The organism is Streptomyces sp. NPDC017676 (assembly GCF_044329325.1).
Lineage (GTDB): Bacteria > Actinomycetota > Actinomycetes > Streptomycetales > Streptomycetaceae > Streptomyces.
The window spans coordinates 1-114500 of sequence record NZ_JBIRJA010000003.1; the positions used below are offsets into that span (position 1 = coordinate 1).

The 114500-nt window shown below is 72.2% G+C and carries 96 protein-coding genes, 1 tRNA gene and 1 riboswitch; of the genes, 38 read left to right on the forward strand and 59 right to left on the reverse strand.

What is annotated here, in order from left to right; all coding sequences use genetic code 11:
• Positions 1–623: 623 nt before the first annotated feature.
• Entirely contained in the window at positions 624–1631 is a 1008-nt protein-coding gene (locus ACH4LD_RS07665) for a stage II sporulation protein M (RefSeq protein ID WP_398055358.1), read from the reverse strand.
• Positions 1632–1774: 143 nt separating this feature from the next.
• Between ACH4LD_RS07665 and ACH4LD_RS07670 the strand changes: the two genes are divergently transcribed.
• Positions 1775–2770, forward strand: coding sequence for an RDD family protein (locus tag ACH4LD_RS07670; protein ID WP_398055359.1), 996 nt, complete (start codon positions 1775–1777; stop codon positions 2768–2770).
• 70 nt (positions 2771–2840) lie between these two features.
• On the opposite strand, the gene ACH4LD_RS07675 is transcribed toward ACH4LD_RS07670, so the two are convergent.
• The gene (locus ACH4LD_RS07675) at positions 2841–3455 is read right to left on the reverse strand and encodes a hypothetical protein (RefSeq protein ID WP_398055360.1); all 615 of its coding nucleotides are present in this window, start codon (positions 3453–3455) and stop codon (positions 2841–2843) included.
• Between the two features lie 268 nt (positions 3456–3723).
• Positions 3724–5181 carry an adenosylhomocysteinase gene (gene ahcY, locus ACH4LD_RS07680; protein ID WP_398055361.1) on the reverse strand — a complete coding sequence of 486 codons (1458 nt, stop codon included), beginning with the start codon at positions 5179–5181 and terminating at the stop codon, positions 3724–3726.
• A 482-nt stretch (positions 5182–5663) separates the two neighbouring features.
• Between ahcY and lepB the strand changes: the two genes are divergently transcribed.
• Positions 5664–6221, forward strand: coding sequence for a signal peptidase I (gene lepB / locus ACH4LD_RS07685; protein WP_398055653.1), 558 nt, complete (start codon positions 5664–5666; stop codon positions 6219–6221).
• Positions 6222–6242: 21 nt separating this feature from the next.
• On the opposite strand, the gene ACH4LD_RS07690 is transcribed toward lepB, so the two are convergent.
• From ACH4LD_RS07690 to ACH4LD_RS07715, 6 genes are all read right to left on the reverse strand, one after another.
• Complete coding sequence (locus tag ACH4LD_RS07690; RefSeq protein WP_398055362.1) at positions 6243–7223, reverse strand: cation diffusion facilitator family transporter; 981 nt, start codon at positions 7221–7223, stop codon at positions 6243–6245.
• A gap of 168 nt (positions 7224–7391) precedes the next feature.
• On the reverse strand, positions 7392–8543 hold the full coding sequence (gene manA, locus ACH4LD_RS07695; protein ID WP_398055363.1) for a mannose-6-phosphate isomerase, class I: 1152 nt from the start codon (positions 8541–8543) through the stop codon (positions 7392–7394).
• A 103-nt stretch (positions 8544–8646) separates the two neighbouring features.
• On the reverse strand, positions 8647–9774 hold the full coding sequence (locus ACH4LD_RS07700) for an SIS domain-containing protein (RefSeq protein ID WP_398055364.1): 1128 nt from the start codon (positions 9772–9774) through the stop codon (positions 8647–8649).
• A gap of 55 nt (positions 9775–9829) precedes the next feature.
• Positions 9830–10000 (reverse strand): Trm112 family protein, encoded by a 171-nt coding sequence (locus tag ACH4LD_RS07705; protein ID WP_014673093.1) that lies wholly within the window; start codon positions 9998–10000, stop codon positions 9830–9832.
• 73 nt (positions 10001–10073) lie between these two features.
• Positions 10074–11438 carry a phosphomannomutase/phosphoglucomutase gene (locus ACH4LD_RS07710; protein ID WP_398055365.1) on the reverse strand — a complete coding sequence of 455 codons (1365 nt, stop codon included), beginning with the start codon at positions 11436–11438 and terminating at the stop codon, positions 10074–10076.
• A gap of 207 nt (positions 11439–11645) precedes the next feature.
• Positions 11646–12068 carry a DUF3499 domain-containing protein gene (locus ACH4LD_RS07715; RefSeq protein WP_398055366.1) on the reverse strand — a complete coding sequence of 141 codons (423 nt, stop codon included), beginning with the start codon at positions 12066–12068 and terminating at the stop codon, positions 11646–11648.
• A gap of 351 nt (positions 12069–12419) precedes the next feature.
• Between ACH4LD_RS07715 and ACH4LD_RS07720 the strand changes: the two genes are divergently transcribed.
• A complete protein-coding gene (locus tag ACH4LD_RS07720; RefSeq protein WP_103810002.1) occupies positions 12420–12806 on the forward strand; it encodes a metallopeptidase family protein in 387 nt (128 codons plus the stop codon).
• 78 nt (positions 12807–12884) lie between these two features.
• Here the strand turns inward: ACH4LD_RS07720 and ACH4LD_RS07725 are convergent, their stop codons facing one another.
• From ACH4LD_RS07725 to ACH4LD_RS07735, 3 genes are all read right to left on the reverse strand, one after another.
• Positions 12885–14402, reverse strand: a complete 1518-nt coding sequence (locus tag ACH4LD_RS07725; protein WP_398055367.1) for a DUF5719 family protein — start codon at positions 14400–14402, stop codon at positions 12885–12887.
• A complete protein-coding gene (locus ACH4LD_RS07730; protein ID WP_398055368.1) occupies positions 14399–18187 on the reverse strand; it encodes a glycosyltransferase in 3789 nt (1262 codons plus the stop codon). The genes ACH4LD_RS07725 and ACH4LD_RS07730 overlap by 4 nt, the downstream gene beginning before the upstream one ends.
• Before the next feature lie 201 nt (positions 18188–18388).
• Positions 18389–18652 (reverse strand): WhiB family transcriptional regulator, encoded by a 264-nt coding sequence (locus tag ACH4LD_RS07735; protein ID WP_003975777.1) that lies wholly within the window; start codon positions 18650–18652, stop codon positions 18389–18391.
• Between the two features lie 688 nt (positions 18653–19340).
• On the opposite strand from ACH4LD_RS07735, the gene ACH4LD_RS07740 reads away from it, so the two are divergent.
• From ACH4LD_RS07740 to ACH4LD_RS07755, 4 genes are all read left to right on the forward strand, one after another.
• Complete coding sequence (locus ACH4LD_RS07740) at positions 19341–19859, forward strand: cysteine dioxygenase (protein WP_398055369.1); 519 nt, start codon at positions 19341–19343, stop codon at positions 19857–19859.
• Between the two features lie 33 nt (positions 19860–19892).
• Complete coding sequence (cofD, locus tag ACH4LD_RS07745) at positions 19893–20852, forward strand: 2-phospho-L-lactate transferase (RefSeq protein WP_398055370.1); 960 nt, start codon at positions 19893–19895, stop codon at positions 20850–20852.
• Positions 20849–22174, forward strand: a complete 1326-nt coding sequence (locus ACH4LD_RS07750; RefSeq protein ID WP_398055371.1) for a coenzyme F420-0:L-glutamate ligase — start codon at positions 20849–20851, stop codon at positions 22172–22174. Before cofD ends, ACH4LD_RS07750 begins: the two co-directional genes overlap by 4 nt.
• 111 nt (positions 22175–22285) lie before the next feature.
• Complete coding sequence (locus ACH4LD_RS07755; protein ID WP_398055372.1) at positions 22286–23317, forward strand: DNA-3-methyladenine glycosylase family protein; 1032 nt, start codon at positions 22286–22288, stop codon at positions 23315–23317.
• Positions 23318–23958: 641 nt separating this feature from the next.
• On the opposite strand, the gene ACH4LD_RS07760 is transcribed toward ACH4LD_RS07755, so the two are convergent.
• Together ACH4LD_RS07760 and ACH4LD_RS07765 are read right to left on the reverse strand one after the other, a co-directional pair.
• On the reverse strand, positions 23959–25041 hold the full coding sequence (locus ACH4LD_RS07760; protein ID WP_132785136.1) for an NDP-sugar synthase: 1083 nt from the start codon (positions 25039–25041) through the stop codon (positions 23959–23961).
• A gap of 155 nt (positions 25042–25196) precedes the next feature.
• Complete coding sequence (locus ACH4LD_RS07765) at positions 25197–26660, reverse strand: peptidoglycan recognition protein (RefSeq protein ID WP_398055654.1); 1464 nt, start codon at positions 26658–26660, stop codon at positions 25197–25199.
• Between the two features lie 111 nt (positions 26661–26771).
• On the opposite strand from ACH4LD_RS07765, the gene ACH4LD_RS07770 reads away from it, so the two are divergent.
• From ACH4LD_RS07770 to ACH4LD_RS07785, 4 genes are all read left to right on the forward strand, one after another.
• Complete coding sequence (locus ACH4LD_RS07770) at positions 26772–27527, forward strand: TIGR03089 family protein (RefSeq protein ID WP_398055373.1); 756 nt, start codon at positions 26772–26774, stop codon at positions 27525–27527.
• Positions 27528–27667: 140 nt separating this feature from the next.
• The gene (locus ACH4LD_RS07775; protein WP_398055374.1) at positions 27668–28855 is read left to right on the forward strand and encodes an LCP family protein; all 1188 of its coding nucleotides are present in this window, start codon (positions 27668–27670) and stop codon (positions 28853–28855) included.
• A gap of 252 nt (positions 28856–29107) precedes the next feature.
• Positions 29108–30868 (forward strand): LCP family protein, encoded by a 1761-nt coding sequence (locus tag ACH4LD_RS07780; protein ID WP_398055375.1) that lies wholly within the window; start codon positions 29108–29110, stop codon positions 30866–30868.
• An 82-nt stretch (positions 30869–30950) separates the two neighbouring features.
• Positions 30951–32612, forward strand: coding sequence for an LCP family protein (locus tag ACH4LD_RS07785; RefSeq protein WP_398055376.1), 1662 nt, complete (start codon positions 30951–30953; stop codon positions 32610–32612).
• A 61-nt stretch (positions 32613–32673) separates the two neighbouring features.
• Here ACH4LD_RS07785 and ACH4LD_RS07790 read toward each other — a convergent pair whose 3' ends face one another.
• Entirely contained in the window at positions 32674–33705 is a 1032-nt protein-coding gene (locus ACH4LD_RS07790) for a glycosyltransferase family 2 protein (RefSeq protein WP_398055377.1), read from the reverse strand.
• Between the two features lie 281 nt (positions 33706–33986).
• Between ACH4LD_RS07790 and ACH4LD_RS07795 the strand changes: the two genes are divergently transcribed.
• Complete coding sequence (locus ACH4LD_RS07795; RefSeq protein WP_132785146.1) at positions 33987–35354, forward strand: LCP family protein; 1368 nt, start codon at positions 33987–33989, stop codon at positions 35352–35354.
• Between the two features lie 58 nt (positions 35355–35412).
• Here ACH4LD_RS07795 and ACH4LD_RS07800 read toward each other — a convergent pair whose 3' ends face one another.
• Positions 35413–35973: an acyl-CoA thioesterase gene (locus tag ACH4LD_RS07800; protein WP_258055436.1), complete on the reverse strand. Its 561-nt coding sequence runs from the start codon at positions 35971–35973 to the stop codon at positions 35413–35415.
• 119 nt (positions 35974–36092) lie between these two features.
• On the opposite strand from ACH4LD_RS07800, the gene ACH4LD_RS07805 reads away from it, so the two are divergent.
• A complete protein-coding gene (locus ACH4LD_RS07805; RefSeq protein WP_398055378.1) occupies positions 36093–37418 on the forward strand; it encodes an LCP family protein in 1326 nt (441 codons plus the stop codon).
• 61 nt (positions 37419–37479) lie between these two features.
• On the opposite strand, the gene ACH4LD_RS07810 is transcribed toward ACH4LD_RS07805, so the two are convergent.
• Both ACH4LD_RS07810 and ACH4LD_RS07815 read right to left on the reverse strand, forming a co-directional pair.
• A complete protein-coding gene (locus ACH4LD_RS07810; RefSeq protein ID WP_103809988.1) occupies positions 37480–37848 on the reverse strand; it encodes a four-helix bundle copper-binding protein in 369 nt (122 codons plus the stop codon).
• Between the two features lie 85 nt (positions 37849–37933).
• Positions 37934–39091: an acyl-CoA dehydrogenase family protein gene (locus ACH4LD_RS07815; RefSeq protein WP_132785150.1), complete on the reverse strand. Its 1158-nt coding sequence runs from the start codon at positions 39089–39091 to the stop codon at positions 37934–37936.
• A gap of 191 nt (positions 39092–39282) precedes the next feature.
• Between ACH4LD_RS07815 and ACH4LD_RS07820 the strand changes: the two genes are divergently transcribed.
• The gene (locus ACH4LD_RS07820) at positions 39283–40626 is read left to right on the forward strand and encodes a UDP-glucose/GDP-mannose dehydrogenase family protein (protein ID WP_132785152.1); all 1344 of its coding nucleotides are present in this window, start codon (positions 39283–39285) and stop codon (positions 40624–40626) included.
• A gap of 93 nt (positions 40627–40719) precedes the next feature.
• Here the strand turns inward: ACH4LD_RS07820 and ACH4LD_RS07825 are convergent, their stop codons facing one another.
• Entirely contained in the window at positions 40720–41226 is a 507-nt protein-coding gene (locus ACH4LD_RS07825; protein ID WP_398055379.1) for a CGNR zinc finger domain-containing protein, read from the reverse strand.
• A 94-nt stretch (positions 41227–41320) separates the two neighbouring features.
• Here ACH4LD_RS07825 and ACH4LD_RS07830 point away from each other — a divergent pair, with 94 nt between their 5' ends.
• Both ACH4LD_RS07830 and ACH4LD_RS07835 read left to right on the forward strand, forming a co-directional pair.
• Positions 41321–41689 (forward strand): VOC family protein, encoded by a 369-nt coding sequence (locus ACH4LD_RS07830; RefSeq protein ID WP_398055380.1) that lies wholly within the window; start codon positions 41321–41323, stop codon positions 41687–41689.
• A 21-nt stretch (positions 41690–41710) separates the two neighbouring features.
• A complete protein-coding gene (locus tag ACH4LD_RS07835; protein WP_103809983.1) occupies positions 41711–42103 on the forward strand; it encodes a VOC family protein in 393 nt (130 codons plus the stop codon).
• A gap of 58 nt (positions 42104–42161) precedes the next feature.
• Here ACH4LD_RS07835 and ACH4LD_RS07840 read toward each other — a convergent pair whose 3' ends face one another.
• Genes ACH4LD_RS07840 through ACH4LD_RS07850 form a run of 3 tightly spaced genes read right to left on the reverse strand, consistent with a single transcriptional unit; the run spans position 42162 to position 45021 of the window.
• A complete protein-coding gene (locus tag ACH4LD_RS07840; RefSeq protein WP_398055655.1) occupies positions 42162–43355 on the reverse strand; it encodes a dipeptidase in 1194 nt (397 codons plus the stop codon).
• A 5-nt stretch (positions 43356–43360) separates the two neighbouring features.
• Positions 43361–43885, reverse strand: coding sequence for a 5-(carboxyamino)imidazole ribonucleotide mutase (purE, locus tag ACH4LD_RS07845; protein ID WP_079082684.1), 525 nt, complete (start codon positions 43883–43885; stop codon positions 43361–43363).
• Positions 43882–45021 carry a 5-(carboxyamino)imidazole ribonucleotide synthase gene (locus tag ACH4LD_RS07850; protein WP_132785158.1) on the reverse strand — a complete coding sequence of 380 codons (1140 nt, stop codon included), beginning with the start codon at positions 45019–45021 and terminating at the stop codon, positions 43882–43884. Before ACH4LD_RS07850 ends, purE begins: the two co-directional genes overlap by 4 nt.
• 182 nt (positions 45022–45203) lie before the next feature.
• On the opposite strand from ACH4LD_RS07850, the gene ACH4LD_RS07855 reads away from it, so the two are divergent.
• On the forward strand, positions 45204–45707 hold the full coding sequence (locus ACH4LD_RS07855; protein WP_398055381.1) for a GtrA family protein: 504 nt from the start codon (positions 45204–45206) through the stop codon (positions 45705–45707).
• Positions 45708–45717: 10 nt separating this feature from the next.
• On the opposite strand, the gene ACH4LD_RS07860 is transcribed toward ACH4LD_RS07855, so the two are convergent.
• Together ACH4LD_RS07860 and ACH4LD_RS07865 are read right to left on the reverse strand one after the other, a co-directional pair.
• Positions 45718–46989: an ATP-binding protein gene (locus ACH4LD_RS07860; RefSeq protein WP_398055382.1), complete on the reverse strand. Its 1272-nt coding sequence runs from the start codon at positions 46987–46989 to the stop codon at positions 45718–45720.
• Between the two features lie 35 nt (positions 46990–47024).
• A complete protein-coding gene (locus ACH4LD_RS07865; RefSeq protein WP_030653180.1) occupies positions 47025–47702 on the reverse strand; it encodes a response regulator transcription factor in 678 nt (225 codons plus the stop codon).
• A gap of 491 nt (positions 47703–48193) precedes the next feature.
• On the opposite strand from ACH4LD_RS07865, the gene ACH4LD_RS07870 reads away from it, so the two are divergent.
• The gene (locus ACH4LD_RS07870; RefSeq protein WP_398055383.1) at positions 48194–49699 is read left to right on the forward strand and encodes a peptide MFS transporter; all 1506 of its coding nucleotides are present in this window, start codon (positions 48194–48196) and stop codon (positions 49697–49699) included.
• A gap of 513 nt (positions 49700–50212) precedes the next feature.
• On the opposite strand, the gene ACH4LD_RS07875 is transcribed toward ACH4LD_RS07870, so the two are convergent.
• On the reverse strand, positions 50213–50791 hold the full coding sequence (locus ACH4LD_RS07875; protein ID WP_103809977.1) for an ATP-binding protein: 579 nt from the start codon (positions 50789–50791) through the stop codon (positions 50213–50215).
• Between the two features lie 444 nt (positions 50792–51235).
• Positions 51236–51613, reverse strand: a complete 378-nt coding sequence (locus tag ACH4LD_RS07880) for an STAS domain-containing protein (protein ID WP_014673130.1) — start codon at positions 51611–51613, stop codon at positions 51236–51238.
• Between the two features lie 246 nt (positions 51614–51859).
• Between ACH4LD_RS07880 and ACH4LD_RS07885 the strand changes: the two genes are divergently transcribed.
• Together ACH4LD_RS07885 and ACH4LD_RS07890 are read left to right on the forward strand one after the other, a co-directional pair.
• On the forward strand, positions 51860–52756 hold the full coding sequence (locus ACH4LD_RS07885; protein ID WP_030653201.1) for an RNA polymerase sigma factor SigF: 897 nt from the start codon (positions 51860–51862) through the stop codon (positions 52754–52756).
• A 239-nt stretch (positions 52757–52995) separates the two neighbouring features.
• Entirely contained in the window at positions 52996–54531 is a 1536-nt protein-coding gene (locus tag ACH4LD_RS07890) for a ricin-type beta-trefoil lectin domain protein (protein ID WP_398055384.1), read from the forward strand.
• A 13-nt stretch (positions 54532–54544) separates the two neighbouring features.
• Here the strand turns inward: ACH4LD_RS07890 and hutI are convergent, their stop codons facing one another.
• From hutI to hutU, 4 genes are read right to left on the reverse strand one after another with little or no spacing between them, the layout of a single operon-like run.
• On the reverse strand, positions 54545–55720 hold the full coding sequence (hutI, locus tag ACH4LD_RS07895; RefSeq protein WP_398055385.1) for an imidazolonepropionase: 1176 nt from the start codon (positions 55718–55720) through the stop codon (positions 54545–54547).
• Positions 55721–55749: 29 nt separating this feature from the next.
• Positions 55750–57087, reverse strand: coding sequence for a formimidoylglutamate deiminase (locus ACH4LD_RS07900; protein WP_398055386.1), 1338 nt, complete (start codon positions 57085–57087; stop codon positions 55750–55752).
• Positions 57084–58367 (reverse strand): allantoate amidohydrolase, encoded by a 1284-nt coding sequence (locus ACH4LD_RS07905; RefSeq protein WP_398055387.1) that lies wholly within the window; start codon positions 58365–58367, stop codon positions 57084–57086. The genes ACH4LD_RS07900 and ACH4LD_RS07905 overlap by 4 nt, the downstream gene beginning before the upstream one ends.
• On the reverse strand, positions 58364–60028 hold the full coding sequence (hutU, locus tag ACH4LD_RS07910) for a urocanate hydratase (protein WP_398055388.1): 1665 nt from the start codon (positions 60026–60028) through the stop codon (positions 58364–58366). Before hutU ends, ACH4LD_RS07905 begins: the two co-directional genes overlap by 4 nt.
• A gap of 139 nt (positions 60029–60167) precedes the next feature.
• Between hutU and ACH4LD_RS07915 the strand changes: the two genes are divergently transcribed.
• The 5 genes from ACH4LD_RS07915 to ACH4LD_RS07935 all read left to right on the forward strand — a co-directional run bounded on the left by ACH4LD_RS07915 (position 60168) and on the right by ACH4LD_RS07935 (position 63872).
• On the forward strand, positions 60168–61568 hold the full coding sequence (locus tag ACH4LD_RS07915; RefSeq protein ID WP_398055389.1) for a diaminopimelate decarboxylase: 1401 nt from the start codon (positions 60168–60170) through the stop codon (positions 61566–61568).
• A 152-nt stretch (positions 61569–61720) separates the two neighbouring features.
• A complete protein-coding gene (locus ACH4LD_RS07920; protein WP_398055390.1) occupies positions 61721–62104 on the forward strand; it encodes a hypothetical protein in 384 nt (127 codons plus the stop codon).
• Positions 62101–62976 (forward strand): transcriptional regulator, encoded by an 876-nt coding sequence (locus ACH4LD_RS07925; RefSeq protein WP_398055391.1) that lies wholly within the window; start codon positions 62101–62103, stop codon positions 62974–62976. The genes ACH4LD_RS07920 and ACH4LD_RS07925 overlap by 4 nt, the downstream gene beginning before the upstream one ends.
• A gap of 31 nt (positions 62977–63007) precedes the next feature.
• On the forward strand, positions 63008–63487 hold the full coding sequence (locus ACH4LD_RS07930) for a roadblock/LC7 domain-containing protein (RefSeq protein WP_014673140.1): 480 nt from the start codon (positions 63008–63010) through the stop codon (positions 63485–63487).
• Positions 63488–63497: 10 nt separating this feature from the next.
• Positions 63498–63872, forward strand: a complete 375-nt coding sequence (locus ACH4LD_RS07935; protein WP_103809967.1) for a hypothetical protein — start codon at positions 63498–63500, stop codon at positions 63870–63872.
• 7 nt (positions 63873–63879) lie between these two features.
• Here the strand turns inward: ACH4LD_RS07935 and ACH4LD_RS07940 are convergent, their stop codons facing one another.
• Both ACH4LD_RS07940 and ACH4LD_RS07945 read right to left on the reverse strand, forming a co-directional pair.
• The gene (locus ACH4LD_RS07940; RefSeq protein WP_132785507.1) at positions 63880–64434 is read right to left on the reverse strand and encodes a hypothetical protein; all 555 of its coding nucleotides are present in this window, start codon (positions 64432–64434) and stop codon (positions 63880–63882) included.
• A 123-nt stretch (positions 64435–64557) separates the two neighbouring features.
• Positions 64558–65400, reverse strand: a complete 843-nt coding sequence (locus ACH4LD_RS07945; RefSeq protein ID WP_181140146.1) for a MurR/RpiR family transcriptional regulator — start codon at positions 65398–65400, stop codon at positions 64558–64560.
• Between the two features lie 129 nt (positions 65401–65529).
• On the opposite strand from ACH4LD_RS07945, the gene ACH4LD_RS07950 reads away from it, so the two are divergent.
• Together ACH4LD_RS07950 and ACH4LD_RS07955 are read left to right on the forward strand one after the other, a co-directional pair.
• The gene (locus tag ACH4LD_RS07950; protein WP_398055392.1) at positions 65530–66942 is read left to right on the forward strand and encodes a purine-cytosine permease family protein; all 1413 of its coding nucleotides are present in this window, start codon (positions 65530–65532) and stop codon (positions 66940–66942) included.
• A gap of 10 nt (positions 66943–66952) precedes the next feature.
• On the forward strand, positions 66953–67402 hold the full coding sequence (locus tag ACH4LD_RS07955; protein ID WP_398055393.1) for a hypothetical protein: 450 nt from the start codon (positions 66953–66955) through the stop codon (positions 67400–67402).
• Between the two features lie 76 nt (positions 67403–67478).
• Here the strand turns inward: ACH4LD_RS07955 and ACH4LD_RS07960 are convergent, their stop codons facing one another.
• Positions 67479–68240 (reverse strand): SDR family oxidoreductase, encoded by a 762-nt coding sequence (locus ACH4LD_RS07960; RefSeq protein WP_398055394.1) that lies wholly within the window; start codon positions 68238–68240, stop codon positions 67479–67481.
• A 147-nt stretch (positions 68241–68387) separates the two neighbouring features.
• On the opposite strand from ACH4LD_RS07960, the gene ACH4LD_RS07965 reads away from it, so the two are divergent.
• A complete protein-coding gene (locus ACH4LD_RS07965) occupies positions 68388–69233 on the forward strand; it encodes a helix-turn-helix transcriptional regulator (RefSeq protein WP_398055395.1) in 846 nt (281 codons plus the stop codon).
• Between the two features lie 288 nt (positions 69234–69521).
• On the opposite strand, the gene ACH4LD_RS07970 is transcribed toward ACH4LD_RS07965, so the two are convergent.
• Complete coding sequence (locus ACH4LD_RS07970; protein WP_103809960.1) at positions 69522–70913, reverse strand: cystathionine beta-synthase; 1392 nt, start codon at positions 70911–70913, stop codon at positions 69522–69524.
• A 157-nt stretch (positions 70914–71070) separates the two neighbouring features.
• On the opposite strand from ACH4LD_RS07970, the gene ACH4LD_RS07975 reads away from it, so the two are divergent.
• The 3 genes from ACH4LD_RS07975 to ACH4LD_RS07985 all read left to right on the forward strand — a co-directional run bounded on the left by ACH4LD_RS07975 (position 71071) and on the right by ACH4LD_RS07985 (position 74527).
• Positions 71071–72087: an SGNH/GDSL hydrolase family protein gene (locus ACH4LD_RS07975; protein WP_207928343.1), complete on the forward strand. Its 1017-nt coding sequence runs from the start codon at positions 71071–71073 to the stop codon at positions 72085–72087.
• Positions 72088–72231: 144 nt separating this feature from the next.
• A complete protein-coding gene (locus ACH4LD_RS07980) occupies positions 72232–73452 on the forward strand; it encodes an acetyl-CoA C-acetyltransferase (RefSeq protein ID WP_398055396.1) in 1221 nt (406 codons plus the stop codon).
• A gap of 292 nt (positions 73453–73744) precedes the next feature.
• Positions 73745–74527 (forward strand): hypothetical protein, encoded by a 783-nt coding sequence (locus tag ACH4LD_RS07985; protein WP_398055656.1) that lies wholly within the window; start codon positions 73745–73747, stop codon positions 74525–74527.
• A 9-nt stretch (positions 74528–74536) separates the two neighbouring features.
• Here ACH4LD_RS07985 and ACH4LD_RS07990 read toward each other — a convergent pair whose 3' ends face one another.
• The gene (locus ACH4LD_RS07990; protein WP_398055397.1) at positions 74537–74848 is read right to left on the reverse strand and encodes a hypothetical protein; all 312 of its coding nucleotides are present in this window, start codon (positions 74846–74848) and stop codon (positions 74537–74539) included.
• Between the two features lie 99 nt (positions 74849–74947).
• Here ACH4LD_RS07990 and ACH4LD_RS07995 point away from each other — a divergent pair, with 99 nt between their 5' ends.
• A complete protein-coding gene (locus ACH4LD_RS07995; protein WP_030653267.1) occupies positions 74948–75178 on the forward strand; it encodes a DUF4287 domain-containing protein in 231 nt (76 codons plus the stop codon).
• A gap of 74 nt (positions 75179–75252) precedes the next feature.
• Here ACH4LD_RS07995 and ACH4LD_RS08000 read toward each other — a convergent pair whose 3' ends face one another.
• From ACH4LD_RS08000 to ACH4LD_RS08010, 3 genes are all read right to left on the reverse strand, one after another.
• Positions 75253–76107 (reverse strand): Bax inhibitor-1/YccA family protein, encoded by an 855-nt coding sequence (locus ACH4LD_RS08000; protein ID WP_398055398.1) that lies wholly within the window; start codon positions 76105–76107, stop codon positions 75253–75255.
• A gap of 148 nt (positions 76108–76255) precedes the next feature.
• Complete coding sequence (locus ACH4LD_RS08005; RefSeq protein WP_398055399.1) at positions 76256–77431, reverse strand: 4-hydroxybenzoate 3-monooxygenase; 1176 nt, start codon at positions 77429–77431, stop codon at positions 76256–76258.
• 232 nt (positions 77432–77663) lie between these two features.
• Positions 77664–77747: transfer RNA gene (locus ACH4LD_RS08010), tRNA-Leu, on the reverse strand.
• A gap of 416 nt (positions 77748–78163) precedes the next feature.
• On the opposite strand from ACH4LD_RS08010, the gene ACH4LD_RS08015 reads away from it, so the two are divergent.
• Both ACH4LD_RS08015 and ACH4LD_RS08020 read left to right on the forward strand, forming a co-directional pair.
• On the forward strand, positions 78164–78934 hold the full coding sequence (locus ACH4LD_RS08015) for an ABC transporter ATP-binding protein (protein ID WP_398055400.1): 771 nt from the start codon (positions 78164–78166) through the stop codon (positions 78932–78934).
• On the forward strand, positions 78934–81462 hold the full coding sequence (locus ACH4LD_RS08020; protein ID WP_398055401.1) for an ABC transporter permease: 2529 nt from the start codon (positions 78934–78936) through the stop codon (positions 81460–81462). Before ACH4LD_RS08015 ends, ACH4LD_RS08020 begins: the two co-directional genes overlap by 1 nt.
• A gap of 60 nt (positions 81463–81522) precedes the next feature.
• Here ACH4LD_RS08020 and ACH4LD_RS08025 read toward each other — a convergent pair whose 3' ends face one another.
• The 15 genes from ACH4LD_RS08025 to ACH4LD_RS08095 all read right to left on the reverse strand — a co-directional run bounded on the left by ACH4LD_RS08025 (position 81523) and on the right by ACH4LD_RS08095 (position 100595).
• A complete protein-coding gene (locus tag ACH4LD_RS08025) occupies positions 81523–82815 on the reverse strand; it encodes a class I SAM-dependent methyltransferase (protein WP_398055402.1) in 1293 nt (430 codons plus the stop codon).
• Between the two features lie 278 nt (positions 82816–83093).
• Positions 83094–84476, reverse strand: a complete 1383-nt coding sequence (locus ACH4LD_RS08030; RefSeq protein WP_132785195.1) for an NAD(P)/FAD-dependent oxidoreductase — start codon at positions 84474–84476, stop codon at positions 83094–83096.
• 560 nt (positions 84477–85036) lie between these two features.
• Positions 85037–85978 (reverse strand): exopolyphosphatase, encoded by a 942-nt coding sequence (locus tag ACH4LD_RS08035; protein ID WP_398055403.1) that lies wholly within the window; start codon positions 85976–85978, stop codon positions 85037–85039.
• Positions 85975–86535 carry a DUF501 domain-containing protein gene (locus ACH4LD_RS08040; RefSeq protein ID WP_132785198.1) on the reverse strand — a complete coding sequence of 187 codons (561 nt, stop codon included), beginning with the start codon at positions 86533–86535 and terminating at the stop codon, positions 85975–85977. The genes ACH4LD_RS08035 and ACH4LD_RS08040 overlap by 4 nt, the downstream gene beginning before the upstream one ends.
• Before the next feature lie 49 nt (positions 86536–86584).
• Entirely contained in the window at positions 86585–87061 is a 477-nt protein-coding gene (locus tag ACH4LD_RS08045; RefSeq protein ID WP_103809947.1) for a septum formation initiator family protein, read from the reverse strand.
• Positions 87062–87166: 105 nt separating this feature from the next.
• Positions 87167–88453 (reverse strand): phosphopyruvate hydratase, encoded by a 1287-nt coding sequence (gene eno, locus ACH4LD_RS08050; RefSeq protein ID WP_132785201.1) that lies wholly within the window; start codon positions 88451–88453, stop codon positions 87167–87169.
• A gap of 310 nt (positions 88454–88763) precedes the next feature.
• Positions 88764–89477: a transglycosylase family protein gene (locus ACH4LD_RS08055; protein WP_132785203.1), complete on the reverse strand. Its 714-nt coding sequence runs from the start codon at positions 89475–89477 to the stop codon at positions 88764–88766.
• Positions 89478–89481: 4 nt separating this feature from the next.
• Positions 89482–89654, reverse strand: a riboswitch (cyclic di-AMP (ydaO/yuaA leader).
• Positions 89655–89837: 183 nt separating this feature from the next.
• Positions 89838–90929 carry a transglycosylase family protein gene (locus ACH4LD_RS08060; RefSeq protein WP_398055404.1) on the reverse strand — a complete coding sequence of 364 codons (1092 nt, stop codon included), beginning with the start codon at positions 90927–90929 and terminating at the stop codon, positions 89838–89840.
• Between the two features lie 201 nt (positions 90930–91130).
• Positions 91131–92465, reverse strand: coding sequence for a cytochrome P450 (locus ACH4LD_RS08065; protein ID WP_398055405.1), 1335 nt, complete (start codon positions 92463–92465; stop codon positions 91131–91133).
• Between the two features lie 329 nt (positions 92466–92794).
• Complete coding sequence (locus ACH4LD_RS08070) at positions 92795–93784, reverse strand: nucleoside triphosphate pyrophosphohydrolase (protein ID WP_398055406.1); 990 nt, start codon at positions 93782–93784, stop codon at positions 92795–92797.
• Positions 93785–93893: 109 nt separating this feature from the next.
• Positions 93894–94541: a SurA N-terminal domain-containing protein gene (locus ACH4LD_RS08075; RefSeq protein WP_398055407.1), complete on the reverse strand. Its 648-nt coding sequence runs from the start codon at positions 94539–94541 to the stop codon at positions 93894–93896.
• Between the two features lie 208 nt (positions 94542–94749).
• A complete protein-coding gene (locus ACH4LD_RS08080) occupies positions 94750–95577 on the reverse strand; it encodes a glycoside hydrolase domain-containing protein (RefSeq protein WP_398055408.1) in 828 nt (275 codons plus the stop codon).
• A gap of 152 nt (positions 95578–95729) precedes the next feature.
• Complete coding sequence (locus ACH4LD_RS08085) at positions 95730–97244, reverse strand: protein kinase (protein ID WP_398055657.1); 1515 nt, start codon at positions 97242–97244, stop codon at positions 95730–95732.
• A gap of 17 nt (positions 97245–97261) precedes the next feature.
• Entirely contained in the window at positions 97262–97939 is a 678-nt protein-coding gene (locus ACH4LD_RS08090) for a hypothetical protein (protein WP_398055409.1), read from the reverse strand.
• Positions 97940–98129: 190 nt separating this feature from the next.
• Positions 98130–100595: an N-6 DNA methylase gene (locus tag ACH4LD_RS08095; RefSeq protein WP_398055410.1), complete on the reverse strand. Its 2466-nt coding sequence runs from the start codon at positions 100593–100595 to the stop codon at positions 98130–98132.
• A gap of 188 nt (positions 100596–100783) precedes the next feature.
• Between ACH4LD_RS08095 and ACH4LD_RS08100 the strand changes: the two genes are divergently transcribed.
• Together ACH4LD_RS08100 and ACH4LD_RS08105 are read left to right on the forward strand one after the other, a co-directional pair.
• Entirely contained in the window at positions 100784–101497 is a 714-nt protein-coding gene (locus ACH4LD_RS08100) for a hypothetical protein (RefSeq protein WP_398055411.1), read from the forward strand.
• Positions 101498–101612: 115 nt separating this feature from the next.
• On the forward strand, positions 101613–102365 hold the full coding sequence (locus ACH4LD_RS08105; protein WP_398055412.1) for a hypothetical protein: 753 nt from the start codon (positions 101613–101615) through the stop codon (positions 102363–102365).
• A 64-nt stretch (positions 102366–102429) separates the two neighbouring features.
• On the opposite strand, the gene ACH4LD_RS08110 is transcribed toward ACH4LD_RS08105, so the two are convergent.
• Both ACH4LD_RS08110 and ACH4LD_RS08115 read right to left on the reverse strand, forming a co-directional pair.
• A complete protein-coding gene (locus tag ACH4LD_RS08110) occupies positions 102430–103173 on the reverse strand; it encodes a GNAT family N-acetyltransferase (RefSeq protein ID WP_181140143.1) in 744 nt (247 codons plus the stop codon).
• A 110-nt stretch (positions 103174–103283) separates the two neighbouring features.
• Positions 103284–104000 (reverse strand): HNH endonuclease family protein, encoded by a 717-nt coding sequence (locus ACH4LD_RS08115; protein ID WP_398055413.1) that lies wholly within the window; start codon positions 103998–104000, stop codon positions 103284–103286.
• 220 nt (positions 104001–104220) lie between these two features.
• Here ACH4LD_RS08115 and ACH4LD_RS08120 point away from each other — a divergent pair, with 220 nt between their 5' ends.
• Positions 104221–104982 carry an SDR family NAD(P)-dependent oxidoreductase gene (locus ACH4LD_RS08120; RefSeq protein WP_398055414.1) on the forward strand — a complete coding sequence of 254 codons (762 nt, stop codon included), beginning with the start codon at positions 104221–104223 and terminating at the stop codon, positions 104980–104982.
• A 55-nt stretch (positions 104983–105037) separates the two neighbouring features.
• Here the strand turns inward: ACH4LD_RS08120 and ACH4LD_RS08125 are convergent, their stop codons facing one another.
• The 4 genes from ACH4LD_RS08125 to ACH4LD_RS08140 all read right to left on the reverse strand — a co-directional run bounded on the left by ACH4LD_RS08125 (position 105038) and on the right by ACH4LD_RS08140 (position 112550).
• Positions 105038–105397, reverse strand: a complete 360-nt coding sequence (locus ACH4LD_RS08125) for a MerR family transcriptional regulator (RefSeq protein WP_398055415.1) — start codon at positions 105395–105397, stop codon at positions 105038–105040.
• Between the two features lie 27 nt (positions 105398–105424).
• Positions 105425–108955, reverse strand: coding sequence for a transcription-repair coupling factor (gene mfd / locus ACH4LD_RS08130; RefSeq protein ID WP_398055416.1), 3531 nt, complete (start codon positions 108953–108955; stop codon positions 105425–105427).
• A gap of 227 nt (positions 108956–109182) precedes the next feature.
• On the reverse strand, positions 109183–111765 hold the full coding sequence (locus tag ACH4LD_RS08135) for an ABC transporter permease (RefSeq protein ID WP_398055417.1): 2583 nt from the start codon (positions 111763–111765) through the stop codon (positions 109183–109185).
• Positions 111762–112550 (reverse strand): ABC transporter ATP-binding protein, encoded by a 789-nt coding sequence (locus ACH4LD_RS08140; protein WP_132785225.1) that lies wholly within the window; start codon positions 112548–112550, stop codon positions 111762–111764. The genes ACH4LD_RS08135 and ACH4LD_RS08140 overlap by 4 nt, the downstream gene beginning before the upstream one ends.
• Before the next feature lie 446 nt (positions 112551–112996).
• Between ACH4LD_RS08140 and ACH4LD_RS08145 the strand changes: the two genes are divergently transcribed.
• A complete protein-coding gene (locus ACH4LD_RS08145; protein ID WP_398055418.1) occupies positions 112997–114493 on the forward strand; it encodes an MFS transporter in 1497 nt (498 codons plus the stop codon).
• The last annotated feature ends 7 nt before the right edge of the window (positions 114494–114500 follow it).

The following is a 114500-nucleotide window of genomic DNA, read 5'->3' on the forward strand; positions in this document are numbered from 1 at the left end:
TTAAGCACGCCGCCAGCGTTCGTCCTGAGCCAGGATCAAACTCTCCGTGAATGTTTACCGGTAATCCGGTTGAACACCACGAGAGCGGAACAGTCGAGCGGAATAGGCCCGACCATTCACAGCGTCCTCGCTGTGTTTTTTCAAAGGAACCTCGACCATCGGTTGTCCGACGGACGGGGTATCAACATATCTGGCGTTGACTTTTGGCACGCTGTTGAGTTCTCAAGGAACGGTCGCTTCCTTTGTACTTACCCTCTCGGGCTTTCCTCCGGGCGCTTCCCTTCGGTCTTGCGTTTCCGACTCTATCAGACCGTTTCGCGATCCGATTTCCTCGGTGCTTTCCAGGTTCCCGCTCTCGCGTTTCCCTTTCCGGCGGTTCCGACTTTATCAGAAGTTTTTGGCCGGTCGAACCAGCCGCTCATTTCTGAGTAATCGGGGGCTGCTTCCTGGAATGTCACTCGGGACTTCTGAGGAAGCTCGTAGATTCTATCGGCTGCCACCGAGCCTGTCCAGCTCCGGGCAACTGTTTGAATCTACCTCCCCACTCCCTCCGTGTCAACGGCTCTTGCGGGGCGAACAGGAGATTAGCAGCTCACAGGGGTCGAGTGCACATCCACCGGCCGTCAGGCGGCCGTGGGGACCGGGGCACTGCGGTCCATCGCTTCGAGGTCACCCGTCTCACCCGCGCGTGCGGCACGCCCGCCCAGTACGTAGACGTAGGCCAGGAACGCCAGCTCGGCCGCGACACCGATGCCGATGCGGGCCCAGGTGGGCAGGCCGGAGGGGGTGACGAAGCCTTCGATGGCCCCGGAAACGAACAGGACAAGGGCGAGGCCGATCGCCATGCCGACGGCGGCCCGTCCCTCTTCCGCGAGGGCCGCGCGCCGGGTGCGCGGGCCGGGGTCGATGACGGTCCAGCCGAGGCGCAGTCCCGTGCCGGCGGCGACGAAGACCGCGGTCAGTTCCAGCAGGCCGTGCGGGAGGATCAGGCCGAGGAAGGTGTCGAGGCGGCCGGCCGAGGACATGAGCCCGAAGCCGACACCCAGGTTGAGCATGTTCTGGAAGAGGATCCAGAGGACGGGCAGCCCGAGGAAGACACCCAGGACCAGGCACATCGCCGCCGCTTGGGCGTTGTTCGTCCACACCTGTGCCGCGAAGGCGGCTGCCGGATGGCTGGAGTAGTAGGTCTCGTACTCACCGCCGGGCCGGGTCAGCTCGCGCAGCTGGCTGGGTGCCGCGATGGACGACTGCACCTCGGGATGGGTGCCGATCCACCAGCCCAGGAGGATGGCGATGGCGGTGGAGACCAGCGCTGTGGGCACCCACCAGTGGCGGGTGCGGTAGACGGCGGCCGGGAAGCCCCGGCCGAGGAAGCGGGTGACGTCACGCCATGAGGCGCGGCGGGTGCCGGCGACGGTGCTGCGCGCGCGTGCCACGAGCTGACTGAGCCGCCCGGTCAGCTGCGGGTCCGGAGCGCTCGACTGGATGAGGGACAGGTGGGTGGCGGTGCGCTGGTAGAGGGCGACGAGTTCGTCTGCTTCGGCGCCGGTGAGCCGGCGTCTGCGGCCGAGCAGTGCATCGAGCCGGTCCCATTCGGCTCGGTGTACGGAGACGAAGACGTCCAGGTCCATCGGGTCTGCCTGCTCCTCGGCTGGTCGTCCACGGCTCGTCGTGGGTGCTCGTGCTTGCTGTCAGCTTGTCGTACTGCGGCGCGATGCGCCCTCAGCTTGGCAGACTTGCGGGTCAGGGGGCAGACCAGGGAAGGGCGGCGGGCGTGAGTGAGCTGGTGACGGGCGAGGCGGTGGCGCTCGAACTGCGGCCCGCGAAGCTGCCGAGCAGGGCGCTGGCCGTGTTGTTGGACCTGGTCGTGGCGGTGGTCGCGTACATCGTCGTGATGCTGGTGCTGGCCGTGTCGACGGCTTCGCTGGACGAGGCCGCGCAGCTGGCGCTGTCGATCGCGACGTTTCTGCTGGTGCTGGTCGGTGGGCCGATAGCCGTCGAGACGCTCAGTCACGGGCGTTCGCTGGGGAAGTTGGCGTTCGGGCTCCGGGTGGTGCGGGACGACGGTGGGCCGATCCGCTTCCGGCACGCGCTGGTGCGGGGCGCGATCGGGGTGGTGGAGATCCTGATGACGTTCGGGGTGGTGGCCTGCATCGCCTCGCTGGTCTCGGCGCGGGGGCGGCGGCTCGGGGACGTTTTCGCGGGCACCCTGGTCGTGCGGGAACGGATACCCGCCGGGCGGACCGGATTCGTTCCGCCGCCTCCGCCGTGGCTCGCGGGGCGGTTCGCTGAGCTGGACCTGTCAGCGGTCCCGGACGGGCTGTGGCTCGCCGTCCGGCAGTACCTGACCCGGATGCAGCAGCTTGATCCGCAGGTCTCGGCGGGCATGGCGCAGCGGCTGGCGGCGGACCTCGCGGAGCGGACCGGGACGCCGGTGCCGCGGGATCTGCCTCCCGCCGCTTTCCTGGCGGCCGTGGTGCACGAGCGGCAGTCCCGTGAGGCCCGGCTGGCGTTCAGGAGGGGCGGCGGTGTGCCGTTCGGCGGCTTCGGTCCGCCGGTGGCGGCGCCCGGAGCACAGCCGCCGGCAGCGCCCGCGGACCAGCCGGTGGCAGCGCCCGCAGTTCAGCCGGTGGCGCGGCCGGCAGCACCGCCGACGGGACACGGAGCCGCACCGCGGCCGCCGCAGGCCCCTCTCGCTCCCCCGTCGGCGCCACCGGTGGAGGAGCCGCGGGCCGACCGGCCGGCCACGGGGTTCGCGCCGCCGGCGTAGCACGGAGTGTGGTCCCGTCGTGCTCGCGGCAGCTGGGGCCGCCGTAGGTGCCGGGTTCGGAGGTACGGGTTCAGTCGAATCGCGACGGCGGTGACTGGAGGTCTTCCAGCTCGATCCCGGGTGCGGCGAGGACGACGTCGCCGGCGATGTGGACGGTGTGCCGTTCCCCCGTGTCCAGGGCTGTGACCTGGTATTCGTCCACGGTCAGGGGGCCGTTGTCAGTGGCGAGTGCTTCGCTTTTCACCAGAGCCCAGGACTGGTCCACGTTGCGGGGGGCGAGGACGGGGTCGGTGAAGGCCACGAGGCGTACGCGGGTCGCGGCGGACGAGGGGGTGAGGCGCAGGAGCCGGGCGGTGGCGATGAGGAACGCGGGGGACGTGCCGGTGAAGGCGTGGGCGCGCACATTGCCTTCGGTGGCTTGGGTGCCGGTGGGGTCGGTGCGGACCCAGGTGACGCCGTCGAGGGCGGCGCCGCGCACCTGCCAGTCACCTGCGTGGAGTTCGAGGCGGATGGGGCGGCCGAGGTCGTCCAGGGCGAGGTCGACCGAGCCGCGGTGGTCACCGGCGGGGCCGGTCAGCCGGGAGACGTAGCGCCAGCCGGACGGGCCGGGGGCGCACTGGAAGTGTTCGTCCGCGAGGGGGGTGTGATCGTGCGGATCGTGGAGCGAATAACGGCCGCGGGGCATGGGGGTCCTGGGTCTTGACGGGCTGATCCGGCCTGCAGGCATCGGTCCGGAAGCGGTACGGCGAAGGGTCCCGGAAGCTCCTGGCTCCCGGAGGCTCCTGGTCCCGTAAGCCAACAGTCAGGGCGCCAGGGGCAGGCCCTCAGGAGCCAAAGGGGCAGGCCCCCGGCACGGGGGTGCGGGGGGCCTGCCCCGGAGGACCTGCTGCCGGGGAGGGTGCGCCGGTGCACCGGCGCACTCCCCCGGCGGGCCGGCCTACGGGATCACCGGATCAGTAGCGGTAGTGGTCCGGCTTGTACGGGCCGTCGACCTCCACGCCGATGTACGCGGCCTGCTCCGGGCGCAGCTTGGTGAGCTTGACGCCGAGCGCGTCCAGGTGGAGGCGGGCGACCTTCTCGTCGAGGTGCTTGGGCAGCACGTAGACGCCGATCGGGTACGCGTCGGGCTTGGTGAACAGCTCGATCTGGGCCAGGGTCTGGTCCGCGAAGGAGTTGGACATCACGAACGACGGGTGGCCGGTGGCGTTGCCCAGGTTCAGCAGGCGGCCCTCGGACAGCACGATGATCTTCTTGCCGTCGGGGAAGGTCCAGGTGTGGACCTGCGGCTTGACCTCGTCCTTGACGATGCCGGGGATCTTGGCGAGGCCGGCCATGTCGATCTCGTTGTCGAAGTGGCCGATGTTGCCGACGATGGCCTGGTGCTTCATCTTGGCCATGTCCGAGGCCATGATGATGTCCTTGTTGCCGGTCGTGGTGATGAAGATGTCGGCCTTGTCGATGACCTCGTCGAGGGTCGTGACCTGGTAGCCGTCCATCGCGGCCTGCAGGGCGCAGATCGGGTCGATCTCGGTGACGATCACGCGGGCGCCCTGGCCGCGCAGGGACTCGGCGCAGCCCTTGCCCACGTCGCCGTAGCCGCAGACGACGGCGGTCTTGCCGCCGATCAGGACGTCGGTGGCGCGGTTGATGCCGTCGACCAGGGAGTGGCGGCAGCCGTACTTGTTGTCGAACTTCGACTTGGTGACGGCGTCGTTGACGTTGATCGCCGGGAAGAGGAGGTCGCCGTCGCGCTGCATCTCGTACAGGCGGTGGACACCGGTGGTGGTCTCCTCGGTGACGCCGCGGATCTCCGAGGCGAGCTGGGTCCACTTCTGGGGGTTCTCGCCCAGGGTGCGGTGCAGCAGCTGGAGGATGACGCGGTGCTCGTCGGACTCGGCGGTCTCCAGGGCGGGGACCTCACCGGCCTTCTCGTACTCGACGCCCTTGTGGACGAGGAGGGTGGCGTCACCGCCGTCGTCCAGGATCATGTTCGGACCGCCGGTGGGGCTGTCCGGCCAGGTCAGCGCCTGCTCGGTGCACCACCAGTACTCCTCCAGGGTCTCGCCCTTCCAGGCGAAGACCGGGACGCCCTGCGGGTTGTCCGGCGTGCCGTTGGGGCCGACGGCGATGGCGGCGGCGGCGTGGTCCTGGGTGGAGAAGATGTTGCAGGAGGCCCAGCGGACCCGCGCGCCGAGGGCGACCAGGGTCTCGATGAGCACGGCGGTCTGCACGGTCATGTGCAGCGAGCCGGTGACGCGGGCGCCGGCGAGCGGCTGGGCCTCGGCGTACTCCTTGCGGATCGCCATGAGGCCGGGCATCTCGTGCTCGGCGAGGGTGATCTCCTTGCGGCCGAACTCGGCCAGCGAGAGGTCGGCGACCTTGAAGTCCTGCCGGTTCTCGACAGTCGTCATTACGAGCTGCTCCTCGGGGTTGGGGCGAGGTGGGTACGGCTGGTCTGCGCGGCGGCGGACACAGGGGTGCCCGAGAAGAGGACACAGGCATGCCCGCGTACGCGCAGCGCAGTCCGTCGGAGGCCCTCTCTCCCTCGGCCGGTCCGCGTGGGACCGCCCGACCGCCATCAGCAGCGACGTCTGGCTCCGTCCCAAGCTACACCGGACGGCCCGGTCGGCCCCAGTCCGCCTGAGCATTCGACGGGCGACGAAGGAGGGTGCGTCGAGCGGTCAGGGTGAGCCGAGGGCACGGAGCGTTCACGGAGGGCCGCTGTTCTCCGCGCCGCGGAGGGGCCGCATGGGGAGGACGGGACATGGCGGGCAGAGGGCGGGGCCTGGGGATCGCGGCGCTGGTCGTGGGGCTGCTGGGGGTGGTGCTGGCCGGGGGTGCCTTCGTGTACGGGCGCGACGCGTACGGCACGGGCACGCAGCCGAGCCAGAGCATGGAGCCGACGTACCGGCGAGGTGACCGGATCATCTGGGAGCGGGTGGACGGGAGCGAGGTGCGGCGCGGTGACGTCGTGGTGTTCTCGTTGCCGGGGCGCTACCGGGCCGAGGGTGTCTTCATGCAACGGGTGATCGGCGTGGGCGGTGACCGTGTGGCGTGCTGCACGACCGTGGGCTCCGAGGAGCGGGTCACCGTGAACGGCAAGCCGGTGAAGGAGCCGTATGTCTACGAGGGTGACGCCGACGGTGTGCACCGGCCGTACGACGTGAAGGTGCCGCAGGGCCGGCTGTTCCTGATGGGTGACCACCGGTCCGACTCGATGGACTCCCGCTTCTTCGCCGCCGATCACGGCGGGACCGTTCCGGTGGACGCCGTGCGGGGGCGGGTGACGAAGGACCGTACGGGACCGGCTCTGCTGGGTACGGCCCTGCTCGTGGGCGGTCTGCTGGTCCTCACCGGCGCCGGGCTGGGGATCGCCGCCGTGGTGGTGCGGCGGCGGAAGGCGCCGACGGTGCCGCCGGCGCCCTGGCCCGTGCAGCCGGCTCAGGGGTGAGGGTCGTACCGCACGGCTTCCTCAGTGACCCGCCGGGTGCGGGGTGGGGCCGCCCGGGGTCGCCTTCGGGTCCGGGCCCTTGGCGGCCTCGGCCTCGCTGTAGATGTCCGGTTCCAGATAGATGACGCGGGCGAAGGGGACGGCGGCGCGGATGCGGGCCTCTGCGGCGTTGATGGCGCCGGCGACCTCGGTGGCCGTGTCGTCGTGCTGAACGGCGATCTTGGCGGCGATCAGCAGCTCCTCCGGGCCGAGGTGGAGGGTGCGCATGTGGATGATGCGGGTGACGGTGTCGCCGTCGACGATCGCGGCCTCGATCTTCTTTATGTCTTCGAGCCCGGCGGCCTCGCCGAGCAGCAGCGACTTGGTCTCGGCGGCCAGGACGAGGGCGATCAGGACGAGCAGGACGCCGATGCAGAGGGTGCCGATGCCGTCCCAGACGCCGTCACCGGTGAGCAGGGAGAGGCCGACGCCGCCGAGGGCGAGAACCAGACCGATCAGCGCGCCGAAGTCCTCCAGGAGGACGACGGGCAGCTCGGGTGCCTTGGCGCGGCGGATGAACTCCTTCCAGGAGAGCGTGCCGCGCAGGCCGTTTGACTCCTTGATGGCCGTGCGGAAGGAGAAGCCCTCGGCGATGATCGCGAAGACGAGGACGCCGACCGGCCAGTACCAGTGCTCCAGGTCGTGCGGGTGGCGGACCTTCTCGTAGCCCTCGTAGATGGCGAACATGCCGCCGATGGAGAAGAGGACGATCGAGACGAGGAAGGCGTAGATGAACCGCTCGCGGCCGTAGCCGAAGGGGTGCTGCGGGCTGGCCTGGCGCTGTGCCTTCTTGCCGCCGACGAGCAGCAGGAACTGGTTGCCGGAGTCGGCGAGCGAGTGGACGCCCTCGGCGAGCATCGAGGAGGAGCCGCTGAACGCGAACGCCACGAACTTCGATGCCGCGATGGCGAGGTTGGCGCCGAGTGCCGCCACGATCGCCTTGGTACCGCCTGACGCGCTCATGTGTTCGCGTTGTCCCTTCGCCTCTGTCGTCCTGGTGCGTCCGTCCGGACGAGTGCCCGGCTTTGCCCGGCCTTTGCCGGTGGGCCATTCTTGCAGTCCGGCCGGGCACTGGTGCGTCAGGTGTCCACAACTCCGGTCATATGATCCACAGGCCGTCCGCGGCCTGGGTCACACGATCACGGTGGCGCGGAAGACCGTGCCCGCGCCGTTGATCTGCGCCCGCTCGCCGGCCGGGACGAAGACCGACTGACCGGGACGCAGTTCGTGCTCGCCCGCCCGGACGGTGCCGGCCGTGCAGAGCAGGATCTGCGGGGTGTCCCGGGTGAGGTCGTGGGCGGCGCCGCCCTCGGGGAGGACGTACCGGGAGAGCCGGAACTCGTCGATCGGGGTCTCGTAGACCTCCTCGCCCTCCGGGGACGCCTCCGGGCGCAGCACGCCGGGGTCGCTGGGTTCGAAGCGGACGATGCGCAGGAGTTCGGGGACGTCGACGTGCTTGGGGGTCAGGCCGCAGCGCAGGACGTTGTCGGAGTTGGCCATGATCTCCACGCCGAGGCCGTTGAGGTAGGCGTGCGGGATGCCGGCGCCGAGGAACAGGGCCTCGCCGGGCTGGAGCCGGACGTGGTTGAGCAGCATGGCCGCGATGACGCCGGGGTCGCCCGGGTAGTGGTGGGCGATGTCGGCGTAGGGGGCGTAGGCGCCGCCGAGGCGGGTGCAGGCGGCGGTGGCCTCGGCGACCGTGTGGGCCATCTCCTCCGGGTCGGCGCTGAGGACCGCGGTGAGGACCTCGCGCAGGGCCGCTTCCTCGGGGTGTGCGTGCAGCAGGTCGACGTACGGCTTGAGGGAGTCGACGCCGAGCCCGTCGAGCAGGTCGGCGGCCCGGAGCGGGTCACGGAAGCCGCACAGGCCGTCGAACTCGGTGAGGGCGCAGATGAGTTCGGGCTTGTGGTTGGCGTCCTTGTAGTTGCGGTAGGGGGCGTCGACCGGGATGCCGCGCCGCTCCTCGTCGGCGTATCCCTCCTTGGCCTGCTTCAGGTCGGGGTGCACCTGGAGGGAGAGGGGTGCGCCGGCGGCGAGGATCTTGAGCAGGAACGGCAGGCGGGGGCCGAACTTCGCGACCGCGCGGGCGCCGAGTTCCCGCTCCGGGTCGGCATCGATGACCTCGACGAGGGTGCCGCGCGCGGTGCGTGACGGGGCGCCAGGGTGCGCGCCCATCCACATCTCCGCCTGGGGTTCTCCGGTCGGCTCGACGCCGAGGAGGTGCGGTATGGCGGTGGGAGAACCCCAGGCGTAGGGGCGGATGGTGTTGTCGAGGCGGTCCATGTGTCTTCTCTGTCTCCGTACGTACGCTGCTCGGCCGCGCCGGCGACTGTGCCGGTCGCGGCGCCTGGGGGGGCGGGCTCGGGTCGTCCGGCCCGGAGCAAGATCAGGCGCCGGAGGCGAGCGCCAGGTAAACGGCGGCGAAATCGGTGACGGCGATCAGTTCCGCGAGGGTCTCCAGTTCGCCGCCCTCCTCCGGTTCGAGTTCGCTGATCGCCGTGTCGTGGCTGAGGGCCACGTCGCGGGCGGCGGGGGCGGCGGTGAGGCCGCTGATCGGGCGGTCGCGGAGCAGCACCACGCGCGCGTGCAGCGCGGGCGGCTCCTCGACGCGGTCGCGGAAGAAGTCCTCCGGGTCGGCGCTGGCGGCGAGCGGGCCGGCCAGCAGGGCGCCGTGCGCGGCGAGTGCCTCGGGCAGTTCGGCGACCAGGGCGGGGCGGCCGGCGAGTTCGGCGAGCGCGGCGGCGAAGCGGCGGCCCGCGGGACCGGCCGAGATGCCCTCCGTCCACACCAGGGGGAGCGCGTCGGCGAGTTCGGCGGCGAGGGTCTTCGCCGGGTTGCTGTAGGTCACGATGGCGGGGCCGCAGCGCTCCGCGATGTGGTCGAGGCGGTCGGCGACCTTCTCCAGGGCGTCCGGCGGGGCGGTGATCAGGCCGATCCGGTCCAGGAGTGCGAGCAGTGGGGTCAGCAGTGCCCAGAAGACGCCGGGGGAGGACGCGGCGAGCGGTTCCTCCTGGTCGTAGGGCGCCGTCGCCATCGGCAGGAACAGGCCGTGCGCGCCGGCGACCGCTTCGGCGAGCGGGGTGCGGGGCGGGGCCACGGCGACGACCGAGCAGCCGCGGCGGTAGGCCTGGTCGGCGAGGAGGGACAGGCTCGGTTCGGTGCCGTCCGGGGTGGCGATCAGCAGCAGGTCCACGGAGCCGGCCCAGCCCGGGAGTTCCCAGCGCAGGGCGCCCGCGGCCGGGGCGACACCGGTCGGGGCGAGCCGGACGACGGGGCTGCCGGGGCCGGCCAGTGTGCCGAGGAGGTCGGCGGTGTGGGTGGCGGCGGCGCCGGGGCCCGCGATGAGGACCGCGCGGGGGCGGCCGTCGGGCTTGAGCTCGCCGACGCCGGCCTCGGTGGCGTGCCGGGCGGCGGTGCGGACGCGGGCGCCGGCCTCCGCCGCGCCGCGGAGCAGACCCCGGTGGTCGGCCTCGGCGAGGCCCTCCGGGGTGTCGAGCAGCGATTCGTCCAGCATGGGCGGCAGCCTCCGATCGCCGGGATCCTGGGGTGCTACGAGGTGACGGGCCTCGTCACTCGGGGCGGCGGGCCTCGTCGACCAGCAGGACCGGGATGCCGTCGCGGACCGGGTAGGCGAGGCCGCAGTCCTGGCCCGTGCAGATCAGCTCGGTGTCCTGCTCCTTCAGGGGGGCGTGGCAGGCCGGGCAGGCGAGGATCTCCAGGAGGCCGGCTTCGAGCGGCATGGGCTGTCCCTTCAGAGGCCGTACGGGTGTCTGTGCATATGCCTGGTCAGCGTACCGCTCATGGGCAGAGCGCTCAGCCCCTGATGATCGCCAGTGCCTCGTCGCGGATCTTCGTCATGGTGGCCTCGTCCTTCGCCTCGGCGTTCAGGCGCAGGAGCGGCTCCGTGTTGGACGGGCGGACGTTGAACCACCAGTCGGCGGCGGCGACCGTGAGGCCGTCGAGGTCGTCCAGGGTGACGCCGGCGCGGCCCTCGTACGCGGTGCGGATCGCGGCGAGGCGTGCGGACTGGTCGGCGACGGTGGAGTTGATCTCGCCGGAGCCGGTGTAGCGGTCGTACTGGGCGACCAGGGCGGACAGCGGGCCGTCCTGGCCGCCGAGGGCGGCGAGAACGTGCAGGGCGGCCAGCATGCCCGTGTCGGCGTTCCAGAAGTCCTTGAAGTAGTAGTGGGCGGAGTGCTCACCGCCGAAGATCGCGCCGCTGCGGGCCATCTCCGCCTTGATGAAGGAGTGTCCGACGCGGGTGCGGACGGGGGTGCCACCGTTCTCCTTCACCACCTCCGGGACGGTGCGGGAGGTGATCAGGTTGTGGATGACCGTGCCCCTGCCGCCGTTGCGGGCCAGTTCGCGGGCGGCGACCAGCGCGGTGATCGCGGACGGGGAGACCGGGTCGCCGTGCTCGTCCACGACGAAGCAGCGGTCGGCGTCGCCGTCGAAGGCGATGCCGAGGTCGGCGCCCTCCACCGGGACCCGCTTCTGGAGGTCCACGAGGTTGGCCGGGTCGAGCGGGTTGGCCTCGTGGTTGGGGAAGGTGCCGTCCAGTTCGAAGTACATCGGGACGAGGGTCAGGGGCAGGCCGGCGAAGACCGGGGGGACCGTGTGGCCGCCCATGCCGTTGCCGGCGTCGACCACGACCTTCAGGGGGCGGATGGAGGTGAGGTCGACCAGGGAGCGGAGGTGCGCCGCGTAATCCTCCAACGTCTCGCGGGCGCAGAGGGTTCCCGGCCGGTCCACGGGGTCCGGGGTGCCCTCCGCCAGCCAGCGCTCGACCAGTTCGCGGATCTGCGCGAGGCCCGTGTCCTGGCCGACGGGGGCGGCGCCCGCGCGGCACAGCTTGATGCCGTTGTACTGCGCCGGGTTGTGGGAGGCCGTGAACATCGCGCCCGGCAGGTTCAGCGCGCCCGAGGCGTAGTACAGCTGGTCCGTGGAGCACAGGCCGATCTCGGTGACGTCCACACCGCGGTCCGCCGCGCCGCGCGCGAAGGCGCGGGAGAGGCCGGGGGACGAGGGCCGCATGTCGTGGCCGACGACGATGGCCGCCGCTCCCGTGACCTCCGCGAAGGCGGCACCGAAGAGTCCGGCCAGTGCCTCGTCCCACTGGTCCGGGACCACTCCGCGCACGTCGTACGCCTTCACGATCTGCGACAGATCAGCAGTCACGGCCAACCCTCCTGAAGTCCTATGGGTGCCCACAAACTACCCGCCGGGAGCGGGGGCGCCCGCGCGGACACCGGCCGGACGCCCGGTGGACCCCCTTGCGTAACGCCCGCGCGGGCCGCACCGTCACGCGGGGCGGGGTGGCGTGGGGTGGCGTTCAGCCGTGGCGCGCGGCGGGGCCGCAGACGCGGTGCCCGCCGGTCGTCGCGCTCAGTTGTCCGGGGAGCGCAGGACCCTCAGGTGGCCGCGGCGGGCGACCTCCATGGGGTCGGCGGCGCGCGATCCGCCGCCCGCCTCGGCCGCGCGCTCCTGCGGGCGGGCCGCCTCGCGCACGGCGTTGGCAAGCGCTTCCAGATCGTCCCCGCTGGGCCGCGCGGGCGCGGAGGCGTCCAGGAGCCGTACGACCTCCCAGCCGCGCGGGGCGGTGAGGCGCTCGGAGTGCTCGGCGCACAGGTCGTAGCAGTGGGGTTCGGCGTAGGTGGCGAGCGGGCCGAGGACCGCGGTCGAGTCGGCGTAGACGTACGTCAGCGTCGCGACGGCGGGTCGGCCGCAGGCGGTGCGCGAACAGCGACGTACAGGGCTCACGACGTTGGACGGTACCGCACTCTTGAGCGGGCCGCGACGACTCTCCACCAGGTCACTCCCCCGTGTCGGGCTGTGAAACGCCCCACACACCCCTTCGAGCGGACTTCGTTGACCTGCATGGACGCATGCCCGGTGGGTGCCGGGCGGGGCCATGTCCGGTCAGGAGCCGGTACAAACACCGTCAATTGTCTTGAGTTCGGCGGTCTCGGAGAGTTACGGAAACGAGCCAGACCTTGGCTGAAATGGTCATCCTGTGACATGCGGGGGCATGGGCCGGTTGCCGCGCGGAGCCGGACGCACGGAGGGCGCGGGGACTACCCTTCACCAGTGATGGACAACCGTGTACCGCCCCGTACCGCCGGCCCCGGGCCCCGTCGCCGTGATCGCCACGGGCGGGGCATGCGAGGGCCGATCGCGCCGCCGCAGGTGCCGCTGGCGGCCAGCCGTGCCGAGGTGTTCGCGGACCTGGTGCAGGACTCCGTGGAACGTCTTGAGCGGCGGTGGCCGCAGCTGGCCGACATCGACTTCCTGGTGCTGGAGGTGCCCCGGCTGGAGGGGTCCGGGGATCAGGTGGCCTGGGCGGACGACGCTGTTCCGCTCGGTGGGGTCATCCCCGCGCGGGACGGGCGGCGGGCTCGGGTGGTCGTGTACCGGCGGCCCGTGGAGATCCGCACCAAGGGGCGGGACGAGCGGGCCGCGCTGGTGCATGAGGTGGTCGTGGAGCAGGTGGCCGAGCTGCTGGGGCTGACGCCGGAGACCGTGGACCCCCGGTACGGGGAGGACTAGGGCGCCATCGTCGGTGCCCGGTGCCAGTGCCAGCGGCCGGGGCGGGTTCACCCGAAGGCGATCGGCCGCCCCGTTCCCTCAGTTCTGCAGGATCGACAGGTCCTGTTCCGTTCTCGGGACCGACACCGTTCCGTGGTCGTTCGGGAGGGTCTGGACCGTGAAGGCGGGGACGCCCCCCTCGGTGGCCGCGAGGGTGCGCGAGGCGTAGACAGGGGCACCGGAGACGGGTTCGACCGTGAGGGCGTACGTGCCCTTGAGGCCCGCCGGGACGGGGACGTCGACGTTCTGGGTGGTGCCGGACTTGATCGTGTACGTCTTGGTGACCGGGGACCCGCCCTCGCTGCCCGCCGACGCCGTCACCTTGACCGTGGCCGTGCCGGTGGGGGCCGTCAGGGCGAGCGTCGTGCCCTTGGCGCTGTTGTCGGCCGAGGTCGCGCGCGCGCCGACGGCGGCCGTGGCCGGGATGAACGCCGTCTCCTTCTTGTCGCCCTTGCCTCGCACCACCTGGAGCGCCGCGACGACCGGGACGGTCTGGTCGGTGGGGGTGAGGAACAGCGAGCCGGCCTCGCCACGGGTGACGTCGCCGAGATCGACCGCCGTGGACATGCCGGACTTGACGTGCAGGGTCTCGTTGCCCGCCGGGGTGATCAGGCCGTCGGGCGAGGCCAGGCGGATCTTCAGGTCGGCGTCGTCGTCGCCGGGGGTGAAGGCGATCAGGCGGACGTCGGTGGCGTCCTTCGGGATGCCGGGCAGGACCTGGCTGCCGGCCGGGTCGGCGGCGGCGGCCAGCCAGTCGCCGCCCGCCTTGTCGTCCAGGGCCTGCACGGCCGCGCCGACCCGGCCGCTGCGCACGCTGACGTGCACGGTGAGGTCGGCCTGGCGTTCGTCGGTGAGGGTGGAGAGCAGGATCGGCTCGCTCGCGTGCGGCTTCACGGTGAGGTTCTCGCCCAGCGGGGACTTGATCGCGCCGTCCTTGCCGTACAGCTCGATGTCGACCACGGCGGCGGAGTCGTCGGGGTTGGTCAGGTGGACGTAGTCGGTGCGGCCGGTGGCCGTGCTGGCGCCCGGGAACCAGAACTCGGTGTCCGCACCGGTGCAGTTGACGCCCAGCAGGCCCCGGCCGGTGCCTGCGGCGACCTCGGTGGTCTCCTGGACGGTCCAGCCGGGCGCGAACCTGCCGTCCGCGGTGCCGACGAGCGCGGGCGCCTCGGCGCCGGAGGTCTCGCCGGTGGCCGGCGTGCCCGGTGCCTTCGGGGTGAGCACCGGCTCGTCGGCCTTCTTCCCGGTGCCCTTGCCGCCCTTGCCCTTCCGGCCGGCGTCCGTGCCGTCGGCCGACTGTCCGTCTGCGGCCTGGAGTTGGGCCTTGCCTCCGCTGCCGGCGTCCTTGGTGAGCGGCGTGAACGACGTGTACGCCGTGTCGGCGATGTCCGACATGCTCGGCGCCGGGCACAGCAGGCTGGTGCGCTCCACGGGCAGCCGGGCAGCCGCCTGGGGGGCGGCGGCGCCGGACGCGGACGGCGGGTCGAACGCGGCGAACGCGGTGACGGCGGCCAGCGCTGCCGTGCCGGCGATCAGGGACAGGGTGGTGCGGTTCACTGCTGGCTCCCGTCGGGGCGCTGGCTACCGGTGCCGTGGGGGTGCTGGTCCGGGTCGTAGCCCTGCTGGGCGTGGTCGTAACCCTGCTGGGCGGGGTCGTAACCCTGCTGGGCGGCGTCGTACGCCGGGTCGTAGCCCTGCTGGTAGGCCGCGGGGTCGTACGGCATCTGGTCGGGCGTGCCGCTGTAGGCGTACGGGTCGTACGGGGCCGTCTGGTAGGGGTCGGGCTGCTGGTACGGCTGCTGGTCGTAGCCGGCCGCGGTCCCGTACGGGTCCGCGCCGTAGTCGGTGTACTCGGCGTACCCGGCGTGCTCGGCGTGCTCTGCGTGCTCTGCGTGCTCGGCGTTCCCGTAGGTGGCCGGGTCGCTCCCCCAGTCCCCGCTCCCTTCGGCCGGGGGGACTCCCGCGTCGTACGCCTGCTGGTGCGGTACGGCGGCCGGGGGCTGCTCGGGATGCGGAGGCGTGCCGGGTTCCTCCTCGGCGGCCTCCTCCGCCTGGGCGCGCAGGCGGCGGGCGCGGCGGCCCTCGCCGGCGGTGGCCTGGACGGGCAGGGGCTGCTCCTCGGGAAGGTCGTCGTCGACGTCGCGGCGGCGGCCGGGCAGCGCGAGGACGACCAGGACGACGGCGAGCGCGCCCTGGGCCAGGAGCCAGGCCGTGTGGGCCATCGGGGCGTCGTAGGTGACGTCCAGCCTGCCGCCGCCGGAGGGGAGTTGGAACCCCTGGGCCCAGCCGTCGACCGTGGTCCGGGTGAGCGGCTTGCCGTCGAGGGTGGCCGTCCAGCCGTCGGCGGCGCTGTCGGCGAGGCGCAGGACGCGGCTGCCGGAGCCGGCGGGGATCGTCGTGTGGATCTCCACCGGTCCCGCGGTGACCGGCTGGGCCTTGCCCGACCCGGAGGCGGGCACGATGGCCGCGCGGCCGACCTCCTGGTCGACGCGCCACAGGGCGCTGCCGTTCTGCTGGCTGAGCCGGGTCAGGCCGGGGGTGGCGTCGAGGACGCGGGTGATGTCGCGGGGGGCGCCCTTGTGGACGAGGACGTACCGCACGGCGAAGCCGCCGAGTTCGTCGGCCTGGTCGGCGCCGGAGCCGGCGACGAGGTTGGCGACGGTCTTGTCCAGGCGGGCATTGCCGGCGTCGGCGGCGGTGAGTTCGGCGTCGCCCATGCGGGCGCCGGAACCGCGGACCAGGGTGTAGCGCACGCGCGCGGTGGAGTCGCTGTCGAGGATCAGGGTGCGGGCCTGGTCGCCGCCACTGGAGTCCTCGGCGACGAACGCGGGCACCTGGGCGGGGTCGCGACGCTCCAGCGGGCCGTCGGCGCCGCGGATCATCCAGCCCGCGGCGACGAGCAGCGGGCCGGCGGCCGAGGCGAAGGCGATCAGGGCGGCGACCGGCTGGCGCCAGCCGAAGCTCTGCTCGGCCACGCGCGAGCGGGCGCCGTCGGCGCCGAGAGCGGCGGCGGCCAGCAGGGCGATGCCGTAGACGAGGGTGGCCGGTCCGGCCCAGGCGGACTTGTTGGACAGGACCGCGAAGACGAGGCCGGTCAGGGCGACGGCCCAGGCGGTGCGGATGCCGAGCTGCCGCTCGGAGCGCAGCAGGGCGGCGAGCGCGGCCAGCACGATGCCGATGAGCATCAGGCCGTGCACGGTGCCGGGGCCGCCGGGCGCGGCACCGAGCAGGTCGAGCGCGGAGGCGGCCGAGGGACCGTACGCCAGGCCGGCCTCCTGGAAGAAGCCGGTCGGCAGGAGGGTCAGCGACCAGGGCGCGAGGAGCAGCAGCGGGGTGCCGAGCTGGGCGAGGAAGCGCAGGCCGTGGGCGACGGGATCGCGGCGGCGCAGCACCAGAACGCCGAGGCCGAGCAGCAGGGCGATGGGCCAGACGATCGGGGTGAAGGCGGTGGTGATGGTCAGCAGCAGCGCGTACGCCCAGGTGGCGCGCCAACTTCCACGCGCGCCGGTGCGGTTCGCCAGGCCGCTCGCGGCGACGCCCGCGCGGGCGATGAGCGGCAGCAGCACGGCGAGGACGGCGGTGCCGATGCGGCCGCCGGCCAGGGCCCCGGTGGTGGCGGGCAGGAAGGCGTAGGCGATGGCCGCCCAGGCGCGCAGCAGCCGCGAGGTGACCAGGGGCCGGGAGGCGAAGTAGGCGGTGAGTCCGGCGAGCGGCACCGAGCAGACGAGCAGGACGGTGACGGCCAGTCCGGTGGAGCCGAACAGGATCGAGGCGAGGGTGGCGACGATCGCCAGATACGGGGGCGCGGACGGGCTGCCGCCGGCACCGACCGGGTGCCAGGCGTCCAGGTAGCGGGACCACAGGTCGCCGGCGCCGGCCGGGGCGGGCAGCAGGGCACCGCCGGCGAGCGCGCCGCCGACGAGCAGGGCACGGCAGGCGGCGAGGGAGACGAGCAGCAGCACGAGGAAGAGCACAGGGCCGGGTCTGCGGGCGATCCGCTTGAGCCGGGCGAACTGCTCGACCTCCAGGAACTCGGCGTCGTCGCCGCCGGGCCCGGACTCCACGGCGCCGCCGTGCCGGCCGGCCGAGGCGGTGTCACTGTCGCTGCCACCGGAGAAGTTGCCCGCGATCTGCTCCACGGTGGCCCGGATGGTGGCGCCGGGCGGCGGGAACAGCTGGCGCAGCTCGCCCTTGTCGATCTGGGCGGGGCCGCGGCGGCGCCGGGCGGCGATGATCCGCTCGGGCCGCAGCAGGGTGCTCAGCAGGCCGCGGATCTCGTCGACGGCCTGGCCGGGGACCTTGCCGACGAGGTAGGCGAGGGTGCGCAGGGCGGTGCCGAGGACCAGCCGCAGCAGAACCCAGGGCAGCGCGGCGGTACGGGTGTTGGCGAGCAGGGTGTAGACGGCGCCCGCCTTGTCGACCTTGTGCGGGGAGGCGGTGGTGCGGCCCGCGCAGTCGACCGTGCGGCGCTCGCGGGAGGCGGCCTCGGCGTGCCGGACGACGGCGTCGGGGGCGACCAGGACGCGGTGGCCGGCCGTGTGGGCGCGCCAGCACAGGTCGACGTCGTCGCGCATGAGGGGCAGCCGGCGGTCGAAGCCGCCGAGCTGTTCGAAGACGTCGCGGCGGATGAGCATGCCGGCGGTGGAGACGGACAGCACGGTGCGGACGTGGTCGTGCTGGCCCTGGTCCTGCTCGCGGCGGTCCAGGCCGGTCCAGCGGCGGCCGGAGTTGGCGATGGAGACGCCGACCTCCAGCAGTTGGCGGCGGTCGTACCAGCCGCGCAGCTTGGGGCCGACCACCGCGACGTCGGTGCGGCCGAGTTCGAGTTCGTTCTCGACGACGCGCAGCAGCTGGGCGAGGGCGTCGGGTTCGGGGGCGCAGTCGTCGTGCAGCAGCCACAGCCACTGGACGGGCTCGCCGTGCGGCAGTTCGGGCAGGTCGTAGGCGTCGTCCCGCCAGGTGCGCGTGACGGGGTCCCAGCCGCTGGGGCGCTTGAGGTACGGCAGGTCCTCCGGGGTGAGGAGGGGCGCGGTGCGGCTCGCCTCCTCGACGGCCTGGCCGAAGCCGGTACGGCGGGCCAGGTGCAGCACGTTGGCGTCGCCGAGGGCGTCGGTGAGCAGCCGGGCGGAGTCGTCCGCGCTGCCGGTGTCGGCGGCCACCGCGTACTGGACGGGGCGCTCCTGGCCGAGCAGCCCGGCGAGCGCGTCGGGCAGCCAGCGGGCGCCGTCGTGGGAGACGAGGACCGCGGTCACCACATGACGCGGGAACTCGGGCGGGCGGGCTGGGTCGAACGCTGCTGTGGCGGTGCCGCTTCGGGCTGCCGTATGGCTGTGCACGGACATCGAGGTACGGGCCCCGGTTCGATGGACTGCGGTGGACGCCTGTGTGCCTCCCCGTGCGTCGAGCGGATCGACTGCGTCGAGGGGACAGCGGGGCGTCTCGGACGAGCGACCACACTATCGGCTGGCCATGACGACGGCCCGCCGCCTGTGGATAACCCACTGGCGACGGGCCGTTCGCGACGTTGGTGGCCGGCCGTACGGTCACACGGCGGCCTTCTTCAGGCGGCGGCGTTCCCGCTCGGACAGGCCGCCCCAGATGCCGAAGCGCTCGTCGTTGGCGAGGGCGTATTCGAGGCACTCGGAGCGGACCTCGCAGGCGAGGCAGACCTTCTTGGCCTCTCTGGTGGAGCCGCCCTTCTCGGGGAAGAAGGACTCGGGGTCGGTCTGGGCGCACAGCGCGCGCTCCTGCCAGCCGAGTTCCTCGTCCGCGTCGTCGACCAGCAGTTGCTGCACCAGCTCGGTCATGTGCGCCCCTCGTCTGTCTTTCGCGTCCCCGTGCGTAGCCGTTACCGATTTCGGCTGAACGACACGAGTGAAATTACAAGTGTGCTGCTCCGGGCGAGTCAAGCCGAGATCTGCTATTGGGTCCGTTATTCACTCTGCGGAACCAAGGCCGTGCGGAAAGTGTTCAAATCGCCATAAACCTTGACACGCAGCAGGACCCCGGGGGCGGTCACGACCCCGTACAGATCTCTGTACGGAGAAAGACGCCTCCGCGTTCGATCCCGTTCCGCGAGGCTCAAGCGCTCGGATGTGCCCCATGTGTCCCGACCCCCCGGTGAGCAAACCTTTCACCTTTCAGATGAACCGGATGAGGTGAACCATGTCCCACATACCGGGCGTCGAGTTGACAGTACGGGTGTGAACCGATGTCCTAGTGGGCATGCTCGCGAACTTGGCGCCCACCTCGACCCGCACCGCCGGGTCCCTCGGTGCCGCCCGCGCGCGCTGTAGCTGTTGTTGCTGTTCCAGCTGTTGAGCCAAGCCGCTCCGGCTGTCCCCGAGCCCATCCCGGCCCGGCCGCGTCCCAGCGCTCCGTGATCCCTCATCCAGGGCACCCCGCCCGCCCGTGACCCGGGCGGACCGTACGCGTCACCCAGCACCACACCCCGGCTCCAGCCCCCCACTCTTCACCGAGGACCACCGAACCCCGATGAACAGCGACAACGACCTCCAGATCGCCGGCGACATCCTCGAAGTCCCGCACCTGCTCCAGCCGCCGCGCGAGCACCCGGCCACCGTCGCCGAGTTCGCGGGGCTCGCCCGCTCGATCGCCGCCGACCGCGCCCAGTGGGCCCACCTCGTCCGCTACGACGCCACCACCCGCTGGTACCACCGGTTGCGCACCGGCCCCGGCTACGAGGTGTGGCTGCTGTCCTGGGTCCCCGGGCAGGGCAGCGGGCGGCACGACCACGGGCGCTCGTCCGGTGTCCTCACCGTCCTGGAGGGCACCCTCACCGAACGCACCGAGCGGGGCACGCACACGCTGGCGCCGGGCGCACAGCGGGTGTTCGCGCCGGGCTACGTCCACGAGGTCGTCAACGACGCGCTCGAACCGGCGGTCAGCCTGCACGTCTACCACCCCGGCCTGACCGAGATGCCCATGCACACCTCCCCGCACTGCGAGGCGCGCGGTGGGGCGCACGGCGGGGCGCGTCCGGTGACTGCCTGACGCGTTGTCGGACCCGCCTGCAAGACTGGTCGCATGCGCATTGTGGTTCTGGCAGGCGGCATCGGCGGTGCCCGTTTCCTGCGCGGTCTGAAGCGGGCCGTGCCGGACGCGGACGTCACGGTCATCGGCAACACCGGCGACGACATCCACCTCTTCGGGCTCAAGGTCTGTCCGGACCTCGACACGGTGATGTACACGCTGGGCGGCGGCATCAACGAGGAGCAGGGCTGGGGGCGGACGGACGAGACCTTCCACCTCAAGGAGGAGCTGGCGGCCTACGGCGTCGGCCCGGACTGGTTCGGGCTCGGCGACCGGGACTTCGCCACGCACATCGTGCGGACGCAGATGCTGAGCGCCGGCTATCCGCTGAGCGCGGTCACCGAGGCGCTGTGCGACCGCTGGGAGCCGGGCGTGCGGCTGATCCCGATGACCGACGACCGCGTCGAGACGCATGTGGCCGTCGAGCTGGACGGGGAGCGCAAGGCGATCCACTTCCAGGAGTACTGGGTGCGGCTGCGGGCCTCCGTCCCGGCCGAGGCGGTCGTCCCGGTCGGCGCCGAGCAGGCCAAGCCGGCCCCGGGCGTGCTGGAGGCCATCGCCGGGGCGGACGTGATTCTCTTCCCGCCGTCCAACCCGGTCGTGTCCATCGGCACGATCCTCGCCGTGCCCGGCATCCGCGAGGCCATCGCCGAGGCGGGCGTGCCCGTGGTCGGCCTGTCCCCGATCGTCGGGGACGCGCCCGTGCGCGGCATGGCCGACAAGGTGCTGGCCGCCGTCGGCGTGGAGTCCACGGCCGCGGCGGTCGCCGAGCACTACGGCTCCGGGCTGCTGGACGGCTGGCTGGTCGACACCGTCGACGCGGGCGTGGTCGAGCGGGTCGAGGCGGACGGCATCCGCTGCCGGGCCGTACCGCTGATGATGACCGACGTGGACGCGGCGGCGCAGATGGCACGGGAGGCGCTGGCGCTGGCCGAGGAGGTGCGGGGAGCGTGAGCGACACGGCGTCCGCCGGGGCCGGGCGGCCCGGGTACCGCGTCTGGGCCCTGCCCGGCATCCCCGAGGTGCAGCCGGGCGACGACCTGGCCAAGCTGATCGCCGCGACCGAGCCGGGACTGGCCGACGGCGATGTGCTGATCGTCACCTCCAAGATCGTCTCCAAGGCCGAGGGCCGGGTCGTCCAGGCGGCCGACCGGGAGGCCGCGATCGACGCCGAGACGGTCCGGGTCGTGGCCCGGCGCGGCCCGCTGCGCATCGTGGAGAACCGCCAGGGCCTGGTCATGGCCGCCGCCGGGGTCGACGCCTCCAACACTCCCGCCGGGACCGTGCTGCTGCTGCCCGAGGACCCGGACGCGTCCGCGCGCGCGATCCGGGCCGGCCTGCGCGCCGCCCTCGGCGTCGACGTCGGCGTCGTCGTCAGTGACACGTTCGGGCGGCCCTGGCGCGCGGGGCTCACCGATGTCGCGATCGGCGCCGCCGGGGTGCGCGTGCTGGACGACCTGCGCGGGGGCGCGGACGCGTACGGCAACCCGCTCAGCGCGACCGTCGTCGCCACGGCGGACGAGCTGGCCGCCGCCGGTGACCTGGTCAAGGGCAAGGCGGCGGGCCTGCCGGTGGCCGTGGTGCGCGGGCTGCCGCACACCGTGGCCGACGAGCACGGGGAGGGCGCCCGGGCCCTGGTGCGCGGCGCGCGGGACGACATGTTCCGGCTCGGCACCTCCGAGGCCGTGCGGGAGGCCGTGACCCAGCGCCGCACCGTGCGGGCGTTCACCGACGAGCCGGTGGACCCCGGCGCGGTCCGGCGCGCGGTGGCCGCCGCCGTCACCGCGCCCGCCCCGCACCACACCACGCCGTGGCGGTTCGTGCTGCTGGAGTCGCAGGAGTCGCGGGTACGGCTGCTCGACGCGATGCGGGACGCCTGGATCGAGGACCTGCGCCGGGACGGCAAGAGCGAGGAGTCCATCGCGAAGCGGATCCGGCGCGGTGACGTGCTGCGCAACGCGCCGTACCTGGTCGTGCCGTGCCTCGTCATGGACGGCTCGCACACCTACGGCGACGCCCGGCGGGACGGTGCCGAGCGGGAGATGTTCGTCGTCGCGATGGGCGCGGGCGTGCAGAACCTGCTGGTCGCGCTGGCCGGGGAGCGGCTGGGCTCGGCGTGGGTGTCGTCCACGATGTTCTGCCGGGACGTGGTGCGTGAGGTGCTCGGGCTGCCGGCGGACTGGGATCCGATGGGCGCGGTGGCGGTCGGTCACCCGGCCCAGGAGCCGAGACCGCGGCCGGAGCGGGACGCGGGGGCGTTCGTGGAGGTGCGGTGAGTCCGGTGCGGCCCGCTCCCGCCTCGTTCCGCCTCCAGGCGGTCCGTGGGCACGCCGACCGCCTAGTCTCGTAGGCGGCATCGCACCCCTTCGGACACACAGGACTCCTTCGTGGCAGGACGTTTCCCCCAGCGGCCCACGCCGCCCACGCGTACGACCGTGCGCGGCGGGCATGTCGCCGTACCGGCGGGGGCCGCTGCCGGGACGCCGCGGCAGGCGGCTGCGCCCGCGCGGGTACGGCGGTGGGTGCCGGACGGGCCGCTGGACCTCGGGCTGACCCTCGGTCCGCTCCGGCGCGGGCCCGCCGACCCGACGTTCCGGGCCACGGCCGACGGGTCCGTGTGGCGGGCCTGCCGTACGCCCGCCGGACCGGGGACGCTGCGGGTGCGGGCGTACGGCGGCGAGGTGCTCGGCGAGGCGTGGGGGCCGGGTGCCGCGTGGCTTCTGGAGCAGCTGCCGGAGCTGCTCGGTGCCGGTGACGATCCCGAGGCGTTCGTGCCGCGGCACCGGGTGGTCGCGCTGGCCCGGCACCGGCGGCCGGGGCTGCGGCTGACCCGGACCGGGCTGGTGCTGGAGTCGCTGATCCCGTCCGTGCTGGAGCAGAAGGTCACCACCGACGAGGCGTACCGGGCGTGGCGGCTGCTCGTCCGCAGGTTCGGGGAGCCGGCGCCGGGCCCCGCGGGAGTCGGCGAACGGCCGATGTGGGTCATGCCGGCGCCGCGGACCTGGGCGCTGATCCCGTCCTGGGAGTGGCACCGGGCCGGGGTCGACGACAAGCGGGCGTCCACGGTTCTGCGGGCCGTGCGGGTCGCCGCGCGGCTGGAGCAGGCCGTGGGGATGCCGGCGGGTGAGGCCCGGGCGCGGTTGGAGGTCGTGCCGGGGGTGGGGCCGTGGACGTCGGCGGAAGTGGTGCAGCGCAGTCATGGGGCGGCGGACGCGGTGACCGTCGGGGACCTGCATCTGCCCGGGATCGTGGGGTGGGCCCTGGCGGGGGACCGGGAGGCCGACGACGCGGAGATGCTGCGCCTGCTTGAGCCGTATGCCGGGCAGCGGCACCGGGCGGCTCGGTTGATCCTGCTGAGCGGGCACGTACCGGCGCGGCGGAAGCCGAAGATGCGGCGGGTGGACATCGGGTTGCTGTGACACGCGGTTCGCTGCGGCTGCGCTGCGCTGGGCCTGCGCCGGGCTGAGCGGCGGTTTCGCTTACCGGCACCGGCCCGGGGGGCTGCCGCCGGCTCCGGGTCCGCTCACCGGCGCCGGCCGGGTGCGCGGAGCTGCCGCCGGCCCGTAGTCCGCTCACCGGCACCGCCCGGGTGCGCGGAGCTGCCGCCGGCCCGTAGTCCGCTCACCGGCACCGCCCGGGTACGCGGAGCTGCCGCCGGCCCGGGGGGGTGTCGCTCACCGGCACCGGCCGGGCGCGCGGAGCTGCCGCCGGCCCGTAGTCCGCTCACCGGCACCCCCCGGGCGCGCGGAGCTGCCGCCGGCCCGGGGGGGGTGTCGCTCACCGGCGCCGGCCGGGTGCCGCTGCGGGTGGGCGCCGCGTCGGCGGTACGACTGCCCGCAGCTGGGCGGGCGCGGCTGGCCTCAGGGCTAAGGGCACTGTGCGGCCGACGGTGCTGCAGTTCCCCAGGGGCGCGGGGAACTGCGCGAGTGACCCACGACGGGCCGCGGACGGCATCTGGCTGTCGGACCTCTGCGCTACGGGGGTCAGGGGCGCAGCCCCCAGGACGGTGGGGGGCCGGGGGCGGAGCCCCCCGGGCGGTGGCCGAGGTCCGGGTACGCCTCTACTGGTCGGAGGAGAAACGCACCGCTCCCGCCGGGATACGGGCATCGCACCAGACCCGCGCCCCCTCGCGCAGTTCGTTGTCGGCGCCCACGATCGCGCCGTCGCCGATGACCGTCCCGGTGAGGACGGAGCGTTCGCCGACGCGGGCGCGGGTGCCGATGAGGGAGTCGGTGATGACGGCGCCGGGTTCGATGACGGCGCCCGGCATGATCGTGGAGCCGAAGATCCGCGCGCCCTGCGCCACGAACGCGCCCTCGCCCACCACCGTGCCGCCGGTCAGCTTGGCGTCGGGCGCCACCGTGGCCGTCGGCAGTACGAGCTGGTCGCCGCAGCGGCCGGGGACCGCCGGGGACGGGGCCCGGCCCAGGACCAGGTCGGCCGAGCCGCGGACGAAGGCGGCCGGGGTGCCGAGGTCCAGCCAGTAGGTGGAGTCGACCATGCCCTGCAGATGGGCGCCGGCCGCCAGGAGGCCGGGGAAGGTCTCGCGCTCCACGGACACCGGGCGGCCCGCCGGGATGGTGTCGATGACCGAGCGGCGGAAGACGTACGCCCCCGCGTTGATCTGGTCGGTGACGATCTCCTCCGGCGTCTGCGGCTTCTCCAGGAAGGCCAGGACGCGGCCGGTCTCGTCCGTGGGCACGAGGCCGTAGGCACGCGGGTCCGTCACCTGCGTCAGGTGGAGCGAGACGTCCGCGCCCGTCGACTCGTGGGTGTCCACGAGGGCCCTGATGTCCAGCCCGGTCAGGATGTCCCCGTTGAAGATCAGCACCGGGTCGTCGGGACCGGAGTGCAGACGGGCGGCGACGTTGCGGATGGCTCCGCCCGTGCCGAGCGGCTCCACCTCCGTGACGTACTCGATGTGCAGGCCCAGCGCCGAGCCGTCGCCGAAGTACGGCTCGAAGACCTCGGCCAGATAACTGGTGGCGAGGACGATGTGCTCGACGCCCGCCGCTCGCGCCCGCGCCAGCTGGTGGGTGAGGAACGGCACCCCGGCGGCCGGGACCATCGGCTTGGGTGTGTGCACCGTGAGCGGCCGCAGCCGGGTGCCTTTTCCGCCGACCAGGAGGATCGCTTCTGTCACCTGTCGTCTCTGCTTCCTGCCGGGACCGGCCGAACTACTCGTCACACTCGTTTCGGCCGGTCAGTGTATGCAGACCGTGCGACGACGCCTTCGATGGCAGCGCGGTGTCCCGCGAGATCGGCGTGCGGTTTCCCCCGACCGCCCCCGCCCCGGCCTCAGCGCCCCTGGTAGCTCGCCGCGCTGGAGCGGGCCGTGCCGAGCTTGGCGTAGAGCCGCTTTCCGGGGCACTCGGTGGCGAACCCGTCGCGATGGCCGGAGATCACGTTCAGTCGTACGTTCTTCCCCTTGGGGTAGAGATTGCCACCGCCCGACGTGAGATATGTCTTTCCGTTCGGATCGGCCCCATAGAGCCCGAGCTTCCAGGCGGTGAGCCGGGCGACGGCCGTCACCGCGGCGCTCGACGGCTTGGTCGTGCCGTACGTGCCGATGACGGCGATGCCCATGCTGTCGGTGTTGAACCCGAGGGTGTGCGCGCCGAGCACCGCCTTGGCGACGCCCCCGGCCCGGCCCTCGTAGAGGGTTCCGCACTTGTCGACGAGGAAGTTGTAGCCGATGTCCCGCCAGCCCATGCTCTTCACGTGGTAGCGGTAGATACCGCGGATGACGGAGGGGGCCTGGGCGCAGGTGTACGCGTTGCCCGTGGCGGTGTGATGGACGAAGGCCGCCTTGATCTTCTTCGTGTAGACGAACCCGCGTTCGCGCAGTGACTCGTCCGCGCCCCAGCCCCGGCGCGTGACGATCCGCGGCCGCGGCCCGATGTACGGCTTCCCCCGTACCGGTCCCTGGAGGCGGGTCAGCTCCTGCTCGGTGGCCGACCGGTCCAGTTCCGGGATCGCGGTGGCACCGAAGGCGGCGATGTCCGCGTTGGCGGCCGAGGCGGCCAACGCGGCCTCCGTGTCGAGGGCCGTGCGGGGCGGGTCGTCGCCGGGCGGGTTCCCGGGCAGCCCCTCACCGCTCACCCCGTCCCCGGGGTCCACCAACTCCAGCCGCAGCCCCGGCGGCAGTGACACTCCCGGCCCGCCGGCCCGCCGCCCGGAAGGGAGTGGGGCGCCGTTCCCGTCGCCCGGTCCCGCCGCCCGCACTCGCACCTCCACGCCGTCGGAGTCGCCCACCCACAGCGGCGCCGTCGCCCCGCGCACCCGCCGGGACGAGCCCTCCGCCGTGTCCGGGTCGGCGCGGTGGTCGGCGTTGTGCGTCTCGACGTCCTGCCAGCCGGACCACTGCCTCGTCACGGCGGACCGGGTGCGCACCCGCACGCGTCCCCGCAGTTCGGTGTCCGGGTCGGTCCACACCACGCCGACCAGCGAGAACCGGTGCAGGCCGGTGCGGTACAGCCCCTGTTCCGGGGCCCCGCCGAGGACCCGCTCCCGGGAGAGCGGGACGAGCGGCAGCGACCGGGTGCTGCCCGGGACCGCGGCCCGACCCCGGACGGTCGCGGCGGTCGCGGCGGAAACGGGCGCGGTCACGGCGGTCGCGGGCACGGCGGGCGCGGCGGTCGCGGGCGGGGCCGGGGCGAGCGCGAGGGCCGTGGCGAAGGTGAGGCCGATCGAACAGGCGGCGAGCGGGGAGACGCCAGGACAGGAGGGGAGGAGTCCACGCATGTGCAGGATCTTGGACATAGTCATACATATCTGTCCATCCATGAACTGACGTCCTGTCGGGAGGCGTTCCGCCGAACCGGTGGCCCCACCGTCCGCCGCGCGCGCCCGCCCGCGCGTACCCTGTCCCGGGTGAACGCCACCGATCGCACCCCTGCCGACCTGCTGACTTCCGCGCTCGCCGCGGATCCCGGCCGCCCGCTGGTGACCTTCTACGACGACGCCACGGGCGAACGCGTCGAACTGTCCGTGGCCACCTTCGCCAATTGGGTGGCCAAGACCGCCAACCTCCTCCAGGGCGACCTCGCCGCCGGGCCCGGCGACCGGGTCGCACTGCTGCTGCCCGCGCACTGGCAGACGGCGGTGTGGCTGCTGGCCTGTTCGTCGGTGGGTGCGGTCGCGGACGTCGCCGGGGATCCGGCGGCGGCCGACGTCGTCGTGAGCGGGCCGGACTCGCTCGACGCGGCGCGCGCCTGCTCCGGCGAGCGAGTGGCTCTGGCGCTGCGGCCGTTGGGCGGACGCTTCCCGCAGACTCCGCCCGGGTTCATCGACTACGCCGTGGAAGTCCCGGGTCAGGGCGACCGGTTCGTCCCGTTCGCCCCGGTGGATCCGGAGGAGCCGGCGCTCGTCGTCGCCGGGCGGGAGTTCAGCGGGGCCGAGGCCGTCGAGCGGGCCGCTTCCGAAGCGGGGGCGCTCGGGCTCACGGGTCCCGGGTCCCGGCTGCTGTCGGGGCTGCCGTACGACACCTGGGAGGGCTTGAGCGCGGGGCTGTTCTCGCCGCTGGCCGTCGGGGGCTCGGTGGTGCTGTGCCGGAATCTGGACCGGCTGGACGAGGAGGCGCTCGCCAAGCGGGTGGAGAGCGAGAGGGTGACCGCGGTGCGGCGCTAGGACCCCTCCGGCGATCCCCGGCCACCGGGCGGCGCGCCGTCACCCGGACGGAGTAGCAAAGGGCGCCTCCCCTCCCCCTCCCCGGCATCGTCGTAGGTGCAGGACGCGACGCTCGTACGCCATGAGGGGATGGCCCTACCGTGACCGACACCGCAGGCAAGCCCGTCGGTCCGGATCCCGGGGCCGGGGCGTCCGCGACCGGGAACGGGCTGATACGGCGCCGGCGGCGGCGGTGGGGGCGGAACTCCGCGCTGGGGGCGGCCGTCCTCCTCGTCGTGGCCGCCGGTGCCGGGTGGGTCGTCTACGCCAGGCTCAGCGCCAACATCACCGCCGACGAGGCCGCCGCCGCCGAGCTGGCGCGGTACGAGCGGGAGCGGCCCACCGCGCTGGTGCGGGAGGCGCAGAACATCCTGCTGATCGGGTCCGACACGCGGGCCGGGGACGGCAACGGCAAGTACGGCAAGGACCTCGGCACCGAGCGGTCGGACACGACGATCCTGCTCCACCTCGCCGCCGACCGGCGCAGCGCCACCGCCGTCTCGCTGCCCCGGGACCTGATGGTGGACGTCCCGAGCTGCGGGCAGAAGGACGGCAGGCGCAGCGATCCGGTGTTCGCCATGTTCAACCACGCCTTCCAGGTGGGCGGTTCGGCGTGCACGATCCGGACCGTGGAGAAGCTGACCGGTATCCGGATCGACCACCACATGGTCCTGGACTTCAGCGGGTTCAAGGCGATGGTGGACGCCGTCGACGGCGTGGAGGTGTGCCTGAAGGAGCCGGTGGACGACAAGGCGGCGAAGCTGAAGCTGCCCGCGGGGAAGGTCAGGCTCGACGGGGAGCAGGCGCTCGGGTTCGTACGCGCCCGCAAGTCGCTGGGGAACGGCAGCGACACCGAACGGATGGAGCGGCAGCAGCGGTTCCTCGGCGCGCTCGTCAACAAGGTGCAGAGCAATGACGTCCTGCTGAACCCGGTGAAGCTGTACCCGGTGCTGGACGCGGCGACCTCCTCGCTGACCACCGATCCGGAACTGGCGAGTCTGCGCGGTTTGTACCAGTTGGTGCGTGGGCTGCGTGAGATCCCCACCGAACACGTCCAGTTCCTGACGGTGCCGAGGGAGTCGTACGTCTACGACGCCAACCGTGACCAACTCGTGGAGCCGGAGGCCGAGAGGCTGTTCGACCGGCTGCGGGCCGATCAGCCGGTCGTGGTGACCCAGGAGAACGCACAGGCAGTTCCCGGGCAGGACACAGGTTCCGGCGCGGCGGACGACCCCTCGCCCGCCCCGACGTTCCGCGGGAGGACCGCCGCCGAACAGACCTGTGAGTGAGCCGCGCACCGGAGTGGTGAACCGTCGTTCGGAAAATCCGTTCAGAAAATGAGGGGGATTGCCCGGTTGTAGGCATGTCGAATTTGTCACCAGCGTCGCTCGACGCTGAACTGGGCGGATAGTGTGAGCGATCCGGTGCACCTGGCCGCGAGGTCCGACGGGCTTTGTCGGGGTCGTGCACTGTTTCACCGAGACCCGAGCGCCTTGGAGGGGAGAGGCGCCGCGTGGCCCCGACGGAGGATTCGGACAACCGTGGACGCGCAAGGCCGTGGGCGGGCGGACAACATCGACCCCGCAGACCAGTGGGTGCTCAATCCGAACACCGGCGAATACGAACTGCGACTGAGTCCTACCACAGCGCAGTCGCCGGTCCCCGGACCGCGCAGACCGTCCCCCCCGGACGGTGACGACGCGGCGGGCGGCCGTGCGCGGCAGACGACCGGTGAGACCCGGCAGACGCCCCGGGGGCGCGGTACCGAGGTGCCGGCCCCGCGCTCGGCCCGGCGCCGGGGCGGCGGTGAGCCGGAGGCGCCGCAGGGCAGGCGCGCGTCCCGGCGGCCGGTGAAGAAGAAGTCGACGGCGAAGAAGGTGCTGCTGTGGACCGGCGGGTCCATGGCGTTCGTGCTGGTCGCCGTGTCGGCGGCCGGCTACCTCTACATCAAGCACCTGAACGACAACATCACCTCCGTGTCCGACGACGGCGCCAGCACCGGCGGCTTCCGCAAGGACGAGGCGATCAACATCCTGCTCATCGGCACCGACAAGCGCACCGGCAAGGGCAACGAGGGCTACGGCGACTCGGGCAGCGTCGGGCACGCCGACACGACGATCCTGCTGCACGTCTCCAAGGACCGGTCCAACGCCACCGCGCTGAGCATCCCGCGCGACCTGATCGTGGACGTCCCGGACTGCCCGACCGAGCAGGAGGACGGCACCCAGAAGGTCATCCCGGGCACGCAGGGCGTCCGCTTCAACGAGAGCCTCGGCCAGGACGACCGCACGCCGAGCTGCACCATGCGCACGGTGACCGAGCTGACCGGGATCAAGCCGGACGACTTCATGGTCGCCGACTTCAACGCGGTCAAGACGCTGACCGAGGCGGTCGACGGTGTGGACGTCTGTCTGGCCAAGGACATCGACGACCCCAAATCGCATCTGAAGCTGTCCAAGGGCACGCACAAGATCTCCGGCGAGCAGGCGCTGGCGTTCGTGCGCACCCGGCACTCCGTCGGCTTCGGCGGCGACCTGAGCCGGATCGGGCTCCAGCAGCAGTTCCTGGGCGCGCTGATGCGCAAGCTGAAGGGCAACGACACCCTCACCAGCCCGACGAAGATGGTGAAGCTGGCGGAGGCGGGCACCAAGGCGCTCACCGTCGACGACAAGCTCAAGAGCATCGGCAAGCTGAAGGACCTCGGTCTGGAGCTGGGCAAGCTCAACCCGAAGAACCTGGCCTTCACCACGGTGCCGGTCGTGGACAACCCGGCGGAGAAGGTCCACGCCACGGTCGTGCTCAACGAGGCGAAGGCTCCGGCGGTCTTCGACGCCATCAGGAACGACGTCTCCTTCACCGACGTGAAGAAGAAGGAGAAGGCGGCGAAGGACGCGCAGGCCGCCCGGCTCAAGGGCAGCAAGGCGCCCGTCTCCGAGGTGCGGGTGCGCATCCTCAACGGCGGCGCCCAGGCCGGCAGCGCCCAGGCGGTGCTCAACTGGCTCCAGAACGACGAGGGCGTGACCAAGTCGGAGAACGCGGGCAACGCGCCTGACCAGTTGGCCAGGACCACGCTGGAGTACGCGCCCGACCAGGCGGCCCAGGCACGCCGGCTGGCCGCGATCATGGGCCTGTCCGGGGCCGCGCTGAAACCGGGCGAGAGCGTGACCAACTCCCAGGGGCTGCCGTCGATGACACTGACCCTGGGCAAGGACTTCAAGGGAGCGGGGGTCTCCCTCACGGCGCCGACGAAGGCGCCGGACGTCGACAAGTCCACGGCAGACAAGGTCAAGTGCGCCTCGTAGGTAACCCTATGGGCCCGTCAAGCGTCTAACCGGACGCGGGACGGGCCCGTTGCTTGGCGCAAGGGTGGGGAGGGCAGGGAGTTTGGCGCAGAGCGAGGTGCGCGGGGAGGCTCCGGCGGTCGAGGACACGAGGTCCCTCGCGCCGAACGACTCGGCCGTGCCGGCGCGTTCACGCCGGCACGGCGGGGGGCGTGGCGGCGGACGGCGGGCAGGCGGTCCGAAGACCGACCGGCGGCGACGCAGACGGCGCGTGCTGCGCTGGTCGGCCACCGTGCTGGCGGTGGTGATACTCGGCACGGCCGGTGCCGGATATCTCTACTACCAGCATCTCAACAGCAACATCCAGAAGGGCAAGCGGGCCAACGGCGACGACTCCAAGGCGCACCGGACCCGCCCGAACGCGGCCGGCCAGACCCCGCTGAACATCCTGCTGATCGGCTCCGACAGCCGGAACTCCAAGGAGAACCTGAAGCTCGGCGGCAGCAGGGACCACGTCGGCGACCCGCCGCTCGGTGACGTGCAGATGCTCATCCACCTCTCGGCGGACCGCAAGAGCGCCGCCATGGTGAGCATCCCCCGGGACACCCGGGTGGACATCCCCGAGTGCACGGACCCCAAGACCGACCATGTCTATCCGGCGACGAACGACATCATCAACGTCAGCCTGGCCCGCGGTGGGGCCGGCTGCACCCTGCTCACCTGGGAGAACCTCACCGGGGTCTACATCGACCACTGGATGACGATCGACTTCGCGGGCGTGGTGCGGATGGCGGACGCGATCGGGGGTGTCGAGGTGTGCGTCAACCAGAACGTCTGGGACCACTCGACGCCCAGTCAGCGCGGCGGTTCGGGACTGAAGCTGAGGAGGGGCTCGCACAAGGTGAAGGGCGAGAAGGCCCTGCAGTGGCTGCGCACCCGGCACGCCTGGGGCAGCGACCTGATGCGGGCCCGCGCCCAGCACATGTACCTGAACTCGATGGTCCGCACGCTGAAGCAGCAGAACGTGTTCACCGACACCGGCCGGCTGATGGACCTGGCCGACGCGGCCACCAAGTCCCTGAAGGTCTCCGAGGAGATCGGCACGGTCAAGAAGCTGTACGACCTGGGCATGGAGATGAAGTCGGTGCCGACCGACCGCATCACCAGCCTGACGATGCCCAACATCCCGGACCCGAACGACCCCGACAACCATGTCGTACCGGACAGGGACAAGGCCGCCCAGCTCTGGCGGATGCTCCAGGACGACGTGCCGCTCGACAAGAACGGCGGGAAGTCCGGGCCGAAGAAGGACACGGGCGAGGACGAGCCGGCCAAGAAGCCCTCGCTCGACCCGAGCCGGCTCGGGGTGCTGGTGCAGAACGCCACCCGGACCGGCACCGAGGCCCCGGTGCAGCAGCGGGCGTCCGCGATCGGTCAGGTGCTCGTGCAGAAGGGCTACACGCGGGCGCAGGCCGACACCTCGGGGAGCCTCGCCGAGGACAAGACGGTCGTGCGGTACCCGAGCGCGGACCTGGAGGGCGACGCCCAGGCGGTGGCCAAGGCGCTGGGTATCCCCATGAGTTCGGTCAAGAAGTCGACCGACGTGTCGGGGGTCACCGTCGTCGTCGGCGCGGACTGGCGCTCGGGCAGCAGCTATCCCAGGCAGTCCGAACCGGAGGCGGGCGACCTGCCCGAGGGCACCGACGCCGTCAACGCCTCGGACAAGGGGGACTGCATGAACGTGTACGGCCCCTATCAGTGGTAGTGACGCGCCGGCGCACGTGAAAGGGCCCCTTCCACTCCGGGAGGGGCCCTTCGCACGTCCGTCAGGCGGCGGCGTCCACGACCGCGGGCCGCCGGGAGGCGATGACCCTCTTCGCCAGGGACTTCGGGCTGGTCAGGAAGCCCCAGCCCCACGACATGTGCATGGTGGCGAGGGCCACCGGGATCTGCAGCCGGGCCCTCAGCGGCAGGCCCTTGCCGGCCGGGACGGAGCCCGCGACGATCGCGGCCAGGTAGCCGCCGGGGATCACGAAGCCCCATGGGGTCAGCGCCGCGCCGACGACCAGGCCCGCGGCCATCGCGCACACCGCCGTCGGCGGCGCCAGGTAGCGCAGGTTGATCGAGCCGGAGTGGTAGCGGGCGACGACGTGCCGCCAGCGGCCGTAGTCCTTGTACTGCTTGGCCAGCGCCCGCACCGACGGCCGCGGCCGGTACGACACCCTCAGCTCGGGCGAGAACCAGATGAGCCCGCCCGCCTCACGGATGCGGAAGTTCAGCTCCCAGTCCTGGGCGCGGATGAACTCCTCGTTGTAGCCGCCCTGCTGCTCCAGCGCCTCGCGGCGGAAGACACCGAGGTAGACCGTCTCGGCGGGGCCGGCCTGGCCGCCGGTGTGGAACGCCGCGTTGCCGACGCCGATCTTCGAGGTCATCGCGGCGGCCACCGCGTGCTCCCAGTCGGTCTCGCCCTCGGCGTGCATGATGCCGCCGACGTTCTGCGCGCCGGTCTCCTCCAGGAGCCGCACGGCGGTCGCGATGTAGTTCGGCGAGAGCATGCCGTGGCCGTCGACGCGGACCACGATCGGGTGCCGGGACGCCTTGATCGCCGCGTTCAGCGCGGCCGGGGTGCGGCCGGTCGGGTTCGGGACGGTGTGCACGCGCGGGTCTTCCGAGACCAGCTCGGCGGCGATCTCGTCCGTCCGGTCCGTGGACGGACCGAGGGCGATCACGACCTCCAGCTCGCCGGCGTACTCCTGCGCGAGGATCGCTTGGACGGCCCCGCGCAGATGCCGCTCCTCGTTGAGGACGGGCATGATCACGGACACTGCGGGGAGCCGCACGTCGGGCTTGGCGTTCATAGGGGCCTCACGTTACCGCGAACGGGGGATACGGGTGCGCGCCGCCGGGCCTGCGACGCGGGCAGGAGATCGTATCGGCCTACTGTGCTCACGGATCCCACGTACGGCCTCGTCCGGAGGTGTCCCCCTTGCCCAGCCCGCCCCGGTCCCCCTCCTCCACCGCCAGAAGCGCGGGAGGGGCTCCCAGCCCGCAGCGCCGCCCGCGGCCGCCCCGCCGGGTGCCGCGTCCGCCCGAGCGGCAGGTGCGGCCGGTCCGGCCGCCGCGGCGGCCCCGCTGGGCCATGCGGGCGGTCACCACGCTGTCGGTCGTGGTGCTCGCCTCCGCCGGGATCGGGCACGCGGTGGTCGCCAGCCTGGACGCGGGCATCGCCCGGATCGACGCCTTCAAGGACATGAAGAACCGGCCCCGGGCCGGGCACGGCATGAACGTGCTGCTGGTCGGCACCGACGGCCGCGACAAGCTCAGCGAGCAGGACCGGCGGGCCTACCGGCTGGGCGGGGCACCCTGTCACTGCACCGACACCATGATGATCGTGCACATCGCGGAGGACCGGGAGCGCGCCACCGTGGTGAGCCTGCCGCGCGACTCCTACGCCGAGACGCCCGCGCACGTCGACCAGAACACCGGGCAGCGGCACGGCCCGCACCCGGTCAGGCTCAACGCGGCCTACGCCGAGGGCGGTCCCCAACTGACCATCCGCACGGTCGAGAGCATGACCCATGTGAAGATCGACCACTATCTGGAGGTCGACTTCACCAGCTTCATGAAGACCGTGGACGTCCTCGGCGGGGTCAAGGTGTGCACGCCGACGCCGCTGAAGGACCGGTACACCGGGCTCGACCTCGCGCCCGGCACGTACACCCTCCGGGGCGGCCAGGCGCTGCAGTACGTACGGGCCCGGCACGTCGACGGGGCCAGCGATCTGGGCCGGATGAAGCGGCAGCAGCGGTTCCTGGCCGCGCTGCTGGACAAGGCGACCTCCTCGGGGGTGCTGCTGAACCCGATGCGGTTCCGGGACGTGACCCGGGCGGTGCTCGGCTCCGTGCGCGCCGACGCGGGCTTCGGCACCGACGAGCTGCTCGACCTCGGCCGCGCGATGCGGAACTTCTCGCCGTCCTCGTCGGAGTTCACCACCGTCCCGATCGGGCGGATGGACTACCCGGTCAAGGGCATCGGCTCGACCCTGAAGTGGGACCCGGCCAAGGCGGAGCAGCTGTTCGGGGCACTGCGGGACGACAAGCCGCTCGCCGGGGAGCAGCCGCGCCGTGACCCGGCGCGGACTCCGGTGCCGGTGGAGGTGTCCCCGGACACGATCCGGGTCCAGGTGGCGAACGGCAGCGGCACGGTGGGGCTGGCCAAGCGGGTCGACGCGGCGCTCGCGGCGACCGGCTTCGCCACCACCCGCCGGCCGGTGACCGCGCCCGCCCGCGTGGCGCGCACGGTCGTCTTCTACGACCCCCGCTGGGACCGCTCCGCCCGCACCCTGGCCGCGGCGCTGCCGGGCAGCGAGCTGCGGGCCGTGCCGGGCCAGGGACCGCTGCTGAAGGTGACGGCCGGCCCGGAGTTCAAGGAGGTGCGGAAGGTACGGTTCGACGACCCGGCTCAGCCGGAGCAGAGCGTCGTACGGGGCAACGAGGTGACGTGCTGAGGCCGTCTCCCCGCGCCTGGGATCAGTCCCCGGGCCAGTCCCCGGGTCAGTCCTCGGGTCAGTCCTCGAAGCCCTCCGCCGCCCGCTTCTCCCGCAGTTCCCGGATCGCCCGGCGGCGGGCCAGGCGGTGGGTGCGGCGGATCTGGGCCTCCTGGTAGCGGCGGCGGTCGCGATCGGTCTCCGGTATCACCGGCGGCACCCGGCGCGGCTTGCCGTCGGCGTCGACGGCCGTGAAGACCAGGTAGGCCGAGCCGACCTGGGTGGCCGGGTCCGACTCGTTCCAGCGCTCGGCGAGGACCCGGACGCCGATCTCCATCGAGGTCCGGCCGGTCCAGTTCACCTGCGCCTTGACGTGCACCAGATCACCGACGCGGACCGGCTCAAGGAACACCATCTCGTCCATGGACGCGGTGACGGCCGGGCCGCCGGAGTGCCGGCCGGCCACGGCGCCCGCCGCGTCGTCGACGAGCTTCATGATCACGCCACCGTGCACGGTCCCCAGCAGGTTGGTGTCGTTGTGGGTCATGATGTGGCTGAGGGTGGTACGCGAGGCGGACGTGGGCTTGCCCGGGATGTCCGGTTCCACCGCCGGATCCGTGTCCGTGACCTGGTCTGTCATGCCCCCTACCTTATGCCGAAGCCTCATTCGCGGAATTTGTGTCGGGTTCGCAACAGCGAGGCCCTGATTTCCCCACATCCCTTGTCGAGCACATGGCCGGGCCCTGCACACTGGGGCGCATGAATGACTGGCCCGAGGGATGGTCCGACAACAACCGCGGCCCGCGCTACGGACGCGGCAGTGCCGGCGCACAGCCGGAGGGGGCCCGCGTGATGCGTCAGGTGCAGCGCGGCCCGGCGGTACCGCCCGGACCGCGCTCGGCGTACGGCGACCCCGGCCCGGCGGCGCCGCCGTACGGGGCCGGTGTGCCACGGCAGCCGTCGTACGTCGACGGCCAGGGGCACGAGGAGGGCGCCGGCTACGGCGACTACGACAGCGGTTACAACACCGGCCAGGTCTACGGCGGCTCCGGCGGCCGGGGCCCGGGCGGCACGGCGGGGGCGCCCACCCGGTCGCCGCGCCCCGCGCCGAACTGGCGGCGCCGGATCAAGTGGACGGCGATCACCCTGGCGACCGTGCTGGTCGTCACGTCGATCGCGACCTACTTCTGGGCCGACTCCAAGCTGCGCCGCGAGGTCGACCTGTCGAAGGTCATCGACCGGCCGGAGGGCGGCGACGGCACCAACTACCTGATCGTCGGCTCGGACAGCCGCGAGGGCATGTCCAAGGAGGACGAGAAGAAGCTGCACACCGGCGGCGCCGAGGGCAAGCGCACGGACTCGATGATGATCCTGCACGTCGGCGACAACGGCGACACGCTGATCTCGCTGCCGCGCGACTCGGACGTGGTGGTCCCGTCGTACCGGGGCTCGACGTCCGGGAAGACCTACCCCGCTCAGGGACGGCACGCGAAGCTGAACGCCACCTACGCCGAGGACGGGCCGACACTGCTGGTCCGCACGATCGAGGCCAACACGGGTCTGCGCATCGACCACTACGTGGAGATCGGCTTCCAGGGCTTCGCGAGCATCGTGGACGCGGTGGGCGGTGTCGAGATCGACATCGACAAGGGCTTCAAGGACAAGTGGTCGGGCGCCGACTTCAAGGCGGGCAAGCAGACCCTCAACGGCCAGCAGGCGCTCGCCTTCGTCCGTACCCGGCACGCGTTCGCCGCGTCCGACCTCCAGCGCACCAAGAACCAGCAGAAGTTCCTGGCCGCCCTGGCCCACCAGGTGGCCACCCCCTCGACGATCCTCAACCCGTTCAAGTTCTACCCGACCATGGGCGCGGGCCTGGACTCCCTGATCGTCGACAAGGACATGTCGCTGTGGGACCTGGGCTCGATGTTCTGGGCCATGAAGGGCGTCAACGGCGGTGACGGCACCTCGATGAACATGCCGATCTCCGGCTCCGTGGGCGGCAACCTCGTCTGGGACAAGGCGAAGGTGAAGACCCTGGTCAACGAGCTGAACAACGACGAGAAGGTCACCGTCTCCGGCAACTGACGCCGTCACGCACCGGTCCGAGGGCACCCCGCGGGGTGCCCTCGGCCGTGCCGGGGTGGGCTCACATGCTGGCGCCCGCCATCGCCCGGCAGGTCTCCGCGCAGCGACGACACGCCTCGGCGCAGCGCATCATCATCTGGTCGTCGGGCATGGACATACACGCCTCGGCGCACATGTCACAGGCCCGCGCGCAGACGGCGCACATCTCGCCCGCCATGGGCGAGCGCCGCATCATCATGTCGGCGCACATACGGGTCGTCTCGGAGCAGTCCATGAGCGCGCGCATGATCTGCATCTGCGCCTGGCCGCCCTGCTGCATGCAGGAGCTCATGGCCTCCTCGCAGATGTTGTGGCAGTTCATGCAGGCGTCGATGCAGTCCTGCATCTGCTGCGTGAGGGCAGGCATCATTCCGGACTGGGACTGGGTCATGGCTCCTCCTCGGAGGCAGGCGGGACCCGGGGCGGGCCCCGTGTGCTTCCGTCCTACGCCGGGGAGCGACGTCCCGCACGTCGGGTTACGGCAGGTTGCGGGCCATGACGATGCGCTGGACCTGGTTCGTGCCCTCGTAGATCTGGGTGATCTTGGCGTCACGCATCATGCGCTCCACCGGGTAGTCACGGGTGTAGCCGTAGCCGCCGAGGAGCTGGACGGCGTCGGTGGTGACCTCCATGGCGACGTCCGAGGCGAAGCACTTGGCGGCGGCGCCCAGGTAGGTGAGGTCGGCGTCGCCGCGCTCGGAGGCGGCGGCGGCCTGGTAGGTGAGGGCACGGGCCGCCGAGATCTTCATGGACATGTCGGCGAGCATGAACTGGATGCCCTGGAAGTCGGCGATCGGCTTGCCGAACTGCTTGCGCTCCTGGACGTAGCCCTTGGCGTAGTCGAAGGCGCCCTGCGCGACGCCGAGGGCCTGGGCCGCGATGGTGATGCGGGTGTGGTCCAGGGTCTTCATGGCCGTCAGGAAGCCGGTGCCCTCCTCGCCGATCATGCGGTCGGCGGGGATGCGGACGTTGTCGAAGTAGACCTCGCGGGTCGGGGAGCCCTTGATGCCGAGCTTCTTCTCCGGGGCGCCGAAGGAGACGCCCTCGTCCGACTTCTCCACGACGAACGCGGAGATGCCCTTCGAGCGCTTCGAGGGGTCCGTCACGGCCATCACCGTGTAGTACTCGGAGACGCCCGCGTTGGTGATCCAGCGCTTCACGCCGTTGAGCACCCAGTGGTCGCCGTCGCGGACCGCCTTGGTCTTCATGCCGGCCGCGTCGGAGCCGGCCTCCGGCTCGGAGAGGCAGTAGGAGAACATGGCGTCGCCCTTGGCGAGCGGCGTCAGGTACTTCTTCTTCAGCTCCTCGCCGCCGGAGAGGATCACCGGGAGCGAGCCCAGCTTGTTCACGGCGGGGATGAGGGAGGAGGAGACGCAGGCGCGGGCCACCTCCTCGATCACGATGACCGTGGCGAGCGCGTCGGCGCCGGCGCCGCCGTACTCCTCGGGGACGTGCACGGCGTGCAGGTCGCCCGCGACCAGGGCGTCGAGGGCCTCCTGCGGGAAGCGGGCCTCCTCGTCCACCGCCGCGGCGTACGGCGCGATCTTCGCCTCGACCAGGGAGCGGACGGCGTCCCGGAGCATGTCGTGCTCCTCGGACGGGCGGTACAGGTCGAAGTCAGCCGATCCGGCCACGGTCTCTCACGCTCCAAAGACGCAGTGATACTGACGCTAATTACCGTTAAGTAACTGAATTTTAGAGCTCCCGTGTGAACCCGCCTACGTGAGCTTGGTGACAGCGGGGAAATTGCCCGCCGGACGGCCCGACTATGCTCAGGCACCGCATGACCGAGCAGGACCGACGGACCGGAGCTGGAGCGCACCCCATGAGCCTGAAGATCACCGTGATCGGCACCGGCTACCTCGGCGCCACGCACGCCGCCGCCATGGCCGAACTGGGCTTCGAGGTGCTGGGGCTGGACGTCGTACCCGAGAAGATCGCCATGCTGGAGCGCGGTGAGACCCCCATGTACGAGCCGGGGCTCCAGGAGCTGCTGCGCCGGCACGTGGCCGGGATCGAGGGGTCCACCGGGCGGCTGCGCTTCACCACGGACTGGGCCGAGGTCGGCGCCTTCGGCGATGTGCACTTCGTGTGCGTGAACACCCCGCAGAAGCACGGCGAGTACGCCTGCGACATGAGTTACGTCGACTCCGCGATCGCCTCGCTCGCCCCGCACCTGCGCGGCCCCGCCCTGGTCGTCGGCAAGTCGACCGTGCCGGTGGGCTCCGCCGACCGGCTGGCCGGCTACCTGGCCGAGCACGCCCCGGCGGGCGGCGACGCCGAGTTGGCCTGGAACCCGGAGTTCCTGCGCGAGGGGTTCGCCGTCCAGGACACCCTGCACCCGGACCGGATCGTCGTCGGTGTGCGCAGCGAGCGTGCGGAGAAGCTGCTGCGCGAGGTGTACGCCGGACCGGTCGGCGAGGGCACGCCCTTCGTGGTCACCGACTTCCCGACCGCCGAGCTGGTGAAGACGGCGGCGAACTCCTTCCTCGCGACCAAGATCTCGTTCATCAACGCGATGGCGGAGGTGTGCGAGGCCGCCGGCGGTGACGTGGCGAAGCTCGCGGAGGCCATCGGCCACGACGACCGGATCGGCCGCAAGTTCCTGCGCGCCGGCATCGGCTTCGGCGGTGGCTGCCTGCCCAAGGACATCCGGGCGTTCATGGCCCGCGCGGGCGAGCTGGGCGCCGACCAGGCGCTGACCTTCCTGCGCGAGATCGACTCCATCAACATGCGCCGGCGCGGCCAGATGGTGGAGATGACCCGGGAGGCGCTCGGCGGCGGGTCCTTCCTCGGCAAGCGGGTCGCGGTGCTCGGCGCCACCTTCAAGCCGGACTCGGACGACGTCCGCGACTCGCCCGCGCTGAACGTGGCCGGCCAGATCCACCTCCAGGGCGGCCAGGTGACCGTGTACGACCCGAAGGGCATGGACAACGCCCGCAAGGTCTTCCCGACCCTGGGCTACGCCGGCTCCGCGCTGGAGGCGGCCCGGGGCGCCGACGTCGTGCTGCACCTGACCGAGTGGCGGGAGTTCCGCGAGCTGGACCCGGTGGCGCTCGGCGAGGCCGCGGCGGCCCGGGTGATCCTCGACGGCCGCAACACCCTCGACCCGGAGCTGTGGCGCCGGGCCGGCTGGACGTACCGCGCGATGGGCCGCCCCAAGGCGTAGGGCACCACGGCGTGCTGATGGCGACGCCGGTTCGGCCGAGGCTCAGTCGGCCGAACCGGCGTCTGTCCGCATTCTGCACCAAACCGTCGCCGCTCACGCGCCCTTCGCCCGGTAGCGGCGCATCTTCGCGCGGGCCCCGCACACCTGCATCGAGCACCAGCGCCCGCGCCCGGCCGGGCTGCGGTCGTAGTACGCCCAGTGGCAGGTGTCGGCCTCGCACGCCTTGAGCCGGGTCCAGGTGCCGGCGACGAGCGCCTCGGCGACGGCGGCGGCGACCCGGGACAGCAGCGGGTCCCCGTCGGCCGGGGCGAGGCGGGCCGAGCCGTCGTGGTCGTCGACGGCGACGTACAGCGGGGCCCGTGCGAGCAGGGTGCCCAGCGGGGTCACCGGGCGGTGCGGCCGATGTCCGGCGTGCGCGAGCAGCGCGGCCCGCAGCGACTCGCGCAGCTCCCGGGCGTCGGCCAGCCCGTCCTCCGTGACGCCGAGGCGGGCGCGGCCCTCCGGCGTGTCCAGCCCGTCCCTGCCCGACTCGATGTCCAGGGTGTTGACCAGGGACTCGATCAGGGCCAGGCCGCCGGGAGCAGCCGATCTCTCGCTCATGCTTGAGACGTTACCCCTTATGCGGGAGCATGCAGTAACGGTTACCGGTTACTCGTCTCCACAGGTAACGCTGCAACGCTACGAGGAGGTAGTCATGGCTCTCGCCAAGCTCGGCGTCGTCGTCCTGGACTGTCCCGACCCCCGCGCGCTGGCCGGTTTCTACGCCGGTGTGCTGGGCGGCACAGTGGAGGAGAACCCCGAGGACAGCGCGTGGGTGGACCTGAAGGTGCCCGACGGGACGGCGCTGGCCTTCCAGCGGGCGGAGGGGTTCGTGCCGCCGGAGTGGCCCGCGGCGGACCGGTCGCAGCAGTTCCACCTGGACCTGGTGGTGGAGGACCTGGACGCGGCGGAGAAGGGCGTGCTGGAGCTGGGCGCCAAGCCGCTGGACACGCAGGACCGCGAGCGGACCTTCCGTGTCTACGCGGACCCCGCGGGGCACCCGTTCTGTCTCTGCGCCTGCTGACCCGTCCCGAAGGAGGACCCCATGGCGTCCGTGGCCCGTTTCCGCAACGTCGTGCTCGACTGCCCCGATCCGCACGCGCTGGCCGCCTTCTACGCGGCGGTGGCCGGGGGGACGCCGCAGCCGGAGGACGACGACTGGGTCGTGCTCCAGGTGCCGGACGGGCCACGGATCGCCTTCCAGCGGGCCGAGGGACACACCCCGCCGGAGTGGCCGCGCGCGGACCGCAACGGCCAGCAGCTCCACCTGGACTTCGACGCGGGTCCGACGTGGGCGGACCTCGACGCGGCGCACGAGCGGGTGCTGGCGCTCGGCGCCCGCCCGCTGGACCTGGAGGACCGCGAGACGAAGGACTTCCAGGTGTACGCCGACCCGGCCGGGCATCCGTTCTGCCTGTGCCGGATCGAGCGGTCGTGACGCTCCGGGGACGCCCGGCCCGGTGATCCCGGCCTTCACCGGGCGGGGCGTGCTCCGGTCAGTTCTCGCCGCGCGTGCCGTCCAGCGACCCGATCGTGGCGAGGGACGGCGCGCGGGTGGCCTGGAGGTCCCGGGCGACGTCCTCGGCCGCGCCGAGCACACGCACCGCGTTCTGCCAGGTCAGCTTGGCCAGGTCGGCCTTGGACCAGCCACGGTCCAGCAGTTCGGCGAGCAGGTTCGGGTAGCCGGAGACGTCGTTCAGGCCGTCCGGGGTGAACGCGGTGCCGTCGTAGTCGCCGCCGATGCCCAGGTGGTCGATGCCGGCGACCTCGCGCATGTGGTCCAGGTGGTCGGCGACCGTGGACACCGTGGCGACGGGACGCGGGTTGCGCTCCTCGAAGGCCCGGTGGATCTTCATCGCCTCGGGGTTGGTGTCCAGGTGGTGCAGGCCGTGGGCGCGCAGGTTCTCGTCGGCCGCGGCCGTCCAGTCGACGGCGGCCTGGAGCACGAACTTGGGCACGAACGTCACCATCGCCACGCCGCCGTTGGCGGGCAGGCGTTCCAGGACGTCGTCGGGGATGTTGCGGGGGTGGTCGCACACCGCGCGGGAGGACGAGTGGGAGAAGATCACCGGCGCGGAGGTGGCGTCCAGCGCGTCCCGCATCGTCGTCGCCGCCACGTGGGAGAGGTCGACGAGCATGCCGAGGCGGTTCATCTCCGCCACGACCTCGCGGCCGAAGGCGGACAGCCCCCCCACGCGCGGCGCGTCGGTCGCGGAGTCGGCCCAGTCCACGTTGTCGTTGTGGGTGAGCGTCATGTAGCGCACGCCGAGCGCGTACAGGCCGCGCAGGGTGCCGAGCGAGTTGGCGATGGAGTGTCCGCCCTCGGCGCCCATGAGTGAGGCGATACGGCCCTCGCCGCGCGCCGCCTCCATGTCGGCGGCGGTCAGCGCGGGCGCCAGATCCGCCGGGTAGCGGTCCAGCAGCCGCCGGACGCAGTCGATCTGCTCCAGCGTCGCCGCGACCGGATCCGGCTGCTCGCAGGGCACGTACACCGACCAGTACTGGGCGCCGACCCCGCCCGCGCGCAGCCGCGGCAGGTCGGTGTGCAGCCGCTCGCGCCGGTCACCGGCGATGTCCAGGGCGTCCAGGTCGTAGCCGGCCTGCTCGCGCAGCGCCCAGGGCAGGTCGTTGTGCCCGTCGACCACGGGGAACTCGCGCAGCAGCGCGTGGGCTTCGTCCAGGGCGGCCACGGCGGTCACTTCCCGAAGCCGAAGCCGCTGCCCGCGCCCTCGACCTTGGAGCGCAGCCGCTTGCCCTTCTCGGTGGCCTGGTCGTTGAGGTCCTGCTGGAAGTCGCGCATCCGGTGCAGCAGGTCCTCGTCGTGCGCGGCGAGGATGCGGGCGGCGAGGAGACCGGCGTTGCGGGCACCGGCGACGGAGACCGTGGCGACGGGGACACCGGCCGGCATCTGCACGATGGAGAGCAGGGAGTCCATGCCGTCCAGGTACTTCAGCGGCACGGGCACACCGATGACCGGCAGCGGGGTCACGGAGGCGAGCATGCCGGGCAGGTGGGCGGCGCCGCCCGCACCTGCGATGATCACCTTCAGGCCGCGGTCGGCGGCCTGCTCGCCGTACGTGATCATCTCGCGGGGCATGCGGTGCGCGGAGACGACGTCGACCTCGTAGGCGATCTCGAACTCGTCCAGGGCCTTGGCGGCGGCTTCCATGACGGGCCAGTCGGAGTCCGACCCCATGACGATGCCAACAACGGGGCTCATTCGGTGATGGTGCCTCTCAGGTAGCCGGCTGCGTGACGGGCGCGCTCCAGCACGTCGTCCAGGTCGTCGCCGTAGGTGTTGACGTGTCCGACCTTGCGGCCCGGCTTCACGTCCTTGCCGTACATGTGGATCTTGAGCTTGGGGTCACGGGCCATGCAGTGCAAGTACGCGGAGTACATGTCCGGGAAGTCGCCACCCAGGACGTTGACCATCACGGTCCACTTGGCGCGCGGGCGCGGGTCGCCCAGCGGCAGGTCCAGGACCGCGCGGACGTGGTTGGCGAACTGCGAGGTGATCGCGCCGTCCATGCTCCAGTGGCCGGAGTTGTGCGGGCGCATCGCCAGTTCGTTGACGAGGATGCGGCCGTCGCGGGTCTGGAACAGCTCGACGGCGAGGTGCCCGACGACGCCGAGCTCCTTGGCGATGGTCAGCGCCAGCTGCTCGGCGTGCAGCGCCAGGTCCTCCTCCAGGTCCGGCGCGGGGGCTATGACCGTGTCGCAGACGCCGTTGACCTGCTGCGACTCCACCACCGGGTAGGCCACGGCCTGACCGTGCGGGGAGCGTACGACGTTGGCGGCCAGCTCGCGGACGTAGTCGACCTTCTCCTCGGCGAGGACGGGCACGCCGGCGCGGAACGGCTCGGCCGCCTCCTCGGCGTTGTCGACGACCCACACGCCCTTGCCGTCGTAGCCGCCGCGGACCGTCTTGAGGACGACCGGGAAGCCGTCGCCCTCCTCGGCGAACCGGACCACGTCCTGCGGATCGCTCACGATCCGGTGCCGCGGGCAGGGGATGCCGATCGCGTCGAGCTTCGCACGCATCACCCCCTTGTCCTGGGCGTGCACCAGCGCGTCCGGCCCCGGGCGCACGGGGATGCCGTCCGCCTCCAGGGCACGCAGGTGCTCGGTGGGCACGTGCTCGTGGTCGAAGGTGATCACGTCGCAACCGCGCGCGAACTCGCGGAGCGTGTCGAGGTCGCGATAGTCGCCGATGACGACGTCGCTCACGACCTGCGCCGCGGAATCCTGAGGAGTGTCACTGAGAAGCTTGAACCTGATGCCCAACGGGATGCCCGCCTCGTGCGTCATACGCGCGAGCTGCCCCCCGCCGACCATGCCGACTACCGGGAACGTCACACCCCTAGCGTATCGGCCACGCGGAGACTGTCGGATCGCGTCCCTCTCACAGACTCTTACCCGGTGCTTCCCCGCCTCTTTCCGACCTGTTTCCACAGCGTGGCCCGGTCCACGGGCACCGGCGGGCCCGCCCGGCTAGCATGGCGGGGTTGAGGAAACCTACCGACGGGAGCTGCACAGCCATGGAACCTCGTTCCTCGGGGCTGCAACGGCTCGTACGCGAGGTGGCCAAGTTCGGTGCCGTGGGCGGCGCCGGCGTCCTCGTCAATCTCGGTGTGTTCAACCTGGTCCGGCACGTCTCCGACCTGCCGGTGGTGCGGGCCAGCGTCATCGCGACCGTCGTGGCCATCGTCTTCAACTACGTCGGTTTCCGTTACTGGACGTACCGGGACCGCGACAAGAGCGGGCGCACCAAGGAACTCACGCTGTTCCTGCTGTTCAGCGTGATCGGTCTGGTGATCGAGAACGGCGTGCTGTACCTGGCGACCTACGGCTTCGGCTGGGACAGCCCGCTGCAGAGCAACGTCTTCAAGTTCGTCGGCATCGGCGTCGCGACCCTGTTCCGGTTCTGGTCGTACCGCACCTGGGTGTTCCGGGCGCTGCCCGCCCGGGAGGCCGTGGTGAGCGCGGAACCGGTCCTGGAGCGCGAGTCGACCAAGCGGACGCCCAAGCAGCGCGTGCCGTAGGCACCGGTCCCTAGCGGACCGTCGGGTGGTCGTCGTCCGGGGTGCGTGCCGGGGGCGTGCGCGAGAGGAACAGGCCGAAGACCGGGGGCTGCGCCTGGAGCAGCTCAAGGCGTCCGCCGTCGGCCTCCGCGAGGTCCCGGGCGACGGCCAGGCCGATCCCCGTGGAGTTCCGCCCGCTGATCGTGCGCTCGAAGATCCGCGCGCCGAGGTCGGCCGGCACACCCGGGCCCTCGTCGGTGACCTCGATCACTGCCTGGTTGCCGGTGACCCGGGTCCGCAGGGCGACGGTGCCGCCGCCGTGCATGAGCGAGTTCTCGATCAGCGCGGCCAGCACCTGGGCGACCGCGCCCGGTGTGCCCACCGCCTGGAGGTGCCGCTTGCCGGAGCTGACGATGGCCCGGCCGGCGCTGCGGTAGGCGGGCCGCCACTCGGCGAGCTGCTGCTGGATGACCTCGTCCAGGTCGAAGGTGACGGCGGAGCCGGTCCGCGGGTCCCTTGAGTTGGTCAGCAGCCGCTGCACGACGTCCGTCAGCCGCTCGACCTGCGTCAGCGCGATGGTCGCCTCCTCCTTCACCGTGTCCGGGTCGTCGGTGAGGGTGATCTCCTCCAGGCGCATGGACAGCGCGGTCAGGGGCGTACGGAGCTGGTGGGAGGCGTCGGCCGCGAGGCGCCGCTCGGCCGTCAGCATGCGCCCGATCCGCTCGGCGGAGGCGTCCAGCACATCGGCGACCCGGTCCAGCTCCGGGACGCCGTACCGCTTGTGCCGGGGGCGCGGGTCGCCGGAGCCGAGGCGTTCGGCGGTCTCGGCGAGGTCGGTCAGCGGGGAGGCGAGCCGGTTGGCCTGCCGTACGGCCAGCAGCACCGCCGCCACCACGGCGAGCAGTGCGACCAGCCCGATGATCAGCAGGGTCCGGCCGACCTCGCGGGTCACCGCGGAGCGGGGCTCCTGCACGGTGACCGTCTCGCCCTCCTCGCCGCGCTGCGTGTAGTGGATGGTGTCGCCCTCGGGCTTGGTGCCGATCTCGATGGGCGGCTTGCCGGGCATGCGGATGACCGCGTACTGGTCCTTGCTGACCGGGTTGCGCAGCACGTCCGCGTTGACGTTCTCCGCGGCGAGGATCCGGCTGTCCACGATGCTGGCCAGCCGCACCGCCTCGGACTCCACCCGCTCCTGGGCGCTGTTGCTGATCGTCCGCGTCTCGACGATCACCAGGGACACGCCGAAGACCGCGATCACCACGAGGACGACGGCGAGGGTGGACTGGATGAGACGTCGGCGCATGCTCCGTTACCTGGGGTGATCGCTGGGGCCCGGACTCAGCTCTTCTCGAACCGGAAGCCCACGCCACGCACCGTCGCGATGTACCGGGGGTTCGCCGCGTCGTCGCCCAGCTTCTTGCGCAGCCAGGAGATGTGCATGTCCAGGGTCTTGGTGGACGACCACCACGTGGTGTCCCAGACCTCGCGCATCAGCTGGTCCCGGGTCACCACCCGGCCCGCGTCCCGCACCAGCACCCGCAGCAGGTCGAACTCCTTGGCGGTGAGCTGGAGTTCCTCGTCGCCCATCCAGGCGCGGTGCGACTCGACGTCGATCCGCACCCCGTGCGTGGCCGGCGGCTGCTGCGGTTCGGCCGCGCCGCGCCGGAGCAGGGCCCGTACCCGGGCGAGCAGTTCGGCGAGCCGGAACGGCTTGGTGACGTAGTCGTCGGCGCCCGCGTCCAGGCCGACGACGGTGTCCACCTCGTCGGCCCGCGCGGTCAGGATGAGGATCGGCACGGTGTGACCGTCGGCACGCAGCCGGCGGGCGACCTCCAGGCCGTCCATGCCGGGCAGGCCCAGGTCCAGCACGACCAGGTCCACGCCGCCCTGCATTCCGGCGTCGAGCGCGGCGGGTCCGTCCTCGCGCACCTCGACCTCGTAACCTTCCCGGCGCAGGGCGCGGGCCAGCGGCTCCGAGATGGACGCGTCGTCCTCGGCGAGCAGTACACGGGTCATGAGGTGATGGTAGACCGCCCGCGCGCGGTGCCGGGGTGTGATCGGCACCAGGGGTTCTTACCTTCGTATGCTGCTGGTACGAACCATTGACCTGGGGATGCGATCGTAGGAGAGACCTTCGAATCGGGTTGTGCGGTTCCCGCGACACCTGTGATCCGTGTCTCAAGTCCTTCCATATCCGGCAGTGTCCTGCCGTATGGTGACCTGAACGCCTGTAGTACACCGGGGACCTTTGGCGGGCATGTGACGCTGAGGGTCTTCTTTGTGTGCGGGCTGGCCCAGACCAGCCTCGAAAGGAATGACCTCTGGCCGGGCTCCGGACGCGGTGACGCGTCGGGGCGTGGATCCCGGTGGTCGCCGTCCGCCGCCCCGCGATCCGGGGCGGACTCCCCCTGGGCGTGGGGGTGGACGACCGACCCCGCCGGTGCCGGCCGACACCCCCACCGGGCGCGCAACGCTCCACCGCGCGTCCCGACCAGCAAGGAACGACCATGGCGTCCAGCCTGACGAAGGACTCGGTCCGACCGGGCACCCCCGGTTCCGAGAAGACCTTCTTCGGCCACCCCCGCGGACTGGCCACTCTCTTCATGACCGAGATGTGGGAGCGCTTCTCCTACTACGGCATGAGGGCCCTTCTCCCGCTGTACCTGGTGGCCCCGGGTGGCCTGCACCTGAGCGCGGGCACGGCGACGGCGATCTACTCCGTGTACCTGTCGCTCGTGTACCTGCTCGCCCTGCCCGGCGGCTGGTTCGCCGACCGTGTCCTCGGCCCGCGCAAGACGGTCGCCGTCGCGGGCCTGGTCATCATGCTCGGTCACCTGTGCCTGGCGCTGCCCGCCGCCGCGAGCTTCTTCGTCGGCCTGGTCCTCGTCGCCATCGGTTCCGGTCTGCTGAAGGCCAACATCTCCACGATGGTCGGCCACCTCTACGACGGCCCGGAGGACCCGCGCCGGGACGGTGGCTTCACGCTCTTCTACATCGGCATCAACCTCGGTGCCTTCGTCGCCCCGCTGGTCATCGGCACCGTCGGTGAGAACGTCAACTGGCACCTGGGCTTCGCGCTGGCCGCGCTCGGCATGGCGCTGGGCCTCGCCCAGTACCTGCTCGGCGGACGCCACCTGGACGCCAGGAGCAGCGAGGTCCCGACCCCGCTGACGCCCGCCGAGAAGGCGTCCACCCTGCGCAAGGGCCTGATCTGGCTGGCCGTCGCCGTGGTCTTCTACGGCATCGTCGGCGGCACCGGCCACTTCACCCTGAACTGGGCGCTGATCCCGCTCACGCTCATCGGCCTGATCGTGCCGATCCTGGTCATCTCCCGGATCCTGCGCGACAAGGACCTGGAGCCCGCCGAGCGCTCCAAGGTGTCCGCGTACATCTGGTTCTTCGTGGCCGCCGCCGTCTTCTGGATGATCTACGACCAGGGCGGCTCCACCCTCTCGCTGTTCGCCGAGAAGAACGCCGACAACACCATCTTCGGCTGGGAGTTCCCGGTCTCCTGGTACCAGTCGGTCAACCCGGTCATGATCATGGCGCTCGCGCCGGTGTTCGCCTGGCTGTGGCTGTGGCTGAACAAGCGCGGCAAGGAGCCGAGCACGATCGTGAAGTTCGCCTCCGGTCTGGTGCTGGTCGGCGCGTCCTTCTTCGTCTTCCTCGCCCCGCTGTCGATCGCCGAGGGCGGTCACAAGGCCGCGGCGCTGTGGCTGGTCGCGATCTACTTCGCGCAGACCGTCGGTGAGCTGACGCTGTCGCCGGTGGGTCTGTCGGTGACGACGAAGATGGCGCCGAAGAAGTACGCCTCGCAGATGATGGGCGTCTGGTTCCTCGCGGTGACCGCGGGCGACTCCGTCACCGCCCTGCTGTCGAACCCGGCCGTCGGTGGTGTCAACCTCGACAAGATGGGCTTCGTCGCCCTGGAGGCCGTGCTCGCCGTGGTCGCGGGTGCCGCGGTGTGGATGTACCGCGGCAAGGTGAAGAAGCTGATGGGCAACGTCAACTAGTCGTTGGACCTGACCGGCGGAGGGTCACCGCGTCCCTGGGACGTGGTGACCCTCCGTTCGTGCCGGGGTGTTGGGCGCCGTCTGGGTGGTCGAGCGTCGGCGGCCGACGCACGGCTGTGGCTGAGCGCGCGGTTCCCCGCGCCCCCTGAGGTCGACGACGCCGGCGTGGGCCGCCGGCGCGGCCGGCAACGCCGCCGAGCCGGTAGAGCCGCGGCTGAGGCGAGCGCGGCGGTTCGTATCGAGTACGGCACGATCGGTCCGCCCCATTCATTCCTGACGGCACATCGGATTCGGCGGTCAAGGTACGGCTGGGGTCGTGAGGAAGGAAGACACGTCACACGCCGGAGTCGTGGTGATCCGGCGTGCGCGAGGCGGTGTCGGAGTGGAGGCGGGGACTCGGGTGGTCCCCGGCGGCCGCTCAGGCGGGGCGCCCAGCTCCGCCCAGACCGTCTTGCCCGGCACGCGCGAAGCGGTAACGGAGAGGCGGGACCTCGGATGGTCCCCGGCGGCCGCTCAGGCGGGGGCGCCCAGCTCCGCCCAGACCGTCTTGCCCGGCGTGCCGGGGGCGCGGACCACGCCCCAGTCCAGGCACAGCCGCTGCACGATGAACATGCCGTGCCCGCCCGGCCGGCCGGCGCGGTGCGGGGTGCGCGGGGCCGGCTGGCCGGTGCCCCGGTCGGAGACCTCCAGCCGGATCACCTTGTTGTCGCAGGAGAGGAGCAGTTCGTCGGGGCCCTCGGCGTGCAGGCAGGCGTTGGTGACCAGTTCGGAGACCACGAGCAGCACGTCCTCGGCGGCGGCCCGCTGGTCGGCGGTGGCGGCGGGCAGCCAGCCCCACGCGTACAGCGCCTGGCGGGTGAAGTCACGAGCGAGCGGGACGACCCCGCTCTCGCCTTCCAGGCGCAGCCTGCGGACCTGCCGGCCCCGGGGCTGCGGGGTGCCGTCGGCCGGGCCCGGCGGCCCCGACGGCACGGACGGCGCGGCTGCCCCCGTGGCTGCGCCGACGGCCGGCGCGGCCCCCTCGGACGCCCCGGAAGCGCCGCTGGGCTCCGGGCCGCGGTCGCCCGGCGAGTAAGGCCGGGTGGTGCTCATCAGCGCTTCACCTCACCGATTCACCAGTTCACGATTCAATAAGTCCGGTCAATAGCCCGGCCGGCGGTCTCCGGCCGGTCGGTCCTGTCGAAGGCCCGGCACCGCCGGCGCCGCGGGCGCCGTCCGGCCGGGATGTCGTCCGCACACCGCCCGGACGTCGTTCGTACATCGTCCGCGCGCCGCCCGCACACCGCCCGACGGCCGTCCGCACGCCGCCCGGCCAGGAATCCATACCCGCCCGTCCGCCGGACGCACGCCCCGTCCCGGGCGCCCACCGGCCACCGGTAAGCGGTGGCCGACGGCCGGCAGTCGGCGGAACGCCTCCCGCCTCCTTCTGCCCTCTCCTGCCCGACCGATCCGACGGAACACCCCCCGTTTTGGACGTGATGCATGTAACGCCCACGGGAAGCCGCGACGGACCGGACCGGCCACGGGGACGGCGGGTCAGTCGGCACCGTCGGCCAGGGCCGCCTCCAGGGAGTCGTGGACGGTGAAGACCGCCTCCGCCCCGGTGATCTCGAACACGCGGGCGACCACTGGCAGCATCCCGGCCAGATGGACCCCGCCACCCGCGGCCTCCGCCTTCAAGCGGGCGCCGAGCAGGACGTTCAGCCCTGTGGAGTCGCAGAACTCCAGGCGTGAGCAGTCCACGACGAGCCGCGAGAAGCCCTTGGCCAAGAGGTCGTCGAGGGGCTCACGCAAAAGATCGGCGGTGTGGTGATCGAGCTCACCCGCCGGTGTCACAACGGCGCTGGAGCCCTCTTCCCGCACCTCCACCAGAAGCCGGCCCGACTGTGCGCTGCCGACCGTCCCGTGGTCCATGCCGTCTCTCTCCCGAGGTCGTGGCTGCTGATGCCCTCGAACATTACGCCTTCCATGCGCACTCCGACACCCGAACATCCGCACAGAAACGGACATATAGCCACAGAACGCACTTGCGACTCGCTCGGTGCAGCGGGTAGGGCTAGTAAAGACACACACCCCTACACGCCGGCTTCGGAGGCGCCGCACACCGCAGTGCACGTACTGGCTTCGGCAGCCATATGCCGAGAACGATGGAGGACACCCATGTCACCCCGGCTCGACGCATCGCCTACCCCGATCGCGACGTCGACACCCCCACCGGAACAACTGGATCATCCCATCGACCCCCTCGATCCCTTCGAGGGACTCCCGGAGATCCCCCCGTACGACGAGATCGGCCCGGTCGACGCGCGGGCCCTGTCCAAGACCCTCTTCGAGCGCCTGGAGTCGCTGGAGGAAGGGACGCACGAGCACGCGTACGTCCGCAACACCCTCGTCGAGCTCAACCTCGCGCTCGTCAAGTTCGCCGCCTCCCGCTTCCGCTCCCGCAGCGAGCCGATGGAGGACATCATCCAGGTCGGCACCATCGGACTGATCAAGGCGATCGACCGGTTCGAACTCTCCCGCGGCGTCGAGTTCCCCACCTTCGCGATGCCGACCATCATCGGCGAGATCAAGCGGTTCTTCCGTGACACCTCGTGGTCCGTGCGCGTCCCGCGCCGGCTCCAGGAGCTGCGGCTCGACCTGGCCAAGGCCGGCGACGAGCTGGCGCAGCAGCTGGACCGCGCCCCCACGGTCGCGGAACTGGCCGAGCGGCTCGGCATCTCCAACGACGAGGTCGTCGAGGGCATGGCCGCCTCGAACGCCTACACCGCCTCGTCGCTGGACGCCCAGCCCGAGGAGGACGAGTCCGAGGGCGCGCTCGCGGACCGCATCGGATACGAGGACCACGGGCTGGAAGGCATCGAGTACATCGAGTCGCTCAAGCCCCTGATCGCCGAACTCCCGCCCCGGGACCGGAAGATCCTCTCCCTGCGGTTCGTGGCGAACATGACGCAGTCGGAGATCGGCGAGGAACTCGGCATCTCTCAGATGCACGTGTCCCGGCTGCTGTCGCGCACGCTGGTACGGCTGCGCAAGGGGCTGACGCTGGAGGAGTGACCTCCGCGCGGAACGTGCGCGCCGCGCGTGTGCCGCCCGTACCGCGGTGAGCGGCCCGGTGGAGACGCCGGGCCGCTTCGCCGTCCCCGGCACCCACCCCACCGGGGGCCGGGTGCCCGGCAGCCCAACCGTTATGCGGTTCCTCACAGAAACCTCTTTCCGGGACCGCCCCCGTCCTCCACTATGGGTCCCCAAACTGGCTGGTATGTCAGCGGCCTTCTCGGGACGGAGGGTGTTGCATGGCTGAGGGGGACCACGCCACGGCGGGGGACCACGAGGACGCGCCGGACGCACGGCTGACCGAACTGCTGCGCTCCCCCACGCCCACGGCCTACCCGGCGTTGCAGGAGCTGCGCCGCCGCCACCATCCGGCGGTCCTCGCCCACGCCCGGCTGTGCGCGACGAGCGAGTCCGCGGCCCGCCGGCTGGCGGCGGAGACGTTCACCACGGCGGCCCGCGAGACGGCCCGGGGTGTCGAACCGCCCGTCCCCCTGCGCCACCGGCTCCTGCTGCTCACCGTGCGGCTGGCGGCGGACTGGGCGCGCGACGAACGCTCCGCGGGCGTCGACCCCGGCCTGCTGCTGGTGCTGACCACGGCCGGCCGCCCCGAGGGCCCGACCCCGCCCCTGCTCCCGGCCTTCTGGTCACTGCCGTCCCGCGCCCAGGGACTGCTCTGGTACGGCGTCCTCGACGCGGAACCCGAGGAGCGCACCGCCGCCTTCCTCGGCCTCGGCCGCGCGGACGTCCTCCACGACACCCCGCGGGCCCTCACCGCCCTGGCCCAGGCCTGTCTGCGGCACCGGCTGGCCGCCTCCGACGACCCGCGCTGCGCGGACTTCCGGCGGCTGATCGAGGAGGCGGTACGGCCGGACGCCCCGCGCCGCAGCGCCGACCTGGACACCCACATGGCGCGCTGCCCGCACTGCACGGCCGCGTTCGAGGAGGTGCGGGCACTGCGGGACGCGCCCCGGCAGACCCTGGCCGAGGGTCTGCTGCCGTGGCGCGGAACGGCGTACCTGCGCCGGGACGAGCGCCCCGCGCCCACCGCCGTACCCACGACGGCGGACACGCCCGGCCGGCCGCCCCGCGGACGCGTCCTGCTGGGCTCGGCGGCGCTGGGCGTGGCGTTGACCCCGCTGCTGGTCTTCCTGTTCAGCCCCGCGCACCCCACCGACCGCCGCCCGGCGGCGGCGACCCCCGCGCCCTCGTCGGTGACGGTGACGGCGACGGTCCCGCTCCCCCCGTCCCCGGCCCACTCCCCCTCCCCGTCCCGCACGTCCAGGTCCCCGTCCCCCACCCCGGCTTCGCACCGCCCGACTTCCACCCCGCCCCGCCGCGAGACCCCGAGCCCGACGCCGCCGCCCGCCCCGCCGGGCGCCGCCTACGCCCAGGTGGTCAACCTCGCCACGGGCCGCTGCCTGGACATCCGCGACGGCGACCTGGCCAAGGGCACCGACGTCGTCACGGCTCCCTGCGGCTCCTCCGCGACCCAGCGCTGGAGCGTCGACGCCTCCCTGGGCGTGCTCCGCTCGGCGGCCGACGACGACTTCTGCCTCGACAGCCGGGGCTCGGTCGACGGGGGCGTGGGCATCTGGGAGTGCGACTCGGTCCACGGCCGCAACGGCGAGAACCTCCGCTTCACCGTCGACCCCGACGGCACCATCCGGCCGGCCATCGCCATCGAGACGGCGGTCACCCCGGACGACGGCGACGGCGTCTCCCTGCACGCCCTGTCCGACAGCCCCGGCCAGCGGTGGCGGGCGGGGGCGCGGTGAGCGTCCCCCGGGCTCAGACCACCCGGACCCCGCGCCGCCACACTCCGCTGACCAGGGGTACGCCCGGGCGGTAGGCCAGGTGCACGTGGCTGGGGGCGTCCAGGATGATCAGGTCGGCCCGGGCGCCCGGGCTCAGGCGGCCGATGTCCGTGCGGCGCAGCGCCGTCGCGCCGCCCGCCGTGGCCGACCAGACCGCCTCGTCCGGGGTCATCCGCATGTCGCGGACGGCCAGGGCGATGCAGAAGGGGACGGAGGAGGTGAAGGACGAGCCGGGGTTGCAGTCGGTGGAGAGGGCGACCGTCACACCCGCGTCCAGCAGACGGCGGGCGTCCGGCCACTCGGCGCGGGTGGAGAACTCGGCGCCGGGGAGCAGGGTGGCGACCGTCGCGCTGTGGGCGAGGGCGTCCACGTCCGCGTCCGTGAGGTGGGTGCAGTGGTCGGCGCTGGCCGCGTCCAGTTCGACGGCGAGCTGGACGCCGGGGCCGTGGGAGAGCTGGTTGGCGTGGATGCGCGGGTGCAGGCCCTTGGCCTTGCCGGCCGTGAGGATCGCGCGGGCCTGGTCGCCGTCGAAGGCGCCCTTCTCGCAGAAGACGTCGATCCAGCGGGCGTGCGGCGCGCAGGCGTCCAGCATCTCGCCGGTGACCAGGGCGACGTAGGCCGCCGGGTCGTCGGCGTAGTCCGGGGAGACGATGTGGGCGCCGAGGTACGTCACCTCGTCGGTGTGCCGCGCGGCCAGACGCAGGGCGCGGGACTCGTCCTCGACGGTGAGGCCGTAGCCCGACTTGGTCTCGAAGGTGGTCGTTCCCTGGCGGAGGGCCTCGCCGAGGTGACGGGTGAGGTTCGCCTCCAGCTCCGCGTCGCTCGCGGCGCGGGTGGCGGCGACCGTGGTGCGGATGCCGCCGGCCGTGTAGGAGCGGCCGGACATGCGGGCGTTGAACTCCTGCGTCCGGTCGCCCGCGAAGACCAGGTGGGAGTGGGAGTCCACGAAGCCCGGCAGTACCGCCCGGCCGCCCGCGTCGACCCGGTTGTCAGTGGCGGGTGCTTTGCTTGACTCACCGGTCCACACGACACGGTCGCCGTCGATGACGACGGCCGCGTCCAGGACCAGACCGAGGGGGGAGTTGTCGCCGAGGGAGGGGTCGTTGGTGACCAGCGTGGCGATGTTGGTGATGACGGTGCTGCTGCTCATGGTGTCGTCCTCGTGGGGGTCGGCGTCGCTCAGCCGCGCAGGGCTTCGACGGCGGCGGCCAGCGCCTGCGGCACGTGGGGTACGAGCGTGTGCACGCCGTCGCGTACGACGTGCCGGCCGCCCACGACCGTATGCCGTACGTCCGCCGCGCCCGCCGCGAATACGGCCGTCTCGGCGCCCAGCCTGGGCAGTGTCCCGGCCGTCCTGACCGAGTCCAGGGCGATCGTCGTCAGGTCGGCGAGCGCGCCCGGCTCGATGGTGCCGGCGTCGTCCCAGCCGAGGGCGGCGTGGCCGTCGGCGGTGGCGGCCCGCAGCAGGGCGGCGGCCGTCCAGTGGCCCCGGGTGCGGCTGCGCAGCCGCTCGTTCAGCTCCATGGCGCGCGCCTCTTCGAGCAGGTCGATGACGGCGTGGCTGTCGGAGCCGAGGGAGAGCGGGGAGCCGGCCCGCTGGAGGGCGACGGCCGGGCCGATGCCGTCGGCCAGGTCCCGTTCGGTCGTCGGGCACATGCAGGTGCCGGTGCCCGAGTCGCCGAGCAGGGCGATGTCCTCGTCGGTGAGGTGGGTGTTGTGCACCCCGGTGGTGCGCGGCCCGAGGACGCCGTGGTCGGCGAGCAGCCGGGTGGGCGTGCGGCCGTGGGCGGCGAGGCAGGCGTCGTTCTCGGCGGTCTGCTCCGACAGGTGCACGTGCAGCGGGGCCCGCCGCTCCTCGGCCCAGCGTGCCACGGTCGCCAACTGTCCGGCGGGCACGGCCCGTACGGAGTGGATCGCCGCCCCGATCCGTGCGTGATCACGCTCCTTGAGAACTGCACAGCGTTCGGCCCAGGCCTCCGCGCTGCCGTCGGAGAACCGCAGCTGGTGGGCGGTGGGCGGCTCCCCGAAGCCGGAGGAGAGGTAGCAGGTGTCGAGGAGGGTGATCCGGATGCCGGCCTCGGCGGCGGCGGCGATCAGCGCCTCCCCCATGGCGTTGGGGTCGGCGTAGGGGGTGCCGCCGTGGGCGTGGTGCACGTAGTGGAACTCGCCGACACAGGTGATGCCGGCCAGGGCCATCTCGGCGTACACCGCGCGGGCCAGGGCGTGGTAGGTCTCCGGGGTCAGCCGGTCGGCGACGGAGTACATCACCTCGCGCCAGGTCCAGAAGGTCCCGGAGCCGACCTGGACGGTGCCGCGCAGCGCCCGATGGAAGGCGTGGCTGTGGGCGTTGGCGAGCCCCGGCAGGGTGAGCCCGCGCAGCACCTCGGCGCCGGTCGGCGGAGTGGGTGTCCCGGTGCGGACGGCGCCGATCCGGCCGTCCGCCACCTCCACCGTGACTCCCGGCTCGACACAGGTGCCGAGCCAGGCGTGCTCCAGCCAGTAGGTTCCCTTGGTCACCTGCGGACCAGCCCTTCCAGTACGTCGGCGAGTGCGCGCACCCCGGCCACGCAGTCGTCCTCGGCGGCGGACTCGGCCGGGGAGTGCGAGACACCGGTGGGGTTGCGCACGAACAGCATGGCGGTCGGGATGCTCCCGGAGAGGATTCCGGCGTCGTGTCCCGCACCGGTCCCGAGGACGGGCACCTTGAGGCCGGTGTCCTTGCCCAGGATGCGGCCGAGTTCGTCCCGCAGGGCGTGGTCGAACTCCACGACCGGGGTGAAGGACTCCCGGACGACGTCGAGGTCGATGCCGTGGGCGTCGGCGTACTCCCGGGCCGCCTTCTCGATGCCGCCCACCACCGTGTCCAGGGTGTCCTGGTCGGCGGCGCGGGAGTCGAGCCACCCGCGCACGAGGGACGGGATCGCGTTCACGCCGTTGGGCTCGACGGCGATCTTCCCGAAGGTGGCGACGGCACCGGCGAGTTCGGCCTCGCGGCGGGCGGCGAGCACGGTCTCGGCGTACGACAGCATCGGGTCGCGGCGGTCCACCAGCCGGGTGGTGCCGGCGTGGTTGGCCTCGCCCCGGAAGTCGAACCGCCAGCGCCCGTGCGGCCAGATGGCACTGGCGATGCCGACCCGGTCGCCGGACAGGTCCAGCGCGCGGCCCTGTTCGACGTGCAGTTCCACGAAGGCGCCGATCCGGGCCAGCCGCTCGGGGTCGGGACCGATGGCGTCGGGGTCGTACCCGGCCGCCTCCATGGCCCGGGGCAGGGTGATCCCCTCACCGTCGGTGAGCCGGTGGGCCTGCTCGGCGGTCAGCTGTCCGGCGGTGAGCCGGGAGCCGACACAGGCGAGCCCGAACCGGGCGCCCTCCTCGTCCCCGAAGTTGACGATGGCCAGCGGCTTGGCGAACTTGACGCCCCGGCCGCGCAGTTCGTCCAGCGCGGCGAAGGACGACACGACCCCGAGGGGACCGTCGAAGGCCCCGCCGTCCGGCACGGAGTCCAGGTGCGAGCCGGTGACGACGGCGTCCCCGGCGGCCGGATCCCCCAGCCAGGCCCACTGGTTACCGTTCCGGTCGACCTCGTACGCCAGCCCCCGCGCCTCGGCCTGGTCCTTGAACCAGGCCCGGCACTCGGCGTCCGCCCCGGTCCAGGCGTAGCGCCGGTAACCGCCGGAGTCGGGGTGCCGGCCGACGGGGAGCAGCTCACGCCACATCTCCTGGAAGGAGGCCCCGGGCCGGGGGCAGTCGTTCCGCAGGGCGGGAGGGCTGCCGTGCCCGGCCTCGCCGGCCGTCACGCCTCGTCACCCTCACGCATGGGCACCCGGACCCCCCGCTCGGCCGCGACCGACTCCGCGCTGTCGTAGCCCGCGTCCACGTGCCGGATGACACCCATCCCGGGGTCGTTGGTGAGGACGCGCCGGATCTTCTCGCCGCCCAGCTTCGTGCCGTCGGCCACGGTGACCTGTCCGGCGTGGATGGACCGCCCCATGCCGACGCCGCCACCGTGGTGGATGGACACCCAGGAGGCGCCCGAGGCCACGTTGACCATCGCGTTCAGCAGCGGCCAGTCGGCGATCGCGTCGGACCCGTCGAGCATGGCCTCGGTCTCCCGGTACGGCGAGGCGACGGACCCGCAGTCGAGGTGGTCGCGGCCGATGGCCAGCGGCGCGGCCAGCTCACCGCTCGCCACCATGTCGTTGAACCGCTCGCCGGCCTTGTCCCGCTCGCCGTAGCCGAGCCAGCAGATGCGCGCGGGCAGGCCCTGGAAGTGGACGCGCTCGCCGGCCAGCTTGATCCAGCGGGCGAGGGACTCGTTCTCGGGGAACAGCTCCAGGATCGCCTTGTCGGTCTTGGCGATGTCGGCCGGGTCGCCGGACAGGGCCGCCCAGCGGAAGGGGCCCTTGCCCTCGCAGAACAGCGGGCGGATGTAGGCGGGGACGAAGCCGGGGAAGGCGAACGCCCGGTCGTAGCCGGCGAGCTGGGCCTCGCCCCGGATGGAGTTGCCGTAGTCGAAGACCTCGGCGCCGGCGTCCATGAAGCCGACCATGGCCTCCACGTGCTTCGCCATGGACTCACGCGCGCGGGTGGTGAAGCCGGCCGGGTCCTTCGCCGCCTCGGAGGCCATGTCCTCGAAGGCCACGCCCACCGGGAGGTACGACAGCGGGTCGTGGGCGGAGGTCTGGTCGGTGACGATGTCGATGGGGGCGTTCATGGCGAGGAGCTGCGGGACCAGTTCGGCCGCGTTGCCGAGGACGCCGATGGACAGCGGGCGGCGGGCGTCCCGGGCCTCCACGGCAAGCTGGAGCGCGTGGTCCAGGGAGTCGGCCCGGACGTCGAGGTACCGGTGCTCGATGCGGCGCTCGATGGCGCGCGGGTCGCAGTCGACGCAGATCGCGACGCCGTCGTTCATGGTCACCGCGAGCGGCTGGGCGCCGCCCATGCCGCCGAGGCCGGCGGTCAGGGTGATGGTGCCGGCCAGGGTGCCGCCGAACTTCTTCGCGGCGACGGCGGCGAAGGTCTCGTAGGTGCCCTGGAGGATGCCCTGGGTGCCGATGTAGATCCAGGAACCGGCGGTCATCTGGCCGTACATGGTCAGGCCGAGGGCCTCCAGGCGGCGGAACTCCTCCCAGTTGGCCCAGTCGCCGACCAGGTTGGAGTTGGCGATCAGGACGCGCGGGGCCCACTCGTGGGTCTGCATCACGCCGACCGGGCGGCCGGACTGGACCAGCATGGTCTCGTCCTGCTTGAGGGTCCTCAGGGTGCGGACCATGGCGTCGAAGGAGCGCCAGTCGCGGGCGGCCTTGCCGGTGCCGCCGTAGACGACGAGCTTGTCGGGGTGCTCGGCGACCTCGGGGTCGAGGTTGTTCTGCAGCATGCGCAGGGCGGCTTCCTGCTGCCATCCCAGGGCGCTCAGTTCCGTGCCGCGCGGTGCTCGTACGGGGCGGGGTCCCGACATCGTCTGCCTCCTCCTGTGCCTACGTCTATTCACATCCTGTCTTCCTGAATAGAGCTAGTCAATACATCGGGACGGCCCCGCCCGCGCGCGTCGGGTGTTTGGCTGGAAGCACCGGTAGCCGGGACAGGACGGAGAAACCGTGGCGGAGATCGAGACGGCCGGGGACATCGGGAGCGAGGCGCGGGGGCGGGCGGCCCGCCGGGACCGGGCCGTGCGGGCGGCCGTCGAGCGGGGACTGCTGGGCCCGGACGCGGCCGTGGTGGGCCTGCTGGACGTCCTCGGCATCCGCGAGGCGGCGGCGGCGCTGCGGGCGGCGTTCGACGCGGTCGTGCCGCCCGGCACACCCGTGCTGCACGCCTTCGCCGTGAAGGCGACCCCGCTGGTGCCGGTGGTGCGGCTGCTGCACGAGGCGGGCATCGGCGCGGAGGTGGCGAGCCCCGGCGAGCTGGCGCTGGCCAGGGCGGCCGGGGTGCCGCCCGCCCGGACGGTGCTGGACTCGCCGGCCAAGACCCCGGCCGAGTTGCGCGAGGCGCTGGCCCTGGGCATCGCGGTGAACGCGGACAACCCGCAGGAGCTGGACCGGCTCGACGCCCTCGTGCGTGCCACGCCCACCCGGTCCCCGCTCGGGCTCCGGGTCAATCCCCAGATCGGCGGCGGCACCATCGGGGCGACCTCCACGGCGACGCGGACCTCGAAGTTCGGGGTGGCGCTGCGCGACGAAGGGGCACGGGACTGGGTCGTCCGGGCGTACGCGGAGCGGCCGTGGCTGACCCGGCTGCACGCGCACACCGGCTCGCAGGGCATCCCGCTGCCGCTGCTGGCGCGGGGCGCGGCGGAGGCGTACGCGCTCGCGGAGGAGATCAACGCGGTCGTCGGGCGGCGGCAGGTCGACACGGTCGACATCGGCGGCGGACTGCCGGTGAACCTCGCGTCGGAGGAGACGACACCGTCGTACGCGCAGTACGCGCGCCTGCTGGCCGAGCAGGTGCCGGGGCTGTTCGACGGGCGGTACGGGCTGGTGACCGAGTTCGGGCGGTCGCTGCTGGCCAAGTACGGGACGGTGGTGGCCCGGGTGGAGTACGCCAAGAGCGCGGGCGGGCGGCGGATCGCGGTGACGCACGCGGGCGTGCAGGTGGCGACGCGGACGGTGTACGTGCCGGGGGCCTGGCCGCTGCGGATCGCCGCGTACGACGCCGGGGGGCGGCCGAAAGCGGGGCCGGAGGTGGTGCAGGACGTGGCCGGGCCGGCCTGCTTCTCGGGCGACCTGCTCGCCGAGGGGCGCGCGCTGCCGCTGCTGGAGCAGGGCGACTACGCGGCGGCACTGGACACGGGCGCGTACTACTTCGCCCACCACTACGCCTACAACTCCCTCGCCCGGCCGGGCGTCTACGGCTACGCGCCGGACGGCGAGGGGGGCGTGGCCTTCGCCACCGTACGGGAGCCGCAGACCGTCGCGGAGGTGGTGGCGGAGTCGGGAGGGGCGCACGCGTCCGCACTCACCGGCCTCCCGGACGCCACCGGCGGGCACCCTTCGCCGTGATGATCAACTCGCCCGTCCCGCAGGCCAGTTGACCCACACTAGTACCCCCGGCGCATGTTCCAACGGAAAATGCCAAAGGCCTCACCTCCCGCACACACGTTGCGTAGTGTCGGCGTCACTCAACCGGAGTCACAGGCGGGAGGGGAGCCACGGTGCCCGGAATCGACGAGTGCCTGCTGGAAGCGATGCGGTTGCCCGGTGCCCGGGGAGCCGCGCTGGTGGACTGGACGAGCGGACTGGCCCTCGGCGCGGTCGGGGATGCGCCCGGCGGCGACCACGAGACGACCGCCGCCGAGGCCGCCGAACTCGCCCGGATGGCCGCCGAGCACGGCACCTTCGCGGCGGGCGGCGACGACCTGCCCCCCGTGGAGGACGTGATCATCAGCAACGGGGACAGCTACCACCTGCTGCGCTTCGTGGACACGTCCTTCGACAGCAGCGTGTTCCTGCACCTGTGGCTCGGCCGCGAGGAGGGCAACCTCGCGCTCGCCCGGATCCGGCTCGGTGAGATGGCCGCCCGGCTGGTGCTGGGATGACCGTGGTCAGCACCCCGCAGCCGGCCCTCCCGGTCCGGGACAAGGGGGCCGGGCGCGCCCTGTCCCCGATGCTCACCCGGCTCGCCGAGGAGCGGGCCACCGGCGTCCTGGTCCGCGAGCACGGCGTCCTGCACCTCGCCGAGGGCCGGGTGGTGCACGCCGAGAGCCCCCTCGCCCCCGGTCTCGACGTGCTCCTCACGGCCCACGGCACCCTCGCGGCCACCGCCTGGCAGCAGGCGGCGGCGCGGACCACGGGACCCCTGCACGCGGCGGAACTCCTGCTGCGCTCCGGGGTGTTGCCCACCGGTGCGCTGGAGCTGTGCCATCTGGACGCGGTGTACGACGCCGGGTACTTCGCGCTGGCGCCGAGCAGCACGCCGGGACGGTTCCGGTACGACTCCGCGCCCCGGCTCGGCCCGCTGCCCTCGGTGCCGGTGGTCGCGCTGGAACGCGAGACGCTGCGCCGCCGGCTGCTGCTGCACCGGCTGTGGCCCGACCCGGCCGCCGACACCGCCCCGCTGATCCGGGCGGACCCGCCCACCGGCCGCGCCCCGGCGAACCCGGCCGACCCGGCCGACCCGGCCGAGCCCACCGCACCGGCCACCCGGACCGCCCCCGCCACCCCGGTGACACCCCGGCAGCGGGCCGTCCTGGACCGCGTGGACGGCGTCCGCACGGCCGCCGACATCGCCCGGAACCTGGGCCGGCAGGCGTTCCACACGCTGGTCGACGTGCGCCGGCTGACGGCGGCCGGGCAGATCGCACCCGCGCCCACGGCACCCGCCCCGCCACCACCGCCGCCCTACCAGGTCACCACCGACCCCGACATCGCGCTGCTGAAGAGGCTCAGGGATGCGCTGGAGGCGCTTTGAACGGCACCGCCCCGCCGAGAGGAGAGACCTGATGGTGGCCGAAGAGGACCTGCGGACCGTCCTGGAGGAGCTGCTGCGGCTGCGCACCCGGGTCCCGCAGCTCACCGGTGCCCTGGCGGCCGGGGTCGACGGCCTCGTCGTCGCCCACGACACCCCCGGGGTCGATCCGGAGGGCCTGGCCGCGCTCACCGCCGCCGCGCTCGGCGTCGCCGTGCGGGTCACCGACGCCACCGGGCACGGCGGCTTCCGGGAACTGCTGGTGCGCGGCGAGCGCGGCTACATCGCCACCTACGCGGCCGGCCGGACCGCCGTCCTGACCCTGCTCGCGCAGGACCGGGTCAACGTGGGCCGGCTGCACCTGGAGGGGCGCCGGGCCGGCGCCCGCATCGGGGAGCTGCTGGACGCCGCCGAGGCCGTACGCCCGCTCCCGAGGACCACCCCCGCACGGACCCGCACTCCCCGCGCGCCCCGCACCACGGCCGCCGAGGCGCGCACCGCAACCGACAGCTGAGAGGACCACCATGGCCAACACCGAGACCGCGCTGAAGGAAGCCCTCACCTCCATAGAGGGAGCGACCGGTGTCGCGCTCGTCGACTACACCAGCGGGATGGCGCTGGGCACGATGGGCGGCAGCAAGACCTTCGACCTGAACGTGGCCGCCGCCGGCAACACCGATGTCATCCGCGCCAAGATGCGCACGATGGAGATGCTCGGCCTCAAGGCCGGCATCGAGGACATCCTGATCACCCTCTCCGACCAGTACCACCTGATCCGCCTGCTCAGCAGCCGCGGCGGCAACGGGCTGTTCCTGTACCTGGTCCTCGACTCCAGCCGGGCCAACCTGGCGATGGCCCGGCACCAGCTCAAGCGGATCGAGGAGGAGCTGGAGGTCTGACGGCGGCTCAGACCAGTGCGGCGGTACGGCGGCGGGCCCCGCCCGGGGCCGCGTCGCCGGCCGCGACGCCCGTACCGCGCAGGCCCTTGACGGCCTTGCCCGCGGGGCGCCCGCCGCGCCGGTCGAGCCAGTCGACGCGCACCCACAGCAGCGTCTCCCGGGCCCGCTCCAGCCGCCCGAGCCACGCGGCCTTCAGGCGCAGCCCGGTACCGAGCCCGGCCAGCAGCATGCCGCCGGCCGCGGGCACGGCGAAGGCGGAACCGAGCGCGAGCGCCCAGCCCAGCAGCAGCCACCAGCGGTGGCCCCGGCGCCAGGCGCGCACGGTCACCGCCCGGTCCTGAAGGACGTCGTACTTGCCGGCGCGGGCCACCCCGCGGGCGAGGGCGGTGTAGCGGCCCCGGCGGGCGAGTGCCACGACGGCCGCGCCGATGAGGAACAGCGCCGCGCCCGCCAGCACGCCGATCCGGCGCCCGGTCACTCCCTCCGGCACGACCCCGATCCCCGCGGCGACCACCCCGAGCCACCACAGCGGTGCGGCCCCGGCCCGTACGACGACGGCCACCCGAGCCAGTCCCTGTCCTCCGCGCGCCACGTCAGCCTCCCGTGTCACGTGTCCGAAGCGCATGCGTCTCGTAGGGAAGCTAATAGCAGAACGTGAGACGAATCTGAGAGTGGCGGGGCCCGGTCATTCGACGAACAGACCGCGGGCCGCCGCCTTGGCGTCGAACTCCTCCAGGCGGGCCTGGGCGTCCGGCAGGTCGTCGCAGAGCGCCTCCAGCAGCACGCGGCCGAGCAGCATGGGCGCGCACGCGGTGTCGAAGGCGAGCCCAGTGCCGACGGCGGCGGGCAGCAGCAGGTCGGAGTACTTGGCGACCGGCGCGAACGCGGAGTCGGCGACGGTGACCACGGTCAGGCCGGCGTCCTTGGCGTAGGCGAGGGTGTCCACGACCTCGCGCGGGTGCCGGGGCAGCGCGAAGCAGAGCAGGGCGGTGGCGCCCGCGCGGACGGCGGCGTCGATGCGGTCGTGGATCATCGTGCCGCCCTCGTGGAGCAGCCGGACGTCCGGGTGCACCTTGGCGGCGAAGTAGGAGAAGCCGTACGCCTGGGAGGCGGCGGCGCGCAGGCCGAGCACCGGCAGCGGGCGGGAGGCGGCGAGGACGCGGCCGGCCCGCTGCACCGGGCGGGGGTCGGCGAGCAGTTCGGCGAGGTGCCTCAGGTTCTCGATCTCGGCCTCGACGGCCTGCTGGTACTCGTTGTAGGCGGAGACCTCGGCGGCCGGTTCGGCCGGGACGACCTCGCGCAGGTGCTTGCGCAGGGCGGGATAGCCGTCGAAGCCGAGGGCGACCGCGAACCGGGTCACCGACGGCTGGCTGACCCCGGCCAGTTCGGCCAGTTCCACGCTGGACAGGAAGGGCACGTCGGCGGCCCGGCGCACCATGCTGTGCGCGATGCGGCGCTGGGTCGGCGTGAGCCGGTGGCCCTCGAAGAGCGCCTGCAATCGGTTGGCAGGGCTGTCGGTCCCGCTCATCACGTACTCCCCCTCCGGATTCCTCGACGCCCCGGGAGAGTACAGCGCCGGGGCATTGACAAACACGGGTCGTCTATTCAGACAGTGTGTCGCTGCATACCGTTATACAGCCCAGCGTGGGGAGAACGCATGGCTCAGCTCGTGGAACTGCGCTCCATCGACGTCGTCCCGGACGAGGAACGGCACGGCACGGCCTTCAGCCAGTTCACGCTCTGGCTCGGCGCCAACCTCCAGATCACGGCCGTCGTGACGGGCGCCCTGGCGGTCGTCTTCGGCGGGGACGTGGTGTGGTCGGTCGTCGGCCTGCTGTTCGGCAACCTGCTCGGCGGGGCGGTGATGGCCCTGCACTCCGCCCAGGGCCCGAAGCTCGGCCTGCCGCAGATGATCCAGTCCCGGGCACAGTTCGGGGTGCGCGGGGCGGTCGTACCGCTGCTGCTGGTGATCGTGATGTACGTCGGCTTCTTCGCGTCCGGCAGCGTGCTCGCCGGGCAGGCGGTGGGCGAGCTGACGCACACCGACGACACCACCGGGATCGTCGTCTTCGCGGCCATAACGGCGGTCATGGCGACCGCCGGCTACCGGGTCATCCACTCCCTCGGCCGGGTCGCGAGCATCGTCTGCGCGCTCGCCTTCGTCTACCTCGCCGTACGCCTCCTGGACCGCGCCGACACCTCCGCGCTGCTGCACGACGCGCACTTCTCGCTGCCGATGTTCCTGCTGGCCGTGTCCCTGTCGGCGTCCTGGCAGCTGGCGTTCGGGCCGTACGTGGCGGACTACTCGCGCTATCTGCCGCGGACGACGTCCACGAAGGCCACCTTCTGGTGGACCCTGTCCGGCTCGGCGCTGGGCTCCCAGTGGTCGATGACGTTCGGGGTGCTCGTCGCGGCCACGGCGGGCGAGAGGTTCCTGGACAGCCAGGTCGGTTACGTCGTCGCCCTCGGCGGCACGGGCGTGGCCGCGTCCTTCTTCTCCTTCGTCATCGCCCTCGGCAAGCTCACCGTCAACGTCCTCAACACCTACGGCGGCTTCATGTCGATGGTGACGAGCGTGAGCGGCTTCCGCGGGCAGCGGCGGCTGTCCCGGGCGGGCCGGGCCGCGTACATCGGGCTGGTGATGGTCGCCGGGACCGCGGTGGCCCTGCTGGGCAAGGACAGCTTCCTGTCCTCCTTCAAGGACTTCCTGCTGTTCCTGCTGACCTTCTTCACGCCCTGGTCGGCGATCAACCTGGTGGACTACTACCTGATCTCCAGGGAGCGGTACGACCTCGCGGCCCTCGCCGACCCGCACGGCCGCTACGGCGCCTGGCGCTGGGACGCCCTCGCCGTGTACGCGGCCGGTCTGCTGGCCCAGCTGCCGTTCCTCGCCACCAGCTTCTACACCGGCCCGCTGGTGGAGCCGCTGGGCGGTGCGGACATCTCCTGGATCGTCGGTCTGGCCGTGCCGGCGCTGCTGTACTGGCTGGTCGCGCGCCGGAACACGGTGGCCGGCCCGAGCCCCGAGCGGGGGGCTAGCCCCAGTGCCGTCGAGACGGCCGCTCCCTAGGCTGACCGGCATGAGCACACTCGATCCCCGGGACGCCGGCCTCAGGACGGACCCGAACCTCCGGAAGGACCTGGACGCGACCGTGCGCGCCCGCAGGGAACTGGGCGACGACTACGACTCCGCGCTGGTGGAGTCCTTCCTGGAGAAGGTCGAGCAGCGGATCGACGACGCGGTGGACCGCCGGGTGCGGCGGCAGCTCGCCGAGCGGCAGATGGCGACGGCCCGCGAGACCCGGCGGCCGAAGCCGGCCGACTCCTGGGGCGAGCGCTACGGCTTCGCCCTGATCACACTGGTCCTGGCGATCCCGCTGTCCGCCATCGCGGGTGCGGTCGCCGGGCTGTCCGGGATGGTGGTCACCTGGCTCGGCATCGTCGGCGTCAACGCGGTGCAGGCCGTACGGCTCAACCCGGAGCTCCTCGCCGGCCGGCGCGACCACGACGGCCCGGCGCGAGAAGAGTGACCGCGGGGCGAGCGACCGCGGGCCGAGTAACCGCCGGGGCGAGTGACCGCGGGCCGAGTGACCGCCCCCGGTGGGGTCACGCCTGCCGGGTCGGCAGCACCATGATCTGGCGCAGGTTGACGTGCCGGGGGCGGCTGGTGGCGTAGGCGACGACGTCGGCGACCTCCGCCGGGGCCAGTCCCCCGATCGCCCCGAACATCTCGTCCAGTTGCCCGGACAGCTCCGCGCTGTCGACGTGCGAGGCCAGTTCGGTCTCCGTCAGTCCCGGCTCGATGTTGGTGACCCGGACGTCCCGCGGCCCCAGTTCGCCGCGCAGGCTCTGGGACAGGTAGGTGACGGCCGCCTTGGTCGCCCCGTACACCGCGTAGTTCGGGAAGGGCACGTGGGCGCCGATGGAGGAGATGTTCACCAGGTCGGCGGTGCGCCCCCCGGCCGCGGCGGCCAGCAGGTCGGCGTTGAAGGCGCGGATGATCCGCAGCACGCCGGTGACGTTCGTGTCGAGCATCCGCCGCCACTCGTCGAGCCGGCCCGCCTCGACGGGGTTCGGCAGCATGACACCCGCGTTGTTGACGACGAGGTCGACGGCGCCGAACGCCTCGTGCACCCGGTCCCGGGCGGCCTCCACGGACACGTCGTCGGTGATGTCGGCGGCCACCGCGAGCGCCTGGCCGCCCTCCGCCCGGATCTTCTCCACCAGCGCGTCCAGCCGGTCCGCGCGCCGGGCGAGCAGCGCCACCCGAGCCCCCTCGGCGGCCAGGTGCAGGGCGACCGCCTCACCGATGCCGCTGGCGGCTCCGGTGACCACGGCGGTACGGCCGGACAGGTTCTCGTACGACATGGGTGCTCCCTCGTGGACCGCGGCCGGGGCTGCCCCCCGGCGGCTGACACCCACTCTCGTCGCGTCCGGCCGCCCTACCCAGGGATGCGGTTTTCCTGGGTCTGCCAATACCAGGATCGACGGCCGCCGCTCCCCTACGATCTGGCTATGGACGGGGACTGGACCGAAGCAGAGGTGGGCGACTTCCTGCGCTCGCGCCGCGCCCGCATCAGGCCGGAGGAGGTCGGGCTGCCCTCGCACGGGCGGCGCCGGGTGCCGGGCCTGCGCCGCGAGGAGGTGGCCCAGCTCGCGGGAGTGAGCGTCGACTACTACATCCGGCTGGAACAGGGCCGGGGCACCAGCGTGAGCGACGCCGTGCTGGATGCCGTCGCGCGGGTGCTGCGGCTGGACGAGACCGAGCACGCCTACCTGCGCACGGTGGCGCGGCCCCGCCGGCAGCGGCGGAAGCCGGCCGGTGCGCCCCGCGTCCGGCCCGGCGTGCAGATCCTCCTCGACGGCATGGACCGCAGCCCGGCGTTCGTGCTGGGCCGCCGCATGGACGTGCTCGCCTGGAACGCGCTCGGTGACGCCGTCAACGGCTTCAGCCGCCTGGCACCGGACGAACGGAACGTCCCCCGGCTGGTCTTCCTCGATCCCGCCTCCCGGGAGCTGTACCCGGAGTGGACGGCGGTGGCCGCGCAGACGGTGGCCCAGCTGCGGCTGCTGGCGGGCCGGTACGCCGACGACCCCGGCCTGTGCGCGCTGGTGGGCGAACTGACTCTGAAGAGCGAGGACTTCCGCCGGCTGTGGACCGACCACGAGGTCCGCGAGTGCGCGTTCGGCGTGAAGAAGGTGCGGCACCCGGTCGCGGGCCTGCTGACCCTGCCGTACGAGACCCTGACGGTCCCGGCGGACCCGGAGCAGACGATCGTGGTGTACACGCCGGAGCCGGGTTCGGAGACGGCCGAGCGGCTGGCGCTGCTGGGCAGTTGGGAGTCGAGCACCGCCCGCTGAGAAGAGTTGCGCGGGGACCGCCGCACCCCCGTTTCCGGGGGGCGGGACGACGGCGGTCCCCGCGAGGGACGCGGGCCGGGTCAGGGCCGGGCCTACGCGTCCGTGGCGTCCATGGAGGTCCGGGAGCCGCTCCGGAGGTCCTTGGCGCCGTTCGGCGCCGGCCTGGGCGGGGAGCCGCTCCCACCCCTGCCGACACCCACTAATCTGCCGTATCCGTGTTAAGCGGGTGCTGCGCGCACATGACGCTCGCGTACCACTTCCGCGAACCCCGGCCCCTGCCCGAGCGGGCTACTTGGCGCCGCCCTTGGCCAGGAAGGCCAGCAGGTCCTGCCGGCTGACCACGCCGGTCGGCTTGCCCTCGACCAGCACGATCGCGGCGTCCGCCGAACCCAGCACCTGCATCAGGTCGCCGACCGGCTCGCCGGAGCCGACCTGGGGCAGCGGGGCGCACATGTGCTTCTCCAGCGGGTCCTCCAGCGAGGCCCGCTTGCTGAACAGGGCGTCGAGCAGCTCCCGCTCCACGACCGAGCCGACGACCTCGGCGGCCATCACGTCCGGGTGACCGGCGCCGGGCTTGACGACGGGCATCTGCGAGACGCCGTACTCGCGCAGTACCTCGATGGCCTGGCCGACGGTCTCCTCCGGGTGCATGTGCACCAGGGACGGGATGGAGCCGCCCGCCTTGTCGCTCAGGACGTCGCCGACGCGGGCGCTGGGGCCCTCGTCCTCCAGGAAGCCGTAGTCGGCCATCCACTCGTCGTTGAAGATCTTGCTGAGGTAGCCGCGGCCGCTGTCGGGCAGGAGCACGACCACGACGTCGTCCGGGCCGAGCCGCTCGGCGACCTTCAGCGCGGCCACGACGGCCATGCCGCAGGAGCCGCCCACCAGCAGGCCCTCCTCCTTGGCCAGCCGGCGGGTCATCTGGAAGGAGTCCTTGTCGGAGACGGCGACGATCTCGTCCGCGACGGTGCGGTCGTAGGCGGTCGGCCAGAAGTCCTCACCGACGCCCTCGACCAGGTACGGCCGCCCGGAGCCGCCCGAGTACACGGAGCCCTCGGGGTCGGCGCCGATGACCTTGACCGCGCCCTGGCTGGCCTCCTTCAGGTAGCGGCCGGTGCCGGAGATGGTGCCGCCGGTGCCGACGCCCGCCACGAAGTGGGTGATCTTCCCCTCGGTCTGCTCCCACAGCTCGGGGCCGGTCGAGTGGTAGTGCGAGAGCGGGTTGTTGGGGTTGGAGTACTGGTCGGGCTTCCAGGCGCCGGGCGTCTCGCGCACCAGCCGGTCGGAGACGTTGTAGTACGAGTCAGGGTGCTCCGGGGCCACGGCGGTCGGGCACACCACCACCTCGGCACCGTACGCGCGCAGCACGTTGATCTTGTCGGTGCTCACCTTGTCCGGGCAGACGAAGATGCACTTGTAGCCCTTCTGCTGGGCCACGATGGCGAGTCCCACGCCGGTGTTGCCACTGGTCGGCTCGACGATCGTGCCGCCCGGCTTCAGCTCCCCGCTCTGCTCCGCGGCCTCGATCATGCGCAGGGCGATGCGGTCCTTCACGGAACCGCCCGGGTTGAAGTACTCCACCTTGGCCAGGACGGTCGCCTGGATGCCCTTGGTCACGTTGTTGAGCCGCACCAGCGGGGTGTTGCCGACGAGGCTGATCATCGAGTCGTGGTATCGCACCGTTGTCTCCGGTCGCTGCAAAAGAACTGTTCGTAGTGGTGTCGCCAGCCTAAGGCCAGCGGTGTGGCGTGAGCGTTCGTTCACTCCCTGTCGAGATTGGCGCACGGTCCGTACGGGGCAAGGAGTGGGTACGGCTACGAGGAGGTGGCGGCGACGCATGACGAGGATGTCGAGGGCACGGGTGGCCCGGCGCATCGCGGCCGGGGCGGCGTACGGCGGGGGCGGGGTCGGGCTCATCGGCGCGGCCGTCGTCGGTCTGGTGCTGGCGGAGGTGCGACTGGCACGGCGCCATGTGGGCAACGGCAGCGGCGGGCGGGTGCCGGTGGCCGACGGCGTGTACGGGCACGCGTACGGCATCCCGGGCGAACCGCCGCTCCGCCTGACCATGCTCGGCGATTCGACGGCGGCGGGGCAGGGCGTGCACCGGGCGGGCCAGACCCCGGGGGCGCTGCTGGCCTCCGGGCTCGCGGCGGTGGCGGAACGCCCGGTCGAGCTGCGGAACGTGGCGGTGCCGGGCGCCCGGTCCGACGACCTGGACCGCCAGGTCGCGCTGGTGCTGTCCGCGCTCAGCCCCGTCCCGGACATCTGCGTGATCATGGTCGGCGCGAACGACGTGACCCACCGGATGCCCCCGACCCGCTCGGTACGGCACCTGGCGGCGGCGGTACGGCGGCTGCGCACGGCCGGCGCCGAGGTGGTGGTCGGCACCTGTCCCGACCTCGGCACCATCGAGCCGGTGCAGCAGCCGCTGCGCTGGCTGGCCCGGCGGGCGTCCCGGCAGCTGGCGGCGGCCCAGACGATCGGGGTGGTGGAACAGGGCGGGCGCACGGTGTCGCTGGGCGACCTGCTCGGCCCCGAGTTCGAGGCGAATCCGCGGGAGCTGTTCGGGCCGGACAACTACCACCCGTCGGCCGAGGGCTACGCGACCGCGGCCATGGCCGTCCTGCCCACGGTGTGCGCGGCGCTGGGCCTGTGGCCGGAGGAGGAACGGCCGGACGTGTCGCGCCGCGAGGGTTTCCTGCCGGTGGCCCGCGCGGCGGCCGAGGCCGCGTCGGAGGCCGGCACCGAGGTGACGGCGGCCATGCCGACGGGGCCGCGGGGACCATGGGCGCTGCTCAAGCGGAGGCGCCGGCGGCGGGTACCCGAGGCGGAGCCGGCGACCCGGCCCCTCTGACCGCCTCGGCCCCCGCCGCCCCGGAGCCAAGCAAGCGCTTAGACAATTGCGGCCAGTGTCACACCGCGACACCGGTGACCTGGCCCATACGTACGGGTAACTTCCCACCTGCCCTGCCCGAAAAAATCCGCCACTGGAGCCGTGATGCCCGAAGCCGTGATCGTCTCGACCGCCCGCTCCCCCATCGGCCGCGCGAACAAGGGCTCCCTGAAGGACCTGCGCCCCGACGACCTCACCGCCACGATCATCCAGGCGGCGCTCGCCAAGATCCCCGAGCTGGACCCGAAGGACATCGACGACCTGATGCTCGGCTGCGGCCTGCCCGGCGGCGAGCAGGGCCACAACCTCGGCCGGATCGTCGCCGTGCAGATGGGCATGGACCACCTGCCGGGCTGCACGATCACCCGCTACTGCTCCTCCTCCCTGCAGACCTCCCGCATGGCGCTGCACGCCATCAAGGCCGGCGAGGGCGACGTCTTCATCTCGGCCGGTGTCGAGATGGTCTCCCGCTACGTCAAGGGCAGCTCAGACGGCCTGCCGGACACGCACAACCCGCTGTTCGCCGAGGCCGAGGCCCGCACCGAGTCGGTCGCCGGGCAGGAGGGCACCACCTGGCACGACCCGCGCGAGGACGGCCTGCTGCCCGACCCCTACATCGCGATGGGCCAGACCGCCGAGAACCTGGCCCGCTGGAAGGGCGTCACCCGCCAGGAGATGGACGAGTTCGGCGTCCGCTCGCAGAACCTCGCCGAGGAGGCCATCAAGAGCGGCTTCTGGGAGCGCGAGATCACCCCGGTGACCCTGCCCGACGGCACGGTGGTCAGCAAGGACGACGGCCCGCGCGCCGGCGTCACCCTGGAGGCCGTGCAGGGCCTGAAGCCGGTCTTCCGCCCCGACGGACTCGTCACGGCCGGCAACTGCTGTCCGCTGAACGACGGCGCCGCCGCGCTCGTCATCATGTCCGACACCAAGGCCCGCGACCTGGGCCTGACCCCGCTCGCCCGCATCGTGTCCACCGGTGTCTCCGGCCTCTCCCCGGAGATCATGGGCCTCGGCCCGGTGGAGGCGAGCAAGCAGGCCCTCCAGCGCGCCGGTCTGACCATCGACGACATCGACCTGGTCGAGATCAACGAGGCCTTCGCCGCGCAGGTGATCCCGTCCTACCGGGACCTCGGCATCGACATCGACAAGCTGAACGTCAACGGCGGTGCCATCGCCGTCGGCCACCCGTTCGGCATGACCGGTGCCCGCATCACCGGCACGCTCATCAACTCCCTGCAGTGGCACGACAAGCAGTTCGGCCTGGAGACGATGTGCGTCGGCGGCGGCCAGGGCATGGCGATGGTCATCGAGCGCCTCAGCTGACCCACCGTCCGTAGCGGGTCAGGCACGTCACGTCGCAGAAGGGCCCAGAACCCAGGAAACACCACGGTTCTGGGCCTTTTCGTGATCCAATCTCCCCCAGGATGTGACCTATCTCGCTCGCCGGGCACATCGGTGCAGGTCAGCGCGGGTCAGCACACCGCACGACGAAACCCCGAACGCAAAGTCCTGTCCGTTTCGTGACGTTACGCACTGACAGCTGGTTAGTCCGCCCTTCAAGCTGATGTAGGAAGTCGGGGGTCGACTTTGAACCGGGAGTATGTCAGTGAGCGCCATGCCGATCGCCCTGCTGCTCACCACGGCAGCCACCGGCGCCGTGGGTGTCGCCGTCCTGCGCACCGTGCTGAAGCTGCGCCGCCAGCTCACCGAACTGGCGGCGCAGCTCGCCGACGGCCAGGCGGCCACGGCACGCGCCCTCCTGCCGAACGCCCGTACCACCGCCGACGCCGACGGGATACGGGCGGCCGTGGCCGAGGCGCTCGCCGAGGAACGGGAACGCGAGCTGGCCGAGGCACGCGCCTTCTGGGCGGCGCAGGAGGCCCGTGACGCCTCCGAGTCGCCCTCGCTGTACGGCCTGCCCGACGCCGATGTGTTCCTGCCCCGCCAGGCGGACTACGTGGGCCTGGAGCCGCTGGAGCCGGTCGCCGAGCCGGGCGCCGACGCCGACGAGTTCGCCGGGGAGTCCCCGGAGCTGGCCGCGGCGCGCCGCCGGCACCCCTCGCACCCGGACTTCGTGCCCGTGCAGTCGCCGGCCGTGAACGACCACGAGCGCACCGTCACCACGCTGGAGGAGCTGGCCGCCGAGCGCGTCGAACTCTCCGATGTCCGCCCCGGCCCGCTCGGCACGCTCGACGTCTACGTCTTCGCCGACGGCACCACCCTGTGCATGACCCCGGGCCACCGCGAGACGGCGGAACGCCTGGCGCGGGCCCTGGAGTCCGGCGAGGCCCCGTACCTGCTGGGCGGCTCGGGCGTCTCCGGCGCGTACACCCTGACGTTCGCGTGCGGCGAGGAGACGGTGTACATCCTGGCCGACAGGGTGATCGCGTCCCTCTGACGGTCGGCGTCAGACCCCCGCCCGCTGCCGCGCCTCCTCCACCAGCCGCACGGCCTCGGCGACCTGGTCCTCACTGCGCACCACGACCGCGAGGTCATGCGCCGCCACCAGGATCTGATCCGCCGCGGCGAACATCCCCGCGTCCGGCATCTCCCGGGGCTCTCTCCCCGGCTCCTCCGTCAACTGGGCCCGCCGGGAGAGCTCCCGGGCCAGGGCCAGTGCCTCCGCCGCCGCGCTCCGTTGGAGCCGGCTCTGCGGTGCCGCCCGCAACCGGTCGGCGAAGTGATCCACTGCTTTGGTCAAGGGCGTCGTATCAACCACCCGCCGAGCGTAACGCCCCGCACTGTTGCCAATACGCGAACGCTCAGGCACGGTGACGTGAAGGACCGGCTTACATCCCCTTTGCGTTCGGAGGCGCCGATGTCCCACGTCTTCTCCGAGGAGACCCACCGCAATCTGCTCGCCCGCATCCCCCACTGCACCGGTCGTGAAGTCTCCGACTGGCTGCGCACCGTCGAAGAAGGCCCGGCACTCTTCCGCTTCGAGGAGAAGGTCAGCTGGCTCCGGCACGAGTACGACCTGGCGTACGGCCACGCGAAGGCGATCGTGCACGAGTACGACCTGAGGAGGGCGGCGCGCAAGCTGCTCTGAACGGCCAAGCTGCTCTGAACGGCACAGGGCCCCGGGCGGATCGCCCGGGGCCCTGCCGAAGACCGGCGTCGGTGCTAGTCGTTGCTGCTGAAGATCGCCACCAGCCGCAGCATCTCCACGTAGATCCACACCAGGGTCAGGGTGAGGCCGAACGCGGCGAGCCATGCCTCGTTGCGCGGGGCGCCGTAGGCGATGCCGTCCTCGATCTGCTTGAAGTCGAGGGTCAGGAAGAACGCGCCGAGGATGATCGCGATGATGCCGACGAGCGCGCCGAGCGGGCCGAAGCTGCGCAGTCCGCCGTCGTCGGCGACACCGAAGGCGACCAGCAGCAGGTTGACCGCCATGACCACCAGGAACGCCATCGCGATGGCGAGGCCGATGCGGGCGTAGCGGGCGGTGACGCGGATCCAGCCGGCCTTGTAGACGAGCAGGGTCGCGCCCGAGACGGCCATGGTGCCGAGCACGGCCTGGAAGGGCGCGCCGCTCCAGCGGCTGTTGTACATCTCGCTGATGACGCCGAGGAAGACGCCCTCGAAGGCGGCGTACCCGAGGATCAGCGCGGGCGACGGGGTGCGCTTGAAGCTCTGCACCATCGCCAGGACGAAGGCGATCAGCGCGGAGCCGACGGCCAGGCCGTAGCTGGTGCCCGAGACGGGCAGCAGGGCCCAGGCGAGGACGGCGCCGACGGCGACCGTGCCCAGCGTGACCGCCGAGCGGACGACGACGTCGTCCATGGTCATCCGGTCGGTGGTGGCCGGGGCCTGGGGCGGGGCGCCGACGCCCTGCTGTGCGTAGGGGTTCTGCGCGTACGGGTTCTGCGCGTACGGGTTGCCCTGTGCGTACCCGGCCTGCGGTGCGGTGTTGAAGCCGGCGTAGCCGTTGTCGCGGCTGAACCCCCGTCGCGAGAAGACCGGGTTGCTGCTCCTCATTTCACTCCTCCATGGCTGCCGAGCGCAGCCTTGGCTCAAGAGTAATGGATTGGCAAAGGATCGACCATGATACTTGAGGAGGATCTTTCCCCTGCTGTGCTGCGCAACACGCTACGCGGGCATCTGATTCCCGGCCATGGACGGACGGCTAACCGAGCGGAAACCCTGTGTACGCCTCCGCGAGGTCGGTCCCGGCCGCCCGGGAGGAGGCGATCCGCTCCAGCCGGGCCAGTTGGAGGCGGGCGTCGAAGGCGGTGGCGTCCGGGGCCCGGTGCAGCAGGGTCGTCATGTCGTAGGAGAACCGCTCGGCCTGCCAGATCCGGCGCAGACAGGTCGCGGAGTAGGCGTCGAGGAGGTCCGGGGAGCCGGTCTCCCGCTCGTGGGCGAGGGCCCGGGCGAGCGTGACGACGTCACCGACGGCGAGGTTCAACCCCTTGGCGCCGGTCGGCGGCACGATGTGGGCGGCGTCGCCGGCGAGGAAGAGCCGGCCGTGCCGCATCGGCTCGTGCACGAAGGAGCGCATGGGGGTGACCGACTTCTGGGTGACCGGCCCGCGCTCCAGCCGCCAGCCGTCGTCCGTCTCGAACCGCCGCTCCAGCTCGTCCCAGATCGCCTCGTCGTCCCACGCCTCGGCGTCCGTACCCGCGGACACCTGGAGGTAGAGCCGGGAGACAGCCGGCGACCGCATGGACAGCAGGGCGAAGCCGCGTTCGTGGCGGGCGTAGACGAGTTCGTCGTGCGAGGGGGCGACATCGGCGAGGATGCCGAGCCAGGCGTAGGGGTACGACCGCTCGAACACCCGGGAAACCCCGGCCGGGAAGGCCTGGCGGGCCACCCCCCAGAACCCGTCGCAGCCGACGACGTAGTCGCACTCCAGCACGTCCTCGCGCCCCTGGTACCGGAACGGGACCCGCGGCCGGTCACCCTCCGCGCCCTCCACGCCCAGCGCCTCGGCCTCGAAGAGCAGCGGCCCGCCCTCCTTCAATTGAAGCGCGATGAGGTCCTTGCAGACCTCGGTCTGGGCGTAGACGGTCACGGACCGCCCGCCGGTGAGCGCGGGGAAGTCGACGCGGTGCCGGCTCCGGTCGAACCGCAGTTCGATCCCGTCGTGCCGCAGCCCCTCCCGGTCCATCCGCTCCCCGGCCCCGGCGGCGCGCAGCACGTCGACGGTCCCCTGCTCCAGAATCCCGGCCCGCTGCCGCTGCTCGACGTAGTCCCGGTCCCGGCCCTCCAGGACGACCGACTCGATCCCGGCACGGTGCAACAGCCGAGCGAGCAGCAGCCCGGCCGGGCCCGCCCCGATGATCCCGACGGTGGTGCGCATCGGTCGTCTCCTTCTCTCCCGCCGCCCCACATGGCGTTCGCCTGGTGAAATTTCTTTCACTCTCTTCCGGGCGTGAGTCTCCGCCGCACGGGCCCCGCTGTCAACGGTCGTGCGGGGTCGAGTGGTGTGTGGGCGGTTCTGGTGCCGTCCTCGACGCCGAGGGTCAGCCGTGGCACGGACACCATGACACCCCGAAGCGGCTCCGTCCGACCGGAACAGGTGACGAGGAAGGTGCCCGGAGCCGGACTTGAACCGGCACGCCCGCGAAGGGGCAGCGAGGTTTAAGCTCGCCGTGTCTGCATTCCACCATCCGGGCAGGCCATGGGCTCCGCTTGCGAGCTTCGAGCCTATCGGGACCCATCCCCCGAACAGCGGGCGGGTGGACCGATGTTGTCTTATTTTATTGACGTCTGAGGGTGCATCAGCCCGCGGAACACGCCATCCGCACTTGCCAATAGCCTGACGTGACGGCTTTACGCGCGTACGTGAAATGACGGAATTTCACCGTCCGAACGAGGGTGTTCCACCTGTTCTCGACACGGTTCCCGACGCGGCCCTCGCCACGGACGGAGTCAGGGTCACCTGTCCTCCCCAGGTATGACAGCGGGCCGCTCCGTCCGACCCGAGTCGCCCTCCGGAACCGGAACAGCGACTGACTACACGCGCGCTCCCCGCCGGGACGATGGACCGGTCCCCAACGAACAGACGTCGTACCGACAGGAGCGCCCTCCCGTGACCACCACACCCACCGCCGGCCGGACCACCGCCGTGGCCGCACGCGCCACGGAGCTGTCGAAGATCTACGGGCAGGGTGAGACCCGGGTGGTCGCCCTGGACCGGGTCTCCGTCGACTTCCGGGCCGCCGAGTTCACCGCGATCATGGGACCGTCGGGCTCCGGCAAGTCCACGCTGATGCACTGTGTGGCCGGGCTGGACACCTTCTCCTCCGGGTCCGTCCGGATCGGGGACACCGAGCTGGGGTCCCTGAAGGACAAGCAGCTCACCAGGTTGCGCCGGGACAAGATCGGCTTCATCTTCCAGGCGTTCAACCTGCTGCCGACGCTGACCGCCCTGGAGAACATCACCCTCCCGATGGACATCGCCGGGCGGAAGCCGGACAAGGCGTGGCTGGACCGGGTCATCGAGATGGTCGGGCTGTCCGGCCGGCTCAGCCACCGGCCCGCCCAGCTGTCCGGCGGTCAGCAGCAGCGGGTCGCCGTCGCCCGCGCCCTCGCCTCCCGGCCCGAGATCATCTTCGGTGACGAGCCGACCGGGAACCTGGACTCGCGCTCCGGCGCCGAGGTCCTCGGCTTCCTGCGCAACTCGGTGCGCGAGCTGGGCCAGACCGTCGTCATGGTCACCCACGACCCGGTGGCCGCGGCCTACGCGGACCGGGTGATCTTCCTGGCCGACGGGCGGATCGTCGACGAGATGTACGGCCCCACCGCCGACTCCGTCCTCGACCTGATGAAGCAGTTCGACGCGAAGGGCCGTACCAGCTGATGTTCCGCACCGCCCTGCGCAACGTCCTCGCGCACAAGGCCCGGCTCCTGATGACCGTGCTCGCCGTCATGCTCGGCGTCGCGTTCGTCTCCGGGACGCTGGTCTTCACCAACACCATCTCCGACGCCTACCAGAAGAGCTCCGCCAAGGGCTTCGACCGGGTCGACGTCGCCGTACGGCCCGAGTACCAGGACTCCAAGGGCAACCAGGTCGGCAAGGTCCCCGAGCTGACCCGGGCCCTGCTCGACAAGGCCGCCAAGGTCCCCGGGGCCGCCTCCGCCACCGGTGTCGTCACCGGCTTCACCGCCGTCGCCGACAAGGACGGCAAGCTCGTCGGCGGTGACTGGCAGTCCGCCGGCGGCAACTACTGGGGCACCGAGGACCCCCGCTACCCGCTGGTCAGCGGCCATGCCCCGCGCGGCAAGGACGAGGTGCTGATCGACTCGGCGACCGCGAAGCGGGCCGGGTACCGGGTCGGCGACACCGTGCGGCTCTCCGTCGACGGCCCGGTCCTCACGCCCACCGTCAGCGGCATCTTCACCACCGACGACGGCAACGTCGCCGCGGGCGGCAGCCTCACCCTGTTCGACACGGCGACCGCGCAGTCCCTGTTCGGCAAGAAGGGCACGTACGACGAGATCGACGTGCGGGCCGCGGCCGGCACCAGCCAGGCAGCGCTCAAGGACCGGCTCGACAAGGCCCTGCCCGCCAAGCTGGTGAAGACCACCACCGGCAAGCAGCTCGCCGACGACCAGGCGAAGGCCATCTCCTCGTCCATGAGCAGCCTGAAGCAGGGCCTGCTGGTGTTCGCCGGCATCGCCCTGTTCGTCGGCACCTTCATCATCGCCAACACCTTCACCATGCTGGTCGCCCAGCGCACCCGGGAACTGGCCCTGCTGCGGGCGGTCGGCGCCTCCCGCCGCCAGGTCACCCGCTCGGTGCTCATCGAGGCGTTCGCCGTCGGCGCGGTCGCCGGTGTGACCGGTCTGGCCGCCGGTGTCGGCATCGGCGCGGGCCTGCGCTCCCTGCTCGGCTCGTTCGGCGCGACCATGCCCGACGGCCCGCTGGTGATCAGCCCCGGCACGGTGGTCACCGCCCTCGCGGTCGGCGTCCTCATCACCATGCTGGCCGCCTGGCTGCCCGGCCGCCGGGCCGCGAAGATCCCGCCGGTGGCGGCGATGAGCAGCGTGCACGCCACGGCCACCACCAAGTCGCTGGTGCTGCGCAACACGCTGGGCTCCCTGTTCGCGGCGGCCGGCATCGCGGTGGTCCTCGCGGGCACCAGGATGGACGCCGACACCGGCCAGGGCGCGATGGGCATCGGCGCGGTGCTGCTGATCATCGGCGTGTTCATCCTGACCCCGCTGCTGTCCCGGCCGCTGATCGCCGCCGCCGCGCCGGTGCTGCGCGCCTTCGGGGTGTCGGGCAAGCTGGCCCGGCAGAACTCGGTGCGCAACCCGCGCCGCACCGCGGCCACCGCCTCCGCGCTGATGATCGGCCTGACGCTGATCACCGGTATGACCGTGATGGCGGGCAGCCTCCAGACGTCCATCGACAAGATGGCCTCCTCGGCGATCCGCGCCGACTACGTCGTCTCGATGGCCAACCGCGGCCCGCTCTCCCCCGGTGTGGAGAAGAAGATCTCCTCCGCCGACGGCGTCACCGCGAGCAGCCCGCTGCGAGGCGGCGAGTCCCGCATCGACGGCGGCACCGAATACCTGACCGGTGTCGACGGCGCGGCCATCGGCGAGCTGACCGATCTGAAGGTGACCGACGGGTCGTTCAGCGTGGGCGGCACGCGGGTCGTCGTGGACGAGGACCGCGCCAAGGACTTCGGCTGGAGGGCCGGTTCCCGCTTCACCGCGCACTTCGAGGACGGCGAGGCCCAGCGGCTGACGGTCGCGGGGGTCTACGAGGGCAACGACATGCTCAACGGGATCATCCTCGACAACAAGGTCCTCACCCCGCACCTGTCCGACCCGGCCGACATGCAGGTCATGGTGAAGACGGCGGACGGGGCGTCCGACGCGGCCAAGGACCGGCTGGAGAAGGTCCTCGGCTCCAACCCGGCGATCAAGGTCCAGGACAAGCAGGACATCTCCAAGGAGATCGCCCAGATGTTCACGCTGATGCTGAACATGGTCTACGGACTGCTCGGCATGGCGGTGATCGTCGCGGTGCTCGGCGTCATCAACACGCTGGCCATGTCCGTCTTCGAGCGGGCCCAGGAGATCGGAATGCTCCGCGCGATCGGCCTGGACCGCAGGGCGGTCAAACGAATGGTCCGTCTGGAGTCCCTGGTCATCTCCCTGTTCGGCGGGGTGCTGGGCATCGGTCTGGGCGTGTTCTTCGGCTGGGCGGCCGGCGAGCTGCTGGGCACCAAGATGCCGACGTACGAACTGGTGCTGCCGTGGGGCCGGATGACGGTGTTCCTGCTGCTGGCGGGCGTGGTCGGCGTCCTGGCCGCGCTGTGGCCGGCCCGGCGCGCGGCCCGGCTGAACATGCTGACGGCCATCAAGGCCGAGTAGCCGGTCGTAAGACGGTGAAGGGGGCCCCGCGGGAAGGGGCCCCCTTGTGTCGTACCGCTGTCAGCCGTGCCAGGTGCGGGCCCGCAGGGGGAGCCCGGAGGCGCCGGACTCGGGGGTGCGGATCGCGAGGACCTGGTTGACGCCGATGCGGTTGCGTTCGAACGCGAGCGCGGAGGCGGCCATGTACAGCCGCCAGACGCGGGCGCGGCCCGGGCTGGTGAGGCCGACGGCCCGGTCCCAGTCGGCCTCCAGGTTGGCAACCCACCGGCGCAGGGTGCGGGCGTAGTGCTCGCGGATGGACTCCACGTCCCGGACCTCGAAACCGGCCCGCTCCAGCTGGGTGACGGTGGTGCCGACGGGGGCGAGTTCGCCGTCGGGGAAGACGTAGGCGTCGATGAACTCGTCCACCTCGTAGGCCGACTCGTCCCGCTGCGGGCGGCGGGCGATCTGGTGGTTGAGCAGCCGGCCGCCGGGCTTGAGCAGGGCGTGGAGCTGGCGGGCGTACTCCAGGTACTTCTCGGCGCCGACGTGTTCGGCCATGCCGATGGAGGAGATCGCGTCGAAGGGGCCGTCCACGACGTCCCGGTAGTCCTGGACCCTGATCTCCACCCGGTCGGTCAGGCCCTCGTCGGCGACGCGCTTGCGGGCGTACGCCGCCTGCTCCTGGGAGAGCGTGACGCCGACGACGCTCACGCCGTGCTCGCGGGCCGCGTGGATGGCCATGGAGCCCCAGCCGCAGCCGACGTCCAGCAGCCGCTGACCCTCCTTCAGGCCCAGCTTGGCGCAGACCAGTTCGAGCTTGTCACGCTGGGCGGACTCCAGGGTCCCGGCGTCCTCCCAGTACGCGCAGGAGTACACCATGGACGGACCGAGGACGATCTCGTAGAAGTCGTTGCCGACGTCGTAGTGGTGGCTGATGGCCCGCTTGTCGGTGCGGCGGGTGTGCAGATTACGGCGGGGTCTGCGGACCTCCTCGCGCGGCGGCGCGGGCGGGATCGGCGGACCGGCCAGTTTCAGCAGCTCGCGGGCGGCGGCCCGGACATCGGGGTCGCGCAGGGCCTGGACGAGGCCGCGGGCGTCCTCCCCGCGCTCCCAGACGAGGCCCGCCATGGCGTCGAGCGCGGTGTACAGGTCGCCCTCGATCTCCAGGTCGCCGGCGACCCAGGCGCGGGCGAGGCCCAGTTCGCCCGGTTTGAACAGCATGCGGCGCAGGGCGCGGCGGTTGCGCACGACGAGCGCCGGCGCGTCCGGCGGCCCTGCCTGCGATCCGTCCCAGGCCTTCAGACGTACCGGGAGCGGGGCTCCCAGCATCTGCTCGGCAAGACTCCTCAGCCGCGACGCGGCGTCGGCCATGGCGCACACCTCCAAGACGACGATCCCGGATGCCGGATACCACGTAAACACCGCGAGGGCCTCGGCGCAGTCCCGCAAAGGAGTTACGACTGGGCAAAACGGTTGTAGAAACCATGCAGATGGGTGCCCGGGAACGCCGGAAGACCTCCCGCACCACGGATGGCAGGAGGTCTTCCGGGTCGGCCGCCGACGGAAGGGTCCGTCGGCGACCGGAGGGTCTGTCTACGACCGGAGGGTCACCGGTGTCGACCGGAGGATCTACCGGTGTCGACCGGAGGTCAGGAGGCCTTGGCCTTCTCCTCGGTCTTGCTCGCGGCGGCGACCGGCGCCGGCTTGGCGGCCTCGTAGAACTCCTCGCGCGGGTTCTCCATGGCGCCGAGGGAGACGACCTCGCGCTTGAGGAACATGCCGAGCGTCCAGTCGGCGAAGACGCGGATCTTGCGGTTCCAGGTCGGCATCGCCAGACCGTGGTAACCACGGTGCATGTACCAGGCGAGGCGGCCCTTGACCTTGATCTTCATCTTGCCCATGACGATCATCGCCACGCCCTTGTGCAGGCCGAGACCGGCGACCGCACCCTTGTTGGCGTGCTCGTACTCCTTCTGCGGGAAGCCCCGCATACCGGAGACCACGTTGTCGCCGAGGACCTTGGCCTGGCGCAGCGCGTGCTGGGCGTTCGGCGGGCACCAGGCGTTCTCCACGCCGGCCTTGCGGGCGGCGACGTCCGGGACCTGGGCGTTGTCGCCGGCGGCCCAGATGTAGTCCGTGCCCTTGACCTGGAGGGTGGGCTCGCAGTCGACGTGACCGCGCGGGCCGAGCGGCAGACCGAAGCGGGAGAGGGCCGGGTTGGGCTTGACGCCGGCCGTCCACACGATGGTGTTGGAGTCGACCTCCAGGCCGTTCTTCAGCACCACGTGGCCGTCGACGCAGGAGTCCATGGAGGTGGAGAGGTAGATCTCCACGCCCCGGCTCTCCAGGTGCTCCTTGCCGTACTGGCCGAGCTTGGGGCCGACCTCGGGGAGGATCTTGTCGGCGGCGTCGACCAGGATGAAGCGCATGTCCTCGCGGGACACGTTCTTGTAGTACTTGGCCGCGTCCCGGGCCATGTCCTCGACCTCGCCGATGGTCTCCGCGCCCGCGAAGCCACCGCCGATGAAGACGAAGGTGAGCGCCTTGCGGCGGATCTCCTCGTCGGTCGTGGAGTCGGCCTTGTCGAGCTGCTCCAGGACGTGGTTGCGCAGGCCGATGGACTCCTCGATGCCCTTCATGCCGATGCCCTGCTCGGCGAGGCCGGGGATCGGGAAGGTGCGGGAGACCGCGCCCATGGCGATGACCAGGTAGTCGAAGGGCAGCTCGTACGCCTCGCCCACCAGCGGGGCGATCGTGGCGACCTTGCGGTCCTGGTCGATGGTGGTGACCCGACCGGTGAGGACCTCCGCCTTCGGCAGCACGCGTCGCAGCGGGACGACGACGTGGCGAGGGGAGATGCTGCCGGCGGCGGCTTCGGGGAGGAAGGGCTGGTAGGTCATGTACGACCGGGGGTCGACGACCGTGACGGTCGCCTCGCCGTAGCGCATCTTCTTGAGGATGCGCCGAGCTGCGTACAGGCCTACGTACCCACCGCCTACTACGAGGATCCTGGGACGCTCCGTGGTGCTCATGCCATCGAGTATCCACCCGCCCCGGGGGGGTCGCTCGTGCGCCCCTTCACAAGGTCTGACAGGGCCTGTGTTAAACTCCGCGGCTCGCGTGACGCAGACCACGGGGGCACGAGGGAACCGCGGGGCGCTTCGCCCCGTTGTCAAGGCCGCGTGAGCTGCCTCTCCGGGCCGGTCGGGCGCCCGTGAGGGCACCGTGACACCCTCGGAACACCCCCTTCCGGCACCCTCCCGCGCCCCCCGTCTGAACATGTTCAAACGGCCCTCCGGCCCCCGGAAGGGCCAATGGACCCCCTTCCGGGGCCCGATGGGAGGGAATTCCTTGTGAAGAACTTCACGAAGGTTCCCGCGCGGGTATGACCAGGGGCCCCTCAAGGGGGCCCCGGACACCGCTCAAACGTTATCCAACCTGCTCAGCAGGTGGCTACCGCTTAGTAACAAAAGAGAGCCACGCCACCCTTGAAGGCCAGGGGAGCGCCCGCGCCAGGGCCGCGCTACGCCACGGGCAGCGTCCCCCTACGGGCCCCGCTCCCCCACGGACCCGCTCCGGCCACGGGCCGGTCTCACGCCACCGACCAGGCGATGCCGTCGAGGATGTCGTGCTCGCTCACCACGACCTCCTCGGCGCCGATCCGCTCCATGATCGCGAGCAGGACGAGGGCGCCCGCGCCGATGACGTCGACCCGGCCCGGGTGCAGGGACGGGATCGCGGCGCGCTCGGCGTGGGTGGAGCGCAGCAGCCGTTCGGTGATCTCGCGCACGCGGTCCCGCGAGACCCGGGAGTGGTGGATGCGCGCGGAGTCGTACGCGGGCAGCTCCTGGGCGATGGCGGACACCGTGGTGACGGACCCGGCCAGGCCCACCAGGGTGTGCGCCTCGCGCAGCGGGACCGACTGCTCGGCGAGGTCCAGGGCGGCCTCGATGTCGGCCCGCATGGCGGCGATCTCGTCCTCGGTGGGCGGGTCGCTCACCTCGCCGCCGTGCACCAGGTGCCGCTCGGTCATCCGGACACAGCCGACGTCCACGGACCGGGCGGCGCGCACGTGGTCGTCGCCGACGACGAACTCGGTGGAGCCGCCGCCGATGTCCACGACCAGGTAGGGCCGGGTGAGGTCGGCACGGCCGGTGAGCTCCTTCGTGGCACCCGTGAAGGAGAACTCGGCCTCCTGGTCACCGGTGATGACCTCCGGCTCGACCCCGAGGATGTCCAGCACGCCGCGCACGAAGTCCTCGCGGTTCTCGGCGTCGCGGGAGGCGGAGGTGGCGACGAAGCGCAGGCGCTCCACGCCGTGCTCCTTGATGACGTCCGCGTACTCACGGCAGGCGGCGAAGGTGCGCTCCAGCGCCTCGGGCGCGAGCCGGCCGGTGCGGTCGACCCCCTGGCCGAGCCGCACGATCGTCATCCGGCGGTCCAGGTCGGCCAGTTCGCCCGTCGCCGGGTCGGCGTCCGCGACCAGCAGACGGATGGAGTTGGTACCGCAGTCGACGGCGGCCACGCGGGTCACTTCTCGTCCTCCTCGCTGTCGTCGCGCTCGTCCCTCTCGCCGCTGTCGAGCGTCACGCACGCGCCCTTGCGCCACCACTCCGGCAGCATCGCCAGGGCCTCGTCGCCGAGCGGGTTCACGCCCGGGCCGGCGGCCAGCGAGTGGGCGACGAGCACGTGCAGGCACTTCACCCGGTCCGGCATGCCGCCCGCGCTCGGGAAGCCGCTCAGGACCTCGATCTCGTCCCGGCGCCGGATGTAGTCCTCGTGCGCGGCCCGGTACGCGGCGGCCAGCTCGGGGTCGCGGCCCAGCCGCTCGGTCATCTCCTTCATCACGCCGTTCGCCTCCAGCGTGCCGATGGCGGAGGACGCCTTCGGGCACGTCAGGTAGTACAGCGTCGGGAAGGGCGTGCCGTCGGGCAGGCGCGGTGCCGTCTCCACGACGTCCGGCTGACCGCACGGGCAGCGGTGCGCGATGGCCCTGAGGCCCCGCGGCGGGCGGCCCAGCTGCTGCTTGAAGGCCTCTACGTCCGCGTCGGTGGGCTCGGTGCGCGGAGTGGGCGGCGGAGGGGTTTCCATGACTGCTTTCAGGGTGGGTTCGTGTCGGTTGCCGGACCGGACGGGCCGGTCACTGGTCGGAGGCGTCGGCCTTGTCGACGCCTTCCCAGACGTTCGTGTACCAGGGCCGGTGGGCGGCCCCGAGGTCGGCGCGGGACTGCCTGGCCGCACCCGGGTCGACGACCACGTACCCGGTCTCGCCGGGCATCACGTAGTGCAGCCGGCGGCGGATCTGCTGCTCGGCGTAGGCGTCGTCCTGCCAGCGCGCCTTCAGGTCGCGGAGCTGCTCGACGCGCTCACGGGCCTGCTCCCGCTGCCGCTGGAGGTCGGCGATCTGCTCGCGCTGGGAGACGTACTGCCGCATCGGGTAGGCGAGGGCGACGATCATCGTGCAGAGCACCAGCGCGAGCAGGGCCGCGCGGCCGGTGAGCCGGGAGCGGCGGGCCTGCCGTTTGGTCTGGGAGCGGTAGACGCGGGCCGCGGTCTGCTCGCCGAGCAGCCGCAGCCTGGTCGCTGTGGAGAAACGGTCCCGGTCCTTCACGGCCATCTGGCTCTCCGCCTCCCCTTTCACACGTGCGTACGTCCCCGGACACGGTACGGGACCGAGTACGGGGACGTACGTACGACTGGCTAAGCCTTACGCCAGGATGGCTCAGCCCTTGAAGCGCGGGAACGCGCTGCGGCCGGCGTACACCGCCGCGTCGTCGAGGATCTCCTCGATGCGCAGCAGCTGGTTGTACTTGGCGACGCGCTCGGAGCGGGCCGGGGCGCCGGTCTTGATCTGGCCGCAGTTGGTGGCGACGGCCAGGTCGGCGATGGTGACGTCCTCGGTCTCGCCGGAGCGGTGCGACATCATGCACTTGAAGCCGTTGCGCTGGGCCAGCTCGACGGCGTCCAGGGTCTCGGTCAGCGAGCCGATCTGGTTGACCTTGACCAGCAGGGCGTTGGCGGCGCCCTCCTCGATGCCGCGGGCGAGGCGCTCGGGGTTGGTGACGAACAGGTCGTCACCGACCAGCTGGACCTTGTCGCCGAGCTTGTCGGTGATGACCTTCCAGCCGGCCCAGTCGTCCTCGAACAGCGGGTCCTCGATGGAGACGAGCGGGTAGGCCGCCACGAGCTCCTCGTAGTACTCCGTCATCTCGGCGGCGGAGCGCTCCTTGCCCTCGAAGAGGTACTTGCCGTCCTTGTAGAACTCGGAGGCGGCCACGTCGAGCGCGAGGGCGATCTGCTGGCCGGGGGCGTAACCGGCCTCCTTGATGGCCTCCAGGATGAGGTCGAGGGCCTCACGGTTGGAGCCGAGGTTCGGGGCGAAGCCGCCCTCGTCACCGAGGCCGGTGGACAGGCCCTTGCTCTTCAGGACCTTCTTCAGGGTGTGGTAGACCTCGGTCCCCCAGCGCAGGGCCTCGGAGAAGGACTCCGCGCCGATCGGGGCGATCATGAACTCCTGGATGTCCACGTTGGAGTCGGCGTGCGAGCCGCCGTTCAGGATGTTCATCATCGGCACCGGCAGCAGGTGCGCGTTCGGGCCGCCCAGGTAGCGGAAGAGGGGGAGGTCGCTGGCCTCGGAGGCCGCGTGGGCGACGGCGAGCGAGACGCCGAGGATGGCGTTGGCGCCGAGGGAGCCCTTGTTGTCGGTGGCGTCCAGGTCGAACATGGCCTGGTCGATCAGGCGCTGCTCGGTGGCGTCGTAACCGACCAGCTCCGGGCCGATCTGCTCGATCACGGCGAGGACGGCCTTCTCGACGCCCTTGCCCTGGTAGCGGTTCGGGTCGCCGTCGCGGAGCTCGATGGCCTCGAAGGCGCCGGTCGAGGCGCCGGACGGGACGGCGGCACGACCCGTGCTGCCGTCGTCGAGGCCGACCTCGACCTCGACCGTGGGGTTGCCTCGGGAGTCCAGGATTTCCCGGGCTACGACGACGTCGATGGACGGCACGAGCATCTCCTTCTTGGATGTGACGCTGGAAGTGCGGGGCGGTGTGCCTTACGGCTGTGCCTTGCGACTAGAGCCTAACCGTCCCGGGGGCGTCGGCCACCGACCGACCGTCCCGTGGACAAGCCGACGGTACCTTTTGTTTCTCGCCGAAACAAAGGGTTCGGGGGGCGGTGGACGCAAAAATCCCCGCCCCGGTGCGTACGGGGGAACACGCACCGGGGCGGGGAGCCCGTGGGGACGGGGGGACGGCCCGCGGGGGGCCTTCAGCGCGGCCCGCGCGCAGGCGCGGGCCCGTGGCCGGGCTGGGGGCCGAGGCTCACTTGAGGTGCAGCTGCTGACCCGGGTAGATCAGGTTGGCGTCCTCGACGATGTCCTTGTTCAGCTCGAACAGCTTCTGCCAGCCGCCCTGCACGTGGTGCTTCTCGGCGATGGAGCTGAGGGTGTCACCGGTGACGACCTTGTACTCGCCGTCGCCCTTCTTGACCTTCTTGCCGGTCGGGGTGGTGACGGTCTTGCCCTGGCTCTTGCTCGCGCTCGCGGCCGGACGCTCGGCGGAGCGGGAGGCGGCCTGCTCGCCGGTGGAGCGGGTGGCGGTGGAGCTGCCCGAGCCGGTGGAGGTGCTCGGGGTGGAAGTGCTCGGCGCGGAGCCGTTGTACGGGGTGCTGGACAGGCCCGTGCCGCAGACCGGCCAGGCGCCCTTGCCCTGGGCGGCGAGGACCTTCTCGGCGACGGCTATCTGCTGCGCCTTGCTCGCCTTGTCGGCGGTGCCGGCGTACTGCGTGCCGCCGTACGCGGCCCAGGTGGAGGCGGAGAACTGCAGACCGCCGTAGTAGCCGTTGCCGGTGTTGATGGACCAGTTGCCGCCGGACTCGCACTGGGCGACCGCGTCCCACTGGGAGGCGGTGGCGGCGGAGGCGTTGCCGGCCGCCATCAGCGGAGCGGCGACGGCGGCACCGGTGACACCGGCGAGCGCGATGGCGCGGACGGCCTTGGACGGACGACGGTGCTTGCCCTTGCTGGAGAACAGCATGGATCGATCCCCTCACCGACGCCTGCGAGGTGAGCTGTCGGGTTCGGGCCGGTTGAGTTGCCCGGCCGCACTCCGCTTGCGCGGACTGCGGCTTCACCCCGAGCCGGTTCCGGCATCAACTGCCGGGCCCGGCACCTACCTTGGGTCCCCCGCTCCTGCCTACGGCGCTTGACGCGACGACTGTTCCCGGGCAACCGCTGGCAGGATTCGGCGTTGCGGCTGCCGGGGCTCGTGGTGACGAGCGGTCCCGACCGTAGACACGCGATCCGCGGAATTTCAAAGACGATCTAGGCTTCTGAGACTCATCCCACACTTTCACCAAACCGGACATTAGGGCGTTAACCGGGACGTCAACTCCCCCTATTCGCCGCCCGTTTCGCCCCCGACTTCCAGGGTCTGACCGGCACTGATGTGGTTCGGGTCGGCCCCGATGGCCTTCTTGTTGCCGGCGTACAGCGCGCGCCACCCGCCGTCGACGTCAAGGGAGTCGGCGATGGAGGCGAGGGTGTCGCCCTGGCGGACGGTGTACGTGTCCGTTTCGTGAGAGGCGTGCCGACCGGAGGACGTGGCGTTCTGACCGTTTGTCACGCTTTCGTCCGCACCGCCCTCGTCCGCGCTCGCGCCCCGGTGGCGACCGCCGCCGAGGGAGCCGGTGTCGACCAGGCTCCAAGAACCGGCGGCCTGCTGGGGGTTGCCCTGGAAGCCGGCGTCCGGAGTGGCCGTGGGCGAGCTGTCGGCCCCCTGGGCGCTTCCGGTGTCCGGCGCGGTGGACTTGCCGGACTTGGGGGTGTTGGTCCCCGCGGTGCCGGCACCCGCATCGGCACCCTTGCCCGGCTTGGCGCTCGGAGTGGTGACCTCTTCCGAGGAAGAGCCGGTGCCGGAGTCGGAGTTGGCTTCGGAGCCGGCATCGCTGGAGGGTGACGAATCCGGCAGATCGGATGAGTCGGAGCTGTCAGAGGAACCGGATGTACCGGAGTTGCCCGCCGATCCGGACGAGTGGCCCGAACCGCCGGTGCCACCGGAGCCGCCGGAGCCGCCGGAGCCGCCGACACCCGTGTCGACGTGCGTCGAGCCCGAGTCCTCGGTCAGACCGGACAGCAGGGCGCAGGTGGCCCAGGGCGTGGTGCCCTTGTCGGCGAGGATCTTCTCGGCGACGGCGATCTGCTGGTTGCGGCTGGCCTGGTCGGGGCTGGCCGCGTACTGGCCGCCGCCGTAGGCGTTCCAGTCCTCCTGCGAGATCTGCAGGCCGCCGTAGTACCCGTTGCCGGTGTCCGCGCTCCAGGAGCCGCCGCTCTCGCACTCGGCGACCTTGTCCCACGTGGTGCCGTCGGCCGCGTTGGCGCTCGCCGCGCCGAGCAGCGGGATGGCGATGGCTGAGCCGGTCACTCCGGCCGCGACGAGGAGAGCCGGGGCCTGACGGGGGCGACGGTGTCGGCCGTTCCCGGAGAGCATGCAGAAGCCTTTCGAGCGACAGCAGGACCGGCGCGGCGGATGGAGCCGGTCGCCGCGCTGATGGGTGAACGTATCGGCAGACGATCACTTGTCACAAGTTCATGCCGCACAGATCACGTGAAGATCACAGAGTTGAACGTCTGTCATCTTCCCTCGGAGAGGCCGTGCCGGACCCGGAAGGACCGCGTCCGGACGGTGTGTTCAAGTGCGGGGTGTGAACTCCACCGGCAGGGTGCGCAGGCCGCGCATGATGAGTCCGCCGCGCCAGCGCAGTTCGGCCGGGTCCGCGGCGAGACGCAGATCGGGCAGCCGGGTGAGCAGGGTGGCGAGCGCGGTCTGGCCCTCCAGGCGGGCGAGCGGCGCGCCGAGGCAGTAGTGGATGCCGTGGCCGTAACCGAGGTGCTGGTTGTCGCGGCGGGCGAGGTCCAGCACGTCCGGGTCGGCGAACCGCTCCGGGTCCCGGTCGGCGGCGGCGAGGACGACGAGCACCGGGTCGCCCGGCGCGATCCGCTGTCCGCCGATGGTGAGCGGCTCGGTGGCGAACCGCCAGGTGGCCAGCTCCACCGGGCCGTCGTAGCGCAGCAGTTCCTCCACTCCGGTCGCCAGCAGCTCCGTCTCCCGGCGCGCCAGGGACTCCTCCAGCCGGCGGCGCTGACCGGGGTGCGTGAGCAGGGCGTAGGTGCCGTTGCCGATGAGGTTGACGGTCGTCTCGAAGCCGGCGAACAGGAGGATGAAGGCCATGGCGGCGGCCTCGTTCTCGGTGAGGTGCTCGCCGTGGTCGGAGGCGCGGATCAGGCCCGAGATCAGGTCCTCGCCGGGCGCGGGCTCGGCCGGCAGCGCCTCGCGCTTCTTGTGGATCAGCTCGGCCAGGTAGCCGCGCATCTTCTTCACCGACCGGGCGACGCCTCCCCGGGGGCCTCCGCCGTGCCGGATCATCATGCCCGCCCAGTCCCGGAAGTCGTCCTGGTCCTCGCGCGGGACGCCGAGCAGGTCGCAGATGGCGTAGATGGGCAGCGGGAAGGCGAACTCGTGGATGAGGTCGGCCGAGCCGCGCCGCGCGAACTGGTCGATGAGGTGATCGGTCAGCTCCTGCACCCGGGGCGCGAACTCGGCGACCCGGCGGGGCGTGAAGGCCTTGCTGACCAGCCGGCGCAGCCGGGTGTGGTCCGGCGGGTCGATGTTCAGCAGATGCGTCATCAGCTCGGCCTTGCGCTCGCCGGGGATGCCGGTCTTGCCCTTGGCGTGCGCGGGCTCGTCGTGATGCGCCGGGTTCTTGCTGAGCCGCTGGTCGGCCAGGGCCTGCCGGGCATCGGCGTACCGGGTGACCAGCCAGGCCTCGACCCCGCTCGGCAACCGCGTCCGGTGCACGGGGGCGTGCTCGCGCAGCCAGGCGTAGGCGGGATAGGGGTCGGTGGCGAACTCCCAGGTGAACAGGGCGGGGGCCGGCTGCTCCGGGTGGGAGGACGGCGAGGCGGGTTGGGAGGACGGCTGGGCCCGGTGGGAGGACGGCTGGGTGGGGTGGGGCTGGTCGGTCACTCCTCGACCGTATCCGGCTCGCCGAGGAGTGTCGGGCGGGTGGGGCACCCCCCCCCGCCGGCGCTGCGGGGGCGAGGGGCTGCCGGGGGCCAGGGGCCGCGGGGGTCTGCCCTGTGGACCGTTCCCCGGGCATCGGGGACGGGGCACCAGGCACCGGAGACCAGGAACCAGCACCAGGCACCGGAGACCCAGGCACTGGAGATCAAGCACCGGAGGCCCAGGCACCGGGCGCCAGCACCGGGCACCGGGCACCGGGCACCGGGCACCGGGCACCGGGGAAGCGAACCGGACGTGGGACTGGAGCCCCGAGCGGCCCCCGGGTGGCGGTGTCAGGCGGGCAGGCCCTCGGCGGCTCGTATCGCGTCCCGGTAGGCCCGGGCCGCCGCCCGCAGTGCCGCCTCGGGGTCCGTGCCCGCCGCCTCGGCGCGGACCGCCAGCGCGAGCAGTTCGTAGCCGATGCCGTCCCCCCGCGGCAGCGGGACGTCCAGGCCAGCCGTGCGGGTGCGGGAGGCGAGCTTGGCGGCGAGCGCCAGGCCGGGCTGGCCGAGCGGGACGCCGTCCGTGACCGAGGCGCGCCGCTTCTCCTCGGCCTTGGTGCGCAGCCAGTGCTCCTTGACGTCCTCCGGGGTCTCGGCCTCCTCGTCGCCGAAGACGTGCGGGTGCCGGTGGATGAGCTTGGCGACGATGCCGCCGGCGACGTCGTCGATGGAGAACGGCGCGTCCGGGTCCTCCTCGGCGATGCGGGAGTGGAAGACGACCTGGAGGAGGACGTCGCCCAGCTCTTCGCGCAGTTCCGCGCGGTCGCCGGCCTCGATCGCCTCGACCAGTTCGTACGCCTCCTCGATGCCGTACTTCGCCAGGCCCTCGTGGGTCTGCCGGGAGGACCACGGGCACTCGGCGCGGATGCGGTCCATGACCTGCACGAGGTCCAGCAGGCGGGCCCCGGGAAGGTCGTAGGAGGCGGGGAGCAGCTCCAGCTCCGGCATGGCGACCCGGCCGGAGCCGGCCAGCCGGGCGAGGCCGTCGGTGAGGGCGGGCTCGCCCTCACCCGTGGCCACGACGACCACCGTCCGGCCCCCGGCACAGGCGTCGACCAGCTCCTGGGCGGTGGGCGACGCCTCCGCCACGGCTATCCCGGCCTCGCGCAGATACGGCAGCTGCGGATGGGCGCCGTCCGCGCACAGCACGGCGTCGGCGGTGCGCAGGGCCTGCCAGGCGGGCCAGGACAGCAGACCGGGGGCGACGCGGTGGCTGGTGGTGAGCAGGACGATGCGGCCGGGGGCGGCTTCCCCACGGGCTTCGGGGCTGGTTTCGTTCACGATCCGAACGTAACCCACGGGGCGAGGCAGCGGATCGGGTTGTCCACAGGCCCGATGGGGTCATGTGATCGTATGACCGGACGTGACGCCACGCCGGTCAGTGGCCCGTCTACGCCGTCACCGGCTCCCCGCCCGCCGTCGTGACCTCCCGTACCCACGGCGTCCCGGCGTCCACCCGGCTGCTCTTCTGCACGTCCCAGGAGCCGTAGCGCGGGTTGAGGTCGACGTGGAGTTCCTCCGAGGCCTTGGACAGGGCCTTCCAGAAGGCGGGCTGGCTCGTGTCGGTGCCGAGCCGCGCGGCCAGCTTCTGCGCCTCCAGTTGCAGCCGCAGGTTGTCGTCGAGGCGCGCCGGGGCGATGCCGTACTTCTGCAGCCAGGCCGTCTCCAGGCCCTCGCCGCCACCGGCCTGCCGCTCCAGCTCGCCGCGCATCTGCTGGATCTCCTTGCGGGTGACGGTGATGCCCGCGTCCCGCGCGGCGCGGTGCAGCACCCGGTCGAGCACCATGTTGTGCAGGGTGTCGCGGGTGAGCGTGCTGGTGGAGGAGACGACCTGCTCGTACTGCGTCTCGTCCGGCACCGCCGCCCGCTGCGCCCGGCGGACCTCGTCGACCCGGCTCTCCAGCTGGGCCACGGTGATCCGCTGCCCGCCGACGACGGCCGCGGCGCCCGGGTGCGCGTCGCTTCCGCAGGCGGTCAGCAGGGGTGCCGCGGCGGCGATCGCGGCGGTGAGGACGAGCGCGGTGCGGCGGCGGTGCAAGAGGACCTCCCGGGGAGATTGCAACGACAGGTGCGGCGCGCCAGCGCCTCCGCCAGGGGTGGTGGTCGGGCGACGGGCGGGCGCACAGAGTCTTGCGGTGATCGATGGTAGGCAGTGGGCAGGCTGCGGCCAACCCATTCGACCAACGATTCGCGCGCGTTTCGGGCACCGCCGCGCCGCTCCCCGAGGGGCCGTCAGGCCGGCCGGGTCACCCGATGATGGCCACGGGCGCGTCCCAGGCGTCCCGGTCGACGGTCAGCGTGACCCCGCCGTGCGCCTCCTTGCTGTTCACCATGTACTGGTGGCCGCGGCTGTGGTCCGTGTACTGGGCCGCGCCCCACGGCCAGTCCGCGGTCGTCGTGTTCTGCTTGTCCCACAGCGCGTACCAGAGGTTGCCCGGCAGGTCCGTCCTGTCCTTGGCGGTGGCGACGGCCTTGGCGCTGGAGCTGGTGAAGCCGTAGTAGCCGCCGCGGTAGGTCTTGGACCGCAGCGTCTTCATGAACGAGCGGACGTACGTGAGCACGGCGTCGTTGCACGTCTTGTTCTGGACGTCGTACGGCTCCATGTCGAGGTACACGGGGCTGCCCGCCTTCACGCCGAGCGCCGACGCCTTGGCGACCGCGTCCTTGGCGTCGGTCACGCCGAGGGACACCGCGGTCGCGGCGGTCAGCTTCTCGGGGCTGGACCCGGTCTGGCAGGGCGGCTGGGCGCCGACGTAGATCGGGATGAGCTTCCAGCCGAGGGAGTTGACCGACTTCACCCAGGAGGCGGTCAGGTTGGGCTGGGCGCAGCCGCGGTTCTTGCCGCCCACGTAGACGGCGGCGGCGCCGTAGAAGCCGGTGTGCCATGCCTTCATGGCCGACAGCGAGGGCGCGGTGCAGGTGTCGAACGCGCGGCCCGTGAAGGTCTTCTGGGCCGGCCAGGTGGTGGCGGCCATGGAGGTCTGCGCGGCGATCCCGGCCCCGGCGACGACGGCCGCGCCGGCCACCGCCCAGGTGAGGTACCTGCGCTTCTTCGACTGCCGATGACCGGCCATGAACCCCACCCCTGCTCGTCGCACATCGCATCCCGCGCGTGCGTGCCTGGCGAAAACGAAGCGAAACGTATCGAGCGGCGCTTTGCCGCCGGGAAAGACAAGCCCCTTGAGTGCACAAGATTCTCCCAGGGCCCGGCAAAATCCCCGCGCCGCTACCCGCGTACCTGCCCCAGCCACTGGAGGGTGCGGCGGATCTCCACGGCCAGCGGGTGGCCGGGGCCGTGCAGCCGCTCGACGTCCAGCACGAGCCGCGCGAGCGTGTCGTGGGCGGCCGGCCGGTCACCGAGGGCGAGCAGCAGATGGCCGATGCGGCGGCGCACCTCGTGGGCGAGCTGAGGGTCCCCGGAGACGTACTGGTTCTCGTAGTACGGCAGCAGCGCCCGGTACTCGGCGAGCGCCGCCGCCGGTTCGCCCAGTTGCTCCAGGCACTGCGCGGCCTCGTAGCGGTAGCGCAGCGACTGCGGGTCGGCCTGGCCGGCCTCGGCGGCGCGTTCGTCGGCGAGGCGGCGCAGTTCGGGCAGCGCGCGCCGGTACTGGCCGTCGTCCATGAGCGTGGCCGCGTACTGCTTGCGCAGGGTCCGTACGACCGGGGAGTGCTCGCCGTGCTGCTCGGCGGCGGCCGGCAGGATCGCGCCCAGGATGTCCACGGCCTGCGTGATACGGCCCTCGCCCAGCAGGCGCTTGACCTCGTCCACGGCGGCGGCGACATCGGGCTTCCCGGCCACCGGCGGCGCCGGTGCGACGGGCGCGGGCTGGGGCGCGGGGGTCCGCGCGCGGTCCGGCCAGGGGGCGTGCGGGCGCAGGAAGGGACGCGTGGGGTCCAGGGGCGCGCCCGTGGGGGTCCCGCGCGCAGGCAGGAGCAGCGCCAGGTCCTCGTACACCTCCTGCGCGGACGCGGGCCGGTGCTGCGGGTCCTTGGCGAGCAGCCGCAGCACCAGGGTTTCGAGTGCCTCGGGGACCTCGGGGCGGATCCGGCGCACGGGCAGCGGCGGCTCGTACAGGTGCCGGTGCAGCACACCCAGGGCCGTGGAGCCGGCGAACGGCACCTCGCCGCTGAGCAGTTCGTGCATCAGCACACCGAGCGCGTACAGGTCGGTGTACGGGCCGACCGCGCCGCCCATCGCCTGCTCCGGCGCCATGTAGGCGGGCGAGCCGATCGGGGAACCGGTGTGCGTGAGGCGGGTGGTGTCGGTGTCCATCACCGAGGCCACGCCCAGGTCGAGGACGGTGACCGTGCCGTCCTGCTTCACCATCACGTTGCGCGGCTTCAGGTCGCGGTGCACGATCGGCACGGCGTGCACGGCGCTCAGCACGGCGCACAGTTGCGCGGCCACCGCGACCGTCCACTGCCACGGGTACGGGTCGTGCTCGGCGAGGTGGTCGGAGAGGTCGGCGCCGTCGACGTACTGCATGACGAGGAACAGCTCCTCGCCCTCGCTGCCCGCGTCGTGCACCGTCACCAGACCGGGATGGTCCACCTGCGCGGTCACCCGGCACTCGCGCACGAACCGGCGGCGCAGCTCGTCCGCCTCCTGGCCCGCCACCTTGTCCGGGCGCAGCAGCTTCACCGCCACGCGCCGGTCGAGCCGGCGGTCGTAGGCCGTCCAGACCTGGCCCATGCCTCCCTGCCCGATGAGCGTGGACAGTTCGTAACGGCCGGCGACCATGCGTCCTGTCGTCACGGTCACCGTCCGCCCTCGCCGTGGCCCTCGTGTCCGTCGTGCCGGCGCAGGTAGTCGCTGAGTTCGTCCAGTTCGGCGCGTACCTGGTCGATGCGGGCGGGCGCGGGGCGCTGGGCCGGCTCGGCCGGGGGCACGGGCGCCGCGGGTACGGGCGCCGGGGGCACGGCTCCCGTGTGCGGCGGCCCGGGTATCCGGGTGTGCGGCCGGGGTACCGGCGTGGGGTGCACGGGCGGTACGGGGTGCTGCGGGGCCGGCACGGGCGCGGTGTACGGCGGCGCCGCGTGCCCGAAGCCGTACGGGCCGGGGGCGGGCGGGGTGTGGGTGGCGGCGTGCGCGGGGGCGAACCCGGCGAACCGCTCCCGCTGGTGCAGCCGGATGTCCACCACCAGGTAGTACACCGCGGACGCCACGCCGAGGAGCATGAGCAGGCTCAGGGCGACGTCGCTGCGCCAGTCCTCCTCCGGCAGTTCACCGACCACCACGAACCCGGTGATGGACAGCGGCAGGCTCAGCCACGCGGTCAGCCAGTCGGACCAGCGGGCCCGCACGAAAGCCACCCGGAACAGCGGCAGGCACGACAGCAGCCCGCAGGACAGGGCCCCGGCCGCCGCGAACATCACGCGCAGGGAGATGACCTTTCCCGCGCTGCGGGGAGGCGGCACCGCGCCGTGGCCGTACATGACTGCTCCTGGACCGAGTGGGACCGATGGGGACCGGACGCCGACGGGACGGTGTCCCGGTCGGAGTCCGAGCGTATAGGCCGACACGGACAACCGGTCCCGGGTTGTACCGAACCGTTGTCGCACTGATCACTTCACCCGGTCCGGTCGCTCCGCACGGTCCGGCCGGGCCCGTTCGGCCGGGACGGGTTCAGTCGGGTGCGACCGTGCCGTCCGTCAGTCCGTCGTACATCCCGCGCACGAGCTGTTCCCCGAGCCGGCTCGCGTGCCTGAGCGCCCGCTCGAACTCGTCCAGCGCGCGGAACCGGTCGCCGTAGCGCCGCTGTTCCTCCAGCGGCAGCCGCGGCAACTGGAGCCGGCGCACGTCCAGCCGGGTCGCCGTGGAGGCGTAGCTGCTGGCCTGCCGGTTGTTGGCCGTGCCCCGCAGGAACCCGGCGAGGAACCACGGGTCGAGCGCCGTCCGGTCCGGGCGCAGCAGTACGAGGTTGCGCCCCAGCACCGCGCCCCCGGTCGCCTCGTCGATGACGCGCGCCACCGATCCCCCGCCGAGCACCGGCACGACGACATCGCCCGGCTCGGTCAGTACGGCCTCCTCCTCGCTCTCCGGAAGCGTGCCCGAAGGCGCCGTTCCGGCGAGGACGTCATGGTCGGTGAGCACCGGCACGCGCGTGTGGCCGCCGTTTCCGCCGGTGCGCATCACCAGCGCGCCCCCGCGCGCGAGTTCACCGATCGTGGTGAGCGGCCAGCGCGCGGCCGGCGACGGGTCGGCCGGGGGCGGGGTGAGGTCGGCGGTCAGGCGCAGGGTCGCGCCCAGGCGCTCGCGCACCCGCGTGAGCTGCTCCGCGCCGTCCGCCACCGCGGCCGGCGGCAGATGGCGGGCGGGAGCCAGGTCCACGTCGTCGTCCAGGAGGTCGATGACCGGCACGGAACGGGCGAGCCCCGGGCGCTCCGCGAGCCGCCCCGCGCGCGTGAAGGCGTCCCACGCGTCCGTCACGGCCTCCCGTACCGCCTCCCAGTCCGGACCGCCCCGTCCCTCCCCGGCGAACCTCCCGGTGTCCACGAGCAGTACCTCGGGCGTCGCCGGCGCCCGGTCGGGCCGGCGCAGCACCCACAGGTGCAGCGGGATGTTGTACGGCGGTGCCGCCCCGACCGGCAGCGCCACCACGGCCCGCAGCGCGCCCCGGCGCAGCAGATCGGCGCGGATCCGGCGCCCGGAACGGCGGGAGGCGGCGGCCGGCGGCATGAGCAGCACGGCGGTGCCGCCGTCGGTGAGGCGGGCCAGCGCGTGTTGCACCCAGGCCAGTTCGGACTCGGTGCGGGCCGGGAAGCCGTACTCCCAGCGGGGGTCGTAGGCGAGTTCGTCGTGGCCCCAGTTGCGCTCGTTGAACGGCGGATGGCACAGGACCACGTCGGCACGCAGCCCGGGGTACGCGTCGGCGCGCAGGGTGTCGCCGGCGGCGGCGCGCACGGTGGCCCGGCTGTGCAGCGCGAGCCGCAGCGCGCTGATCGCGGCGAGTTCGGGGGCACTGTCCTGGGCGTACAGCTCCTGGTCGGGCCGGCCGGCCACGGCGCGCAGCAGTGCGCCGGTGCCGCAGGCCGGGTCGAGGACGGTACGGGCCGGGCCGGCGAGGTCGGCCATGAGACCGGCGAGTTCGGCCGGGGTGAGCGTGTACTGGCGGGGGTTGGCGTCCAGGTGCCGGCCCAGCAGGAACTCGAACGCCTGCCGCGCCCCCACCTCGGCGGCCAGTTCGGCGGCACCGCGCAGGAGGGGGGCGGAGAGGAGGAGTTGGGGGCCGGTGGGGGTGCGGAGGGCCGGGGTGGTGGCTTGGGGGGTGGGGGTTGTCGGGCGGGCCCCGGCAGCGGCATGCACACCGGCGGCTCCGACGGGGGCGTTCACAGCGGTGGAGCCGACGCCCGCGCTCACACCGGACGCCCCGGCGCTCACGTTCACAGCGGAGGGGCCAGCACCGGTGTTCACGCCGGATGACCCGATACCCGCGTTCACAGCAGAGGAGCCGGCACCGGTGTTCACACCAGACGACCCGGCACCCATGTTCACGGCGGACGCCCCCGCACCCGCGTTCACACCTCCGGCACGCGCAGCCTCGTTCACACCTCCGGCATCACCACCGGCGTTCACACCCCGGGCGTCACCACCGGCGTTCACACCACCGGCGTCCGCAGCCCCGTTCACAGCACCGCTCTCAGGCGCCGGCCCCACAGCCGCACCCCGCGCCCCGCGCCCCGCCCGCCCCGCCGGTCCGCCGAGGCGCGGGACCAGCACCTGATCCAGCGCGCCGGACAGGATCGCGGCCAGCCGCGCGTCGGAACCCGCGCTCGCGTCGAGCCAGACGGTGGGCCGCTCGTGGATCAGCAGCAGCACACAACCGGTGTGCACCAGAGCCGTCAGCGGTCCTTCCGGGTGCCCGGCGAGTTGTTGCCAGACGCGTTCGCGCAGCGGCACCTCGGCGAGTTTCCCCTGCTTGCGCAGCCAGGCCTCGACCTCGGCGAGCGCGAAGGACGGGCTGGTCTCGGTGCCGCCCACCGGCTTCGGGAAGTCGGCGTGCCGACGGCGCCAGTTGCTGACGGCGGCCCGGCCCACTCCGGCCAGCCGCGCGATACCGGCGGCGGTCACCTCTGTCGCGTTGTCCTGCACCGGCCCCGCTCCCCTCGTCCCATGTGAGCACCGAGCATACCGACGTACACAAGATCCAGGGGTTCACGCCGTGTACCAACACAAACCTGTGAACCGTGTTGACTCGGTTCACAAGCTCTGCTGTTATTGACCCAGCGAACAAGCGGCCACCGGAGGGGGAGGCCGCAGTATGTGGGGAGGGGTTCGCCATGGGCATGAAGGCCAAGGTCGCACTCGGTGCCGTCGTGGGCTTCGTCGTCATCGGCGCCGTGTCCGCCAACGCCGGCGGTGACGGCAAGGACGGCGGTTCCGGCGGTGGCGACAAGGGGTCCTCGGCGTCGGCCGGGCACAGGTCCGGCGGCGCGAAGGACTCGGGGGGTGCCGAGAAGTCCGACGCGAAGTCCGACGCGAAGCCCGCCGAGAAGAAGGCCGCCTTCGGGGGCGACGGCGAGTACCAGGTCGGTACCGACGTGAAGCCGGGGACGTACCGGACGACCGGCAACGACGACGGCATGTGCTACTGGGAGCGTGCCAAGGACGCCTCCGGCGAACTGGACTCCCTGCTCGCCAACGACAACGTCAGCGGCACGAGTTACGTGACCATCAAGCCCACCGACAAGCTGTTCAAGTCCAGCGGTTGCGAGGACTGGGAGGCCGTGGACCCCAAGGCGAAGGGGACGCCCGCCTCCTCGATGGACGGCGACGGAGGCATGTTCAAGGTCGGTACGGACATCGCGCCGGGCACCTACAGGTCGACCGGCAACGCGGACGACTCCTGCTACTGGGAGCGTACGAAGGACGCCGGCCACGGCCTGGACTCGATCATCGCCAACAACAACGTCACCGGTACGGCCGTCGTCACCATCAGCCCGTCGGACGCCTACTTCAAGACGAACGACTGCGGCACCTGGAAGAAGGCCTGACCCGTCGGGTCTCCCGGCGCGGGCTACGACACCCCGCGCCGGTCGCGCGCCACCACACTCCACGGAGCCCCACGGCTCCCCGCTGACCACCCACTTCTCTCAACAAGGAACCGTCATGCGTCGTACCGCACTCGCCGCCCTCTGTCTCGCCGCCGCGGCCACGGCGGCCCTCACCACCGGCTGCCAGCCGGGGCAGGACTCGGCGGACAGCAAACCGAAGGGCCCGTTCGCCGGGCTGAGCGGCGCTCAGATCGCCGACCGCGCGCTGAAGGCCACCACCGATGCCTCGTCCGTGCGGCTGAAGGGCCGGGTCACCGACGACGAGAGCAAGGGCGTCATCGAGATCGACATGGCGATCGACCACAAGGGCGAGTGCGCCGGCACGATGAGGATGGGCGGCCAGGGCAAGGCCGAGCTGATCAAGACGGGCAGCACCGTCTACATGAAGTACGACGCGGCCTTCCTGCGCGCCCAGAGCGAGGGTGAGTCCAAGGAGGACACGCAGGCGGCCGTGGACATGCTGGCCGGGAAGTGGACCAAGATGGCCGTGAAGGGCCAGGACGCCAAGGACATCGCGAGCTTCTGCGACCTGGACTCGGTCCTCGGCGACATGAGCAGCGGCGGCACGGCGGGCACCAGCCGCGGGAAGACCACGCGGGTCGACGGCACGCCGGCGATCACCCTGCACGAGAAGGACGGCAAGGAGAACTACACGGCGTACGTGGCGACCGAGGGCAAGCCGTACCTGCTGCGGGTCGACAGCGTGTCGGGCGGGAAGGAGCCGGAGCACCTGTCGTTCCTCGACTACGGCAAGCCGGTCCCCGCGCGGAAGCCCGCGGGCGAGATCATCGACCTGGACGCGCTGTAGCAGCCGACGCGCCGTGACAGCCGACGCGCTGGGCCACCGGTGCCGGGCGGGGCCCGGCGCGGGGTCACAGCGGGTGCCGCATCCATACGTTGGGCTCGGTGTAGACGGCGTACCCGTGCTCCGGTTCGCAGCGGACCGGGACCAGCGCGCCAGGCACCTCGACGTCGCCCGCCGTGTCGAAGGGCAGCCCGGTCCAGCGGCGCCACTCCTCCAGCGAGCCGGTCACGGTCATGGAGGCCGGGGCGATGGAGTCGATGGCGGCGCCGGCCCGGGCGTGCACGCGCAGCCAGGGGTCCTCCGGCAGCCCGTCGGGGCGGACCCGGTGGGCGTACTCGGCGATCGGGGTGTGCGGCTCGCGGTGCTTGGCGTTGGGGCGGACGGGGGCGACGACCTCGCGGAAGCCGCGGGCGCGGGCGTTGTCGCGCATCGCCGAGAGCATGACGGACGACAGGCCCCGGCCCTGGGCGTGCGGGGCGATGGTGACCGCGATGGCGCTGACGGTGTCCGGGCGGGTGCCGTGGCGCAGGTCGGCGAAGGCCCACACCAGGACCTGGTCCCAGCCCCGGGCCGGCAGGGTGCGCCGGCCGTCCAGGTCGAGGGCGAACGGCACGCTGTGGGCGTGGGCGACGACCTGGCCGTCCGCGTCCTCGGCGAACAGGGTGTACTCGGGCAGTTCGGTGGGGATGCGGCCGTAGTGGGCGTTGCCCACCAGGTCGTGGGTGACGAACTCGGGCCAGGTGTCGGTCATGCCGAGCACCGCGCGGAGCCGGTCGGGCCGCTCGGCGAGGCTGCTCACCTTGATGTCCATGACGGTCACGGTAGGCGGTGCCTCCCCGGACGGGACAGCGAATTGCCCGGCCCGGCGGGACAGCGAATTGCCCGGCGGCGGGACGGCGGTGCGGCCGGTGCCCGTGCGGGTCACCGGGCGCGGAACCGCTCGGGTGCCTTGGTGGGGTTGCCGCCGGTGGGGAGCTTCTGGTCCGGGCAGCCGGTGAGGACCTTCTTCATGGCGGTCCGCTCGGCGGCGGTGACCCACAGGCCGTACTTCTTCTTGACCGCGACCTGGGCGGCGACATAGGCGCACCGGTAGGACTTGTCGGGCGGCAGCCAGGTGGCCGCGTCGCCGTCGCCCTTGCCGCGGTTGGTGCTCGCGTCGACCGCGAGGAGGTTCAGGGGGTCGTTGGCCAGCGCTATGCGCTTGCCGGCGTCCCAGTACTTGGCGCCCTTCTGCCAGGCGTCGGAGAGGGCGACGACGTGGTCGATGTCGACCTGGCTGCGGCCGCGCCGGTAGGTGATGTCCTTGCCGGAGTAGGGGTCGGGGTCCAGCAGGCCGTAGGAGACCTTGCAACGCCCGCCGGTGAACCTCACCTGCTTCAGGTCGCGTTTGAGGATGTCGTCGCGGGTGTCGCAGGAGTTGGAGTCGGTGTCCGCCCAGGCGGTGCCGAACCGCTCCCGGGAGTAACCGGTCTTCGGCGCGCGCCCCTTGACGGTCAGCGAGTCGACGGCGGCCAGTGCCGCGCCCCCGCCCCCGCGTTCCGCGGGCCCGGAGGCCCCCTCGGTCTGCTCGGCCGTGCAGCCGGTCACGGCGACCAGCACCGCCACGGCGATCGCCGCTCCGCCCCTCGGACGCGTCACAGTGCGTCTCCCTCGCTCACCCTGGCCCGCCCGCAGGCGCGGGCGGAATCGTTCCGCTCACCACCGTAACTTCCCTCCACAGCCCATCAGATGCGGGCGCAAAGGGGGCATGGGGCGGCGAACCGGGCGCCGGTTGGAGAATGTGACGGGCCGTTGCCGCCCGCGCGCCCTCCTGCCGGGCTTGACCTTGTCACCGGCGTCAGGGTCCGACGATCCTCGCATGACCGAGAGCAGCCATCCGCAGGGCCCCCGTACCGTCCTCGTGACCGGCGCCGGCACCGGCATCGGCCGCGCCACCGCGCGCGCGTTCGCCGCCGAGGGCGCCCGGGTCGTCGCCGTGGGCCGCCGGGCCGCGCCCCTGGCCGAGACCGCCGAGGGGCACCCCGGGATCACGCCCCTGTCCGCCGACCTGACCGCCGAGGACGGCCCCGGCACCGTCGTACGGGCCGCGCTGGAGCGGTACGGCCGGATCGACGTGCTCGTCAACAACGCGGCCGTCGTCACCGCCGACTCCCTGCGCGGCTACACACGCGCGTCGGTACGACCGCTGCTGGAGACCAACCTCCTCGCGCCCGTGCTGCTCACCCAGGCGGCGCTGCCCGCGCTGACCGGGAGCCGGGGTGTCGTGGTGAACGTGACCACCTCGGTGGGCCAGCGCGCCTGGCCCGGTAACTCCCTGTACGCGGCGGGCAAGTCGGCCCTGGAGACGCTGACCCGCAGCTGGGCGGTGGAACTGGCGCCGCACGGCGTCCGGGTGGTCGCCGTGGCCCCGGGTGCGATCGAGACCCCGGTCGCCGACCACGCCGGCTTCACCCCCGAGCAGCGCGCCGCCCTGCGCGGGTGGCAGCTCGCCCACACCCCGCTCGGCCGGATCGGCCGCCCCGAGGAGGTCGCCTGGGCCATCACCCGGCTCGCCTCACCGGGGGCGTCGTTCGTGACGGGGGTGGTGCTGCCGGTGGACGGCGGCGCGGTGGTCGCCTGAGCCGGTTTCGTGCAGTCGCCCGAACCGGTTCGCGCGGTCGCCTGGCCCGGTTCGTTCAGGGCACCGTGTCGCCCGCCTCCCGCAACGCCGCCGCCAGCCGGTCGCGGACCGCCGTCTGGGCGCGGATGCGCGCGTCGAGTACGGCCAGCCGGTCCCGGGCGATCCGCAGTGCCCCGGCGGAGGCCGGACCGGCGGTGACGTCGCCGTCCAGGCAGGGCAGGAAGGCCCGTACGTCGTCCAGGGTGAGGCCCGCCTCCAGCAGCCGGCGGATGTTGCGGACCCGGACGGCGGTACCGGTGTCGTACGCGCGGTAGCCGTTGGCGGTGCGTGCGGAGGTGATCAGGCCCTGCTGCTCGTAGTGGCGCAGGGCGCGCGGTGTCGTTCCGGTGGCCTCGGCCAGCTCACCGATCCGCACGCGCGCCCCTCCCCCGTACGCCCGCCGTCATCCCAGGACCGAGGTGAGGAACTCGCCGACCCAGGCGAGCAGTTCGCGGCCGATCAGCGGCTTGCCGCCCACCTTCGCGGTCTTCGGGCGCGGGACCAGCACCTGGTGCGCGGCGGGCTTGATGACCGTGCCCGGATACAGGCGCTTGAGCCGCAGTTCCTGCGACTCGCGCAACTCCACCGGCGCGAAGCGGATGTTGGTGCCCTGCAGCACGACCTCGCCGACGCCGCACGCGCGCGCGAGCATCCGCAGCCCGGCCACCAGCAGCAGGTTCTCCACCGGCTCGGGCAGCTTGCCGTAGCGGTCGGTGAGTTCCTCGCGGACGGCCTTGATGTCCTCCTCGGAGTTGGCCGAGGCGATGGAGCGGTACGCCTGGAGGCGCAGGCGCTCGCCGGGCGCGTAGTCGTGCGGGACATGCGCGTCGACCGGGAGCTCGATCTTGACCTCCAGCGGCGCCTCCTCCTCGACCTCCCCCGTCTCCAGCTGCCGCCGGTAGTCGGCGACGGCCTCGCCGACCATGCGGACGTACAGGTCGAAGCCGACGCCCGCGATGTGCCCGGACTGCTCGCCGCCCAGCAGGTTTCCGGCGCCGCGGATCTCCAGGTCCTTCATCGCCACGTACATGCCCGCGCCCATCTCGGTGTGCTGGGCGATGGTCGCCAGGCGCTCGTGGGCGGTCTCCGTCAGCGGCTTCTCCGGCGGGTACAGGAAGTACGCGTAGCCGCGCTCGCGGCCCCGGCCGACCCGGCCGCGCAGCTGGTGCAGCTGGGACAGGCCGAAGGTGTCGCCGCGCTCCACGATGAGCGTGTTGGCGTTGGAGATGTCGATGCCGGACTCGACGATCGTGGTCGAGACGAGGACGTCGAACTTCTTCTCCCAGAAGTCGACGACCACCTGCTCCAGCGCGGACTCCGACATCTGGCCGTGGGCCGTGGCGATGCGCGCCTCGGGGACGATGTCGCGGAGTCTGGCCGCCGCGCGGTCGATGGACTCGACGCGGTTGTGGATGTAGAAGACCTGGCCCTCGCGCAGCAGTTCGCGGCGGATGGCGGCGCCGATCTGCTTCTCCTCGTAGGGCCCGACGAAGGTGAGCACCGGGTGGCGCTCCTCCGGGGGTGTGGTGATCGTGGACATCTCGCGGATGCCGGTGACCGCCATTTCCAGGGTGCGCGGGATCGGGGTGGCGGACATGGTCAGCACGTCGACGTTGGCGCGGAGCTTCTTCAGCTGCTCCTTGTGCTCGACGCCGAAGCGCTGCTCCTCGTCGACGATGACCAGGCCCAGGTCCTTGAACTTGGTCTCCGAGGAGAACAGGCGGTGGGTGCCGATGACGACGTCCACCGAGCCGTCCTTCAGCCCTTCCAGGACGGCCTTGGCCTCGGTGTCCGTCTGGAACCGGGACAGCGCCCGCACGTTCACCGGGAACTGTCCGTACCGCTCGGAGAACGTGCCGAAGTGCTGCTGCACCAGCAGGGTCGTGGGGACGAGGACGGCGACCTGCTTGCCGTCCTGTACGGCCTTGAAGGCGGCCCGGACCGCGATCTCGGTCTTGCCGTAGCCGACGTCGCCGCAGATCAGGCGGTCCATGGGGACCGACTTCTCCATGTCCTCCTTGACCTCGGCGATGGTGGTGAGCTGGTCGGGGGTCTCCGCGTAGGGGAAGGCGTCCTCCAGCTCGCGCTGCCAGGGGGTGTCGGTGCCGAAGGCGTGGCCGGGCGCGGCCATGCGGGCGCTGTAGAGCTTGATCAGGTCGGCGGCGATCTCCTTGACGGCCTTCTTCGCGCGCGCCTTGGTCTTCGTCCAGTCGGCGCCGCCCAGGCGGTGCAGGGTGGGTGCCTCGCCGCCGACGTACTTGGTGATCTGCTCCAGCTGGTCGGTCGGGATGTACAGCCGGTCGCCGGGCTGGCCGCGCTTGGCGGGCGCGTACTCCACGACCAGGTACTCGCGGGTGGCGCCCTGCACGGTGCGCTGGACCATCTCGATGTAGCGGCCCACGCCGTGCTGCTCGTGGACGATGTAGTCGCCCGGCTCCAGGGTGAGCGGGTCGATGGTCTTGCGGCGGCGGGCCGGCATCCGGGCGCCGTCGCGGGTGGCGGTGCGCTGGCCGGACAGGTCGGTCTCGGTGAGGACGGCGAGCTTGAGCGCCGGGTCGACGAAGCCGTACTCGATCGAGCCGCAGGAGACGTGCACGACGGAGGGGCTGAGCTCGCCGAGGTCGTTGTCGAGGCGGGCGGCGATGCCCTCGCCGCCGAGGACCTCCACCGTGCGCGCGGCCGGGCCGTGGCCCTCGGTGACGAACACCGCGCGCCACCCGTCGGCGAGCCAGCCCTTGGTGTCGGCGAGGGCCCGCGCGGTGTCGCCGCGGTAGGTCTCGGGGGCGTGCATGCCGAGCTTGAGGGTGTCCGCGTCGAGCTCCTCGTCCGCGGCGAACGGCGAGACGGACCACCACATCATGTCCAGCTCGCGTGCGCGGTCGCGGACGTCGGCGATGGACCACAGGGAGGCGGCGCCGACGTCGATCGGGGCCTCGCCGCCGCCGGCGGTGGCCGCCCAGGACGCCTGGAGGAACTCCTGGCTGGTGGCGACGAGGTCGGCGGCGCGGGTGCGGACCCGCTCCGGGTCGCAGACGACGGCCATGGCGCCCTTGGGCAGGACGTCGAGCAGCAGTTCCATGTCGTCCACCAGGACCGGGGCCAGGGACTCCATGCCCTCGACCGCGATCCCCTCGGCGATCTTGTTCAGGAGTTCGCCCAGCTCCGGGTGTTCCTCGGCGAGGGCACGCGCGCGTGCGCGGACGTCGTCGGTGAGCAGCAGCTCGCGGCACGGGGGCGCCCACAGGCCGTGCTCGGCGATTTCGAGGGAGCGTTGGTCGGCGACCTTGAAGTAGCGGATCTCCTCGACGTCGTCGCCCCAGAACTCGATGCGCAGGGGGTGTTCCTCGGTGGGCGGGAAGACGTCCAGGATGCCGCCGCGCACGGCGAACTCGCCGCGCTTCTCGACCAGCTCCACGCGCGCGTAGGCGGCGGCCGCGAGGGCTTCGACGACGTCGTTCAGGTCGGCGCTCTGGCCGGTCCTCAGCGCCACCGGTTCCAGGTCGCCGAGGCCCTTGACCTGCGGCTGGAGCACGGAGCGCACCGGGGCGACGACGACGGAGACCGGGCCGGTCTCGGGGTCGTCGGGGCTGGGGTGGGCGAGGCGGCGCAGGACGGCGAGGCGGCGGCCGACGGTGTCGCTGCGGGGGCTGAGCCGCTCGTGCGGGAGCGTCTCCCAGGAGGGGTACTCCACGACGCCCTGTTCGGGCAGCAGGGAGCGCAGGGCGGCGGCCAGGTCCTCGGCCTCCCGGCCGGTCGCGGTGACCGCCAGCACCGGGCGGCCGGCCTCACGGGCCAGGGCGGCGATCGCGAAGGGGCGGGCGGCCGGGGGGCCGACCAGGTCGACGTGCGGGCGGTTGCCGTCCGCCGCCGCCCTGGTCGCTTCCGCGAGGGCGGGGTCCTTGACTACGGCGTCGAGCAGACCGTGCAGGCTCATGGAGGGGCTTTCCGTCCAGGGGGTCGGCAACACGAAGGGCCCGACTCGTGTGACGGGCCGGGGCTGTCCAGCGTACGACGGCGTGGGCGGCGGTGCGGGGGGCTGTGGACAACCCCGGGCGACCGCACAGCGCGAAGACCCGGTGCCGGGAAGTCCCCCAGGACTCCCGGCACCGGGTCCGCCCGCCGCAACCCCCGTGTGCGGTGGCCGTCGGCCGGCCTGCGCGACTAGTCCGTCGCGATGGCGTTCAGGACGTTCATGCGGCCCGCGCGGAACGCCGGGATCAGCGCGGCGAACAGGCCCACGAAGGCCGAGCCGACGAAGACGCCGGTGATCGTCGGCCAGGGGATCTCCAGGACGTTGAGGCCCTCCAGGGCGAGGAGCTTCTGGGCGGTCGCGCCCCAGCCCATGCCGAGCCCGAGGCCGAGCAGGGCGCCGAAGACGGCGATCACCACGGACTCCAGGCGGATCATGCGGCGCAGCTGGCGGCGGGAGAGGCCGATGGCCCGCATGAGGCCGATCTCCCGGGTCCGCTCGACCACCGACAGGGCCAGGGTGTTCACCACGCCCAGGACCGCGACGATGATCGCGAGCGCCAGCAGGCCGTAGATCATGTTCAGGAGCTGGCCGATCTGGTCCTTCAGCGCCTGCTTGTAGTCGGTCTGGTCGCGCACGGTCAGCGCCGGGTCGTCGCGCAGTGCCGACTTCAGCGCCTTGTAGGCGGCGGCTTCCTGCCCGTCCTTGGCGGTGGCGAACATCAGCTGGTCGAGGGGCATCCGGTCGGCCGGGACGTACTTGGCGACGGTGGCGATGGAGGCGTACATCGCGCCCTTGTCGACGACCACCTCGTCGCTGGTGATCGCGCGGACGGTCAGCTTCGCCGTGCGGCCGTCCTCGAAGTGGACGGCGACCGTGGAGCCGAGCTTGATGCCGTGGTCCTTGGCGAAGCCCTCGAAGACGGACATCGAGTCGGGTTTGTAGGCGTCGGCGAGGTCACCGGCGACGGTCTTGGTGCGCAGGTCCTGCACGTAGGTCGGGTCGGCCGCGTTGATGGTCTCCTTCTTGGTGACCCGGCCGTCGGGTGTGGTCAGGGACGCGTCCAGGAGCTTGTACTCGGTGACCCGCTCCAGGCCGGGCGTGTCCTTGATCTTCTGCACCATCTGCGGCTTGATCAGGTTGTACTCCTGGTCGCCCTGGATGATGAAGTCCGTGCCCACCGTCTTGTCGAGCTGGTCGGTGGCCGAGGCCACCATGGAGGAGCCGACCACCGACAGGCAGGCCACCAGGGCGAGGCCGATCATCAGGGCGGCGCCGGTGGCGCCGGTGCGGCGCGGGTTGCGCAGGGCGTTGCGCTCGGCCATGCGGCCCACGGGCCCGAAGATCCGCAGGATGAGCGCGCCGAGGACGCGGACCAGTGCGGCGGCGAGCAGCGGGCCGATGACGACGAAGCCGATGAGCGTGGCCACCACGCCCAGGCCCAGCCAGCCCGAGCCGGTCTTGGCCTGGTCGGCGGTGGCCGCGGTGTACAGGCACCAGCCGCCGGCGCCGGTCAGCAGCAGGCCGATCAGAGCGCGGACGGCGCCCGCCCTGGCGTCGGCCGGGGCGCCCGCGTCGCGCAGGGCGGCCATCGGGGAGACCTTGCCGGCGCGCCGGGCGGGCAGGTAGGCGGCGAGGACGGTGACGACCACGCCGAGGAGCAGGCCGATCGCGGGGGTGGTCCAGGCGACGGTGAGGTCGTCGGTGGACAGGTTCATGCCGATCTGGCCCATGAGTTTCATCAGGCCGATTGCGATGCCGACGCCCGCGCCGACGCCGAGCACCGAGCCGATGACGCCGAGCAGCAGCGCCTCGACGAGCACGGACCGGTTGACCTGCTTGCGGGAGGAGCCGATGGCGCGCAGCAGGCCGATCTCACGGGTGCGCTGGGCGACCAGCATGGAGAAGGTGTTGATGATCAGGAAGATGCCGACGAGGAAGGCGATCCCGGCGAAGCCGAGCATCGCGTACTTCATGACGTTCAGGAAGCTCTGGACGCTCTTCTGGTTGGCGTCGGCGACCTCCTTGGCGGTCTGCACCTTGTAGTCGTGTCCGAGGACGGCGGTGACGTTCCTCTTCAGCTGCGCGTCGGTCACGCCCTTCGCGGCCATGACGTTGACGTTGGTGTAGACGCCGGTCCGGCCGACGAGGGCCTGCTGGGCGGTCTTCGTGTCCAGGTAGAAGATCGCGGCGCCGGGGTTGGTGACCTTGAAGGCGGCGATGCCGGACACGCGCGCGTGGTGCGTGCCGACGGCCGTGATCACGCCGATCTCGTCGCCGAGCTTCAGGTGGTGCTTGTCCGCGGTGTCGGCGTCGACCATCACCTGGTCCGGGCCCTTGGGCGCCGCGCCGGAGGTGATCTCCATGGTGCGGGCGTCGTTGCCGTTCCAGCTTCCGACGATGGTGGGCGCGCCACTGGTGGGCGACAGCTTGTCCTTGTCGGCGTCGATGACGGTGACCGAGGTGGAGAACACCGTGCCCTCGGCCGACCTGACGCCCCGGGCCTCGCGGACCTTGCCGACCACGGAGGCGGGCAGCACGGGCGGCTTGCCGGTGCGGGAGGTGGTCTCCCCGGTGTCGGAGGAGCCCTTGGCGCTGACCTGGACGTCCGAGGACGTGGCCTGGAACAGCTTGTCGAAGGTGGTGTTCATCGTGTCGGTGAACACCAGCGTGCCGCACACGAACGCCACCGACAGCAGGACCGCGATCGCCGACAGCGCCATGCGGCCCTTGTGCGCGAAGAAGTTGCGCATCGAGGTCTTCAGCACGGTCATGACGTGCGCCCCCGGGCGTCGAAGTCCTTCATGCGGTCCAGGACCTGTTCGGCCGTCGGCTGGTACATCTCGTCGACGATCCGGCCGTCGGCCAGGTAGAGCACACGGTCGGCGTAGGAGGCGGCCACGGGGTCGTGGGTGACCATGACGATGGTCTGGCCGAGTTCGTCCACCGAGCGGCGCAGGAAGCCCAGGACTTCGGCTCCCGCCCGCGAGTCGAGGTTCCCGGTCGGCTCGTCCCCGAAGATGATCTCCGGGCGGGCGGCGAGCGCGCGGGCCACGGCGACGCGCTGCTGCTGGCCGCCGGAGAGCTGGGTGGGGCGGTGCTTGAGGCGCCCGGCGAGCCCGACGGTCTCCACCACGCGGTCCAGCCAGGCCCGGTCGGGCTTGCGGCCGGCGATGTCCATGGGCAGCGTGATGTTCTCGATCGCGTTCAGCGTCGGCAGCAGGTTGAACGCCTGGAAGATGAAGCCGATCCGGTCCCGGCGCAGCTGGGTGAGCTTCTTGTCCTTCAGGCCGGTGATCTCGGTGTCGGCCAGATGGATCTGACCGCTCGTCACCGTGTCCAGGCCGGCGAGGCAGTGCATCAGGGTGGACTTGCCGGACCCGGAGGGGCCCATGATCGCGGTGAACTGGCCGCGGGCGATGTCCACGTCGACGTGGTCCAGGGCGACGACACGGGTCTCGCCGGACCCGTACGCCTTCACGACCTGCCGCGCCCGCGCGGCAACGGCCGTAGTCCCTCCAGTGCCCCCGTGCCTGGGAATGGTCACAGCCGATGTCACGGTATGTCTCCTATGTCGGTTGACAGGTCGTGGTCGATGTCCCGGTGCTCCGGGCGTCGTCCTGGGTTACGTCGATGAGTCTCGCGGTCGGCGGGGGCGTCGCGCGCTGGTGCGAAGCCCCGTCTTTCCCGGGGGTAATCCCCACCCCCGCCGGTGCGGTCCGCCGCCCCCCAGCGGCGTGAAGCCAGGTTAGGGAACGCCCCCGGCCGGTCTCGTCCTCCGCCGGGACGAACCCTCCCCGAGCCGTAGTACGGAGGAACCCCTAGGGGTGCTCCACCGCCGGGTGGAGCCGTTCTCGGGGTCCCCTCCACCCTTCGGTGCGGAAAAGCCTCCACCCTTCCGCCGCGTCAGGGTCAAGCCCCGCCCGCCGTGGGAAGCTGTCGTCCCGGTGATACGTGCAGGGGGCACGGGGTAGCGTCCGGCAGGGGCCACGGGAGGGGTGTGCGGTGGGGGGTACGACACCGGCGGTACGCGGCGGAGCCGGGCGGCGGCAGGACACCCGGCGGCGGGGCGCGGTGGTCGCGGCGCTCATGCTGGCGATGGCACTGGCCGCGCTCGACTCCACCGTCGTCTCCACGGCCGTACCGCAGATCGTCGCCGACCTCGGCGGGTTCTCCGTCTTCTCATGGCTGTTCTCCGGCTATCTGCTCGCCGTGACCGTCACCCTCCCCGTGTACGGCAAGCTGTCCGACACCTTCGGCCGCAAGCCGGTGCTGGTGGTGGGCGCGGCCGTGTTCCTGCTCGGCTCGCTGCTGTGCGCGGCCGCCTGGAACATGGGGGCGCTGATCGCGTTCCGGATCGTTCAGGGCCTGGGCGGCGGGGCGTTGCAGGGCACGGTGCAGACGCTGGCCGCCGATCTGTACCCGCTGGCGGAGCGCCCGAAGATCCAGTCCAAGCTCTCCACGGTGTGGGCGGTCTCCGCGGTGGCCGGCCCGGGGCTGGGCGGGGTGCTCGCCGCCTACGCCGACTGGCGCTGGATCTTCCTGGTCAACCTGCCGATAGGCGCCGCCGCCCTGTGGCTGATCGTGCGTCATCTGCACGAGCCGGAACGGGAGGACGCGGGCCGCGCGCGCGTGGACTGGGCCGGCGCGCTCGCGGTGTTCGCGTGCGGCGGGGTGCTGCTGGCCGCGCTGGTGCAGGGCGGGGTGGCGTGGCCGTGGCTGTCGGCGCCGTCGCTGGCCCTGTTCGGGGCGGGTCTGGTGCTGGTCGCCGTGGTGGTGCGGGTGGAGCGGCGGGCCGCGGCGCCCATCATCCCGGGCTGGGTGTGGCGGCGCCGGACGATCGCGGCCGTCAATCTGGCGCTGGGCGCGCTGGGGCTGCTGATGGTGGCGCCGAGCGTGTTCCTGCCGACGTACGCGCAGTCGGTGCTCGGGCTGGCGCCGGTGGCCGCCGGGTTCGTGCTCTCGGTGTGGACGCTGAGCTGGCCGGTGTCGGCCGCGCTCAGCCAGCACGTCTACCGGCGGATCGGCTTCCGGGACACCGCGCTGCTCGGCATCGGCCTGGCGGCGCTGATCCTGTTCGCGTTCCCGTTCCTGCCGTATCCGGGGTCGTGGTGGCAGCCGACGCTGCTGATGCTGCTGCTGGGCGGGGCGCTGGGGCTGTTCCAGCTCCCGCTGATCGTCGGAGTGCAGTCGACCGTGGGCTGGTCGGAGCGGGGCACCACGACCGCGTCGGTCCTGTTCTGCCGGCAGACCGGCCAGACCCTGGGCGCGTCCCTGTTCGGCGCCGTGGCCAACGGCGTGCTGGCCGCGCGGCTCGGCGGGGCGGGCGACCTGGACTCCGTCACCCGCGCGCTGGACGGCGGTACGGCCCCCGAGGCGACCCGGCGGGCCATCGCCGGCGCGGTCCACGCGGTCTACCTCGGCGCGGCGTGCGCGGCCGCCCTCGCCTTCGCGGTGCTGTTGCTGGTGGCACCCCGGCGGTTCCCGGTGCTCCAGGACTGAACCCGGT

Excerpts from the sequence above, each read along its gene's own strand:
- ACH4LD_RS07665 (WP_398055358.1), bottom strand. The coding sequence starts at position 1,631 with ATGGACCTGGACGTCTTCGTCTCCGTACACCGAGCCGAATGGGACCGG.
- ACH4LD_RS07675 (WP_398055360.1), bottom strand. The coding sequence starts at position 3,455 with ATGCCCCGCGGCCGTTATTCGCTCCACGATCCGCACGATCACACCCCC.
- ahcY (WP_398055361.1), bottom strand. The coding sequence starts at position 5,181 with ATGACGACTGTCGAGAACCGGCAGGACTTCAAGGTCGCCGACCTCTCG.
- lepB (WP_398055653.1), top strand. The coding sequence starts at position 5,664 with ATGGAGCCGACGTACCGGCGAGGTGACCGGATCATCTGGGAGCGGGTG.
- ACH4LD_RS07690 (WP_398055362.1), bottom strand. The coding sequence starts at position 7,223 with ATGAGCGCGTCAGGCGGTACCAAGGCGATCGTGGCGGCACTCGGCGCC.
- manA (WP_398055363.1), bottom strand. The coding sequence starts at position 8,543 with ATGGACCGCCTCGACAACACCATCCGCCCCTACGCCTGGGGTTCTCCC.
- ACH4LD_RS07700 (WP_398055364.1), bottom strand. The coding sequence starts at position 9,774 with ATGCTGGACGAATCGCTGCTCGACACCCCGGAGGGCCTCGCCGAGGCC.
- ACH4LD_RS07705 (WP_014673093.1), bottom strand. The coding sequence starts at position 10,000 with ATGCCGCTCGAAGCCGGCCTCCTGGAGATCCTCGCCTGCCCGGCCTGC.
- ACH4LD_RS07720 (WP_103810002.1), top strand. The coding sequence starts at position 12,420 with ATGCGAGGGCCGATCGCGCCGCCGCAGGTGCCGCTGGCGGCCAGCCGT.
- ACH4LD_RS07730 (WP_398055368.1), bottom strand. The coding sequence starts at position 18,187 with ATGTCCGTGCACAGCCATACGGCAGCCCGAAGCGGCACCGCCACAGCA.
- ACH4LD_RS07735 (WP_003975777.1), bottom strand. The coding sequence starts at position 18,652 with ATGACCGAGCTGGTGCAGCAACTGCTGGTCGACGACGCGGACGAGGAA.
- ACH4LD_RS07740 (WP_398055369.1), top strand. The coding sequence starts at position 19,341 with ATGAACAGCGACAACGACCTCCAGATCGCCGGCGACATCCTCGAAGTC.
- cofD (WP_398055370.1), top strand. The coding sequence starts at position 19,893 with ATGCGCATTGTGGTTCTGGCAGGCGGCATCGGCGGTGCCCGTTTCCTG.
- ACH4LD_RS07765 (WP_398055654.1), bottom strand. The coding sequence starts at position 26,660 with ATGTCCAAGATCCTGCACATGCGTGGACTCCTCCCCTCCTGTCCTGGC.
- ACH4LD_RS07790 (WP_398055377.1), bottom strand. The coding sequence starts at position 33,705 with ATGAACGCCAAGCCCGACGTGCGGCTCCCCGCAGTGTCCGTGATCATG.
- ACH4LD_RS07795 (WP_132785146.1), top strand. The coding sequence starts at position 33,987 with ATGCGGGCGGTCACCACGCTGTCGGTCGTGGTGCTCGCCTCCGCCGGG.
- ACH4LD_RS07800 (WP_258055436.1), bottom strand. The coding sequence starts at position 35,973 with ATGACAGACCAGGTCACGGACACGGATCCGGCGGTGGAACCGGACATC.
- ACH4LD_RS07805 (WP_398055378.1), top strand. The coding sequence starts at position 36,093 with ATGAATGACTGGCCCGAGGGATGGTCCGACAACAACCGCGGCCCGCGC.
- ACH4LD_RS07810 (WP_103809988.1), bottom strand. The coding sequence starts at position 37,848 with ATGACCCAGTCCCAGTCCGGAATGATGCCTGCCCTCACGCAGCAGATG.
- ACH4LD_RS07820 (WP_132785152.1), top strand. The coding sequence starts at position 39,283 with ATGAGCCTGAAGATCACCGTGATCGGCACCGGCTACCTCGGCGCCACG.
- ACH4LD_RS07825 (WP_398055379.1), bottom strand. The coding sequence starts at position 41,226 with ATGAGCGAGAGATCGGCTGCTCCCGGCGGCCTGGCCCTGATCGAGTCC.
- ACH4LD_RS07830 (WP_398055380.1), top strand. The coding sequence starts at position 41,321 with ATGGCTCTCGCCAAGCTCGGCGTCGTCGTCCTGGACTGTCCCGACCCC.
- ACH4LD_RS07835 (WP_103809983.1), top strand. The coding sequence starts at position 41,711 with ATGGCGTCCGTGGCCCGTTTCCGCAACGTCGTGCTCGACTGCCCCGAT.
- purE (WP_079082684.1), bottom strand. The coding sequence starts at position 43,885 with ATGAGCCCCGTTGTTGGCATCGTCATGGGGTCGGACTCCGACTGGCCC.
- ACH4LD_RS07855 (WP_398055381.1), top strand. The coding sequence starts at position 45,204 with ATGGAACCTCGTTCCTCGGGGCTGCAACGGCTCGTACGCGAGGTGGCC.
- ACH4LD_RS07860 (WP_398055382.1), bottom strand. The coding sequence starts at position 46,989 with ATGCGCCGACGTCTCATCCAGTCCACCCTCGCCGTCGTCCTCGTGGTG.
- ACH4LD_RS07865 (WP_030653180.1), bottom strand. The coding sequence starts at position 47,702 with ATGACCCGTGTACTGCTCGCCGAGGACGACGCGTCCATCTCGGAGCCG.
- ACH4LD_RS07870 (WP_398055383.1), top strand. The coding sequence starts at position 48,194 with ATGGCGTCCAGCCTGACGAAGGACTCGGTCCGACCGGGCACCCCCGGT.
- ACH4LD_RS07875 (WP_103809977.1), bottom strand. The coding sequence starts at position 50,791 with ATGAGCACCACCCGGCCTTACTCGCCGGGCGACCGCGGCCCGGAGCCC.
- ACH4LD_RS07880 (WP_014673130.1), bottom strand. The coding sequence starts at position 51,613 with ATGGACCACGGGACGGTCGGCAGCGCACAGTCGGGCCGGCTTCTGGTG.
- ACH4LD_RS07885 (WP_030653201.1), top strand. The coding sequence starts at position 51,860 with ATGTCACCCCGGCTCGACGCATCGCCTACCCCGATCGCGACGTCGACA.
- ACH4LD_RS07890 (WP_398055384.1), top strand. The coding sequence starts at position 52,996 with ATGGCTGAGGGGGACCACGCCACGGCGGGGGACCACGAGGACGCGCCG.
- hutI (WP_398055385.1), bottom strand. The coding sequence starts at position 55,720 with ATGAGCAGCAGCACCGTCATCACCAACATCGCCACGCTGGTCACCAAC.
- hutU (WP_398055388.1), bottom strand. The coding sequence starts at position 60,028 with ATGTCGGGACCCCGCCCCGTACGAGCACCGCGCGGCACGGAACTGAGC.
- ACH4LD_RS07925 (WP_398055391.1), top strand. The coding sequence starts at position 62,101 with ATGACCGTGGTCAGCACCCCGCAGCCGGCCCTCCCGGTCCGGGACAAG.
- ACH4LD_RS07930 (WP_014673140.1), top strand. The coding sequence starts at position 63,008 with ATGGTGGCCGAAGAGGACCTGCGGACCGTCCTGGAGGAGCTGCTGCGG.
- ACH4LD_RS07935 (WP_103809967.1), top strand. The coding sequence starts at position 63,498 with ATGGCCAACACCGAGACCGCGCTGAAGGAAGCCCTCACCTCCATAGAG.
- ACH4LD_RS07945 (WP_181140146.1), bottom strand. The coding sequence starts at position 65,400 with ATGAGCGGGACCGACAGCCCTGCCAACCGATTGCAGGCGCTCTTCGAG.
- ACH4LD_RS07950 (WP_398055392.1), top strand. The coding sequence starts at position 65,530 with ATGGCTCAGCTCGTGGAACTGCGCTCCATCGACGTCGTCCCGGACGAG.
- ACH4LD_RS07955 (WP_398055393.1), top strand. The coding sequence starts at position 66,953 with ATGAGCACACTCGATCCCCGGGACGCCGGCCTCAGGACGGACCCGAAC.
- ACH4LD_RS07960 (WP_398055394.1), bottom strand. The coding sequence starts at position 68,240 with ATGTCGTACGAGAACCTGTCCGGCCGTACCGCCGTGGTCACCGGAGCC.
- ACH4LD_RS07965 (WP_398055395.1), top strand. The coding sequence starts at position 68,388 with ATGGACGGGGACTGGACCGAAGCAGAGGTGGGCGACTTCCTGCGCTCG.
- ACH4LD_RS07975 (WP_207928343.1), top strand. The coding sequence starts at position 71,071 with ATGACGAGGATGTCGAGGGCACGGGTGGCCCGGCGCATCGCGGCCGGG.
- ACH4LD_RS07980 (WP_398055396.1), top strand. The coding sequence starts at position 72,232 with ATGCCCGAAGCCGTGATCGTCTCGACCGCCCGCTCCCCCATCGGCCGC.
- ACH4LD_RS07985 (WP_398055656.1), top strand. The coding sequence starts at position 73,745 with ATGCCGATCGCCCTGCTGCTCACCACGGCAGCCACCGGCGCCGTGGGT.
- ACH4LD_RS07995 (WP_030653267.1), top strand. The coding sequence starts at position 74,948 with ATGTCCCACGTCTTCTCCGAGGAGACCCACCGCAATCTGCTCGCCCGC.
- ACH4LD_RS08000 (WP_398055398.1), bottom strand. The coding sequence starts at position 76,107 with ATGAGGAGCAGCAACCCGGTCTTCTCGCGACGGGGGTTCAGCCGCGAC.
- ACH4LD_RS08005 (WP_398055399.1), bottom strand. The coding sequence starts at position 77,431 with ATGCGCACCACCGTCGGGATCATCGGGGCGGGCCCGGCCGGGCTGCTG.
- ACH4LD_RS08020 (WP_398055401.1), top strand. The coding sequence starts at position 78,934 with ATGTTCCGCACCGCCCTGCGCAACGTCCTCGCGCACAAGGCCCGGCTC.
- ACH4LD_RS08025 (WP_398055402.1), bottom strand. The coding sequence starts at position 82,815 with ATGGCCGACGCCGCGTCGCGGCTGAGGAGTCTTGCCGAGCAGATGCTG.
- ACH4LD_RS08030 (WP_132785195.1), bottom strand. The coding sequence starts at position 84,476 with ATGAGCACCACGGAGCGTCCCAGGATCCTCGTAGTAGGCGGTGGGTAC.
- ACH4LD_RS08040 (WP_132785198.1), bottom strand. The coding sequence starts at position 86,535 with ATGGAAACCCCTCCGCCGCCCACTCCGCGCACCGAGCCCACCGACGCG.
- ACH4LD_RS08045 (WP_103809947.1), bottom strand. The coding sequence starts at position 87,061 with ATGGCCGTGAAGGACCGGGACCGTTTCTCCACAGCGACCAGGCTGCGG.
- eno (WP_132785201.1), bottom strand. The coding sequence starts at position 88,453 with ATGCTCGTGCCGTCCATCGACGTCGTCGTAGCCCGGGAAATCCTGGAC.
- ACH4LD_RS08055 (WP_132785203.1), bottom strand. The coding sequence starts at position 89,477 with ATGCTGTTCTCCAGCAAGGGCAAGCACCGTCGTCCGTCCAAGGCCGTC.
- ACH4LD_RS08060 (WP_398055404.1), bottom strand. The coding sequence starts at position 90,929 with ATGCTCTCCGGGAACGGCCGACACCGTCGCCCCCGTCAGGCCCCGGCT.
- ACH4LD_RS08080 (WP_398055408.1), bottom strand. The coding sequence starts at position 95,577 with ATGGCCGGTCATCGGCAGTCGAAGAAGCGCAGGTACCTCACCTGGGCG.
- ACH4LD_RS08085 (WP_398055657.1), bottom strand. The coding sequence starts at position 97,244 with ATGGTCGCCGGCCGTTACGAACTGTCCACGCTCATCGGGCAGGGAGGC.
- ACH4LD_RS08090 (WP_398055409.1), bottom strand. The coding sequence starts at position 97,939 with ATGTACGGCCACGGCGCGGTGCCGCCTCCCCGCAGCGCGGGAAAGGTC.
- ACH4LD_RS08100 (WP_398055411.1), top strand. The coding sequence starts at position 100,784 with ATGGGCATGAAGGCCAAGGTCGCACTCGGTGCCGTCGTGGGCTTCGTC.
- ACH4LD_RS08105 (WP_398055412.1), top strand. The coding sequence starts at position 101,613 with ATGCGTCGTACCGCACTCGCCGCCCTCTGTCTCGCCGCCGCGGCCACG.
- ACH4LD_RS08110 (WP_181140143.1), bottom strand. The coding sequence starts at position 103,173 with ATGGACATCAAGGTGAGCAGCCTCGCCGAGCGGCCCGACCGGCTCCGC.
- ACH4LD_RS08120 (WP_398055414.1), top strand. The coding sequence starts at position 104,221 with ATGACCGAGAGCAGCCATCCGCAGGGCCCCCGTACCGTCCTCGTGACC.
- mfd (WP_398055416.1), bottom strand. The coding sequence starts at position 108,955 with ATGAGCCTGCACGGTCTGCTCGACGCCGTAGTCAAGGACCCCGCCCTC.
- ACH4LD_RS08135 (WP_398055417.1), bottom strand. The coding sequence starts at position 111,765 with ATGACCGTGCTGAAGACCTCGATGCGCAACTTCTTCGCGCACAAGGGC.